Raw genomic sequence first — 115,343 nt, 5'->3', positions numbered from 1 at the left:
TGACAACAGCTGTACAGCTTCTACCATTAAAATTGGTAAAAGCACAATGACTGACGTGACTCGCAATGCTGAAACGGATTGCGAAACATTTGAAACAAAATAATACATGATTTTCTGAGATGAAGGAACTGGCAGGTTCCTTCTTTTCTTTTATCATTCTATCAAGAATGATAATTATTATCAAGCGTTTTTCACGAAACATTTCTCGGGAAATAATGACACGATATTTCTCCATTCGTTGACGATTTTCACTCCTTTTTCTATACTCAACATATCCAAAGAAGAAAAAGTGGTGACCAATCAGTGGATTTTACGATACGATTTCTATCATTCTATGTGGTTGAAATAGAAGGTAAAGAGGAACAAGCAAATAAACGGTTTAAACATTACCAAACATTAAACCAAGAAGAATTTGAACAAAGTGAGCTGAAAGACTTTCTAGACGGTGAGCTAAAAAAAATCGTCAAACGAAAAGTGGACAGACACCCTAAGTCTGAGCAAGTACCGACTAAAATTGGCCGATTTATTGTCGAACCCGGGCATGAACTCGATTCAAATCCAAACTACAATTTATTTCATCAGACGAGATTTGCAGATACAAAAGAAGTATTTAACGAATGCAGTGAACAATTTGTTCGCACCTATTTAGATACAAGTGCTGTCAGAGGCGGCGTGTTTCTGGTTGCATCTGCGGTTCCTAAAAAATATTTCGATGACTCTTTTGTCTTTATCATGAAATGCGATTTTGAACAGAAAGTCGCTTCTATTGCTGATACATCTACCTTGATCAAAAAAGTAGAAATGGCGATTACAACAAAAAACATGAAATCGATTCAATACCCGTTTATGCCAGAAGAGGGCATGACAGAGGAAGCCGAAGTGAAAATTCACCAATCCTCACACGCTCGTTATTTTGAAGACTTTCTAAAATTCGTCGAATACGGGGAATCGATGCCTGAAATCATGAAATCACAGGTCATGAATATGGTGCAGGAACATGTATTTGAAACATTTCAGGATGAAAGTGAAGAATTAAAACAATTTGAAGAGGACCTTGAAATATGGGAAGCAAGTGAAAAACGGGAGATTCGGGAAACACTCGATACAGAACAGGTCACGCTAGCGGCTTCACACATTGTTGAACAAACGCCTGATATCACGATGAAGATGCGTCTAGGCGAAACAGAAATTAAAGGACTTTTAGCCGACTTCGGCCACTCGATTCATATTGCAAAGGTCAACAATCGATATGTCGTGCTCGTTGAAGCAGATCAAATTGTATTTGAAAAAGGAAGCACACCTGTTGAATTCCATAAACCCAATGGCTTGAAAGAGGTCGTCAGCCAACTCACGCAAAAAGCCTATGATTCAGACTTAGAATAAGAGAATATGACTGCCTCCTGCGATTAGCTGCATGAGGCAGTTTTTTATATAACGCTTTATTTCTTACACTGCACTAGAAGAAACATGCTGCCCGCTTTTTATCCACATGCTGACGAGCATTAAACTTATGATAAGCATCAGCCAAAAGACGCTGTTTGTTCCGAAAAACTCGATCAACGTATACCCACACAAAGGTCCTAAAGCAGCCCCCATATCTTGAACAAAAGAATAGCTGGCGAGAAAGCGGTTCTTATCTGTTTGAGCAGAAGCTTTTTGAAAGGCAAGTGTATCGGTGAACGTTGTGACAATTGTTGCCATCAGTTGCATCAAAAGCAGCATAAATACAAACCAGCCGCTTACCTTCAGCATGATCACAAGAAAACTGAGACCTCCAAATGAAAGAAACATCCAGCATAACATTCGTTCCTTCATCACAAGACGATCAAACCATTTGCCCGTTCTCGGTGCGAGAAATGGTTCCCATCCCCACCTGAGTGCTTGAATAACACCGCTTAAAGCCGAAGCTCCGATGACAAAGCCAAACAGAGTCAATTCATCTTGGTTAATCTTTGCTTCAATGACATGACTCAGCGTGGATGCGAATAAACCTTGGATGATCAGTGCGATCAGCATGCCTGTTATCAGTACTTTTACCACATCTCGTGTAAACCACTTCTGTTTGATGCCATGATACACCTGCGTGCCTTCTCTCTTTTCAATTTCATCCAACGATACATAAAAAATGCAGCCCATTAATGTGAGTAAGCCAAAGACAAGCGTCATGGACTGAAAACCGATCAAGCTGGCAAGGATTCCCCCAAATAACATGCCAAATAAACTGCCAAGCCGGTAAAGCCCATTATAAAGACCCGTCAAATGTCCTTGTGAGCCTTCGTCTATTTCAGCCAAGACCCTCATCCCACTCATACGGAGTAACGTCCAAGCGAGACCCCATGCACAGCGGCAAATCAATAGCAGCCAAAATCCACTCATACCATATAATATCGTGGTCACTGACGCGATCATAATTGCGATCAGTACACCGGTCTTCATTGGGATAAATCGATAAAGCCACCATACGACAGGTGCTAGCGGGATACGAATGAATCGGTTGATAGACAGCAGTAACCCCACCTCCCAAATGGATGATAAACCAATCTCTTTCCAATAGACCGGGAGAACGATATAGAGCATTGAATCCCCAATAAGGGCAAATGCTGTGATGAGCGCAATTGACACCACTTGCTTTTGACGACGATCCATTTTTTCTTCCCCCTTCGCTACCTTTACGATAAGGGATACCTTATAATAAATCTAATGAATGTTTTTGATTGAATCATCAAAATAATTGATAGGCGGTGCAAAGATGAATTTACATGCCCTCCGTATTTTTGCAAAGGTAGCCGAAACAAAAAGTGTCACACAAACGGCAGACGTGCTGTCTTTGACGCAGCCGGCTGTGACAGCACAATTACGAAGCATTGAACGAGAGATCGGCTTTCGTCTTTTCAAACGAAACGGCCGGGGGATTACACTGACAGAGATGGGAAAGATCCTGTATCCATATGCCCGGCAAGTATTCGAGGCGGAAAAAGAAGTAGAATATCAGATCACCCTTCTGCAAAACGGAAAAAAAGGAAGACTCAGAATTGCTTCTACCTACGTACCACTTAACTTTTTACTGCCTGATTGGCTTGCCTCTTTTAAAACATCATCGCCACAGACAGACATTGAATTAAAAAGCGGAAACTCCGCTCAAGTGATCGAAAGCCTGCTTCAATATCAATCAGATGTGGCGATCGCCGTAATAGAGGATCTGCACCACGAAGATCTTCACACCTCTCACTTGACTGATTTAAGTTATGACTTTATCGTGCCTGTGGATCACCCGTTAAATGGAACAACCGTCCCACTAGAACGACTGAGCCATGAACCTTTTTTAATGCGAGAAGAAGGCAGTTCAACGAGAGACAAGCTTTTTTCCCTTTTTACCGCTAAAGGAATTAAAAAACCGACCGTTGATTTACAATTCAGTGGTGTCCACGAAGCCATTCAAATGATCAAAGCTGGCTATGGCATCACCCTTGTTCCTCGTGACGCTGTTCAGCGAAGCTTAGAACGTGGAGAGATTGGGCGCGTGTATATCGAAGGAATTGACATTATCAGACCTGTTGTGGTCTGCAAACGGGCGAATGACCTTGAGGAAAATAGGACGGTGAATGCTTTTCTGCAAATGAAAGACATCGGACCCTTTATAGCACCTGACTCCAATTAAAAAAGTGCCTGCTTCAGCAACAGGCACTTTTTCTATTCGGATGGTTGAACTAGATCAAATGGGACCGCCTTTGAGGCTTTCACTAATTGTTCTGGTGTGATGAGTATTTCATTTCCCCATTCTCCTGCTCCAACGCCTAATATCTTTTCTTCTAATAGCGATGCTTCGATAATCGTGCGGAACCCTTCAGGCTGCCAACAAAATGGCGGGATGGAGCCAATGCGATAGCCTGTCACTTCAAGCACCGTGTCTGGTGAAGCCATTTTGATATTGCGAGAGCCTGCGGCTTTCTTTAGTTTCCCTGATTTGATGTGCTGGTCAGCACCAACCATCACAAGCAGCTGCTCCCCTTCCCCTGTTTCAAAGATCAATGTTTTGATCATTTGTCTTTCTCTAAAACCAAGAGCAGCCGCTACATTCGCTGCGCCCTTCTCTGTGTCGGCAGAAAATGTTTTGATGTCATACGGGATGCCATGCTTGTCCAAAAAGTCATGTGCTGGTAATTTTTTCAATGGATTGAACCCCTTTCCTTACAATGTCCTTTCATTTAGCTTATCACAATCCTCTCATCCTTAAGATGTATTTTTCAATGGAAAACCTCTGCACACTTCGCCAACATGCTATACTGAACTTGTTTTTGAAAAGGAGTCGGTTGGATATGGGAAATAAGTTTTGGTGTTATACAGGCAGTAAAAGCCTTCTCATGCTAAGTGATATTCTATTTTTGATGACAGTCACATTGGTTATTTATCAAGATACACAATCTGTCGCCTATGCGGCTGTATTTCCGCTCATAAGAACACTATGTCAGCTATTGGCTGGGCTCCTCTCTCCTGTTTTGACAGAACTCTTTCAAGCCAAGCGTCTATTGAAATGGGTCCCTCTTTTACGTATTGGAATGCTCGTCGTATTCACGACCCAATTTGATTTCTTTCAGCAGCACCTGATCTGGCTGTTTAGTGCGTTCGTTTTGATTTCCATCACAGGCGGGTTCATCAGCCCTTTATTACAGGCCATCATGCCGATGCTTGTGCCAGAAAATCAGCTTGTGAAAGCGAACAGTACAGCCTCCGTTTTTTATCAATCTGTTCAAATCGCCGGCTATTCGTTTACTGGAATGCTCGTCCTGTTGATTGGTCCATTTTATTTAATGTGGGCCTCTTGTTTCATGATTGTGTTGTCCTATCTATTGATCATCCCTGTTTTTTCTCTACTCAAGCAAGAAGACACGGTTCAAAAAGAAAATAAGATGAACGGGTTCAAGGATGGCTGGAAGATCATTTGGACAAACAAAACGGTTCGCATCCTGACTTTCATGGATGTTAGTGAAAATATTGCAGGTGCTTTGTGGGTCGGACCGGTTACGCTTGCCTTTGTCACACTTGTTTTAAATGAAGGTGCGGAATGGTGGGGATATATCAATGCCGCATATTATATAGGTGCCATTATAGGCGGACTCATGGCCGCATGGCTAAGTCAGTTTATTCAAAAACAACTTCTCCTCTTTATGGCAGCGGGCTCTTTTATTTATGCAGTGCTGACGATCCTATTTTCACTAAACAGCCTGCCATGGCTTGCATTGCTGCTTTGTATTTTAATGGGGCCTGCCTATCAAATTCGGGATGTTTCGCAGCAAACCATTCTCCAAACGGAAACGCCAGTCCATGAGTTATCAAAGGTGTATTCGGCTCAATACGTTCTCTCTTCTATGTCTGTCAGTTTATCTATTTTCTTTGTTGGATTAATTGCGGATACATTCGGAGCGAGATTTGTTTATTTGTTAGGCGGACTGTTTGTACTCATCTGTTCCGGGATTGCCATCACCACTTTCATGATGCAGAAAAAAAGAGCGGCTGTTTAAGGCAGCGACTCTTTTACTTTTCTTTTAACATCGCAAACATGTCACGCGCCATTGCTTCTAGGATATAGACAACGGGTGTCTGTGTAGTGATGTTGGCTCTATGGACTCGTTCGTCTGTGACGTAATAAGCAATATTCAAGTCAGAAATACGAGAAATTGTACAGTGCTGATTGTTTGTAATACTAATGATCGTGCTGCCCTCTCTTCTTAGTTTCGAAATATGATCAATCGTAATACTGTTCTCTCCTGATACCGACAGCACAATGGTGACACTATTGTCTAAATACTGCATATTCATCGGGAAAAATGGATCATTGATGTAAAACGAAAATTTCTCCAGACTTGAAAAGTACCTTGCCCCATACTGCGCCAAAATACCAGAACTGCCCGTCCCAATAAACAGCACATTTTTTGCATCCGCAATGAGCTTCGCTGCCTCTTTAATCTTCTCCTCAAAATCTCCTTTAAGTGTCCGTTCGATAAATTCATACAGGAAATGCTGCGTGCTTTTCAAAGAAGGTGTTTGTTCTGCTTCTAAATACATTTTGAGCTTCACCTTAAACTCTGAAAAGCCTTCACAATTCACTTTTCGACAAAAGCGAAGGACAGATGAGGTCGATATATGTGCGGCATCTGCCAAATCACGGATTCTCATATAGACGACTTTTTCACTGTTTTCCATAATGTATCGGTATAAAGCGCTTTCTAGTTCATTAAAGCTGGAAATGACCTCACTTGAAAACATCTGACTTCCCCTTTCTCCAACAACATGACACAACACGTTTCTTTTATGTAACAAATCTCTAAATAGGGCACCCTTGCCTAAAGACGCTGAAACCGTTTACGCACAAGGTACTCTCACGATAAGCTATAGATGTACAAACAAATGATAAAAGATTGATTCACTCTATTATAACATTGTGCGTTACATTATTCGGAGGTGCAGAACATGGCAAAAGGATTAAAGGTTGTCACAATCGGCGGAGGATCAAGCTATACACCAGAACTTGTCGAAGGATTCATTAAACGGTACGAGGAATTTCCAATAAGCGAACTTTGGCTCGTCGATATCGAAGCAGGTAAAGAAAAGCTTGAGATCGTCGGAAATCTTGCAAAACGCATGGTGAAAAAAGCAGGGCTTCCAATCGAGGTTCATTTAACTTTAGATCGCCGGAAAGCACTGGTAGACGCTGATTTCGTCACAACACAATTCCGCGTCGGATTACTGGAAGCACGTATGAAGGATGAACGTATTCCTTTAAAATATGATGTCATTGGTCAAGAAACAAACGGTCCAGGCGGTCTATTCAAGGGTCTGCGCACCATCCCTGTCATTCTTGAGATTGTGAAAGATATTGAAGAATTATGCCCGGATGCTTGGCTTGTGAATTTCACCAACCCAGCTGGTATGGTCACAGAAGCCGTACTTCGCTATTCAAACCACCGCAAAGTCGTTGGCTTATGTAACGTACCAATCGGCATTCGCATGGGCATCGCCAAAGGACTTGATGTCGACGCAAGCAGAGTCGAAGTCAGCTTTGCTGGATTAAACCATATGGTCTTTGGACTGAACGTGTTCTTAGATGGCAAAAGCATCATGGATCAAGTGATCGAAGACATGGCAGATCCAAACTCCACCATGTCCATGAACAACATTCAAGCCATTCCGTGGGATGCAGATTTCTTAAAAGGGCTTGGCGTAATCCCTTGTCCGTACCACCGCTACTACTACAAAACAAGTGATATGCTGGCTGAGGAGAAGAAAGCAGCAGAAAATGAAGGAACTCGTGCAGAAGTCGTCCGTGCACTAGAAAATGACCTGTTCGAGCTTTACAAAGATCCTGATCTTGATATTAAGCCACCACAGCTTGAAAAACGAGGCGGTGCTTACTACAGTGATGCAGCATGTAACTTGATCGCATCCATTTATAACGACAAGCATGACATTCAGCCTGTAAACACAATCAACAATGGCGCCATCAGTGACATTCCAAATGATTCTGCCGTTGAACTGAACTGTGTCATCACAAAAGACGGCCCAAAACCAATTGCTGTTGGTGAAATGCCGGTCGCTGTCAAAGGACTTATTTCTCAAATTAAATCCTTTGAACGTGTAGCCGCTGAAGCAGCCGTGACAGGCGACTACAACACAGCACTTGTCGCCATGACCATCAATCCGCTCGTCCCATCAGATGCCATTGCAAAAAGCATCCTAGATGAAATGCTAGAAGCACACAAAGAATATCTGCCACAGTTTTTCAAAAAAGTAGAAGCATAAAACAGAACCGCACTTGTGAAAAGTGCGGTTTTTCTTATTTCCCGGCAAACAACTGATCCATCTGAGCACGGTCATAGTCTAAAAGCCAGTGCTGTAAACCTTCATAAACTGGACGCAGATGTTCTGGATCTGCCGCAATAAGATCACAGCCTCGATCATCATATAAGTGGAAAATCATCTGTTTTGAGAGATTGATGAGATAAATGTCATAACCAAGCCTTCCTTTCATGATTTGATTCGGTTTGTAGAAATCCTCTTGGCATATGGCTTGTAATAGCGGGCGCAATCGAATATCTTGCAGCTGACACATGAGTGTAAATCTCTCTATTTTCATTGTTTCTTCTTGTTTTGGTTGTATATAGGTCAAATGCTCGTGACGCAATCGGTGACGCACTTGTCGGTATGCATATTTCTGATAAACTAGGAGCTTTTGCTTCGTTAATTCATGTTCATGCTGCGTATAGACATCCGTGACAAGTAGAATATCGTCTTCTGGATCAAAAGCATATCTGATAATTTTTAAAGCCCGATCGCCTGCTTTTTCTAATACAACCGATTCTTCTCCTAATGACCAATCTGCCACTTCAAAGCGAAGACCAAAAGGCCACCCATAAAAAACAGGCGGCGCGAGGACAAGTTCAGGAAAATGACTTTTTAAAAAACGATTGGTTTGATCGCTCATCTCATGTCCTTCCATTGGTTTTATTTCTTATTTTACCGTTGAAACTGATGGAAATTCAATTGGAAATAAACTGTCATTTCTTATATGATAGAAAGAGATGGAGGTGTGACCAATTGAAAAAATGGTTTTTACAGGTGTTCCTCACCGCATTGATCACGATGTGGATACAGGCTGGACTTGATCAGGCGAACATCATTCAAATCACCAATGTATGGGTCGATGTCAGCAGCTGGATCCTAATCTTCTTTATCATCTACGCACTTTTTGAATGGACTGCTCACGTCTTAGCAAAACGGAAAATCGCTCATCGCTGAACATCTCTTTTTACAGAGATGTTTTTTGTTGAAACTCTTCCTGCACAAGTTCATGAATGACGCCCATTCCTGCCTGACTTCCAGCTGCTGCTGCAAGAACAAGCTGAGCAGGTCCGCCTAAATTATCACCACATGCAAAAATACCGCTGACGGTTGTACGCCCAAGAATATCTGTTTCAATGCCCCCATTTTTCGTCATTTGACAGCCTAGTTTTTCAGCAAAAGGGGTTGACTGCTTGAAATCACTTGCGACAAATCCGCCTTCTCGTTTCACTGTTTCCCCATTCGCAAGGTGAATAGAGTGCAGCTGTCCATTGTCATGATGGATCGCTACAATTGGCACATCAATCACTTGAATAGAATGTGTTGATAACAGTGCTTTCTCCTCTTCAGCTAACACTTGCTGTCCATTTGTAAATACAATCAAATCCTTTGTCCAATTGGAAAGAAGTTTCGCCATATGCAAAGCGCGCTTGTTCTCTGCAATCAGGGCAAGTGGCTTGTCCTTCAGCTCCCAGCCATCGCAGAAAGGACAGCTAAACAACGTCTTTCCATACACATCATGAATCCCGTTGATCTTTGGCAATATGTCCTGAAGTCCTGTGGCCAAAATGATTTTTTTCGCTTCGAATCTTTCTCCTTCTTGTGTCAGTAACACGAAATTGTCCTCATGATTTTGTATCTCCACAATTCTGCTTCGTTTGATTTGGATATTGGGGTAGTTTTGAAGATCCGCTTCTCCTGCTTGTCTGATCTCAAACGGTGTCATTCCATCGTTTGTAATAAATCCATGTGATTCCTGAGTCACTCGATTTCTTGGCATCTCGTCATCGAATATCATGACCTGTTTTCTGCCCCGCCCCACAACAAGTGCTGCATTTAATCCGGCTGGTCCGCCTCCGATAATGGCACAATCTAATAACATGTCAATCTCTCCTTTTTATTCAAGATTTTAAAGACTCTTAATATCTATAATTTGTTCAAAAAAATCACATGTTGAAAAATGGATTTTTTTCTGTCTGCTCTATTTGACTTGCAATATCAACTAACCGCTTTTGACTTAACGTCTCCTGCATTTTTGTTTCAACATCCTGCATGACTTGTTCAATCAAACAGTCATCATGAGGCATGAAAGAATCATGTTCTAAAGAACAACGAAATAAATGGGTTTGTCCTTCTACCGCCTGAATGACGTCTAGAAACGAAATGTCCTCTTTCTTTTTCAGAATGGTGTAACCACCTTTTGCGCCAGGTGTTGATTCAATCAATCCTGCCTTCACAAGCTTTGTTAAAATTTTAGATAAATAGGTAGGCGAAAGATCTTGCATCTTGGCGAGAGGCTCAACGCCTATTGCTTTCCCCTTTGGTGCAAGGGTTAAAAAGACCATCGTATGCAGCGCATAGTTGGTCGCTTTAGAATATTTCATAGAAACATTCCTTTCTATCTATTGTAGACCTTTTATATCTGTAATTGATCATAAAAGATTCAAGAAGAAAAAGCAAGTATTGTGGATCTGCTTCTTTTTTCATTCCACATTTCGCATTTCCTTCCGATAATAGAAGTAAGCACGAATAAAAGCTTGATGAAGACTAGAAGGAGTGAAAAAAATGTCAGATCAACAGCACAATGCAGCACACGAAGAAGAAGAGGAATTTAACGTATACGACATGCTTCCACCCGCAGGAACAATCATTGGCGAAGCAACAGAAGAAGAAATGGAAGCTGCGGCAGCATTAGAAGTGAGACATTACGCCTTTATGCGTCTGCAAGACTCGTACATTCAATTTGATGGATCTTCTTATAAAGAATTGCTTAAAGACTTTCAAGAACTAGAATTTGATTCTGCAAAATTTTGGAGAGCCATCGCACGACGCCTGCAAGTCCCATACGAATGGCCAATCCGAATCGACCATGCAAACGGTCCTATTTATATTGGTGAAACAGAAGATAGCCGTGATGTTGAGGAGAGTGCAGAGTAAAGGAATTGGTGACCCCCTTTTGGTGAGGGGGTCTTTTTTTAAAATGATAGATACTTATTCCTCTAAATCAAATTCCAATGCGATTGATATATTAAAGGCAATGTGGGGCATTTCATCTATTTCTGATTGACTCAAATGCTTCGCAAAACGACGTGCATGCTCGACAACATCAGCATGCTGCTTAATCATTTCGTCATTCATTATAAAGATCGTATTGATTGCCCAGCCAGCAGTCGTTAACATTTCTTCGTTCTGAAGGCTATCCATATACGTTTCTACCTCAGAAAAAATCCACTTAACATCATCTATTTGTTCCACTTGAAAATTCGAGATTTTTGAAAGCTGTTCAGGGTCTTTGGTTAAAAAGATATCTTTCACTTCTTCTTTTGATAATGGCGGATTCTGCTTTTCATATTCAGCCTGCCATTCTTCATCTGACATTTCATCTTCTTCACTATCCTCTGCGGTATAATGCCCCGCAATCAATTCATCAAACGAATCCGCTAATTTAAAATTCGTCTCATATTCTAGATCAAAGTAATGAACCGGCGGATGTTCCTTTGTTTCTCTATAATCCAATGCGATCCACGTATGACCATCCCCACAAATCAGTACAAGCCCCTCAGGCAATTCCCATTCTTCTATTAAATAATCACTATCCATGATACCTTCGCCTTTGGCAATTCCTCTTAAATGATCAAATGACACATGATCCTCTGCCCATCCATTCGGCTGGTCTGTTGGAAAAGCATTATGCAGGGTATAACCGCCATTTTGTTCGAGGATAAGCTTCTTATATGTATCAGGCAAGATGACGCCTAGTTTCTTTTCCGCTTTTGCAATGCCTTTTTCATTGATTTTCTTAAAAGTCTCTTCACTTTCTCTGTCTGTGTCCCAAAATGGTTTCAAATAAAATACCTCCAATTGTTATTTCTATCTCATTTTACCATTTGAGAGAACTAGTTTAATAGTCCTATTCATAAAAAAAGAGAAGGGTTCCCCCTCCTCTTGTTGATCATGATTGTTCTTGATTTCTCGCTTCAAATTCATCTAGCATTGCACGCACTTCATCTGTTGATGATGTGTTCATTAATTGATTTCTTAAGAAACTCGCTCCTCTGAATCCTTTTACATAAATCTTAAAGAAACGGTGCAATGCCTTGAATGGACGCAAACCTAGTGATGAGTATTGATCATGGAGATCAAGATGTAATCTTAAAAGACCAAGCAGTTCATCACTTGTATGCTCCTTCGGCTCTTTTTCAAAAGCAAATGGGTTATGGAAAATCCCGCGCCCAATCATCACTCCGTCTATTCCATATTGCTCAGCGAGCTTTAAGCCCGTTTGACGATCAGGAATATCACCATTGATCGTCAAAAGCGTATCAGGTGCTACTTCATCACGCAGTTTTTTAATTTCAGGAATGAGCTCCCAATGCGCATCTACTTGGCTCATTTCCTTTCTTGTGCGAAGGTGGATCGACAAATTCACAATGTCTTGCTCCAAAATGTGTCTGAGCCAACCACGCCATTCATCGACCTCTGTAAACCCTAGTCTTGTTTTCACACTAACAGGTAATCCCCCTGCTTTTGCCGCTTGAATCAGCTCTGCCGCAACGTCTGGGCGAAGAATCAATCCACTACCCTTCCCGTTTTGCGTGACATTTGGGACAGGACAGCCCATATTAATATCAAGCCCCTGAAATCCTAACTCCGCCATTCCAATACTCATTTGTCTGAAGTTCTCAGGCTTATCTCCCCAAATATGAGCAACAACCGGCTGCTCATCCTCGGTGAACGTTAAGCGGCCTTTCACACTTTGAATGCCATCAGGGTGGCAGTAGCTCTCACTGTTTGTAAACTCTGTAAAAAACACATCCGGTCTCGCCGCCTCACTCACAACATGACGAAACACAACATCTGTCACTTCTTCCATTGGTGCTAATATAAAAAATGGCCGTGGTAAATCACGCCAAAAATTTTTACTCATCTTTCATCCAATTCCTCTCATGACATAGCGCCTTATAGGGCATGTCCTTCTGTAAAATATCATTATATACTTTAGTAAGAAGCCAACGCAAACGTTGATTCTTGGTGTTAAAAACCTTATTATAACAGGCCTTGATCATAATCAACTATGACCAATAATTGCAAATCATTTTGCAGTTAAAAGTATTCTTTTGGGTAATATTTTGGTTTTTTTATAATCGACAGATGCAAAAGAAGCGTAAAATAAACATCAACAAAATACGATCAGCACTATATAAAATATCAAACATTTCAGAAGGCGTAAACATTGTTCAAAAAGATTCTATGCTACTATCGGAAATGCAACGTGCTGTTAATAAAGCACACGACAAGCTTGTGAAAACGTACACCTTTTCAAACTGTTCCACTCGTTATTTGAACAGCTAGTCATTATCACCTATGCAAATCGGTTCATCTTCAAGAAATGAAGTATTTATTTCCCAATCATTCTCCGTATAATGGTAAAATCGCTATTGATTGTAACCAAGCTTTAAAGGAGAATGCCATGAAAACGTTAGATGTTCAGGCCTTACACCATACAATTGATCAAACACTGACACAGTTAATACAACAATCACAACATATCAAATCTCTTGAAAGTCAAATCAATCGAATCATTTCATTGGATGGCTCACTAAAGGGGGAAGCTGGAGAAGCGATTCGAGCGTTTTACGCAGAGTGCCATATCCCTTTCTTGCAATTCTTTCAAGTCACAATTAGAGAATACAGCGCCGCACTCCAAAAAGTTCAGAAAGCACTTCATTCATTTGAATCAAATGAAAATGGCTTTATCTCTCAATCATTTCTTGAGCATGAGCTTGATCAAGGTTTAAAAAATGCCGAACGAGCCGTATCTGATATCGTGTCAGATGTGAGCAGCGCCATCGGCAAAGTCAGCCATATCATTCATTTACTAAGTGTTGACGAGTCTGCTTTTCAAGCCAGTTACCAAAAAGCCTGGATGAACATCTCAAAAACCATCGGTACGCTCCATGCCTTTGACAGGGAACAAGCCAGTGCTTTGAATGAAACCAAGAACTCCATACAAACAATGAAGGAATACATAGATACTCTAGGCACAATGTTCACTGGTGCGAAAATCGGGATCACCACCTATAAAAAAGGATCCATTCTCAAAGATAAGGAAGACAAAAAGATCAGCAGTAACCTAAACGAATTGAATAAAAAAATAGACAATCCCGATGGAAATCCAATGGCGATCATGCTTAATAAGCTGAATGATAAAGAGCGATCGAATGTGGATACGGTTGTAAATAGGAAACCCTCTAATAAAATTAATCAAGACGCCGTGTTCGTAAATGGAAAAGTATATAATACAAATGAAAAGATTGACTTCGCAAATGCCAAAACAGTTGACGTTATTCGAGATGGAATGCTCTATCGGTTACGAATAACGGACCAAAACAAAGTGAATATTGAGAGCATCACAAAGATTTCCGACTTAAAACAAACCCCAAAAATCTTAAATACAGCGGTTGAATTTACAGGAATAAATGATGCAATTCGAATCATAACAGGGAGAGACCCTGTATCAGGTGACAAAGTCGCTGACATGGACCGTCTAGTATCAAGCTTGTACATGATACCCGTAGCTAAAATCGCTAAAGTTGGAAAATACGTATTTAAAATCATGAAAGGAGAGAAAGTAGCCAAGAAGATTGTCAAAACACCTTCCTTCGGCAAACACTCCGTACCAAAAGGTCCGTATCGTGAAGTAAATGGTTTCCCGGCAAAAGTAAAACCAGGCGCTCAAGAGAAACATATTCCTGATGCACCTAACTATAAGCAAGAAGTTGCGAATGGTAAAACCAAGAGTATATTCTATGGAGACAATAAAAAGGCACAAGAATTACTAGATAAGTTTGCAGGAAAAGGGGATATGTTCACTAAAAATAGAGAAAGAATAAATTTTGGTCAAGTAATAGGAAAATACTATGATCACAAATCCAAAACGTATCTAGAAACTACTAACGGATTGATACATTACGGGAAAGATGGAGCTCACATAGTACCAGCGAGACCATAAAAATCATTATCAGAAGGGGATATACATGGGATACGATTCATTAATTAGAACATTAATAGATTTTGAAAAAAGTGATATGATACTAGAATGGGAAAGTGGTTTTAGAATTATCGGTAAACTAGATACTGTTTATGAAACAGACAATGGATTAGAAGATGACGATGTAAATTACACGGAATACCATGCTGCTGGATTTAAAGCGAATAAAATATTAGCTAATCCTACCAATAATTGTGGTATTGTTTATGAATGGCTGAAAGAAGGTAATGCTTTTACTGAAATTTCCCTTTATAACGATCCACCAACAGCAGTATATTTACCGGACGGTCAAAAAATATGGGAATTGGACAGTGATAAATAACAGACGAATAACAAAAGAAAGCCCCTCTAATGGGACTGACCCCCGTTTTTGAGACAGGGATCAAAACACCTTTATGAAACAGCCAATTGCCGATAGTTTATCGGTGATTGGTTGTTTAGTTTCGTTTGAATACGAATGTTGTTATAATAATAAATGTATTCTTTGACAGTGCGTTCTACGATGGTGGTCGTAGTGCGATCAATCCTGTTAAGATAGAACGTTTCAGACTTTAGTGAGGAATGAAACGATTCGATGGAGGCATTATCAGCGGGCGTCCCTTTACGGGACATGCTCATGGTAATGCCTTTTATATGAACAGCTTTCTGATACTCGTAAGATGTATACACAGAACCTTGATCGCTATGTAACACGCAATTCTCAGGAAGTGCTGGGAGCTGATTAAGTGTGTTTAAGATAAAGTCTGTGTCCTGCTTATCACCAATTGTAAAAGCAATCACTTCTCCATTATATAAATCCAATATACTGGAAAGGTACAATTGTTTCTGTCCATAAGGCAAATACGTGATGTCCGTGACTAGTTTTTCAAGAGGGCGATCAGACTGAAAATTCCGATCCAGTATATTACCAGCCACGGCATAGGGCTGCCCATTCTTCTTACGCTTTTTCATTTTAACCCGGCATTGCCACTGGTTTTTCTGCATGATACGTTGAACAGTTTTATGGTTAATACGCATTCCCATTTTTAGTATGGCTGTGATTTTCCGATAACCATATCGATATTTGTGCTTTCGGCACAACGTGCCGACCTGTTTCTCTAGTTGTCTTTTAGAATGATTCTGAGTCAGATTCTTTTTCCATCTATAATACGAAGTGCGTGAGATGCCTAAATGGACACAGATGTCCAGTACCGTCATCGTTTTGCACAATTCATCTACCAGTTTGATTGACGTTTCCTTATCAACTTCCTTTCCAATTCGTTGTACTTTTTTAAAACCTCATTCTGTTGACTCAAATAGCGATTTTCTGCCTGAAGTCTCTCTAATTCAGAAGAGTACTCGGGACCCTTTCCATAGGTATATTGTTTTCCAACAGGTTGTTCGAACCTGTGTGTATCCCCAGTTTTATGCCATCTCACCCATGTCTGAACCTGCGTCTTATTCTTGATATTCAATTCCTGCATGATCTCTTTCATAGGTACGCCTGCCAATCTCATTTCTACAGCCTTCTGTTTGACTTCAGCCGGATAACTCACTCTTGTCCCCATAGAAAAAACACCTCCATGTTTTATTTCGGATCACAACGATCCGTTTTCAAACTTGAAGGTGTTTTTTATTTGTCTCATCTTAGGGGGTCAGTCCCAATAAAGAAGAGCTTTCTTTTGTTTTAACTGAACATATTTCGTAAGCTTTGTTTTATTTGAAGATACCTTTTTAAATCCGAAGGCTATTTATCGTAATTCCTTTCGCATGCCCCTCGGCCAACAAATCAAGGAAATATTCTTATTTGATCAGCGCATCATCTCTTTTCGATCAATAACAAGGTTTTCTGTCAAAATTTCTTGCACTTCCCGCGGTCTGCTGTTTTTTCTTTGATTTTGTTATAAATCGTAACTTGTACGCTCTTAAACCCTTATTTATATAAAGACGCCACGCACTCCACATGACTCGTATGCGGAAACATATCCACTGGCTGCACTTCCTCCGTCACATACCCACCATCTTCAAGAATACGCAAATCACGAGCAAGCGTCCCAGGATTACAGGACACATACACAACACGGTTCGGTTTCATCTTTAAAATCGTATCAAGCAGTGCTTCATCACAGCCTTTTCTTGGTGGATCAACGACAAGAGTATCTGCTTTAATGCCTTCTTTGTACCAGTTTGGGATAACCGTTTCTGCTTCGCCGACTGCGAATTCGACGTTGTTGATTCCGTTTAAGGCAGCGTTGCGTTTTGCATCTTCAATCGCTTCTGGCACAATTTCCACGCCATATACTCTGCCTGCTTTTTGTGCGAGAAATAAGGAAATTGTACCGATTCCGCAATACGCATCGATCACGGTTTCTTCTCCTTGCAGCTCGGCATATTCAAGCGCTTTGTCATAAAGCACCTTTGTTTGAGCTGGGTTTACTTGATAAAACGAGCGGGCTGAAATAGCAAATTTGATGTCGCCAATCGTGTCATAAATGTATTCTTCTCCCCACAAAACAGTCGTTTCGTCTCCGAAAATGACATTTGTCTTCTTTGAATTCACGTTTTGCACAATTGACCGAACGTGTGGGAAGCGTGCTATAATCTGCTCAATCACCTGCTGCTTTTGCGGAAAGTCAGCCGTTCTAGTCACAAACACAACCATCATTTCACCTGTTGCCATGCCGTAGCGAACCATGACATGACGCAACCAGCCTTTATGCCGCTCTTCGTTATATGCTTTGATGCCAAACGCATTGCAGATGTCTTTTACTGCCTGTACCACTTCGTCATTTTCTGATTGCTGGATCAAACATTTTTCTATATCAATGATTTCATGGGTACGCTGCTGATAAAATCCTGCAACAAGTCCGCCTTCTCGTTCACCAACTGGTACTTGTGCTTTGTTTCTGTAATTCCAAGGGTCTTCCATGCCGAGTACAGGATGAACTTTTACACGGCTCATATCAAGCTTGCCGATCCGCTCCAATACGTCCTTTACTTGTTTCTGTTTAAATTGCAGCTGGCCTTCATAGCTCATGTGCTGGATTTGACAGCCTCCGCACTGCTTATAGATAGGACATGGCGCATCTTGCCTGTGCTGACTTTCCTTTGTCAGCTCCATGAGTCGTCCAAAAGCAAATCCTTTTTTGACACGTGTGACTTTGATTTTCCCTTGTTCGTCAGGAAGGGCATTCGGTACAAACACAGGGAAACCCTCAATTTTCGCTACACCTGCACCTTCGTGCGTTAAATCTTCGAAGGTTACATTGTAGTATTCATTCTTTTCAACAGGCGGTTTCATTTTCACCAATTTTATCACCTCATTTGCAAAGAAAAACTTGGTCGCCATAAGGAACCAAGTTTAGTCTTCACCCTATTTTTTCAGCTGTTGCTTTTGGCACAATAAATTCAATATGGCGATACAGGTTTTCAAATTCACCTGGCAGCATGCCGCCGTATTCACCATCTAAATTCAATTGCATTTTATCTTTTACATCTACCTTCACGCGATTCGCTTTTGCGTAGATGACATTGTTATCATGAATATGCTCGCCTCTGAGTGCAAGACTGACCACTCGAATGGCTTCTGCTAGGTTGACTTTCTTTAAAATAATCAGGTCAAACATCCCATCATCTAGAATGGAATCTGGTGCTAGCTTTTCAAAGCCGCCTACTGAGTTTGTTAGTGAAACAAGAAACAGCATGATTTCTCCATGAAACAATTTGCCGTCATATTCAATTTCGACTTCTGTCGGGCGAATGGAAGGAAGCATCTCCATGCCTTTCAAATAATACGCAAGTTGTCCTAGCATGGTTTTCAGCTTACTAGGCACTTCATAGGTCAGCTCTGTTAATCGGCCGCCTCCCGCAATATTAATGAAATACTGTCCATTCACTTTACCAATATCAAGCGGCTTTGCTACACCATCAATGATGGCATCTGTCGCTTTTAAAATATCTTCTCTTGGAATGCCAAGTGCTCTTGCGAAGTCATTGGTCGTTCCAACTGGAATGATTCCTAATTTTGGTCTTTTTTCAAGCGGTGCTAATCCATTGACGACTTCATTAATCGTGCCGTCTCCACCAGCTGCTACAATTAAATCAAAATCTCTCTGTGCGGCTTTTTCGGCTGCTTGTGTTGCATCTCCTGCACATGTCGTCGCATGACAAGATGTTTCATAACCAGCCTGTTCAAATTTTTGCAAAACCTGCGGTAAATTCTTCTTAAAGAGTTCACGTCCAGATGTCGGATTGTATATAATTCGAGCACGTTTCATTCATCATCATCCTATTATCATTATGCAATCTATTTTCACCACTAACAACCTTTAATTATACTATGAGATTTGAAAATGGCAACAGAACAACCCCCTAATATTTGAAATCTCACGGTACGTTTCCCTCAGCAGATCAACATTCTGATAAGATAAAAGAAAACGATGAAAAGGATGGTATGCCATGAAAAAGCCTGTCTATTTCAATCATGACGGCGGTGTTGATGATCTCGTGTCCTTATTTCTACTTCTTCAAATGGAACACCTGAAAGTGATCGGGACGTCTGTGATTCCTGCTGATTGTTATTTAGAGCCTGCGCTGAGCGCTTCTCAGAAAATTATTGATCGTTTTAGCCCATATGAGATTGAAGTAGCCGCTTCCAATTCTAGAGGTGTGAATCCATTTCCAAAGGAATGGCGCATGCATGCTTTTTATGTAGATGCCCTGCCGATTTTAAATGAAAAAGGCGCTATTGATACAAAAGTATCTAAGCTTCCTGCACATCTTCACCTGATTGAAACGGTGAAAAAGTCAACCGAACCTGTTACGCTGCTCTTTACAGGACCGCTTACAGACCTTGCACGCGCGTTAGAAGAAGATCCTTCCATCTCAAATAAAATTGAGAAACTGGTGTGGATGGGCGGCACATTCCTTGAAAAAGGCAATGTCGAAGAACCAGAGCATGATGGAACAGCAGAATGGAATGCTTTTTGGGACCCTTATGCTGTGAGCACCGTATTTCAAGAGCGTTTTCCAATTGAAATGGTCGCACTGGAAAGCACGAATCAAGTCCCGCTCACACTCGATGTCCGTCAACGATGGGCTTCCCTTCGCTCTCACATCGGGATTGACTTTATTGGACAATGTTATGCCTTTTGTCCGCCTCTCATTCATCACGAAACGAACTCGACTTACTACTTATGGGATGTGCTGACAACGATCACTCTTGCATCCACCTCATTTACCCGTTCAAAAGAAATGAATGCAATTGTTTATACCGAATCGCCAAGACAAGGACGTACCGAAGAACATCCAGATGGAAAATTGATTCAAGTCATTGACCACGTCGATCGGGATGCCTTTTTCGAGGCCTTTGAAGAGCTTATGAGAAAAGCGGTTTGTCAGATTTCATCATAAAAAAGACCCGCTTATTAGCGGGGCTCAAATTGTTGACACAGGGCTAAAATGAACTTGATTTTAGCCCTGTGTCTTCTTTTCAGCGTGATAGAAAACCTTTGCAGTCTAGGAAGGACGAGTACCGGCGCTGAGCGAATTTGACATTCGTGAGCACCGGCACGCAGGACTGACAAAGAATGCGAGGGTTTGTCTACACGCTGAAGCCCCGCTCATGAGCGGGGCTTCCTCTTACTCTTCTTCAGCGTATTTTTTCTTACGTCTAAACTTGCTTAAGATTTCATACACGATTGGCACGATGACCAATGTGAGAAGTGTAGAACTTGTTAAACCGCCAATAACGGTGACGCCAAGTCCTTTTGATACGATCTGACTTCCGCCTTCAAAACCTAATGCGAGTGGCAGCAATGCACCAATTGTCGCAAGTGCCGTCATTAAGATTGGACGTAATCTTGTTGTACCTGCTTCAAGTAAGGCTTCTCTTGTTGAAAGTCCTTCTTTTTCTTTATGAATCACTCGGTCAATCAAGACAATGGCATTTGTTACAACGATTCCGATCAGCATCAGCAATCCAATCATGGCATTTAAGCTGATGGTTTCTTTCGCTACAAACAATCCAACGAGTGCACCAATAATCGTAAATGGAAGTGAGAACAGAATCGCAAATGGTGCAAGACCTCCGCCAAATGTAATGACGAGAACGAGGTATACAATAGCAATCGCTGCAAGCATTGCGAGTCCTAGCTGTGTAAAGGATTCCTCAATATCCGCACTTACACCGCCTGTATCAATCGTAACGCCAGATTTCAAATCAAGCTTGTCAACTTTCTTCTGGACATCTTGTGTCACACTTGATACGTCGTCTGTTGTCATGTCACCAGATACTTCAGCGTAAATCTTCCCATCACGCTTTGTCACAGTGTTTGCTGTTGTGCCATCTTTCACTTTCACCACATCGCCAATTCGGACTTGTTGTCCTGTTGGTGTTGTGATCTTTTTATTCTCTAGATCTTTTTTACTCTTGTATTCATCTTTTTCCGTTTGAAGCTTCACATCTAGTTCTTTGCCGTCCTCTGTTACTTTCGTCAACGTTGTTTCATTACTTTGAGGAGCGATCGCCTGTGCGATTTGTGAAGCGGTCAAGCCTAGTTTCGCCAGTTTTTCTTGATCTGCATTAAACGTATATTCGTCATACTTCTCAGATAAACTTGTGCTGACGTTTTTCAAGTTCTTCTCATCTTTTAAAATGTTCTCGACATCTTTGACTGTGCCTTCAATATCACTTGCTTTGTCACCGTACACATAGTACGTCACTGTATTGCTTGCGCCAGCAGATGAGAAGTCTTGTGATTTCCATTCCCCTTTAGACGTTTTGTCTTGAAGGGCTTTAACCACACGATCTTTTTCTTTATCAAAGTTCGGTGTGTCATCGTCGTATTGTACGAAGAATAATGCACCGTTAGAGTTTCCACCAACACTTGCTGTCAGTGCATTTGAAGAGCCTAATGAATATTGAACCGTATTGACATGATCCCGTTTCATTAAGTAATCTTCTGCCTTTTTCGTTTCAGCAATGGCTTGTTCTCTCGTTTGTCCAGGCTCTGGTGTGTATGTCACCATTGCCGTTTTTTCTGCTTCCTGTGGTAAGAAGCTGACACCGACAAGTGGTGCGAGGAATAAGCTTCCGACCAGCATCAAAATCGCAATTCCTGACGTGATCCATTTATGGTTCAATGTCCAATTGAGTACACGTCTATAACCACTAGCAAGTTTGCTTGGTTTGTGTTCTTTTACCCTTTTCGCTTTGCCGTACAAGTTCTTTTTAAATAGGCTATGAGCCATCATTGGAACGATTGTAATGGCGACAAGTAGTGAAGCCATTAGAGCAAACACAATGGTTAATGCAAATGGGATGAATAGTTCACCAATCATTCCACCCACTAGCGCTAATGGCAAGAATACCGCAATTGTGACAATCGTCGAAGACATAATCGGAATAAACATTTCTTTTGTTGCTTCTCTAACGAGTGCTTTGCCTTTTAACGGTTCATCTTTTAACGCCATTCGTCGATAGATGTTTTCTATGACGACAATCGAGTCATCGACAACACGTCCAATGGCGACTGTCATGGCACCAAGTGTCATGATATTTAATGTGATATCTAGCTGATTTAATAATAAAACAGCAATCAACAGGGATAACGGAATAGAGATGACCGAAATTAATGTTGATTTGATATCTCGAAGGAACAACATGATGATAATGATCGCAAAGATTGCTCCGATGATCGCCTTGTTCAGCATTGTGCTGACAGATTCTTTAATCGGCTCTGCTTGATCATATGTCGTGCTGACTTTGATTCCTTTATTGTCTTTTTTGAATGTTTCAAGTTCTTTTGTGACTGCTTCTGCTACACTCACTGTGTTGGCATCAGAGCCTTTGACAATTTGCAGACCGATACTGTCTTTTCCGTTCGTTCTAGAAATCGATTCTGCATCTTTCACGACTTTAATATCTGCAATCTCAGAAAGTTTGATCGTCGGCAGCTCTACCGATTGACCGCTTGCTGCACCTGCACCAGTTTGCTGCTGAGCTGCTGCCTGCTGCTGACTTGCACTTCCAGCCTGTTGATCAGCACCTTGAGCTCCTGCATTTCCTGAGCCGCTAGAAGGCGCTCCAGCTCCTGCGCTTCCCGCACCGCCGCTTGCACTTGGTGTAACAGGAATTCGCATGTTTTTCAAATCTTTAACACTTAAAATATTGCCATCCACTACGACTGATTTTTGCTTGTTGCCAAATGTGTATAACCCTAAAGGTACATTGACATCAGAGCCTTTGATCATGTTTTGGACAGTTTCTTCATCTAAACCATATTCCTTTAATTTCTTTTGTTTAAAAGAAAATTCTACTTCTTTGATTTGTTGTCCAGAAGCTTCGACAGAAGAGACACCATCTAAACCTTGAAGAGAAGGAATAAGGTCATTTTCCACTTTTTGTGTCAGGTCTTGTAATGATTCTTTATCACCGGAGACACTAAGAGCTAAGATTGGAATCGCATTGATGCTAAAACGTGCGATTTTTGGTTTTTCTGCATTTTCTGGGAAATTGATATTGCTAATGGCATCTTCAATTTCCTTCTTTGCTTCATCCATATCTTTATTGTAATCGTACTCGATTTGAATCGATGAGGCATTTTCAAAAGAATTAGAAGTGACCACATTCACCCCATTGAGATTTTGTATCGACTTCTCAATTGGATCTGTCACCTTATCTGATACTTCGTCCGGCGTTGCGCCAGGATACGTTGTAGAAACCGTAATGACTGGAGTGTTGATATTCGGGATTGATTCTTGTTTCATATTCAATCCGGCATATAGACCAGCAACTGTTACGATAATCGTCATGAGCCATACAGCGAACTTGTTCTTTAATACAAAATTGATGATCGAATTCATTATGTCCTCCATTTTCCTTTATGTATTGACTGACTGGTCATTCTATATCATAATAAACGGTGATATACAATGCCGTCAACCATTTCACTTGCGTTTGACGTAACATTCTAAAGCTGAAGGGGCCTTATTTCATGAACGAAAAAAAAGAAAAAATCATTAAAGCAAGCATTCAGTTGTTTGCGAAAAAAGGTTTTTCTTCTACGACCATTCAGGAAATTGCAGATGAATGCGGAATTTCTAAAGGTGCATTTTATTTGCATTTCAAATCAAAAGAACAGCTTTTCAACAGAGCGTTTGAATATTATATCGACACGTCTATGCAAAGTATTGAAAAGATTCGAAAAGAAAATCAACATCTTGCGCCTAGAGATATCTTTCAGAAACAAATCGCTGAACAGTTCCAGCACTTTGCTGAGAACAAGGATTTTATCATTTTGATCCTCAGCGAGAACATTATTCCGGAAAACCAGCAAATTAAAAACTATTCCAAAACGGTTAAAAAACAGATGAATGATGAAATCCAAATTTCTATTTTGACCACGTATGGACAGGAGATCGAACCATATATAACTGACCTGTCAGTCATGATTCAAGGAATCATCCAATCTTATGTGCAAGTACTGCTTTTGCAAGATCAGATGCAATTATCATGTGATGAGCTCTCATCCTTTATTCTCGACCGATTTGATGATTTGGTGCATGGGCTTCTCCGTTCTCATGCGAAGCCGATTCTGAAGCAAAACATTTGGGATGATGAAGCGCCAAATGCCGCTACTCTTCAAGAAGAGCTTCGATTGTTAAAATCTGAGCATCTGCTTTCGGATGATACCCTTGTATCCATTGAAGTTATTGAAGAAGAATTGGCCAAAGATGAGCCTCGCAAGCCGGTCATTCAAGGGATGCTGACAAATTTAGAAACGTGTGAGGACTCCGCTGTCCAAAGAGCTGTGGAACAATTAAAGCTATTCCTCCAATGACAATACGTGGCGATGTTCACTTTAGTTCACCTTTATCCCCTTCGAATATGTGCTAAAGCTTATGCTTCATTATAAAAAAAGAACCAATGAATTGATATACGGCGGTGGTCTGAATCTGTGATAAGACCCTGTCATATCCATCAACAAAAAAACCGCCTCTTCCATGAGGCGGTTTTTGCGATTTAGCGTTTTTTGATTTCTTCGAGAAGAATCTTGTTGACCATCGGTGGGTTTGCTTGTCCCTTCGATGCTTTCATGATTTGTCCGACTAAGAAACCAATCGCGCGGTCTTTTCCATTTTTGAAGTCTTCAATGGATTGCGGGTTGTTATCAAGTGCTTCTGTGACAAGTTTGAGCAGTGCACCTTCGTCAGAAATTTGGACAAGTCCTTTTTCTTTGACGATTGTTTCTGCGTCGCCCCCATTTTCGATAAGTTCTTTGAATACCTTTTTGGCAATTTTAGAAGAAATCGTTCCTTTTTCGATAAGCTTGATCATACCAGCCAGTCCTTGCGGCGTTAGCATCGTATCTTCCAGCTCTTTTTGAGCCGAGTTCAAGTAGGCAGATACTTCACCCATGAGCCAGTTTGATGCTTGCTTCGCTTCAGCACCTTCTGAAATGGTCGCTTCAAAGAAATCAGACATCTCTTTTGTCAGCGTCAGTACCATTGCGTCATATGCAGGAAGTCCAAGTTCATCAATGTAGCGTTTGCGGCGCTCGTCTGGAAGCTCTGGAATGGATGCTCTTACGCGTTCTTTCCACTCATCATCAATATACAGCTCCACCAAATCTGGTTCTGGGAAGTAGCGGTAATCATCAGAGCCTTCTTTGACACGCATGAGGATCGTCTTTTTAGACGCTTCGTCATAGCGGCGAGTTTCTTGTTCGATCAAGCCGCCAGAAAGCAATACTTGCTCTTGGCGTTTTTCTTCGAACTCAAGACCTTTTTGGACGAAAGCAAATGAGTTTAAGTTCTTCAGCTCTGTTTTCGTTCCAAACTCTTCACGGCCGATCGGACGAAGAGAAATGTTGGCATCACAACGAAGTGAGCCTTCTTCCATCTTACAGTCAGAGACGCCTGTATATTGAATAATGGATTTTAATTTTTCTAAGTAAGCATACGCTTCTTCTGGCGTACGAATGTCTGGCTCAGATACGATTTCAACAAGTGGTGTGCCTTGACGGTTGAAATCGACGAGTGAATAACCGTCGCCTGTGTGCGTCAGTTTTCCTGCATCCTCTTCCAAATGAAGACGTGTAATACCAATTCGTTTTGTTTTGCCGTCTACTTCAATTTCAATCCAGCCGTTTTCACCGATCGGTTTATCAAATTGAGAAATTTGATACGCCTTTGGGTTATCAGGATAGAAATAGTTTTTACGGTCAAATTTTGTATCAGTTGCAATCTCACAGTTCAGTGCCATTGCTGCTTTCATCGCAAAGTTCACCGCTTCTTTGTTCAGAACAGGCAGTACGCCAGGATAACCAAGATCGATGACACTTGTTTGCGTATTGGCAGCCGCACCAAAAGGCGTCGGTGAGCTTGAGAAAATTTTTGATTGTGTTTTGAGCTCTACGTGGACTTCAAGTCCAATTACCGTTTCAAAGTTCATTCTGATTCACCCCTTACAGTTCAGGTTTTGCTTTATGATGATCTGTTGCTTGTTCGAAAGCGTGAGCCACGCGGTAAACGGTTCCTTCATCAAAGTGTTTACCAATGATTTGTAGTCCTAATGGAAGACCATTTGCAAATCCACAAGGCACACTGATTCCTGGAACGCCTGCAAGGTTAACAGGGATCGTTAAAATATCGTTTGCATACATTGTGAGTGGATCGCTTGTCTTTTCACCAATGTTAAATGCCGGAGTTGGTGTTGTTGGTCCTACAATGACATCATACTTTTCGAAAACATCTTCAAAGTCTTTTTTGATCAGCGTACGGACTTTTTGCGCCTTTTTATAGTATGCATCGTAATATCCTGAGCTTAGAGCGAATGTGCCAAGCATGATGCGGCGTTTTACTTCGTCTCCAAAGCCTTCAGAACGGGTATTTTTATATAAATCAATCAGGTTGTCTGCATTGTCTGTACGGTAGCCATAGCGAATACCGTCAAAACGCGCAAGGTTTGCAGATGCTTCTGAAGATGAAAGCAAGTAGTAAGTCGCAAGCGCATATTTAGAATGCGGAAGAGACACTTCTTCCCATGTCGCACCAAGTCCTTCTAATACTTTCAACGCTTGAAGAACAGACTCTTTTGCTTCTTCGCCAACACCTTCACCAAGATATTCTTTTGGCACAGCGATTTTCAAGCCTTTGATGTCGCCAGTTAATGAAGAAAGAAAATCTGGGACATCGACATTTGCACTCGTTGCGTCCATTTGATCAACACCAGAAATCGCTTGAAGAACATATGCGTTGTCCTCAACATTACGCGTAATCGGCCCAATTTGATCTAATGATGAAGCAAATGCGATTAAACCGTATCTAGATACACGGCCATACGTTGGTTTAAGACCCACAACACCACAGAATGATGCCGGCTGGCGAATGGAGCCGCCTGTATCTGATCCAAGAGAGAATGGTACTTCTCCAGCTGCAACAGATGCTGCTGAGCCACCACTTGACCCACCTGGAACTGTGTTTAAATTCCACGGGTTTTTCGTTGCTTTGAAGCCTGAGTTCTCCGTAGAAGATCCCATCGCAAATTCGTCCATGTTTAATTTACCGATTGTGACAGCTTCCGCTTCTCTTAAGCGGTTCACAACAGTTGCATCGTAAATAGGATCGAAGTTTTGCAAGATTTTACTTGATGCCGTTGTACGTAAATCTTTCGTCACGATGTTATCTTTGACACCGATCGGCATACCGAACAATAGACCAAGCTCGTCCTTTTCACCAACGGCCTCGTCCAATTCTTTTGCGTACGCACGTGCTTTCTCTTCGTCCAGCGCTAGGAATGCTTGTACTTTCCCGTCTACTTCATGGATTCGTTTATAAGACTCGTCCACTAAATCAGAAACAGACAGTTCCTTTTTATGTAAAAGCTCTTTTAATTCAGAAATTTTGTGGTCAAACAGTGACATGCCTCAGGCCTCCTTTAGTCCAAAATTGATGGCACACGAATATAGCCGTCTTTATGATCAGGCGCGTTTTTGATGACTGCCTCAATGGAAAGACCTTTATTCGGAACATCTTCTCTCATGACGTTTTTCATTTTTAATACGTGTGTTGTTGGTTCAACGTTTTCCGTATCTACCTCGTTTAACTGCTCTGCAAATGAAATGATGCTATCAAGCTGTTCTGTAAACATCTCAGCTTCTTCTTCTGTAATCGCAAGCCGTGCCAAATGCGCAACATGCTTTACTTCTTCTATTGAAATTCTTGACATGCAGGTTCACCTCCAAAAATGATACGTGTTCGTGGTCATGATCATAAGTCATATACACTTTATCATATCAAATTTTACTGTTCTAAAGCAACTTTACGAGGTCGCCCAGAAAGGCTTTGTCCACTAATATGTCATTGTGGTGCAGCCATTGTCTAAAATATTCATCAAGGTGACTTTTTATTTTTCAGAAAATTTTTTCTTTTTTTAATTGAGTAAGCGCTTACATATAGACGCTTATCACGCATAGACGTATTTTTTTGTCTGATGAGGATGTTTAAGAAGGTTGATCACTTGGGAATACTCTGATAGGTTAAGTAACCATAGCAGTGAGCAGACAGTTCAATAGGCTGTTCTTTGTATATTTTGATTGAGGTGATGTCAAATTAATACGAAAAAGGTGATATGGAAACATGAGTATTGAGATTGTAATTTCTCTATCTATTTATTTTATTGGAATGCTTGCTATTGGCTGGTATGCATTCAGAAAAACAAATGACTTGAATGATTATATGTTAGGCGGACGCGGGTTAGGTCCTTATGTAACGGCTCTATCTGCTGGTGCAGCTGATATGAGTGGGTGGATGCTGATGGGGCTTCCAGGCGCTATGTATACAACCGGTCTTTCATCTGGATGGCTTGCTGTTGGTTTAATTAGTGGGGCTTACTTAAACTATCTATTCCTAGCGCCACGATTGAGATCGTATACAGAAGTTGCTGATGATGCGATTACCATTCCAGACTTTTTTGACAAACGATTTAAAGACTCATCTACTTTATTGAAAGCTGTCTCAGCTGTCATCATTATGATTTTCTTTACGCTTTACACCTCATCAGGTATGGTATCAGGCGGACGCTTATTTGAATCAGCGTTTGGTGCTCATTATATGTTTGGTTTAATCTTAACTTCTAGTATCGTGATTTTGTACACACTATTCGGCGGCTTTTTGGCAGTTAGTTTAACTGATTTTGTTCAAGGAGCTATTATGTTTTTAGCATTAGTGCTCGTGCCGATCGTTGCCTTTACTCAATTAGGTGGACCTGTTGCCACATTCAATGATATTCAACAGATTGACCCTAAATTGCTTGATATTTTTAGAGGAACGAGCGTCATTGGCATTATTTCCTTCCTCGCTTGGGGACTCGGTTACTTTGGACAGCCGCACATTATTGTTCGCTTTATGGCGATTACGACTGTAAAAGATTTAAAGCCAGCACGTCGTATCGGTATGAGCTGGATGATTGTGTCTGTCATTGGTTCACTATCTGTCGGTTTAGTCGGTGTCGCTTATGTTCATGAAACAAGCACCACTTTGGCAGACCCAGAAACCATCTTTATTGTGTTTTCTAAAGTGTTATTCCATCCATATATTACTGGATTTTTACTTTCTGCCATTTTAGCTGCAATTATGAGTTCAATTTCTTCTCAGCTGCTTGTCACTGCAAGTGCGATGACAGAGGATTTATACCGTACATTCTTTAGAAGAAAAGCCTCTGACAAAGAACTTGTGATGATTGGACGTATCTCTGTACTAGTCGTAGCGATTGTTGCCATTTGTCTCTCTCTAAACCCAAGTGATACCATTCTTGACCTTGTCGGTTATGCTTGGGCTGGGTTTGGATCTTCATTCGGTCCAGTCATCTTGTTATGTCTATACTGGAAACGAATGAATCATCATGGCGCTTTAGCCGGAATGATTGTTGGGGCTGTTGTCGTTCTCGTTTGGATTTCAACAGGCTTAAACAACACGACTGGATTGTACGAAATGGTTCCTGGATTTATTTTAAGTGGTTTGACTGCTATTATTGTCAGCCTCTTAACAAATAAACCGTCTAAAGCTTCTAAAAAGCTATTTAGCAAAATGGAAGACCATCTCGAAGAAGAAACAAAATAACTAGACATGAGGAGTCATCTGCATTATGCGGATGACTCTCTTTATTTTTAAATAAAATGCTTTTCTTTCTCCCGTTTCTGAATAAAATAGAAGTTGTGCAGCCATATGGACTGTGAGAAGATCATATACATGATGTGAAACGTACATGAAGTGAAAGGAGCGATACGCATGTTTTGGACAATTGAATGGGATACGGTCTTAAAATTAGCCGTTGCCACCTTAATCGGTTTGATCATCGGTCTTGAACGCGAACTTAAGAAAAAGCCGCTTGGGCTGAAAACGTGTATTGTCATTGCTGTCAGCTCCTGCGTATTAACCATCATCAGCATTGATGCAGCCTACAATTTCCCTCGAGTCTCTAAGCTTCAAATGGACCCACTCAGGTTACCGGCGCAAATTATATCTGGTGTTGGTTTTATTGGAGCAGGTGTGATTCTTCGCAAAAGCAATGACGTCATCTCAGGACTTACGACATCTGCGATGATTTGGGGAGCAGCAGGACTTGGGGTTGCAACAGGTGCAGGTTTTTATAAAGAAGCCTTCCTCAGTCTTTTCTTTATTCTTGTCAGTGTGGAATTTTTACCTTGGCTCTTCCAGCGGATTGGACCCATTCGCTTACAGGAAAAAGAAATCCGCATCAGAATGTCACTTTCTGATCGAAACCGCATGACAGAGATTTTAAAAGAAATGAAAGCACTCAATATTCGTATTCATTCTGTACGTATTGATGATTTAAAGGAAAAAGACTATCCGATCATGGAAGTACGTGTTCGCGTACATAAAGACCGCTATACAACCGATGTGTACTTTGATATTAAAGATTTAGAAGGCGTTGTTGGTGTGAAGTGTGATACGGTTTAGGATAAAAAGCCCCTTGCTATGTGAAATAGCAAGGGGCTTTCTATTTATGTTGTTAGCTGATGAAAGTCAAAAGGCGTAATTGGGGTTTTGTCCTCAATCTCCTTTCGAAAACGCGCCAGCATGGCACTTTCGTCAGCGCTTAGTGTTCGGAGATCAAATGCTTGATGTAAAAGCCCATAAATAAGCATATGACGCAGCATAAGGAAATCTGGTATTGTCGCCAGCCATGCGTCATCAAGCTCATTCTCCTGTCGATAGCCTTTGAGAAAATGGCTCATAAATTCACCCGTAAATTCAGCTTTATCCTCATACGGAATCACCGGATACCAAAGAACGTTGTATAGCAAAATGCTTATATCATTGATAAACCAGTGATACCCACAATCATCAAAATCAAATGCAATGATTTCTCCCTGATGATAATGGAAGTTCCCGTGATGTAAATCCGCATGCACCAGTCCATAGACATCCTTGGATATTCGGAGCTGGTGAAGCTTTTGCATCAGTTCATCTTTTCTCTGCAACACAACCGTTTGATCAGAAGGAATATACGTTTCAAGCTTTAATTGCTCCTCCTCATACCACTCTTGACGCTTATAGCGAGGATCTTTCACTTGATATTGTTTAGTCGTTTGATGCATACGCCCAGTATAGGCTCCTAACGCTTGAAACAACTGTCCATTCCAATCTGCTTCGGTCACTTTTCTGCCAGGCGCCTTTTCGTACACTCTCAGCAAAAAAGCGCCTCCTGCTTGATCGGGAATCGCTTCAACATCTTTTCCTCTTGCGGATAAAACCGGTTTAGCTACTGAGATTCCATGTTGAGATAAATACCGAATCCAGTCCATTTCTCCTAGAATATATGTGCTTGAGCGGCGAATGGTATGGGTAATTTTCAATATATAACTTGACCCTTTTTCATCCGTATATTCATACACATAATTTTCTGCATCGGCTAGAAATGTGACCTGTTCTGGCTGAAAATGATAGAGTAGAGCCGCTTTCTTTAAGACCATTTGTTCATCGTATCGTGCTTTTACTTCTTTATGCATGCTGATTCTCCTTTTATCGTCTTTTTACTTATACATGACGGTAATCAGCATTTATACGAGCATCAACATACCTGCCTTTCCTTTTGGTTTCTTCACATACTTTGACAAAAGTTGAAAAATTCCTCTAATTAGAAATAAAAAACCGCCAAAAGGCGGTTTTCAGATGGTTGACAAAGGGCGAAATTGAACTTGATTTTAGCCCTTTGTCTTCTTTTCAGCGTGATAGAAAACCTTTGAAGTCTAGGAAGGACGAGTACTGGCGCGGAGCGAATTTCACATTCGTGAGCACCAGCACGCAGGACTGACAAAGAATGCGAGGGTTTGTCTACACGCTAAAAACCGCCAAAAGGCGGTTTTTATTTAGTCATATATATGGACCGTTGGTTCTTTGTCTTCAGCATTTTTTGTGATGAGGGCTTCTTGCTGATCAGAAGAGGTGATGTTGATTTCTATATTGGTGCTCTTATAGTAATCCATGACTTCACCTGTTAAGTATTGCGTGAATGCCACGACTTCTGTTTTTCCGTAGAATTGCATTGGAATTTCTACTTTCATTTTTTGCAAGTTCCCGTTTTTATAGAAACCTTTGCCTACCACACCTGTGTAATTCGGGAAGTAGTCTTCTACCTTTGTCTTGAAGCGGTCAAATCGCTCTGAATCATCTTTGTAGCTGCTCTTGGCATTATCTGAAGGGAAGAAGACATTCTCTTCTTTAATCGTATCCCAACTGCCAATATCAGCTGATCCTGCTTTTACATCGGTTTTAGCGATGAAGTTTCCTGGAACAATAGATGATTTTGGTGCTTGTTTATAAAGAGCAATCATGACTGGGACTTTTTGCAGTCCGTCCATTTGACGAAGGCGTTTAATGACTTGTTCCGCAATTTTTTCGCCCTCTGCTAAAAGTTTCTTTGAATTTTTCGATGAATCGATGGTCACCTCTTGCTGAGGATCCCCGATATTTTCGCGATAATAATAGACAGAGTTAAGCGCAAGACCGATGACAACCCCGCCAAGCTGTAAGCTATTTTTATCTTTTCTGATTAAGTAATTATGTTCTAGCATGGAAGCTAAGTAGATTGGACTATTTTCATTTTTTGACTTTGTTGAACCTGAGTTTGGAAGAGCAGGGTTTAAGCCTAAGTTCTTAAAGTCTTTGTCTTCTTTTTCAGCTTTTTTCAGATCACTGCCTGTTTTTTTGCGGGCAAGCCAGCTGAGAACAGTATCTTCATCTAAATGCTGTCCTTCTTGGAACAAATAGTCGTTTGTATTGAATGATTCTGTTGCCAGGCGCATGAGCCCTGTTTCAAATTCATCAATGTCTAAGCGTGTATTGAGACGCTCTGCTGTTAGTCCTCTTGCCGCTCCTTGTTTAAACGGCAGCACCATTTTGTAATAGGAATCAGAGATGTTGTACATTGGGATGATCGCTGTTTCTTTCGTTTCATCCGTTTTTTGTGTGACCTCTTCCTCATCCTTTCCCCCAAAAGGTGCACACGCTGACAATACCAGTGTGAGCATTGTCAGCAGCAATAGCAACTTTTTCAATAGAAAACACTCCTCTTATTTCTTTAGCTCCTCGAGCATTTTGGCTTCGTCCCAAATTTCAATATTGAGTTCTTCTGCCTTTGTCAGCTTACTTCCAGCTGCTTCGCCGGCAATGACTAAGTCTGTTTTTTTACTTACGCTACCTGCTAACTTGCCGCCTAATGCTTCGATCGCTGCCTTTGCATCATTACGAGACATTTCTTCTAATTTCCCCGTCAGCACAATCGTTTTTCCTGCAAAGTAGGAATCACTTTCTTCTACTTTCACCGGTTTTGGCCCTGTGTAGGTCATATTGACCCCAAGTTCTTTTAGTTCATTTAGCAGATCTAGTATTTCTTCTTTCTCAAAGTACGTGACAACTGCATCGGCCATTTTTTCACCAATTTCATCTACTTCAAGTAATTGTTCTTTCGTTGCTTGTTTTAACTGATCGATATCCTCAAAGTGCATGGCCAACGTCTTCGCTGCTTTAGAACCAATAAACCGAATACCGAGTCCAAATAATAAACGTTCAAGAGAGTTTTCTTTCGATTGCTCGATCGAACGCAGTAAGTTATCGACTGATTTTTCGCCCATTCGTTCTAGCTGAATCAACTCTTCTTTTGTTAAACGGTAAAGGTCTGATACACGAGAGACAAGTTGTTCTTTGAAAAGTTGTGTAATGACTCGCTCGCCTAGCCCATCAATATTCATCGCATTACGAGACACAAAGTGAATGAGTCCTTCACGTATTTGAGCGGGGCATTGTGGATTGATGCACCGCAGCGCCACTTCTCCTTCAATTCTGACCAGCTCACTATGACACTCTGGACATTCAGTCGGCATGTGAAACGGCTTTTCTTCTCCTGTTCGCTGATCAACAAGGACCCCTGCAACCTCTGGGATAATATCGCCCGCTTTTTTGACAATCACTTGATCAAAAAGGCGGATATCCTTCTCTTTGATCAAATCTTCATTATGAAGAGAAGCACGCTGCACTGTCGTTCCTGCCACTTTTACAGGCTCAAGAATCGCTGTTGGGGTGATGACGCCAGTACGCCCCACACTTAGTTCAATATCAATCAGCTTCGTCACGACTTCTTCAGCCGGAAATTTGTACGCAACAGCCCAGCGTGGACTTTTTGCTGTGAAGCCTAGTTCTTCTTGCTGAGCCAATGAATTGACTTTAATAACAATGCCATCGATTTCGTATGAGAAATCAGCACGCTTTGTTTTCAGTGTTTCAATGAGGTCGATCACTTCTTCAATGGTTTGGCACAGCCGTCTTTCTTTGTTCGTTTTAAAGCCAAGCTCATCGAGAAGATCAAGTCCTGCGCTTTGCGTTTCAACACCAATTTCATCAAGCTCCGCTATACTGTAGACGAAGATATCAAGGTTTCGTTTCGCTGCAATTTTCGTATCAAGCTGACGAAGTGAGCCAGCAGCCGCATTACGCGGGTTCGCAAACGGCTCTTCTTCGTTTTGTAATCTTTTTTCGTTAAGGGCTTCAAAAGAAGGTTTTGGCATAAATGCCTCGCCTCTCACTTCAATCGACAGGGGCCGATTGATTTTGAGCGGGATGGAACGAATGGTTTTGAGGTTCTCGGTAATATCCTCACCTGTTGTCCCATCACCCCGCGTGGCACCCCGGACAAACACGCCATTTTCATAACGGAGAGAAACAGCGAGTCCGTCAATTTTCAGCTCGACATTGTAAGCGACGTCGTCACCGACTGCTTGACGAACCCGGCGGTCAAAATCAAGAAGGTCCTGTTCATGAAACGCATTGCCGAGACTGAGCATCGGTGTGCCGTGACGTACTTTTTGGAAGGCGTCTAAAACAGCACCTCCTACTCTTTGTGAGGGTGAATCCGCTGCTTTTAAATCAGGGTATTCTTCCTCCAGAGAGATCAGCTCACGCATCCGCGCATCATATTCAGCGTCAGGAACACTTGGACGATCCAGTGTGTGATATTCGTAGTTGTATTGATTCAAAATCTGGTGTAGTTCCTCGATCCGGCGTTTCGCTGCTTCTTTATCCATCTGCTTCTTCCTTTCACTTCATCCGTTTTGTCAGTCCTATCAGTTTATTGCTTTTCGATTGGCGCAAATGCGGCAAGGAGACGCTTAATGCCTGTAGGGCTTGGGAAGGCAATATCAAGCTCTGTACTATCTCCACTACCTTTTACACTCACAACCGTGCCAACGCCCCATTTTTTATGAGCGGCTTTATCACCGACAGCCCAGCCAATGCTGCCGCCGCCTGTGTTTTGAATGGTTTGCGTTTGGGGACGTGAGACAGGCCCTCGTCTTTGCGGTCTTTCTCTCGTTTGGCCAAACGGTGTTTTCGTTTCTTTTTTCTCATTTAGGTTGTCCAATAAATCAGCTGGTATTTCTCTGATAAATCGTGATTCCATATTCATGTTCGTCCGGCCGAATAACGTTCTCATCTTCGCACTTGATAAATAAAGCTCTTCTTCGGCCCGTGTGATCCCTACATAAGCAAGACGGCGCTCTTCTTCCATCTCGGCATCTTCCATTAGTGAACGGCTGTGCGGGAAGACGCCTTCTTCCATTCCCATTAAGAACACAACAGGGAATTCAAGTCCTTTTGCTGCGTGGAGGGTCATTAAAATGACCGCATCCTGATCTTCTTCCTCAGCCTCATCCAGCTTATCAATGTCTGCGACGAGGGCGAGGTCTGTCAGGAAGGTGACAAGTGATTTATCTTCATTTTGTTCTTCAAAGTTTTTAGTGACCGATAGAAACTCGTCAATATTTTCTAAACGGCTTTGTGCTTCAATTGTTTTTTCTACCTTCAGTGCTTCACGATAGCCTGTTTTCTCTAGGATCTCTTCCGTTAATTCTGTGACAGATAAATAATCCTGCATATTTGTCATTTGATCAATGAGCTGTTTGAACTCATCAAGTGCATTGGCTGCTCTTGCACTGAGTCCAATGAAATCCACCTGACCAAGTGCTTCAAACATAGAGAGATCATTCATTTCTGCGTATGCGGCAATTTTATCAACAGAAGTCGCCCCAATTCCACGCTTTGGTACGTTGACAATGCGCGCAAAACTAATGTCGTCATCTGGATTTGACACAAGGCGTAAGTAAGCCAAAATGTCCTTGATCTCTTTTCTGTCATAGAACTTCGTACCGCCGACGATGTTGTATTGAATGTTCGCCTTCATTAACGTTTCCTCTATGACACGTGACTGAGCGTTCGTTCGATAGAGGATCGCAAAATCAGATAACTTACGTTTGCCGCTCTGATGGAGCTGACGAATCTTTCCAGCGACAAATTGACCTTCACCGAATTCATTATCTGCGCGGTAATAGGCAATCTTCGCTCCTTCGTCATTTTCTGTCCAAAGGTTTTTTGGCTTACGGTTTGAATTGTTTTGAATGACCGTGTTTGCGGCATTCAGAATACGTTTAGTCGATCTGTAATTTTGCTCAAGCAAAATCACTTCACTGGACGGATAATCTTTTTCAAAGGAAAGAATGTTTGTAATATCCGCTCCACGCCAGCGATAGATAGACTGATCCGAGTCACCGACCACACATATATTTTGAAAACGCTGAGCGAGCAATTTCACAAGCATGTACTGCGCTCTGTTTGTATCCTGATACTCATCGACATGAATGTATTGGAATTTTCGCTGATAGTGTTCTAATACTTCAGGGATCCGCTCAAACAGACGAATCGTCATCATAATAAGATCATCAAAATCGAGTGATTGGTTTTTGAGTAATCGTTTTTGATAATCTGTGTAGACATCGCTGACCACTTGATCATAGAAATCACCAGCAGTTTTAGCGTATTCCTCTGCGTCAATGAGTTCGTTTTTTGCACTACTGATTGAACCTAAAATGCTACGTGGATCAAACTTTTTAGGATCGATATTTCGTTCTTTTAAAATGTTTTTAATGACTGAAAGCTGATCAGATGTGTCTAATATAGAAAAGTTGCGATTCACACCAATACGGTCAATATCGCGTCGTAAAATGCGCACACACATGCTGTGGAACGTAGAGATCCAAATGTCATCCGCACCAGGCCCTAAAATGGCTTGTACACGCTCACGCATTTCTCTTGCTGCTTTATTTGTAAAGGTAATCGCTAAAATATTCCACGGTGCCACATGCTTTTCTGCCATTAAATACGCAATTCGATGCGTGAGCACTCGTGTTTTTCCACTACCTGCTCCTGCCATCAGTAGCAGCGGCCCGTCTGTTGCTTTGACCGCTTCTTTCTGCGCGTCATTCAGCCCTTCTAATAGATGATTCGATATTTCATTCATTTCATTCACCGCCAATTCGAACTTATGTTCTATTTTAACCCGTTTCGTCTTGTTTGACTATGATGACTTTTTCACTGCGTCGACTGTCTTTAACGCTTCTTTAAAATTGTCATAAATGACGTTTCCCACTACGACAACGTCTGCGTGCTGTGCAAAGTCTTTCGCCTGCTCTTCGCTTTCAATACCGCCGCCATAAAATAGAACCGTTTCATGTAGCACTGCTTTGGTTTCTTTCACAAGCTCTATGTCTCCAAGCGTCCCGCTGTATTCTAAGTAAAAGATGGGCAGTTTCATCAAGTGCTCTGCCACTCTCGCATATGCCCTTACGTCATCTATATCCAGTGCCGTATTTGCCTCTGTCAGCTTAGCCGCTTTACACTCTTCGTTTAAGATGACATATCCTTCCGGCACAATCTCTTCCATTGACATCAAATCACCGTATTCCTTCATCGCATCCTTATGCAGACCAACAATCCAATCAGGATGAGTGCTGTTTAACACAGTGGGGATAAAATACAGGTCAAAGCCAGGCACAATCATCTCTTGTGTCGAGATTTCAAGGACACATGGCACAAGAAAGCGGCGCACCTTTGACATCAGTTGCAGCACGTTGTCTTCTGTCACGTTGTCACTGCCCCCAATTAAAATGGCATCCGTACCGGATTCACAAATCGCTTCAAGTTGTTCATCGGAAATCTCTTTATTTGGATCGAGTTTAAAGACATGCTTCCACTCGGTAACATCATACATGAAAAACGTTCCTCCATTCGTTTCATTCCATTTAAATATTATAACAAAATCAGACACCGCAAAAAATGGGTAACCTCCTTCAGCTAAAAGTTTCATTCTTTTGAAAATAGTCGATTTTCACTTTAGGCGAGGTGAATGGAGACTATATGAAAAGCTCCACTTCAAGAGGAGCTGAGGGAGATCAATAGATGGATACTGAACTGAAATGAGAGCTACTTCATCTCATCACATGATATTATACATGAAAGGAACATTTTACTATCGACCAAGCAGGTGAATGATTTGAAAAGAACCATCACATATGACCAAACGATCGATATCGGATACATCTATCTCATCCCGCCTCGAATCGGGACAATCAAAGAAACCATTGAATTAGACGTGAATAAATGTGTGAACGTAGACATCGACAAAGAGGGCCGAGTGGCTGGGCTGGAGTTATTTGCAGAAGAAGCCAAGGTGTTGAAGCACACACCCGTTTATGAGGACGAGCTTTCGTTACGTTTTACGGATCAGGAAGTTCTCTCAACCTATCATTTATCGGGCATTGAATTTCTTTTCTCGACGCCTGATCACGGAGGGTTGATCGGTTTTACGATTGTCGATCCTCTTCGATATCACATCAAAAAAAAGACAAGAAAAAACCGTTTTGAATGGTCAAAACGGTTTTTCTAAACTATTGTCTCACTTCATTAAAATAATGAACAGATGTCATGGCCCCTTCATCGACCATCTTATTGTCTTGAATATCTAACGGATCAGGGTGACCAGCTTTTTCAGGAACCTTTTCATCTGAGCGGAACATGCTTGCCCATTTTTTGAGATGCTGTTTATTTTTCACTGCTAATAACACTGCACCACCAACCCCTAATCCTGCAAGTACATACGCATTCGGACGCTTATTCATGTATGTTCCCTCCCCTTATGATCTTATTTGTAAGTTACCCCGCCTTTTCATTTCTAAACGTCACAATCTGTTGAAGTGGTTTCTCTTTCAATGAAAAGTGGAATAACAACAGTAATGATAGAGAAAAGAGGGGATTTTCGTGACAACAACTTTCATTGTCATTGGCGCATTATTAGTGATTTTTTTCATCATACCAATCATTTTATTCATCTGGATTTGGATGCGAGATGAAAAACAGGAAGAGCATTCTGTCCTACGAAATTATCCGGTCATTGGAAAGCTACGGTTTATTTTTGAAAAAATAGGACCTGAGCTTCGTCAATATCTGTTTCTAAATGATCGAGAGGAGCTTCCTTTCTCAAGAAGAGAATACGAGCAAGCTGTCATTTCTGGGAAGTACAAAAGCCGGACAATGGGCTTTGGATCAAAACGTGATTTTGACAAGCCTGGTTACTATATTCGCAACGTCCTATTTCCAAAGCAGCGAGATGAGTTACGCATCGATCAATCTGAAAAAATCCAAACAAAAGTGTATCAGATCGATCAAGACAATTTACTGAGAAGAAGTGAACATACCAAAGAGGTCGAAGCAAAACCTTACTATCTCCATCAAGACGATGTACAAGTGATAGGCGAGCACACATGTCAAAAGCCTTTCCGCGTAAAAGGCCTGATCGGTCAATCAGCCATGAGCTACGGCTCATTAGGCGACCGGGCGATTACGGCTCTATCCTCCGGGTTAAAAATGGCTGGCGGCACATGGATGAACACAGGTGAAGGCGGGCTTTCGCCTTACCATCTCAAAGGGGGCGCCGATATCATTTGCCAGATTGGGCCTGGTTTATTTGGGGTTCGAACAGAGGATGGCGCATTTTCATTTGAAGAGTTTAAGAAAAAAAGTGAGCACGAGGAAGTCAAAGCCTTTGAGCTGAAGCTGGCTCAAGGAGCTAAAACACGCGGCGGACATATTGACGGTGAAAAGGTCACCGAAGAAATTGCAAGCATCCGTAAATTGCCGCCCCACCAATCCATTGACAGTCCAAATCGATTTGAGATGTTCCACTCCATTCCTGATATGTTTGATTTCATTGAACAGTTGCGAAGTATAGGCGGAAAGCCTGTCGGCATCAAGCTTGTGGTCGGACATAAAGAAAACATTGAGGAACTTGCAGCGTACATGAAAAAAAGCGGAAAGCATCCTGATTTCATTACAGTGGATGGCGGAGAAGGCGGCACTGGTGCATCCTTTCATGAATTGGCAGATGCCGCAGGGCTGCCGATTTTCACGGCACTCCCTATGGTTCATCAAATATTGAAAGAATACGGTGTCAGAGATCAGGTAAAACTCTTTGCTTCTGGCAAACTTCTCTCACCTGATAAAATTGCGATTGCCCTTTCCATGGGTGCTGACTTTGTCAATATCGCACGGGGACTCATGTTTTCAGTCGGATGCATTCGCGCACAAGTGTGCCATACGAATAAATGCCCAGTCGGGGTCGCAACAACTGATCCAAAGCTGCAAAAGGGTTTATCCATTGAAGAAAAGAAATACCGAGTCTGCAATTATATCCTTTCTCTAAGAGAAGGTTTGTTTAACTTATCCGCAGCCGCAGGAATTGAATCTCCCATTCATTTTAATGAGAAACATATTGTCTACAGACAAGAAAATGGTCAGACAAGTGAAATCCCTATTTTTTCAGGGACACAGCCGTCTGTCTAGTGTAAAATTTTAGAGTCTTAGAGAAACAGAATGACACCAACACAGTACATTAACAAATAAATGAAAAATTGAATATACACAGAATAAAAAAGCAGGGAGCCTCCCTGCTTTTTTATTGGACTTTATTAACATTGGTACATCACCATTTTTAAAAAAACTCTCTTCTAATTTCTTAACTGCCAATTTGCTCTACAACCTAGAGCATTCAATTGCATGCATTCTGCTTGGATGTTATTAAAAAACTTTCATTAAGTTGAAATCAAATACATGGTGCAAACGAACCTTCTCAATGTTGACTGGATATTGTACCATTCTTGTTAGATATCCATCATATTAACCGTACTATCAAAACCCATAGCTAAAGTATCTAGTTAAATTAAGCTTTTGCAACCAATAGTTGCATAGTGGTTGGTAGTGTGCAACTTATAAAACCATTACAATGACAATCAACATAATATAAAGGGGAGTTGCAAGATGTCATTAGGTTCCAATATTGCTGATAAAAGAAGAGCTTTAAAGTTATCGCAAGAATATGTAGCTGAGCAGTTAGGAGTGAGTCGGCAAGCAGTATCAAAATGGGAAACATATCAATCAGAACCATCGATGAAACATTTAATAAAATTAGCTGAATTATTTGATAGCGACATAAAAGAATTAGTATCTCCAGAACAACCTTCTTGGAAAAAAGACCAAGAAAATCGCATTAAACCAAATCAAAAAGATATAAGGATGCAACTCTCAGCAGTATTTGGTCGAATTCTAATGTTGATCAGTTTTTTAGGTTACACAGGCGCCTATTTTGACCCAGCTGCATATCAACTACCTATTTGGTATTTACACATTTGGTGGGGAGTTCTGTTTTTGACTGGATTTATTTTAACATTTATTGGGGCCAGTGATTACTTTAATAGAAAATCTGGTTCAAAAAAAATAATAGGGCTTGATTGTTTATTAGTGACATCCTATTTTCTATATGAAATATTGCCTTTTGAAAGAAATATAAATACATTGGTTTCATTACTTTTTGGTATTTCCATTCTGATTATAATAAACATTTACTTTTTCATCCCTACATGGAGGAAATCAAATCATTAAACAAAATTTTAGAATAGAGTTCCACAACACAGTCTATTAGATGCAGTTAATGTACTGATTTTTGGGGTTCCTAATAGGGAATAAGACAAATCTATTGCACAAAATAGTCAAGAAATACGAAAGAGAAAGAAAATAAAAAACAGGACCGCTTCATTTAGCCAGTCCTTGTTTGTTTTTTCAGCGCTCTTCATAAAAAAACTGTAAACAACGCCATTCTTGTTGAAAAGGATTGTTTACAGTGAAAGCTGTTTTATTTTGTTTCGTCATTTGCCTGCTGTTCTGCTACGCGGTCAAGTGCCATTGTATAGGCATCGTTTCCGTAGTTCAAGCAGCGTTTGACTCGTGAGATGGTTGCAGTGCTTGCACCTGTCTCCGTCTCAATTTTATGATACGTGTTTCCCTCGCGAAGCATACGTGCTACTTCAAGACGCTGTGATAAAGATTGGATTTCATTGATGGTGCACAAATCATCAAAAAATCGATAACATTCTTCCAGGTCTTTAAGGGATAAGATGGAGTTGAATAACTGATCTAAGCTTTTGCCCCTTAATTTATCAATTTGCATCTTTATACATCTTCTCCTTTACTATTGGCACCGCTTCGCACTGACTTTTCCGAGAAAGCGGTATCTTTCCTGACTCATTTTTTTCAACCTCAGCAATGAGCTTTGAACGAATCATGACAGGTTTGTTTATACGCTGGAAATGCCGTCAGTTCTTTCGTAAGCCGAAGCTTCTTTATCGTATACAAATTCGACAAGTTCTGTCATTTTCCTTGTTCGACAATCTGACAAACTTGTTTGCTTCCGATATCCAGACCACTTCTGCTTCATTAGGTCTGCCCTAAAAATACAGGCTGTGCGAAAAGCTCGACGAGATCGCAAACATGCGCCCCGCCTCACTCAATGATTCAAAATATGTTGGTCGGCCAGCGTAACCGACAGATTCATTTTACAATTGGGCACTTCATTCGTCATGTCAAAGCCCTATGCTTTGTCACCATATCTAGCAGCGAAGAGATCCATTGCTCACTCCTGCCCTATAACAGCGGTCAGAAATCTAGCAAATATAATACAGCTCCACTCTGTTATATTTTAACGCATTATAGACGGAAAGAGTACAGTTTTTTTCATGACATCAAATATTCCTCTTGGTGTCACTCGAATATACGGCAAGTGTGTGCTTTGGAAAAAGACAAGTGTATCAATCGGGCAGTCAAATGGATACCCTCGCTCAATGAGTAGCTTGCGTAACGTTTGCTCCTGCTGAAGAACCGTTTCAAACGGTTCAGCTGATGCACAGCCTGATAATTGCAGCGGGATTTCATGCAAAATCTTTCCGTTTTCTGTGAGCACAATTCCACCGCCAATTTCTTTCATTCGCTTATGAGCGAGCATCATATCATCTTTATTTTTCCCAATCACTAAAATGTCACCAGTGGTTGAAAATGAGCTGACAAACCCTTGCACCTTGTTTGCAAATCCTTTTAACATTGTGTTCACGCGCCACTCGCCTTTTCGATCAATCAGGCTGAAGAAGCTTTGATCATGGTCACAGGACAGCTGATTGACAGAGTTATCAATCTCCACTGTATAAGGCTCCATGATGACAGCATTACGCATTTTGACACCAAGCGGCATTGAGAATTGCAAGTCACTCATCGTCAGGTCATAGCTTAAATCTAATGGTTCAAGCCCACCATTTTCCCATTTTGTCTCTTGGAATTGATGCTGGTTCTCCCCCTCTAATTTCAGGATTACCCCTTTAGAAATCACCGTTTCTGGATTTGGATTCATCGGATCATCTAAAATATTCAAAGAAGCCAATCGGCCAGGACCGACCACGCCTAATAAGTCATCAATTTGATAGTATTTCGCAATGTTAAAAGTCGCCATATTGTACGCATCAATAGTAGGCACGCCTTCTTCAAGGGCAATGGAAATGAGACGATTGATCATGCCTTCTTCATAAAAGTGAGGCGCTGATCCATCTGTTGTATAGAAAAAGTGATCGTAGTGCCTAAAGTCACGCTCATGCAATTCCCTTAAAATGTTCACTAAATCTGGGCGGATGGAAGAATGACGCAAGGACACATGATAACCTAGAGACAAGCGTTTGAGCACATCGTCTGCATTCATTGCTTCATGATCACTGTCCGCTCCAAACAGCTTCATTTTTGTTAGCGTTTTCTCAGAAGCCCCAGGGAAATGCCCTTCAATTCGTTTTCTCTGCTTCTTCGTTTCTTGCATACAATATAAAATGAGATCATCACCGTCCATTAATCTTGGCCAGCTCGTTAATTCGCCGCCTTGAAGGACGTCGGGATGATCAATCCATTCTTTCCGATAGTTAATAGGAAGCATCTCATCTTCATACCTGACCTCGGTTTGAAGATCGTATCTGGACCACCAGAAATACTGAAATGGCTGCTTTTTTAATTCACACAGAGTGGAAAGCGCTTTCTTTTCATTGCTTTGCAAAAGAAGAAATAAGTTATCGCTGACCATCGTTGTTGTGCCAAATTGAGACACATATTCTGCAAGTGATTGGGGATTATAAATATGGAACGGATGCGCGTGAGGTTCAATATACCCCGGCACAATGTATTTACCTTCACAATCAATCACACGTTTAGCTGATTTATTTTGAGGAAGCTCTGCTCCGACATAAACAATTCGATCATCATGTATCCAAATATTTGCCTTCACCCATTGCTTCAAAAACGGGTTTAGCACGAGTCCATTCGTTAAAAGGAGTGTTGGAACTATTTTTGAGTCGACTACATCGATTTGTGTGCGGATGTCATTGTTTCTCCAATTAAAAGTACGTTCGGACATTCACATACTCTCCTTCATTTGTATTAGCCCTATCGTAACATAACGAAACACGTTACGCATTAATGAAACGTTACAATTTCTTGAAATCACACTTAAAATAATTTAAAAAAGGAGAATCACTTGCAATGAAACCTAATCTTGGCTTAATGGAAGCGCTCATGAGAATTGCCTGCGGAATGACGATATGTACTGTAGCTGGATCCTTATATGCTCGAAAACCTTGGAGTAAAATGCTGCTTTTTGGCATCATGCTCGGCGGATTAAAATTGGGTTCTGGTATTCTTCGTTTTTGTCCAGTGACCTATATGTGTGAACAGCAGAATACACATAAAGAGAAGGCTGAGTAGACAGCCTTCTTTTTTTTGTGTGTGAATCATTCCGCTGCTTCGCACCATTTGACCAACGTACCAGCAATGATTTCTGCTGCTTCAATCACATGTTTGATCTCAATGGATTCATTCGGGAAATGGGCAAGCTCTGTCGTTCCAGGTCCAAACACAATGATTGGGATATCCGCTGCTTGTGACAGTAATCCGCCGTCTGTCCCCCAAGGGGCGGCTTCCACCTTTGGCGGGTGCTGCATGACCTCTTCATATTGTTCCTTCAATAGACCTAAAAGCGGGTGATCAGAGTCGATTGACCCTGGAAGCCATCTTGCACCAAACCACTCCACCTCCACAGGATGTTCTTGAAACCAATCATCCTTTTCAGCGAGTCCAGTCATCCAATTTTCTAATTCCTTCTCTGCCTGCTCAACTGTCTCACCTGGCATCACACCAAGCCTGCCTTCCATTGTGACAAGATCTGCGACAGAGGACGGCCAATCACCGCCTTGAATTTTCCCAATGTTGATTGGAATTGGAATCGGGATATGCTGAAACAACGGCTCCGTCACTCGCTGATTTCTTTCTTTTTCTAGTGCCGCTATATGAGAAAGGACCACCGTGCTCTTTTCAATAGCAGAAACACCGTGATACCTTGTTCCGCCATGAGCTGCCCTTCCTTTAATATGCAGCCTGAACCACTTTGATCCTTGCTGAATCGGAAAAATGTTCATATGACTTGGCTCTGGAATGATGGCAGCATCCGCTGTGTACCCTTTCAATATCGCAGCAAGTGTGCCTGCTCCGCCGCTTTCCTCTTCGACGACACTATGAAACACCACATCTCCTTTCAGGGGAATCTGAAGCGCATGCAGTGCCTCAAGCGCAAAGAGTAAAGAAACGTTTCCACCTTTCATATCTGTTGCCCCGCGTCCATAAAGTCTCCCGTTTATGATATGCCCGCTGTAAGGCGGATATGTCCATTGATTCGTATCTCCTGCCGGAACCACATCTACGTGCCCGTTTAATAAAATCGATTTGCCGCCACCTTTTCCTTTCAATCGCCCAGCAACGTTGGGACTCCCCTGAAAAGATCGGCGCGGGGAATAAAAATAAGGATGCTCTAGTAATTCATCGTCGCCAATTTCCCAAACGTCTACATCAAAGCCAATGGCGGACAGTTTATTGGCCACGATCTGCTGCACATCTTCTTCATTTCCTTGGGTGCTGTCACATTGCACCATTTGCTGAAGAAGCGTAATGGCTTCATCCTGATGCTCTTTCATCCAGTTTCTGATACGTGTTATTGGCTGCAAGTCGTTCATCCTTTCTACACAACAGATTTGACATCAGGCGCTAAAATTAATGGCGCTTCAGTCGCCCTTATGACATCTTCCGGCTGAAATGGCGGCATGACTTCACGTAAAATGAGCAGCTGAGACTTAACCTCAATGACCGCCATATCCGTAATAATCAAATCGACACACGCTTTAGCGGTTAACGGCAATGTACAAGCCGATTTCACTTTAGATCGACCGTGTTTATCAAGATGGCTCATCACCACCACCACTTTTTTCGCTTTTTGCGCCAGCTCAATCGCTCCGCCCATACCCGGTACTCTTTTCCCCGGTACAATCCAATTGGCAAGATCCCCTTGGCTGCTTACTTCAAGTGCACCCAAAATCGTCATATCCAGCATGCCTTTTCGGATGATGCCAAAAGCAGTCGTACTGTCCATGTACGAGCCGCCCTTTGTCAACGTAATGGGAAAACCACCGGCATTGCACAAATTCGGATCTTCTTCCCCTTGCAGAGGCGAGGCTCCTGCCCCCATAATGCCGTTTTCTGCATGTAGCCACACCTCGTAATGTGATGGAATGTAATCTGCTGCTAGGGTCGGAATGCCGATCCCAAGATTCACAATCATGCCATCTTCAATCTCTTGTGCTGCTCTTTTAGCAATGCGGTGTCTTAAATCGATGTCTCCCATGCCCATGTCCAGTTCACTCCTTTTGATTGCACGATTTGATTCACAAATACGCCTGGCGTCACGATTTCTTCTGGATCGAGCTGCCCCGCTGCCACAATTTCTTCTGCCTCCGCAATGGTCCAGTCTCCTGCCATCGCCACAATCGGGTTTGTATTCCGTGCGCTTTTATCAAAAATCAGGTTTCCCACTTCATCTGCTTTGTAGGCATTGACGATGGCAATATCCGCTGTGAGCGCAGGCTCTAACATATAATTCTTACCATTCAATTGAACCAATTGTTTCTCATCGAGATTCAGGCTATCCATCCCAACATCTGTCACAATGCCCGCCAGCCCCATTCCGCCTGCTCTGATTTTTTCTGCAAGAATGCCCTGCGGATAAAAATGAACGTCTAATGTACCAGCCTGCATTTTCTGTCCGGCAATGGGATTTGAGCCGATATGAGAGGCGATGATTTTTTTCACTCTTCCTTCTGTGATGAGCCTGCCCACACCAATTTGCGGGAAACCTGCATCATTTCCGATCAATGTCAGATCTTGAATATTTGCTTGCAAAATGGCATCAATCAACGATGGTGGTGAACCCACGCCGCCAAATCCGCCAAACATGATGGTCATGCCATCTTTTAATCGCGTCATCACTTCATCCAAACCCACAGTTTTGTTCATGTTCGTTCCTCCTTACATAGCAGATGGGAAAAACCCTCGATTGATTACTTCTTGTTCGACTTGTGTGATGGTCTGGCCGAATTTATCAATCAGTTCATCCATCTCCTGCTGTGTGATGGAAAGCGGCGGTGCGATCATAACCGCTGCGCCTCCGACTCCATCCTCTCCAGCGCTTGCTGGATACACCAGCAGTCCATTTTGTTTTGCCGTTTCAACGACGAGATTGGTTATCTGAGCATGTGCAGGAAATGGCGTTTTGGATAAACGATCTGCGACAAACTCAATGCCAATAAGCAATCCCTTCCCTCTCACATCTCCTATGATGGAATGGGCTACTTGCAGATCTTTTAAAGCATTCATCATGTATCGCCCGGAAAGTTCAGCCCGTTCGGGAAGCTGATGCTTTTTCATATATCGAATGACCGCTAATGAAACAGCTGCTGAAAGCGGATTGGCACTATATGTGTGCCCTGCCATGACAGAGCCGGAGCCGCTGATAATCGGTGCCATCACACGATCCGTTGAGACAACTGCTGCGATTGGAGAATAACCTGCGCTCATGCCCTTTCCGAGAACCATGATATCTGGTACCGTGCCCCAGTGTTCCATCGCAAACATTTTCCCAGTTCGTCCAAAGCCCGTCATGACTTCATCTGCGATCATTAAAATGTCGTTTTCTTCACAGACACGCTTCATCGCTTCGAAATATCCGTCTGGCGGCAGGAGCGCCGCTCCCGCTGCGCCAACAATCGGTTCAGCAATCAATGCGGCGATCCTCTCTTTTCCTATACGCTGGATGACGGTCTTAAATTCCTGGACATACCACTCGACCTGCTTGCTGTCTTCCTTTGGCAGCCATGACCTGTAGCTATAGGGCGGTGACAGCACTGGGTGCTTTTCAAGCAGTGGTTCAAAACGCTCTCTCCTTGCAATATGACCTGACATTGACAGCGCCCCTAATGTAATACCGTGGTAACTCATCCATCTTGAGATGATATGATTTTTTTCCGTCTTCCCCTGCTCCTGCCAATGCTGAATCGCCATTTTCATAGCAGTTTCCGTTGCCTCTGAACCGCTCCCTACAAAAAAAGACCAGTTCAGATCACCTGGGCAAAGTGTACTCAATTCATACGCTAGTTCTTCCGCTGGTTCATTCGTAAATTGTGATCTGTACGTAAAGCTCACCTTTTTCGCTTGCTCCGTCATCGCATCAATAATGTCTTGTATGCCATGTCCAATACTTGCCGTGACTGCCCCTGATGAGCCATCTATATATTTTTTTCCGTCCCGATCATATAAATAAATCCCCTCTCCTCTCACAGCCACAGGATATTGCTGATTTAACATCGGTTTGATTAAGTAATCCCGGGTCTCCACTTTGTCATTCCTCCCTCTCTTGTCAGCAGCTGCACTTTTCTTTTTACATGAATCGCAAGAAAATTTTGTATACTTGGTATAAGATTAGCTTAATCAAGAGGGCAGTCATCCTCCATTCGCCATATGCCCGAATTTCACATGTGTTTTTTATACATGGTGTATAAGAGTGTTCAAAAGGAGGTCATGAGTCTATGGCGATTCTCGTCAAAGATGCACTCTCGCTCGATATGATGAAAGAAACCAAACTGCTTGCTGGAGAAAATGGACTGGATCGTCTTATCCAGTGGGTGACCATTGTGGAAATTATTGAGGACACGTCTAGACTTTCCGAAGGAGAATTACTTGTTACAACTGGATTTGGGCTGACAGAAAATAAAGAAAGACGCATCCGGCTTGAAAAATTAATTCAATCTCATCGTCTTTCAGCCATTGCCATTTATAAAGGCGTGTACTTAACGGAAATTCCCGCATCACTCATTGAAGCCGCCGAAAATAGCGGTATTCCACTCATCGAGATTCCGCCCCATGTCAATTTTTCAGACATCACAAAAGCCGTTCTAGAACAAATCGTCAGCAGTCAGCTCCATCAGCTCAAATATTCTTCCGCGATTCATCAAAGACTGACCCATTTAAATGTGAGCAATAAAAATGTCACGCAAATTACAGATGAACTGGCACATCTCACAGCGGCAAATATCGTCGTACTGGATGTGTTTTTGCACCAAACAGCAGCTCATCTCGAAACAGACGAAGTGACCTATTCTCCTGCTTTTGGCTTTCTAACAGATGACGAACCGATTGAAACCTCTTCTCTGCTCAAGCAGGCAGAGGAAAAAGGCCGGCTCGTCTATGACACATATGGTGCGTTTGTTCTAGCTGCATGCCCTGTGATTGCAATGGGGGATATTTTCGGGTTCATTGTGGCGTTAAAGAAAAAAGAGACGTGGCACCATCTCGATGCCATCGCCATTGAGCATGCCGGTGCGGTGTATGCGATTGAATGGTTGAAACAAAAAGCCATTCAAGATACAGAAAACCAAATGCAGGGGCATTTATTGGATGATATGCTGCAACAGCAATACACAGAAGAAAGTTATGTCATCGAACAAGCAAGAAAGCTGCAATATGATATGAGTGAGGAACAAGTCGTCATCTACTTTCAATTTCAGCATCAGCACACACAGCTCGATCATCAAATGGTGCAGCGCCTATCCCAATTGCTCACATCCATTTTTGAACGCAGACAAATTCCCTTTTTATTAAAGGCAAGGCTTGATTCCATTTTCGTTCTGACACCCGCAGGGAAAAACACGTATCAAGAAACAAATTGGTATCGCGCATCAGAAGAATGCCGCAGTACTTGGTCTTATTTTTTCCCCGTCCATCCCATTGTGATTGGTATTGGAAGAGCCTACGACCAGATCAGTCTCTTTGCTAAAAGTGCAAAAGAAGCCCAGTATGCAGCAAGGCTTCTTCCTCTTTTGAAAACAGATGACAGCATCATTCATTATCAGAAGCTCGGTCTATATGGGATGCTGCTTGAAATGAACGAAGCCGGAATGAATTTGCATGACTTTTATGTGGAGCTGTTAAGCCCGCTGCTTTATACAAAAAAACAAGGGGCTGACCTCATTCATACACTCGAAGTGTATTTGGCACACAATGAAAATATTCAAAAGTCAGCGGGGGAATTGTTTATTCACCGGCATACGTTAAGCTACCGGTTGAAACAAATTGAAACGAGAACAGGCTGCAGCCTCAAATCCACTGATGATCGGATGAAGCTGCAGCTGAGTATCATGGCGTACCGCCTATCTGGTCTGCTTGATCAGATGAGAACCATTTCATGATTCATTTGGCGTTTTGACCCATAGATTCATATCTTCAATTTTGTCAAAAATATAGCAGTTGTTTTGAAAGCGTCCGGTGTATGTATACCCGAGCTGATAAAATACTTGATTCATTCCATAGGACAGTGCACGGGCGAGAGAATAAAAGACATAAATGTGCATGGATTGAAGCTCTTGTTCGAGGGCTAGAATCAAATGATGCATGAATCCTAGTTTTCTGTATGTGGGAAGGGTTGCACAATCTGTTAATTCTGCATGACCATACGGCACATTGATTTCAGCGGATGCGGCACTTACAAGTTGACCGTCATGTTCAACGGCATAAAAAACCGTCCCTTCCTCCATTACCTTTTGGATGTAATCTGGCTCGTTCATTGGCGTGGGGTACGTTTCAAAGACCGTATCATAGAGCGCTGCCAGCTTGTGCACATCCTCTGGACCAGATTTCCTCATCACATACTCATCTTGCCACACGCCTTGGTCTTTTTTCATCGGCTTTTCTTGAATAGACGCAACGATTTCATCTTCCTTCAGCCAAAATGGGCTGTTCATTCGATCTTCGGTCAGAAAAAGCGACATGCCGTACGCATCACTTCCGAGAAAATAATGAGAAAACACGCCTTCAAGCCGAAAGCCTTTTGCTAAAAAAAGAGGCATATGCTCACGCCTTACTTTTACAATAACCTTAGACGCCTTGCAGTCCGCCGCTTCCTGAAGCACGGACTGAATCACATCCTCCACTTTGCCGCTATAGTCATCCAAACGAATTCGCTCATTAAATGAATCCACACAGATCAAAGCAGAAAAACGCTCGTTTGCAAGTTTCTTTAATTGCACCATACACTCATTCCCCTCTTAGCTAATGAAAAACTTCCAAATTAAAAATGAAGAAATAGCAATGCCAGAAAAAATGGATAGGATCATATAACTAATGGCTACGCCTTTTTTCAATTCATTCATCTTAATGGCAGTCAAAAAGACGTTATTTATGGCTATGAGAAATAAAATAAGCATGAATAATACACCAATGATATATGTTTTAATAACCATGTTTTAACCACCATTCATTTCCTTTTATTTTGATTGTATCCTTTTATTTACTTTATTGAAAGTGTGTAATTGCTTCAAAGTAAAAAACACCTTCGAGTTTCAGTAGATGACTTCTCTACACACAAACTAAAGGTGTTTTTTTCTAACACTTATGGCAAAATGCTCGCTTAAAAAGTTTTCCCCGCAGCCTTCAGCGCACGGGCGCCAATGTCACGGCGATAAAATAAACCTGGCTGAATGATTTCTTCAACCGCTTCATACACTCTTGATCTTGCTGCTTCAAATGTGTCGTCAAATGCGGTCACATTTGCTACACGGCCGCCATTTGTGACGAATTGATCGCTTTCCTTTTTTGTTCCTGCGTGGAAGGTGACGACATCAGAGACCGTTGTTTGCAAAGCACCGATTGGCGTGCCTTTTGCATAGTCTTCCGGGTATCCTTCTGATGCAAGAACGACACTGACAGCGGCTGTGTCTTTCCACTGCAAGTCCACATCTTTTCCATCTAGAATGTCTAGGAATACTTGGACTAGATCTGATTTAAGACGAGGGAGCACTACTTGCGTTTCAGGGTCGCCAAAGCGTGCATTGAACTCAATGACTTTTGAGCCTTCTGGTGTTAGCATTAAGCCCGCATATAAAATGCCTGTAAACGAACGCTCTTCCTGCACCATCGCGCGAGCTGCTGGTTTGACGACGTCTTCCACCGCTTTTTGTACCACTTCATCAGAAATTTGTGGAACCGGTGAATAAGCGCCCATCCCGCCGGTGTTTGGTCCTTTGTCATCTTCAAATGCCCGTTTATGATCCTGTGCGATCACCATCGGATACACCTTTTCTCCATTGACAAAGGCCATCAGAGAAAACTCTTCACCTGTTAAAAATTCTTCAATGACAACCGATGCACTCGCATCGCCAAACTTTTCATCCTCTAAAAAGTCATGTAGGCAGTTGATTGCCTCTTCAAGCGTCATTGCAACTGTCACGCCTTTTCCTGCGGCAAGCCCATCTGCTTTAATGACAATTGGGGCACCCTTTTCTTCCACATATGCCTTCGCTTCTTCAAACGATGTAAAAGTGGCGTAAGTGGCTGTCGGGATCTCATAATTTTTCATTAAGTCTTTTGCAAATTCTTTTGAGCCTTCAATGACTGCGGCTTTTGCATTCGGTCCAAATACCTTGAGTCCTGCTTCTTCAAATGCATCGACGACACCTGCAATTAAAGGAACCTCTGGACCGACAATTGTTAAACCGATGTTATTGTCTTTTGCAAAACGAATTAACGCCTCATGATCTCCCTCGTCGATCGGGACAAGCTTCGCAGCGTCTGTCATTCCATCATTGCCGGGTGCGACAAATACTTGGCTGACAAGTTCGCTTTGATTCACTTTCCATGCGATGGTATGCTCTCTTCCGCCTCTGCCGATAATTAATACGTTCACACTGTCATCCCCTTAATGTTTGAAATGTCTAACGCCAGTGAAGACCATGGCGATGCCGTATTCATCTGCTTTTTGGATTGATTCTTCATCACGAATGGAACCACCTGGCTGGATGATCGCTGTAACGCCTGCCTTTGCAGCAGCTTCCACTGTATCGCCCATTGGGAAGAACGCATCAGATCCTAGTGCGCTTCCTTTCGCTTTTTCACCTGCTTGCTCAATCGCAATGTTAGCCGAGCCAACACGGTTCATTTGACCAGCACCAATACCTGCTGTCATTTGATCCTTCGCTAGAACGATGGCATTTGATTTCACATGCTTGACGACTTTCCAAGCGAGCTTTAAGTCTTTCCATTCGTCTTCAGTCGGCTCTCTTTTCGTTGGGATAGAAATCGTTGCTTCCTCTAAGCCGTATGTGTCGATATCCTGAACGAGCAATCCACCATGAACACTTGTGAGCTGTTTTTCTTTTTTCCCAAGATCTGCTTCTACATCTAATGTTAGTAGACGAAGGTTCTTTTTCGCTGTTAGCACATCAAGTGCTTCTTGGCTAAACGATGGTGCGATGACGATTTCTAAGAAAATCGTATGGAGCACCTCAGCCGTTTGCTTGTCTACTTCACGATTAAGCGCCACAATGCCGCCGAAAATAGATGTTTCATCTGCTTTAAATGCACGATCAAATGCTTCTGCAATCGTTTCTCCTGTCCCAACACCACATGGGTTCATATGCTTTACAGCCACAGCCGCTGGCTCCGTAAATTCACGTACAATTTGAAGAGCTGCATCTGCATCTTTGATGTTGTTGTAGGAAAGTTCTTTTCCATGTAATTGCGTTGCAGTAGCTAAAGAGCCTTTGCTTGGAAGCGCATTTTCATAGAACGTCGCCGCTTGGTGCGGGTTTTCTCCATAACGAAGAGATTGCTTTTTCTCAAATGTGACTGTGAACTGTTCTGGCTCTGTTTCGCCAACAAAGTTCGTTAAGTAATCCGCAATCAGAGCATCGTAAGCAGCTGTATGACGGAATACTTTTGCTGCAAGCTCACGTTTTTTCTCTAGTGAGACGCCGCCTTCTTTGATTTGTTGAACGACAGAATCATAATCACGCGGGTCTACAACCACCGTGACGTCCTGATGGTTTTTAGAAGCAGCACGAAGCATACCCGGTCCGCCAATATCAATGTTTTCAATCGCTTCTTCATACGTGACATCGTCTTTGGAAATGGTCTCTTTGAATGGATATAGATTCACAACGACAAGATCAATTGGCTGAATGCCGTGCTTTTCGATCTGTGCCATATGCTCATCGTTTTCTCTCACTGCTAACAGTCCACCGTGAATGTTCGGATGAAGCGTTTTGAGACGTCCGTCCATGATTTCTGGGAAGCCAGTCACTTCAGAAATACCAATGACATCAATGCCGTTCTCTTGAAGAAGTTTGTGTGTACCACCAGTTGAAATCACTTCAACGCCAAGTTCTGTTAGTTCTTTCACAAAAGGTACAAGATTTGTTTTATCGGAAACACTGATTAATGCGCGTTTGATCGTCATGCCTTTGTCACCTCATTAAGATAATTCTAAAAGTGATTTGATCACTTTTGGATATAGTGTGTGTTCTAATTCATGCATTCTTTTTTCAATGGATTCAAGGTCTTCCCCTTGTTCAATATGAATGGCGGCTTGGTCAATAATCGGGCCGGTATCCATGCCTTCGTCGACATAATGAACCGTGATGCCTGCCACTTTGACTCCTGCTTGATAGGCTTGTCCAATCGCATCGAGTCCAGGAAATGCTGGCAGTAAAGAAGGGTGGATATTCACGATTTTCCCTCTAAATGCATCAAGCAATGTCGGACCGATCAGTCGCATATACCCAGCGAGGAAAATCCATTCCACTTCATGCAGTTTCAACTGTTCAATAATGGTTTGCTCAAAAGCTGCTTTACTCGGGAAAGCCTTCGGCGTAAAAGAAAAGGACGGAATGCCCTCTTTCTCTGCCCGCTCCAGCACCTTCGCACCCGGTTTATCACAGATCACAATGGCGGCTTTTGCCGGCCACTGTTCTTCTTTTAACGTATCAATAATGGCTTGAAAATTTGTCCCGCTTCCAGAGGCGAAGATCGCAAACTTTTTCATGAGAGGCTTCCACCACCGAAAGTGACGCCTTCTCCTTTTTGAACTCGTCCGATAAGAAAGGCTTTCTCTCCGTCTTGTTCAAGTCCGCTGATCACGTCCACAAGATCATCCTCTTTGACGGCTAGGACAAAGCCGATGCCCATATTAAATACATTGAACATCTCTTCTGCTTTCAATTGCCCTTTTTCTTGAATAAAGGAGAAAATAGGCGGGACCGGCCATGAGCCGTTATCAATCTCAACACCAAGTCCTTCAGGCAGCATACGTGGTAAATTCTCAATAAAGCCACCGCCTGTCACATGTGCCATACCGTCAACCTTGCCAGCTTTCACTTGTTTAAGAACAGGCTTGACATAAATCTTCGTCGGTTCCAGCAGCTCTTCTCCAAGCGGTCTTGTAAAAGGTTCATACGTTTGGTGAAGGTCTAGACCTGCGTCTTCCAGCAATACTTTTCGTACAAGAGAATAGCCATTGCTATGAATTCCGCTAGAGCTGAGTCCAATCAGCAAATGCCCTTCCTTGATGTTCTCACCTGTGACGATTTCATCCTTTTCAACGACACCTACAGAAAATCCAGCAATATCATATTCTTCTTCTGTGTAAAGACCCGGCATTTCTGCTGTCTCTCCGCCGACAAGCGCTGAACCAGACTGCTCGCATCCGTCAGCTACACCTTTGACGATGGATTCAATTTTCAAAGGATCTGCTTTTCCAACTGCTAAGTAATCTAAGAAAAAGAGCGGCTCTGCCCCTTGTGCAAGTACATCGTTCACACACATAGCAACAGCATCTACACCGATCGTATCGTGTTGATCCATTAAAAATGCCAGCTTTAATTTCGTACCAACACCATCTGTTCCTGAGACAAGAACGGGCTTTTTGTATGGCAGTTCAGATAAATCAAACATCCCGCCAAATCCGCCTAGAGCCCCCATGACACCTGCTCTTTTTGTACGTTCTACGTGTGTTTTCATTCGTTTAACGGCTTCGTATCCTGCTTCGATGTCGACACCGGCGTTTTTATATGCTTCTGACATCCCATTCACTCCTTTTATCTGCTTGTCTTCCATGTATTTTCGGCAGAATGAAAGAGCAGCATATCAAATTACGTTGACTGCTGCTCCATTATTCGATTATTTCGTCAGGACTGTTTCCTTCACATGAGGAAGGACAGTATCTTCATAAATTTCGGTCGGGTATTTTCCAGTAAAGCATGCTAAACACTGACCGCGCTGCGGATCATCATACTTTCTGCCAATCCCGTCCATTAAACCGTCTACAGATAAAAATGCAATGGAGTCTGCACCGATTTCCTGTCTAATTTCTTCCACTGAATGAGATGATGCAATCAGCTCTTCGTGTGTAGACGTATCAATTCCATAAAAACACGGATGAGCGATTGGCGGTGAACTAATGCGTACATGCACTTCCGTCGCTCCTGCTTCTCTTAGCATCGTCACAATCCGGCGGCTTGTGGTTCCGCGTACGATGGAATCATCCACCATGACGACACGTTTGCCTTCGACCACCCCGCGCACAGCAGACAGCTTCATGCGCACGCCCTGCTCACGCAATGCTTGAGACGGCTGAATAAATGTCCGGCCGACATAACGGTTTTTAATTAAACCTAGCTCATATGGAATACCTGTTGCTTCGGCATAGCCAATCGCTGCAGAAATACTGGAGTCTGGCACACCTGTCACGACATCTGCTTCGACATGTGCTTCTTCTGCAAGTTTCTTGCCAAGATTCTTTCTCGCACTATGCACGTTGATGCCATTGATATTGCTGTCCGGTCTTGAGAAATAAATGTATTCCATGCTGCACATGCTGCGGTTAATGTTCATCGAGAAACGCTCAGATTTTAAGCCGTCATCATTAATGATCAGCATTTCGCCAGGCTCTACATCTCGTAAATAGGTAGCACCAACGACATCAAAGGCACATGTTTCAGAAGCGACAACATAAGCATCCCCAAGCATACCAAGTGAAAGTGGGCGTAATCCGTTCGGATCAAGCGCTACGATCATTTCTGTTTCTGTCATGATTAGGAAAGCATAAGCTCCTTTTAACATAGACAGAGCATTTTTGATTTGATCCTTCAAATCCATATATCCACTGCGCTTAATTAAGTGAGCGAGCACTTCGGTATCAGAAGACGTTTGAAAAATACTTCCTTGGTTCTCTAGCTGCTGTTTTAATTGCGTTGCATTGACCAAGTTTCCATTATGAGCAAGGGCAAGACTGCCATTGTTTTGCGAGCGGAAGAAGAGGGGCTGCACATTCTCAAAGCCGCCTCCGCCTGCTGTCGCATAACGAACGTGTCCGATCGCACCTTTTCCCTTTAAATCCTTAAGCTCACCATTTTGGAACACTTCCGTAATCAGTCCAAGGCCTTTGTGTGACGTCAGATTTTCACCGTCTGTTGCAATGATTCCCGCACCTTCTTGTCCTCGGTGCTGAAGGCTATGCAATCCGTAATATGTGATTTGCGGGGCTTCTTCGTGTCCCCAAACCCCAAAGACGCCACATTCTTCGTTTAAGCCTCTGATTTCAGCAAGCATGGGATCGCTCCTTTCCATGCGCGTTCAAGCTCGTTGACTGCCGCATGAATCCATTGTTGTCCTTCTTGATTTTTGACAGTGAATACACCATCATTTGTGACCGTTCCGACTTCTTTCGCATCTTGCACAGCCGCAGCAAACGCTTCGCGGTTTTCTGGTTTCACTGTGACGACAAAACGTGACTGTGATTCACTGAATAGTGATGCTGCGCTGTTTAGATCGAGCTGGATATCAGCGCCAAGACCATCTGTTCCAAATGTACTTTCAGCTAGTGCTACACCAAGACCGCCTTCAGACACATCATGTGCTGACTGAACAAGTCCGTTTTGAATTGCTGCTAATAGGGCTTCTTGACGCGCCAGTTCTACATCCAAATCAATTTCTGGTGCTTTTCCGTAGATACGGCCTTCTGTCATTTTTTGAAGCTCACTGCCTGCAAATTCTTCCTTCGTTTCACCAATGACGAAAATCACATCGCCTGCCTGTTGGAACGATTGAGTCGTAATATGAGCTGTATCTTCAATCAAACCAACCATGCCAATAACTGGCGTTGGGTAAATGGCCGTTCCATTTGACTCGTTATATAAAGAGACGTTACCGCCGATGACCGGTGTGCTTAATGTACGGCAAGCTTCGCTAATGCCGTCAGCAGACTTTTCAATCTGCCAGAAGATTTCTGGTTTCTCCGGGTTACCGAAGTTCAAGTTATCTGTTACTGCAAGCGGACGAGCGCCTGAGCAGACAATGTTACGTGCAGCTTCTGCAACGGCGATCTTCCCGCCAACCTCTGGATCAAGGTAGAGATAACGTGCGTTACAATCTGTTGTCATCGCAAGAGCTTTTTTCGTCCCACGGATTCTGAGCACGCCCGCATCAGAGCCAGGTGCAACGACAGTGTTTGTACGAACCATATAGTCGTATTGATCGTAAACCCATTCTTTACTCGCAATCGTTGGCTGTTTTAACAGCTGTTTCAATGTATCTGCTGCATCTGTGATCGCTGGAGCTTCCACTTTTGTTTCTAAAAACTCACGATAGTATGCAGGCTCACTTGACGGCTTGTGATAAACCGGTGCTTCTTCTGCAAGTGCATCAACTGGAAGCTCACACACTACTTCTCCTTGATGGAGTAAACGAAGCATTTTATCGTCTGTCACATGACCGACTGAGACTGCTTCAAGATCGTATTTTTCAAAAATATCAATGATTTCTTGCTCACGGCCTTTTTCAATGACCAACAACATTCTCTCTTGGGATTCAGACAGCATCATTTCATACGCTGACATGCCTGTTTCACGCTGAGGGATCAGGTCTAGGTTCATTTCGATACCTGAACCAGCTTTACTTGCCATTTCTGCACTTGAGCTAGTTAAGCCAGCCGCTCCCATATCTTGAATGCCCACAAGCGCATCATTTTTGATGACTTCAAGACATGCTTCAAGCAAAAGCTTTTCCATGAACGGATCGCCGACTTGAACTGCTGAACGTTTTTCTTCTGATTCATCAGAAAATTCTTCAGACGCAAATGTTGCACCGTGAATCCCGTCACGTCCCGTTTTAGCACCAACGTACATGACCGTATTGCCAACACCTTTTGCCTGCCCTTTCTTGATGTCTTCGTGGTTGATTAACCCTACACACATCGCGTTAACGAGCGGGTTGCCTTCATAGCTTTGATCAAAATGAACTTCTCCGCCGACTGTTGGAATACCGATACAGTTTCCATAGCCTGCAATCCCTGCCACTACTTCTTCAAACAAGTACTTCACGCGCGGTGAAGTCAGTTCACCAAAACGAAGAGAGTTTAATACCGCAATTGGACGAGCCCCCATGGAGAATACATCACGGATGATTCCGCCGACACCTGTTGCCGCTCCTTGATACGGTTCAATTGCAGATGGATGGTTATGTGATTCGATTTTAAATACAACCGCTTGGTTGTCTCCAATATCAACGATTCCAGCGCCTTCCCCAGGACCTTGAAGAACATGCTCTCCTTTTGTCGGGAATTTGCTTAAAACAGGCTTTGAGTTTTTATAACTGCAATGCTCTGACCACATGACAGAAAAGATACCCGTTTCTGTGTAGTTTGGCAGCCTGCCAATAATGGATTCGATTAAAGCGAATTCTTCATCACTCAATCCCATTTGCTGATACAATTTCTCTTCTTTAATTTGCTTGTGACTTGGTTCAAGCAGTAGTGACATGAGTGTCCCTCCAATTTTTCACGATAGATTGAAACAATTTAAGTCCGTCTGCGCTGCCTAGTAATGAGTCAACCGCGCGCTCAGGGTGCGGCATCATGCCGAGTACATTGCCCTGTTCATTCGTTACACCTGCAATTCGATTGACACTGCCGTTAATATCGTCACCGTAAGTGAAAGCGATTTGGCCTCGTTCAATCAGCTTCGCTAACGTGTCTTCGTCACAGTAGAAGTTACCTTCACCGTGTGCTACAGGAATCGTAATCGATTCACCTTTTTGATAACCGCTTGTAAATTGCGTTTCGTTGTTCTCTACAATGAGTTCAACTGGACGACAGATAAATTTTAGATCTTTATTCCGTCTCATTGCACCTGGCAAAATGCCAAGCTCCTGAAGAATTTGGAACCCGTTACAAACACCAAGAACAGGTTTTCCTTCCGCAGCTGCTTTTTTCACAGCCGGCATGATGTTAGAAAAACGAGCAATCGCACCGCATCTTAAGTAATCCCCATAAGAGAAACCGCCTGGTACGAGTACACCGTCAAAACCATCAAGACTCGTTTCGTCGTGCCATACATATTCAACTTGTTCACCTAACTCATCTTGAATCGCATGGTACATATCGATATCACAGTTAGAGCCAGGCAAGACGATCACTGCAAACTTCACTGTGCGACAACCTCCTCCACCTCATAGCGGTAATCTTCAATCACCGTATTGGCAAGCAATTTTTCACACATTTCTTTGACCACTGTATCTAAGTCACGTTCTGATTTCTCAATGACTAGCTCCATATATTTCCCGATACGGACATCCTTTACTTCCTGATAAGACATGCTGTGCAAAGCGTGCTGCACGGCACTTCCTTGTGGATCAAGAACGCTCTCTTTTAAGCTGACAAAAATTTTCACTTTATACATGTTTATGGCCTCCAAGTCTTTTGAAAATTTCTTCGTATGCATTTGTTAAGCCGCCCAGGTTTCGTCTGAACACGTCTTTATCAAGCTTTTCGTTTGTGTCTTTGTCCCAAAGCCTGCACGTATCAGGTGAAATCTCATCAGCTAGCAAAATACGATTCTCGTGATCTATTCCGAATTCAAGCTTGAAATCAATTAAATTCACATGGCAATCTGAGAAGATTTGTTTTAATTCTTCATTCACTTGTCTTGTGATTTGTTTCATTTCCTCGACCTGCTCAGGTGTCGCTGCATGTAAAATGCGAATATGATCTTCTGTAATGAGCGGATCACCAAGTGCATCATCTTTGTAGTAAAACTCGATCAAAGGTGTGTCCAGTTTCGTTCCCTCTGGAATCCCAAGACGCTTTGACATACTGCCTGCCACCACGTTTCGCACAACGACTTCAAGCGGTACGATGTCTACCTTTTGAATGAGCTGTTCTGTTTCAGATAGGCGTTTCACAAAGTGATTGTTGATCCCTTTCTCATGTAACATTTGAAAAATCAAGCTGGAAATTTCGTTATTCAGTCTGCCTTTGCCTTCAATTTCCGCTTTCTTTTCACCGTTAAATGCTGTAGCTGAGTCTTTATATTCAACATATAAAATATGCTCGTCATCGGTCTGATAGATTCTTTTCGCTTTGCCTTCGTAGAGAAGTTCTTGTTTCACAGTCATTCAGATTGGCCTCCTAATTTGAATGTTGGCAATTTTCAGGGTTAGGCGCCTGACTAGCAGGCGGCCCATTTCTTACGCAAGACCTAGACGTTCGAAAATCATATCGACATTTTTCAAGTGATAGTTGTAATCGAAGCAGTCAGCGATTTGTTCAGGTGTTAAGCGTGAAGTGATTTTCTCTTCTGCTTCTACTAATGAACGGAATGGTACTTGTTTCTCCCAAGCTTCCATCGCCTTTGGCTGAACCGTGTCATATGCTTCTTCACGTGCCATACCTGTATCAATAAGTGCAAGAAGAACACGCTGAGAGTAGATCAAGCCAAGTGTGCGGTCCATGTTGCGTTTCATATTTTCAGGGAACACCGTCAAGTTCTTCACAATGTTGGAGAAACGGTTCAGCATATAGTTCAGTGCAATCGTTGCATCTGGTAAAATGATGCGTTCAGCAGATGAATGAGAAATATCACGCTCATGCCAAAGCGGTACATTTTCATAAGCAGTCAGCATATAACCACGGATGACACGGGCAATCCCCGTCATATTTTCAGAACCGATCGGGTTTCGTTTATGAGGCATCGCGGATGATCCTTTTTGTCCTTTTGCAAAGAACTCTTCTACTTCACGCGTTTCACTCTTTTGAAGACCACGAATTTCAACAGCAAATTTCTCAATGCTTGTTGCCACTAAAGCAAGGGTTGCCATGTAATCTGCATGACGGTCACGCTGCAAGGTTTGGGTTGAAATTGGTGCAGCTTTGATGCCAAGTTTCTCACATACATATTGCTCAACAAACGGGTCGATGTTCGCATATGTGCCAACAGCACCAGAGATTTTGCCGTATTCGATGCCGTCTTTTGCTTGTTTAAAACGTTCTAAGTTACGCTTCATTTCCTCGTACCAAAGAGCAAGCTTCAAGCCAAATGTTGTCGGTTCAGCGTGTACACCGTGCGTACGGCCCATCATGACTGTATATTTGTGCTCTTTTGCTTTTTCTTTTAGTATGTCAACAAATCTCTCAATGTCCTTGAGCAAAATATCGTTCGCCTGTTTTAATAGATATGAGAGCGCCGTATCCACTACGTCTGTAGATGTTAACCCGTAATGAACCCACTTTCTTTCTTCTCCTAGAGATTCAGATACAGCACGCGTAAAGGCAACCACGTCGTGGCGCGTGTCTTGTTCAATCTCCAAAATACGTCCAATATCAAAGCTTGCATTCTTGCGCATTGTCACAACGTCTTCTTTTGGAATAACACCAAGTTCTGCCCAAGCTTCACAAGCGAGAATTTCTACTTCAAGCCATGCATTAAATTTGTTTTCCTCTGTCCAGATTGCTGACATTTCTGGTCGTGCGTAACGTTCGATCATTTCCCGTTTCCTCCATCTCTTTCAGTCCATATCTTTGTGATGTTTGCCATCCATTCATCATCAAGCTGTTTCATAAATGTCATATGCCCCATTTTGCGGCCGGCTTTTACTTCATGTTTGCCATATAGATAAAGCTTCGCTTCCTTTAAAAGCTCAGGATGTTCTTTTGGGATGTCCACTTCATCGCCCAGCAAATTCACCATCATACCCTCTGATAAAAGAGCTGTTCCGCCAAGCGGCAAACCGCATATGGCGCGAATGTGCTGTTCAAACTGACTCGTCTCACATAAATCCAATGTGTAATGTCCAGAGTTATGCGGGCGCGGTGCCAGTTCATTGACGAGCAGCTTCCCTTCGTTTGTCAGGAACAGTTCAACAGCAAGCGTACCGACCAGCCCTAGCTTTTCAGCAAGCGTTGTTGCCAGCTCTTTTGCTTTCTCCTGAATGCTGCCATCTACCCGTGCAGGCACGATGCTTTGGAATAAAATATTGTGCTTATGAATGTTCTCAGCGACTGGGAATGTCGCAATTTCCCCATGAACAGACCGCGTCACAATCACGGACAGTTCCATTTGGAAAGGAACCCAGCTTTCTAAAATGCACGTTCCATGCGTGAGAAGTGCAGCCGCTTCATGAAGCTGATCCTTCTCTTTGATGACGTACTGTCCTTTACCGTCGTAACCGCCTCTGCATGTTTTCAGCACAGCTGGTAAACCAAGCGCATTTACTGCATCTTTCAGCTCCTTCTCATCATGAACGATGCGATAAGGGGCGACTTCACAGCCTGCATCTACAATCCCTTTTTTCTCCGTTTCACGGTTTTGGGTTAAAAGAAGGAGTTCGCTTCCTTGCGGTAAATACGCCTCTTCCTTCAGCTGATTGAGTGCATCATAATCAATATTTTCAAATTCATATGTGACCACATCGCTGATGTCCGCCAGCTGTCTGATCGCTTCAAGGTCACTGTATGCGGCTGTAATTTCTGTATCAGCAACCTGTCCACAAGGAGAAAGTGTGACTGGGTCAAGGACTGCTGCCCGGTAGCCCATTTGCTTTGCACTGACGGCCATGTATCTGCCAAGTTGCCCGCCGCCGATGATACCAATGGTTGCGTTTGGAAAAATGGTCTGCTTAGCCAAGCTGATCACTGCTTTCTAATACAGTTTGTTTTGTTTGCTCTCTTCTTTCTTCAAGGCGTGCTGCAACGGCTTCATCAAATGCTGAAATCATTTGTGCGGCTAGAAGCCCTGCATTTGTTGCACCGGCTTTGCCAATTGCCACTGTAGCAACAGGTACACCGCCTGGCATTTGAACGATGGATAATAAGGAATCCAGCCCGTTTAATGCTTTTGATTGTACGGGCACACCAATGACCGGCAGTGTCGTTTTTGCTGCGACCATCCCCGGTAAATGTGCTGCGCCTCCAGCACCGGCAATAATGACCTTGAGTCCTTTACCTCTTGCTTCAGTCGCATATTCAAACATCAAATCAGGTGTCCGATGTGCGGATACAACCTGTTTTTCATACGGAATGTTTAATTCCTCTAAGATATCGCACGCAAGTTTCATTGTTTCCCAATCAGATGTACTTCCCATGATGACACCTACAAGCGGCTTCATTTTGTCCCCACCTTTAAGCTATTATTCGATTTTGTATCGTTTGACACGCTTCCCAAACCTAAGTAGCTTGTCAAACGCCGAACAAAAAGGCCCGGTTTGTATTGCATTGTTAGGAAGCAACACAAACCGGGCCATGGTAAGCGCTGTTCGCTTTTAAAACGCCATGTCAGTTTTGTTCACTATCCTGCATAGTCCAGTCATTTACGGTAACTGGGTAGAAACTTATGGGCCATATTCCCAAGATTATATGAGGCTCGTGTTTTGATTTCATGTTTATCTTAACAACGGATGTTCATGATGTCAACGGATTTATCGAACAATCTATGAAGTCGTCGTTTTAATGTTCGGATTTAGAGTATTTTTCCCTCAAATACGATTTTTTTCCCAATCGGAATGATCTGAATCGACCCATTTTCCTTCTTTTCCTGAAAGATGGGCTCCTCCATTCGTCGGACAGGTGAGTAGCCTTCCTCTGCCATCTGGGACAACACTTGTTCAATCGTCATGTTGTCTTCCACGTAGAATTTCTTTTTCTTTGGTTTTGCGGTCATTCTTTAATTCTCCTTTTCTTCACAGCCTTCACCCAGAAGCCGCCATGAATCGTTTTGGGCTCATACGAAATGATAAACGCCTTTGAATCAAGCGTTTTAATCGTTTCATATAATTGCAGTTCATATTTTCTCGGTGTTAAAATTTGCATCGCTGACCGGTCTCCTTCAAGACCTCCTACTACCCAGTTGGTGACGCCATATCCTTTTTCTCTCAATTGTTTTGGGAGATCTAGATCGATTTCTTTTGTAATCACGTTCACAGTAATGTAGCCAAGTGCCAGCTTCTCTTCAATTTTCATCCCGACAATGATTCCAATTCCATAACCTAGCGCATACGCAATGACATTTTGTACTTGATCTAAGTTATCTAATACGATACTCAAACCAATGACATAAATCAGCATCTCGACAGTACCAGCAAAAGCGGCTGCATACCTTCTGCCTTTCATTGTTAAAATTAAACGCATAGTGGAAAAAGAGACATAAACAATGTTAATCACTAAAATAATCAAAACCATGGTGAACGCATTGGATAAAAGTTGTTGAAGCACGATTCGAACCCCCTGCACTAAAAATCAAATAAAGCACCCCATATTCTACTAGAGAACAAACCTTGATACAATCAAATTTGCGCGAGAAAAACACATATATCTTTCGACAACAAGGGGTGGTCTTTGTTACCAAGAGTTTACCCGTTTTTTCCTCTTCTCAACATGAAAAACCTCCTTTTTCAAAAGGAGGCTTTAGATGGTTGATAAAGGGCTAAAATATACTTTATTTTAACCCTTTGTCTTCTTTTCAGCGTGATAGAAACTTTTGAATTCTAAGAAGGACGAGTACCGGTGCGAAGCGAATTTCACTTTCGTGAGCACCGTCACGCAGGACTGACGCATTGCAAAGATTTGTCTACACGCTGAAACGTGTTATTATCCAAACCGAACTGGAACAAGTGATGGGATCAAATACTCTCCGACAATGCCCCATAAAAGGGCAATGATGACGAGCTCAATCAACAAAAAGACCCAGCCAGCATACATCAAGTCTCCCCGCACAGCTTCTTGCTCTGATTGAATGGAGCGGAAGAGCACAATGGCAATCAGCTGAAGACCAAAAAACATCATCACGGATAAAATCACCGTTACATATGGAATATTCAGCATGGCAAATACAAGCCAAAGGATAGATAAAACCAAAACCGGCACAAGCACGGCACCGAACTTCATGATCACTTCTTTCAGCGATATGTTCCCTTTCAGCATGTACTTACCGAGCACCCAAACCGTCAGCATCATCAGTGTTAACAAAATGAGTGTAAAGACCGCTACCTTCAAAAAGGCGTCACCAAAAGAATAATGAATACCAAAACCTAATAAACGGGTCTTTGACGCCTTTAATTGAACGTAGTTGCCTAAAGCAAAAAACACACTGAATAACACAATTGAAATCCAGGCGTACTTCATGCGTAAAGTGTCCGCTTGATGGATCGCACGGCTCGGTGATTTTAACATTGCGAGCCCATATGAGCCATAGCGCTTAAACGCACCTCCTACACTTCTTGCAATGCGCTGAATGGCTGAACGCTCTTCATCAGCTGGCTTAGCCGTTCTTCCTCGTTTTGCAGCACTGCGGCTGAGGCGGGACTGCCTCGTTTCTCGATCTATTGATGGCTCTTCGTTTTCGTTTTTCGTTTCAGATGTGACCTGCTCTTGATCTTTCTCTAACATCCCATATCAACTCCTATCTCAGACAATCCGCACAGGCTCAGGTGACCTGTCCGGATGACTCCTATTAAAGTAGCGGAGTCTCTCTATTCAGTCAAGATTCCTTGACGTTCATACGAATAGACGGATAAAAGAATGAAGAGGTTTTAAATGGAGAGAAAATAAGACAAAACAAAAAAGCTGATGAGTGGATCAGCTTTTCATCATCTTTCATAACTTTTCATGAACGATAGCGCCCCTGCTTTGCTTTCTGAATCCGAAGATTCTCTTGGTGTGCGGGGAAACGAGTCTTTTCTGTCGTATCGACTTGTGTAATTTGTCCATTATGAATGGTGATCACCACCGACCCGTATTCAATCCCTTTTAAGGCAGATAAAATAAAATTCAGCTTTTGTTCATCCATCGCTCATCCCCCATCCCACTAATTTTGCTTTCGCTCTTTTAAATAGAGAACCTCATTTTCCAGCTCATGAATCGTATAATGCATGAGCGCTTCATGTTTTTCTTCATGCCCCCATAAAAGGAGCTGCTCAATCAATACCTGCTTTTTCCGCTCAATCACCTGCCTAAGCCAGCGTGACAAGTCATCCCCTCCCGTTATAATGAATGCAAGAAAAAAGGCACTCTGAACCCTTCTATAGAAAAAAGGAAATCAAAGCGCCTTTGGTGATCCAATCAGCGAATTATGTCTTTTTATCATAAACACATAATTCCTATAAGTCAACTATGTTTTTAAAATTTCCCTACAAAAAACAGCAGCCTCCATGAGCTGCTGTTTCAGACAAACCATTAATGATTTAAGAAAGCAAAATATAGAATAAAGATGACAAACAGTCCGTACATAATTGGATGCACTTCTTTTGCTTTTCCTTTAAAGATCATGGTGATCGGGTAGAAAATGAAACCAATCGCAATCCCTGTTGCAATACTATATGTGAGTGGCATCATAATCATGGTTAAGAAGGCCGGTACCGCAATTTCAAAACGATCCCATGCGATCTTCGCAAGAGGTGCAACCATCAGTGCACCGACAATGATTAAAGCAGGTGCCGTTACATTCGGTGTCACGACAGATAAAAGCGGCGAGAAGAACATCGCAAGTAAGAAGAAAATACCTGTCACGACAGCTGCAAAACCAGAGCGGGCACCCGCAGCAACACCTGAACTAGATTCAACATAAGACGTCGTCGTTGATGTACCAAGAACAGAACCGACGACGATAGAAGAAGAATCCGCCAGAAGCGCTTTTCCTGCACGCGGCAGCTCATTATTTTTCATTAAACCAGCCTGCGTTGCCACAGCCACAAGTGTACCAGCTGTATCAAAGAATCCAACGAATAGGAACGTTAAAATAACCACAAGCATTTGAATGGAGAAGATGTCTGGCAAGTGAATCAAGGCTTGACCAAAAGTTGGAGACAAGCTTGGAATGCTATCTACAATTTGAGATGGAACTGGCACAAGACCAAGGATCATCCCAGCAATAGCTGTCACAAGCATCCCAATGAAGACACCTGCATTCACACGAAGAACCATTAAAATGACAGTCACAACGATTCCAAATACCGTCAACAATACAGGACCACTATGAATGTTTCCAATCGAAACGAGCGTATTATCGTTATTGGCAATAATACCGGAGCCTTGAAGACCTACAAATGTAATGAACAAACCAATCCCTGCACCAACAGCCAGCTTCAGCTCACTCGGAATAGCATTGATGATTTTTTCACGGAAACCTGTTAAAGAAAGGGCAACGAAAATCAATCCTGAAACAAACACACCGGAAAGTGCTGCCTGCCATGAGATTCCCATACCAAGAACAACTGAGAAAGCGAAGAACGCATTCAGCCCCATACCTGGTGCAATCGCAATCGGGTACCTGGCGATCAATCCCATCAGGAAACAACCTGCCGCAGAAGCTAACGCTGTAGCTGTAAAGACAGCCCCCTGATCAATTCGTAATTTATCTGGAAAATCCGGTACTGCTACTAAAGCAAGTGTGATCGGATTGACAAACAAGATGTAAGCCATCGACAAAAATGTCGTTAAACCGCCGATAATCTCTCTGCGATAATTCGTACCTAACTCATCAAACTGAAAAAACTGTTTCAAAGCCAACTGACTCCCTTCATGTCCTTTTGCTTTAGTCTGTCCCATTCACAAGTCAAATAAAAAACGCCCCAACAGTTTTTGGGACGCTTGACTACAATGTGAATTCAGACCGTGACATCAAACAAGAACAATGCATGATTTATATCAAACGAGTGTGAATTGACGTAGTCAAGCCATTTACGGTAGCTTGGTAGAAACTTGCGGGCCATATCCCCGCCATTATACGACTTCTATCTATTTGATTTCTGTGTCTATTGTACCAACTTCATTTTTAAAACACAATACAAAAAGCGAACATTTTTCAAAGAAATGTCCGCTTCATTCGTCTTATTACACGAATTTGGAAAATCACATCTAGTTCTTTATACACCCATCACTGAATTCTGGCAAAAGCCGTTTCTGCTACATCGAAAAATGCCTTCACAGCAGGAGAAGCTTGCGTGAGCGATGGACAGGCAAGCGCCACCTCACGATGATGCGATACATTCAGATGACTGATCTGCACAAGTTGCTGCGTTTTTAGGAATAACTCAGGACCTATCGTCACACCAAGTCCTTCCCCAACCATGCGGGCAATGGTCGTACAATCATGCACTTCAAATAAAATAGACGGCTTGATTTGCGCCTCTGAAAAAATATCCTCTACATGGGACTGATACATGCCAGTTGGCATAATAAACGGTTCGTCCGCTAATTCTTCCATGTCTACAATTGGATGCTGCTTAAAACGATGATTTTCGTGATAGGCGACTACCATTTTATCTTTCATAAGTGGCAATAGATCAAACGTTTCATCCGCTTTACCTTTTACAACAAACCCAACATCAATAATGCCAGAATCGAGCCACTCCAATATTTCTTCATATGTCCCCTCATAGAATTTAAATTCAATCTTTGGATGCTTTTTCTGATAGCTCACAAGCAGTTTTGGCAATAAACAAGCGGATGCACTGGCAAATGTTCCAATCCGAATCAAGCCAGATTCAATATTTTTGGTGAGCGCAATTTCCTGCTGAATTTTCTCTACTCGATTTAGCACTTCTCTTATATGCGGGAGAAGGGTTTCGCCGGTGTCTGTCAGCGTAATGCCCTTTTTTCGGTCACGTACGAATAAAGACACGCCCCACTCCGTCTCTAAACTTGCCACCGCATGACTCACGGCAGACTGTGTCATATTTAATGCTTCAGCTGCAGCGGTAAAACTGCCTAGCTCGACCACCTTAGCCATCGTCTCGAATCGAACAAAGCTCATGAGTATTCACTCATCCCTTTCATGAAAAACATCAATTTTACTTATGTTAGCACGGAATTTAAAATGAATACAACGTTTCAACATAAAGGAAGGGTTCAAAATGAAAAGTACATCTTATCCATTGCTCATATTTCTTTTAGCCGTCGGTTCTTTCGTCACAGGCACTTCAGAATTCGTCGTATCAGGCATACTGGACATCATTTCTGACGATCTGCGCATCTCCATCCCGGTTGCGGGACAGCTTATCACCATCTATTCTCTTTTTTATGCCGTGGGTGCCCTCTTTTTAGTCATGGCCACATCGAAATTGAATCGAAAAAAGGTTCTTTTATCGGCGATTTCCATGTTTATAGCAGGGAATGTGCTTGCCTTTTTTAGCCATCACTTTATGCTGCTCATGCTCTCTCGGGTCATCATGGCCATGAGTGGCGGCTTATATATTGTACTCGCAACAAATTATGCAGCGCAGCTCGCCCCGCCAGAAAAAAAGGGGAGTGCGATGGCCATGGTGATCACTGGATTTACAGTTTCACTAGTACTCGGTGTACCGATTGGAACATTTTTAGCAGGATATGTAGATTGGCATGCCATTTTTCTCATCATTGCAATAGGAACCGCTTTTCTCTTGTTTCTTCTGTATCGATTATTACCGCCTATGGAGGGACATTCCCATGTGCCATTTAAGCAGCAAATGCAAATTCTTCAAGACCGCAGGGTGTTAAGCGGCTTAGCCACGACAGCCTTTTGGATTTTAGGTTACACAATGGTATTTGCCTACATTTCGCCATTATTGCGACAGACATCCGGATTTACGCTCGAAATGACAAGCATTGCCTTGCTCGTCTTAGGGATTTCTGCTTTTATCGGATCACGCTTTGGCGGATACGCCGTCGATCAATGGGGACCAAACCGAACCATTTCAATCAGCATCACGGTTCAGATGCTCATGCTCTTTGCATTATCTTTTACACAATTTTCTGTAGTTGGCGTCTTCATCACGCTCGCCATTTGGGGCACCGCCACGTGGACGACAACACCAGCGAAGCAATTTTATCTCATCTCCCTAAAACCCGAAACATCAGAAACTGTGCTGAGCTTTAATACAGCGATTATGAATATCGGCATGATGCTCGGCTCGTCAATGGGCGGTCTAATTATTCAATATACAAATGTAACGAATTTAAGTTGGATTGGTGGGATAGCTAGTTTTGCTGCGTTGATGTTGATCAGGTATTCGTTCAACCGTCATCGACTGGCGGAACAACAGACAAAAAGCGAACATGTATAATCATGTTCGCTCTCTTATTTATCGACTAGCTTTTGATGTTTCTTTTTTGACTGGAATGGTTACCGTTATCGCCTTCTGTGGTGCCAACATGTTCAGTTCAGTCAAATCAAGATAAAGCCCATATTCTTTAAAAGAAAAATGGTTTAATGATAAAGTCTCTAAATTCTTATCATCAAATTCAAAGGTGGATTGCATGGAAGCTGTCTTTAAATTCGTCACCTTCGCATGGTTCCCCTTCAAGTAATATCCGCTTTCATAGTCTGCTTGTGGATCGGGCCATGATTTCATCTTTTCAACATCGCCTAATCCAATGAATTCACCTATATTCTCCATCACATCCTGATCTAATTCTTTTTGATCTACTCCAGTAAATTGATAATCAACATTCACAGAACGGTCTTTTTGCTCTATCTTAATGATTTTGATTCCGATGCCATGGTGTTTTGTTTTGAACTGAACAGGCAGCTTTGTCTGAAGAGGAATGATTTTGCTTGCTTCTCGTTCGATATTCACATATGTGTCAAATGTCAACTCAGTCGCCTTCGGATTGATCGGCTGATTCAAAATCGTTAAATGATCTTTTCTAGTTTTATCAGAAGACATCTGCTTTTTTCTTAAAACGGTTCCAATCTCAAGCTGATACTCATTCCCTAAATTATCCTTCATTCCATCTATACTGACTTTATCATCTTTGGCAAAACCATTGTAATCAATGGCATATTGAATTGCAGAGCCATTCACTCCATTTTCTACCTTTACATTTCTTATTTGATAACGGCCGTTTAAAATAGACACGTCTTTTTGTCCCACTAATAAGGTGGTTTTTTGCTTAACAACAGGTAATTTGAAGCGCCAATTCCCTACAATATCCCCAATCTTCGAAATGACAAGTGGCACTTGCTGACCTTGTTTGATCGTCTGTCCATTTGTATAGACTTCCGTCTGCCCAACATATCGGCCATCTTTCATTTTTTTCAATCCCTGATTGTCGTAACTCGGTTGGAAAGTGTCATTTTTATGATCGAAGTTGTTGACTATGAATGGTACAGAATCTTCCTTTGTATTCAAGTTCTCCACAGTAAACGTATAAACAAGCCGCCCGGCATCATAGTACACACTGTTCACTTTCACAGTAACCCCTCTTGATTCAGCCCCCTCATTGACATGCTTCACCAACTCACTCTGAAAAAGAGACATTCCTACTTTATCGTGAAACATCATATATAACTGTCCAACAAACGGCACTCGAGCCATCGCTGTATTAAGAGAAGGAAAAAGGAAGCCGGATGAAAAATAAAGAAGGATTAGTACGATGGCAGAATATATTGGCGTTCTCCAATTCCATGTGAACCAACGTCTTTTCTTTTCCGCTTTCACACCTCCCATTGCTTGGCGAACCGCAGAGGTCAATTCAACCTTTGGTACATCAATCTCTTCATAAAGCTTTTTCATTTCCTTTTGTTCCATCGACACTCTCCTCCTTCTCCAATGTTTGCTTTAATAACTTTCTTGCTCGATACAAATGAGTTTTGACCGTTCCTTCGGGCACAGCCATCTGTTCAGAAATCATTGAAATCGAATAATCTTGAAAATAAAATAGCTGAATCACGAGCTGATATTGCTCATCTAATACATCTAGTGCATTTTTTAAATCCAGCTTGTCTTCCAAAAAATCATGCCGCTCAACGCTCTCATGATGCTGTTCAAACGGAACAACATCTTGCTGCTTCTTCTTCATCGCAAAAATCGTATGAATCAAGATCCTAGTCAGCCATGTAGAAAAATAAGCCGGTTCTTTTAATCCAGATAAATGTTTAAATGCTTTAATGACCGTCTCTTGAACAGCATCTAACGAATCCTCTTTATTTCTTGTGTAGAGAAAAGCCGTTTTATATAAACGCTCTTGATACATCAGCATTAATGTCTCAAATGCCGGGACATTCCCTTTTTGTGCTTTTTTAATTAGACGCACTTGCTTCATCTCATTCACACCTCCTACACCTGTTAGAGCAAGCTTTCTCTCAAACGGTTTCAACAAACAGAAATTTCTTTTACTTAGCATATGTCGGACAAAAATAGAGAAAGTGAAGAATAGGCCGCAAAGATCGTATTGAACTTTTGATATAATGGAAGAAATATCTACAAAAAGGAGGATATTGATTGTTTCTATTTGAAGAACCTGCTTGTGCTAGCTGCCAAAAGAAAATAGAAGGTAACGAAGAAGTGTACGTTAAGCTGGTCTATCCAAAGAGACGAGGAATGACAGAAGTAAAGGCTTGGCTAAGAAATGAAGGGGTTTTTTATTGTAAGGCATGTTATGAAAAAACAACATAAAGACGAGCACTTCAATAGAATGCTCGTTTTTACTTTCTACTATTTCACTCCCGCTTACTGCGAAGTTCAATGAGTGCTAGTGTCTCGTCATTGAAAAAGAACTCCAAAATGATGCCATTTGATTGATCTTGGTATTGTATACCTTTGCTATACCCTTCGACAAACCAAAGCTGCTTGAATTGATTTCCATACATTTGTATCACAGATGAATAATCTGCCCCAATTGTAACACCCTTAGATGTTTGAAAACTTTTTTGAGTTGACTGATTGTAAATAGATGTTACTCGATGATGTTGATCAACTGATACGACAAAATCTTCATTTTCTTTTTCCATGTAGACCGTCTGTTTTTGATGAGAGAATTGAGAATTCTCAACAAACTGTTGATCTCCCTTAAATGTTTGACCGATCTTAAAATGACCTATCGATTCATCTGTTAAAGTGATAGAGTGAAAATTAAAAAACATTGCTATCCAGACAACTAGTATGGCTCCACCTAAAACAGAACCTATTATCACTAACACCTTAGAACGAAAGGCTCCCTTTTTAAATAAATAAATCATTAAAGATACGGTGATCATCATGATACAAATCATGATCAGAAAAATGCCCATTTCTTTTATCCTCTTTTTCTTTAGTAAAATTCGAATGTAAATGATTACCCCAATGATAAATTCATATTATATCAGAGCATTCCACAAATTGTACCAATACAGGTATAATTTAAATAAAATAAACTATAGGAGATACATATGACTAGACATAAACTGATATTTCCACAATCATTTCCAACAATTCATACCGAAAGACTAATCTTAAAACAAGCAACGATCAAAGACGCTGAGGATATGCACCTCTACTTATCAAATGAAACCGTGTGCCGCTACATGGGCATTGATGCACATGAAACCATCGAGGACACAAAAGGGGAAATCAAATGGTATGACAATATCTTCAAAGAACAAACAGGCATCCGCTGGGGCATTTCTCTAAAAGAAAATCCAGCCATCATCGGCAGCTGCGGCTTTCTCAATCTAGAAAAACAGCACCGCCGTACGGAAATTGGCTATGAATTACACCATGATCATTGGAGAAAAGGCATCATGAAGGAAGCGATTACTGCGGTGTTGCGGTATGGATTTCAGGAGATGAACTTGAATCGGATTGAAGCGATCATTGATCCAGCAAATACGTCTTCTGTTCAATTATTGGAGAAGATACATTTTGTACAAGAGGGTTTATTAAGAGAGTATGAAATGGGTCAGAAGGAATTCGATGATGTGTATATGTATTCGATTTTGAAGAGAGATTACGAAAAATCCTATTAAACAGAGGAGAAACAAATGAAAACGGATATTCATTTCATCCAAAAGCCGCAATCAGAATATGTTTCTTTTCACATTTATGAGCTGAATCCGGCGATTGAAAAACTTGTCCAGCAAGTGGAGCAGTCAGCCCCCTATTTCTTAGCACAAGAACCAACGAAAGAAAGAGTGAAAAAGGTCTATTATCACGACATTTTATATATAGAAAGCGTTGATAAAAGATCGTTCTTGTATACGTCAGATGGAGTGTTTCTCTTAAAGGAAAAGTTATTTGAACTTGAAAAACAGCTTGAAGCGCACGATTATGTCAGGATTTCAAAATCGATGATTCTGAATATAGATTCTATTGCCGCTATTTCTCCTAAAACGAGTGGCCGTTTTGAAGCAAGCCTTACAAATAAAGAAAAAGTAATGATTTCACGTTTTTATATCCAAGCATTAAAAGAGAAGCTTGGATTACGGAGGAAGTGAACAGGATGAAACGTTATATCACAAATCTTTTGATCACATTTTGTATGATCTTTACTGCACTTGTATTGATTTACTGTTTCACGTTTGGAACGATGCCCATCTATATTTTACAAGCCATCATGTTCAGTTCCTTTTTTTCAAGCGCCCTGACCTTCTTGCTATACCCAAAACAAACGTACAGTCATAAACGGATTCTTTTTCAACAAATTCTATATATCGTCCTTGTGATGTGTATGATTATGACCACCATCATCATCGTCAGCGGTGAAATCAGCCCCCTTTCGTTTATCGTGAATTTCCTTGTGGTCATGGCTTTATTCTTTGTGATCAAATACCTATTGTATAAAAAAGATCAAGCAACCGCTGAGGAAATCAACGATCTTTTACAGCAGCGAAAGAAACGAACAACATCTTAAAGCGCATCTTAGGGCTAAAAATTGACATGTTAGGAAGATTTCATTGTGACTTCTGCATGATTCCACTACTCTGACGTTAGAGGAGGAATCAACACATGAAACCAATCACAATCATTCGAAAATCAGTACTTCTACTGCTCTTTTCTTTAATCATTCCAACAAGTGCAGGTGTCTATTTATCCATCAAAGAAGTAACCGACCCGATGACCATCTATCTCATCAATGGCTGCGCCATGCTAGCTGGATGTCTTTTACTTCTATTCATTATTCAAAAAAGTCGTTTTCACTTGAAAGAAATAGGTTTTCGAAAAGGGTCTCTTGGTATGTGGATATTTCCGATCCTTATCATCGAGGCCGTTCCATTTATTGCTGGATTCAACAAGGATTTAACTGTTTCTTCCTTTCTGGCACTTTGTTTCTTCATGGTGTGTGTCGGTCTTTTTGAAGAAGGAATCTTTCGAGGCATTCTATTTCAATATTTAAAACAAATCAACTTGCGCACTGCCATATGGGGCTCCGCCGTACTATTCGGACTTGGTCATGCTGCGAATCTGCTAAGCGGAAAAAGCATCACATTAACAGTGGCACAAATCTTATTCGCCTTTTTATTTGGATTCGTCGCAGCCGAAATCGTTGCACTCACGAACAGCTTGCAATGGGTGATCTTATGGCATGCTGTTCATAATATCGTGGATCAAATGACAAATGGGCAAACGCCTATGGCAATGCAAATGCTTTTACTTTCGATTCAATGTGTCATTTTGTTTGTTCTTGCGTTGGTATTGTGGAGAAGATTAAAAATAAAAAAAGGGTTCAATAGATAATAAAAAGAGGAGGAAAGAAATGAAAGAGAACACATGGATAGAAGGCTGGTTTGAAAAGTGTGAAGAACTTGAAATCAAGCCTTTGGAATGGGATTTTAAACAAAGCTATATCAAAGAGCCGATATCAAAAAACACGTCCCCTATCAGACTTTTGTTAGAGTATAAGATTGGCAAACTAAAAGAAGTTGGAATCTCTAACAATACAGGGAAAACCGGTAGTAAAGCTGATTGCGATAAAGAACCTTTTCGCATTTATAATGCTCTATGGGGTACAGGTAAAGTGATCCGTGGAGAAACAATGAATTCATTTATCACAACTTTTAACCATAGTATTTTGAAATCATCGTATTCCGTTGAGGAATTTGAAAAGATCGGAATATTAATAGATAAATCCCTTACAAAGCAATATGCAAAATTATTTTCCAATAATTTCAATAAATTCGATTGGATTGCTGACAGAATGGAGGAGTTTAAAAAATTCGCTACTTCCACTCACAGCATTGGGAATTTCACCGTATTACCACATTGGATGAATTCAGGACGCTATTTATTTTCTCAAGATTATTGGGATGTTACGATGTATTCACTATTTGAATTCTTTCAACCATTAGGCTGTTGGAAACAGTTCGTCGAACGATATTTCCTTCAACCTTATGTGAACAATGATGAGGAATGGACAGTGAGTGAATTTTGGGAAGGTCATTTTGCAGGTATAGGAAATTACAATCAATTAAAACCTCAAAATGAACAAGAATTAAGTGAGTTCCTACATAAAGTAAATCTCAGAATCGAAGAACGAGGCAAATGGATGATCAAAAAAGTCTGTGAAGAATTGAAGTTACAACACTTCACATTCTATGATGAACTAAAAGATAGACAAATTCGATTTTCCAACGAATTGAATTAACCATAATGAGCGAGCTCAGTGTTCGCTTTTTTATTTTCTAAAAGGGTTCCGATAAAAGAAAAATGAGATCATAAAAAGCTGATATCTTAAACGCTATATCAGCATCATGTTATCAAGCTTATTCACTCATGTAATCCACTTTCAGCATGCTGTATATTTCTACATCAACAACTCCTTTGCCAGACCATAAAACAGCTTGTCTAAGCAGTCCTTCTTTGATAAAACCATTTTTCGACAGGACTTTTTTTGATACCTCATTTGCTGGCATGACTTCCGCTTGAATTCTATTGATATCAATCTCTTCAAACAGAAATTTCACTAGTGTAGAGACAGCTTCTGTTGCGATGCCTTTTCCCCAATGTTCCTCTGCAAAGAAATAGCCAATCGTCACCGCATTCACTTTTTGATTGATGTCCATTATTTCGATGATACCAACTAGCGTATGAGGATTATCCTTTTGACAGATTCCCCATTTCACTCTGCTTTTCTTCGTATAATCTCGTTCAAAATGTCCAATCATTTTTTTTACCGTTTGGAGATTATGTTTGGGAATGATCCCACAATACTGAAAGACTGTGTCATTGTCGTAAATTGAAAACAACTCTGGCAAATGACGTTCTTCCACCTTTTTTAATAATAGATTCTTTGACGCAACTACAGGAAAAGTGCCAAAAAGACTTTCTATTTTCATCTCTTAATCCCCCTTATTCCTCGATAGGAATATAGATTTTCATTTTGATATCGTTCGGACCATTTGAATGTAGGACATCTGTTATTTCAAAATCTGGTCCGCTCGTTCTTTCATAATTAGAATTTGGAAGCCAGCTACCATAGATATACCTTCTAGTGTTTTGCACCATTTCATGAGAGCCACTCACTTTAAATTCTGCATATCTCCCCTCAGGAATCACTATTTTTACAAACCCTTCATTTAAATCTATATCGGATTCCTCCACTTCTTCCCCTACCACAAACGAAAAACGGCCATCATCATGAAAAGAAGTAGATACACCATAAGCCATATGAGGTGCTTTTCTCTTTGGAATCTGTTGATAATACTCCTTTTTTCCAAAATCCATATAAAACAAAGGAATGTCCGTGAAATATTCCTCACTTTGAAGATTCGTTTGATACTCGTAACCAATAATATAAAATTTGTTTAATTGAGTCATGACAGGTTTATTCATATTGAATTCACTGTCTAACTTAGATTGATACGCTAAAAAATCCATTTTGTTTTGTTTCTTTAACACCATTTCCTCTTTTCGAAACCTGCCTGGTGTCACCCCAAAGAATTGTAAAAAAGCACGGGCAAACGCTTCTTGAGAACCATACTGGAACGCAATCGCTATGTGTAAAATATTCTGATTTGTTTCTTTCAGTAACCTAGCAGCTTCAGAGAGCCTTCTATTTCTGATGTACTCTTGCACAGAAAATCCTGTAATGGCTTGAAACAGTCGCTGAAAATGAAACGCTGAAAAGCAGGATTTCGAGGAAATATCCTTTATACTTATATTGTTTTGAAGATTCTCCTCAATAAACTCAATCGAAAGCTGTATTCTCTTATAGTAATCCATTGTTTCTCCCTCCTCTACCTTTTATTTTATTACTTTCCTCCTCTTATTTTTTGATCATTTGTGCTATTTTTAAATAACCTTCCACAAAATAATCATTCAATTTCCATAGCACAAAAAGTCAAGTTTCTTAAAAATGATTTCCGTTATACTAAACTCGTAAGGTAAAGATGTGCTCGGTTGTCCTATCAAGAATGAGAAAACGGTTCAAAGACCATTAACATCTGAAAGATGAATTACCGCTTCAAATTCTAGCAAAACACGCTAGTTATTCTAGAATTCACTTTCACCATTAAAACAGAAGTAAAATGAAGACAAGACACCCATAGGACAAAAAAAATCAATTAAAAAAGACATCCCTACCACTATCACTTTTTTGTCATCTTGGTATAATAGAAAAAATCAGAAAAATGAGAATGCGATGATAAGGAATAATACTTGCCGAAATGTTTTCAGAAAGTTGCTGGTTGATGAGAAGCAATAACATAAAGGTAGGGAACTCACCTTAGAGTAGCCTTAGTGAAATGAAAATGATTGATGTAGTTAAGGTCGGCACCCCGCCGTTATACGGGAAGGATATCAGATCAAACAATCTGTATCCGAATAAGCGCATGATAATGTAAAGTTATCATGAAACAGGGGTGGTACCGCGTAAGAAGAAGTCTTTCGTCTCCAATGAAAATATTGGAGATGAAGGACTTTTTTTATTCTATTTACTAGGAGGAATCGATGATGTTTAACCACAAAAAATACGAAAAGAAATACTTTTTGCCACCGAACCTTACTTATGATTGGGTGAAAAAAGAAACATTAGAACGTGCTCCGATATGGTGCAGTGTGGACTTACGGGATGGAAATCAAGCATTACCTATTCCTATGAACTTAGAAGAGAAATTGGACATGTTTCAGCTACTAGTAGAGATAGGTTTTAAAGAAATTGAAATCGCATTTCCAGCTGCTAATGATACGGAGTTTAAGCTATTACGGACACTGATTGATCGTCATATGATTCCAGACGATGTCACGATTATGGTGATCACACAAGCAAGAGAGCATATTATCCGCCGAACCTTCGAAGCAATTAAGGGGGTACCGAAAGCGATTGTTCATTTATATAATTCGACTTCAGAAGCGCAGCGCAGACAAGTATTTAAGAAAACAAAAGATGAAATTAAACAAATTGCCATTGATGGCGCTATTTTAGTAAAAGAACTGGCCGAAAAAACAGAAAGTGATATTTATTTTCAATATAGTCCTGAAAGCTTTCCAGGAACAGAAGTGGATTATGCGTTAGATATTTGTAATAGTGTTTTAGATATTTGGAAACCGACACCACATCACAAAGCGATCATCAATATTCCGACAACAGTTGAATATTCAATGCCTCATATCTTTGCAAGTCAGATTGAGTATATACACAAAAATCTGTCTTACCGAGACAGTGTGACATTATCTGTTCATCCTCATAATGGCCGTGGCTCTGGGGTGAGTGATGCAGAATTTGGTGTGCTAGCTGGCGCAGAAAGAGTCGAAGGGACATTATTTGGTATCGGTGAACGTACAGGGAACGTAGACTTGATTACCTTGGCGATGAATATGTATTCACAAGGTTATGATCCAAAATTGAATTTCAATAACTTAGAAGCGATTCGTAAAAAATATGAAAAACTAACAAAAATCACTGTTCATGAGCGGCAGCCCTATTCTGGGGAGATGGTTTTCACCGCATTCTCTGGTTCGCATCAAGATGCGATATCTAAAGGTATGAAATATAGAAAGGAACATCATGTTGATAAATGGGACGTTCCGTATATCCCAGTTGATCCAGTTGACTTGGGGAGGAATTATCAAACGGATGTAATTCGAATCAATAGCCAGTCTGGAAAAGGCGGCATAGGCTATATCCTAGAAACAAATTATGGCATTCAACTTCCTTATCAAATGAATGAAGCCATGGGATATGCAGCGAAGAAAGTATCTGATCAGACAAATAGGGAATTGTCTGTCGAAGAAATATATCATGTTTTTGAAGAACAGTATGTTGATTTTCACCCTCATTTCCAGCTGCTTGATTATCAATTTCATAAAGGAGAGAAGCAAGAAGTCACCCTAACTTTGCTGAGAGATCATCAGCAAATAGACATACAAGGAACTGGCACTGGAAGTTTAGATGCAATCAGTAATGCGTTAAAAGCACATTTTCATCTCGAGTATGATTTGGAAGTCTATGAACAGAATTCTTTGGGCAACGATTCTCAAGCAAAAGCCTGTGCACAGATTGGTATTTCAAATCAAGGAAAAATGCATTGGGGTGCTGGAATTGATAAAGATATTATTGAAGCAACAGTGAAGGCCCTGGTGGTTGCAGTAAATAAACTAGAGGTTTGGATGTAGATGGAAACAGATACACTTGAAAAACATGAAGCGATGCAATATTTAAGAGAATATAACGAACAAGAAATCTTTTATCAACAATACCAACAGAAAAAGCATGACAAACAATCATTGCAATTATTTTTGAAGGATTATGATCAAAACAATTTCATGCAAAAGCAAATATATATAGAAGAATTTTTGCTAAAAGGGCAAAACGAATTTGAAAAAGAGGATAGCATGTGGTTAGGTCAGGAGAAAGATATCGAAGTGAGAAAGTATAGCCGTTTTATGCCTCAATTGTCGGCTATCCATGATTTCTTTGAGATGATCTATGTTCTGGAAAATGAGATGTATGTAGAAGTGGAAGATAAAAAAATCGTTTTAAAATCAGGAGATATTGCCTTTATTCCACCTGACACAATACACAAGCCAATTGTAATGGAGAATACAATCGCAATCCAAATCATGATCCGTAAAAGTACTTTTCAAAAAGTGTTTTTTAAAATGTTAAAAGGCAATCATGTCATTTCAGAGTTCTTTTTGAATGCATTGTATATAAAAGAAAATAAACATATTCTTATTTTCCATAGTCACTTGGATAAAAATTTGCTAGACTGCTCTCTTCAACTTTTCACAGAAAATCACAATCGATTTCCTGGTTACCAGTTGATTATGAATAATTTGTTTGAGATATTATTATGTCTCTTATTAAGATTCAAACCAAGTCATATGAACGTCATTCAGGTCAAACAATATAGTGATATACGTATGATTCAAATGCTTCAATATATTCAGCAATGTTGTGAGCATATAACAATTCAGGAGATGACAGAGGAATTTAACCTTTCACAATCTTACCTGTCTAAATATATAGCTCGTAAACTCGGCAAATCATTTCGTGAGATTCGACAAGAAATAAGATTGGAAAAAGCCTGCGAAATGCTAACCGGTAGTAATTTACAAGTGGATCATATTTCGGGAGCCGTTGGTTATCAAAATGTAGAGCATTTCATTCGTTTATTTAAGAAAAAGTACCATCTAACACCACATCAATATCGTTTAAATAATAGAACATAATGAGCAGAATGTATGACACTTATCTTTAAAGTAAAATTTCAAAATCAAGAAAATGTCAAATCAATACGAATAAAAAGGAGACATCATCATGTCAATCAAGCAAGTAAAAGATTATTTTAGACAATATGAGATGGATACTCGAATTCAGGAATTTTCAGTATCTAGTGCAACCGTAGACTTGGCTGCTTCTGCATTGGGCTGCGAACCTGAAAGAATCGCAAAAACACTCTCCTTTCTAGTAAATGGACAAGCTATTTTAGTTGTGACCTCTGGCGATGCAAAAATTGATAACAAAAAATTCAAAGAATATTTTAAAACAAAAGCGAAAATGCTGCCTCCTCAAGAGGTCGTTGACTTGGTCGGTCATGAAATTGGCGGAGTATGTCCTTTTGCTATAAAGAATGGCGTTTCTGTTTATTTAGATATGTCACTCAAACGTTTTGAGACAGTCTATCCAGCCTGCGGCAGCAGTAACAGTGCTATTGAACTCACAATCAAACAACTAGAAAAACACTCCGGTTATACACAATGGATTGATGTGTGTAAGGGATGGAATGATGAATTCACACAATAAAATGGAAGGAAAAAGTGCAATTAAACATAAAAAAGAGCTAGAAATCCTTGATACACAAAGGTTTCTAGCTCTATTATAACTATTCCCACTCGATCGTAGCAGGCGGCTTACTCGTAATATCATACACCACGCGGTTCACATGCTTCACTTCATTCACGATACGAGTCGAGATCTTTTCAAGTACATCCCAAGGGATTCTTGCCCAGTCACTCGTCATACCGTCAATAGACGTAACAGCACGGATACCGATTGTGTAATCGTATGTTCTTGCGTCACCCATGACACCTACGCTGCGGATGTCTGGGAGGACTGTGAAGTATTGCCAGATGTCGCGCTCAAGGCCGAAGTTGGCAATTTCTTCGCGTAGAATCGCATCCGATTCACGGACGATTTCTAGTTTTTCTTCAGAAATTTCACCTAGTACACGGATTCCTAGTCCTGGACCTGGGAATGGCTGTCTCCATACGATGTCGTCTGGAATACCTAGCTCTGACCCTAGAGCACGAACTTCATCCTTGAATAGCGTATTGAGTGGCTCAATCAATTCAAACTGCATGTCTTCTGGAAGACCGCCAACGTTGTGGTGAGATTTGATTGTTTGTGCCGTTGCTGTTCCGCTCTCAATGATGTCAGTGTAAAGAGTTCCTTGTGCTAAGTAGTCGATTCCTTTTAGCTTGTCCGATTCGTCATCGAATACATATATGAATTCGTTACCGATGATTTTACGTTTTTGCTCAGGATCAGACACACCTTTTAGCTTGTTTAAGAAGCGATCTTTCGCATCTACTTTAATCACGTTCATGTTGAAACCTTCGCTAAATGTTTTCATTACCCCTTCTGCTTCGCCTTTGCGAAGAAGACCGTGGTCAACGAAAATACATGTCAGCTGATCGCCGATGGCTTTGTGGATCAATACAGCCACAACAGATGAATCTACACCGCCGCTTAGTGCGCACAATACTTGTTTGTCGCCTACTGTTTCACGGATTTTCTGCATTTCGATTTCAATGAAGTTCTCCATTGACCATTTGCCATCGCACTCACATACGCCGAAGACAAAGTTCTTCAATAGATCATTTCCGTACTCAGAGTGACGTACCTCTGGGTGGAACTGAACGCCATAGAAATTCTTCTCAGCTAAGCTCATCGCTGAGTTTGGACAATGTGCACTTGTTGCATCAACTGTAAAGCCTTCTGGTACTTCAACGACAAGGTCACCATGGCTCATCCAAACGACTTGATCCGTTGGAAGGTCTTTGAATAAAGCAGGTGTTCCGTTAATATGGATGTCTGCTTTTCCATATTCACGCTGGCTAGCCGCTTCTACTTTCCCACCTAAATAGTGAGTCATCAGCTGCATGCCGTAGCAAATGCCTAGAACTGGAATGCCTAGATCAAAAATCTTTTCGTCACAACGGAAAGATCCTTCATCATATACACTGTTTGGTCCACCAGAAAGGATGATTCCTTTCGGCGCCATTTCTTTAATTTCTTCAGCAGTTAAAGTGTGCGGATGAAGCTCACTGTACACACCAAATTCACGAATACGGCGAGTGATCAGCTGATTGTACTGACTACCGAAATCGAGAACCAAAATCATTTCATTTACTAAATTTGTCATGGTGTCACCTCTATGTCCAATATAGTTTTTATAAACGCACAGAAAAAATGAGAGGAGAAAACCTGCTCTCAGTGTAAATCACGCTTTTGAAGCGCCCAGACTCACATCCGAACGCTTCAATTTCATGTATTTTAGAAGGTTTTAATATTCACCTATTCTAACAACAGGAAGGTACGGGGTCAAGACTATCTCCTGTTTATTAAATTTTCCCATAACTTCACCGACTGCCGCCAAAGCGCCGACGCATCTTCTTGTCGATAGAGCGCCCGCTCATAGAACTGCGTTAGCTCAGACATGTGATGATTCCCTTCCTTGTCATCGATCAAAGAAGCAAATTCTCTTAGCGTCATGCCTGGCTTTTTCTCGATCCCTCTGCGCCTTAGCTGTTTTAATAGAGCAGCATATGCGTAGAAAAAAGCTTCCTCATCTGGCAGACGTTTTACCTTTCTCACAATAAAGATTGGCAGCCATCTTGCTCTGAACCGGTAAAGCATCCAGCCTATAAATCCAAGAAAGACAATCACACCTGCTGCGTAGCCCAAGATTGAACCAACATGAACCATACTTGGCTTCGCTTTAGCTGCTTGTTCCTCTTGTTTTGCCGCCTGTTCTGGTTCTTGTTGCTGCGGCTGTTGTGTCTGCTCGTTTTCTTGTTGATCAGATGCGGGCTGATCTTTTTCATCCTGTTGATCATCTGTTTGGTCGTTGTTAGCCGTGGTTTCATTCGTAAATGTCTCTGGGTTCGTGAACCCTTTTGTCGGTTCAAAAGTCACCCAGCCACGGTTTGGAAAATACACCTCTACCCATGAATGCGCATTGTTATTGGTCACTTCATACACATTGTTTCCATCCATCTGTGTTTCATATAATTGACCTGACGTGTACCCTTTCACCCATCTCGCCGGAATTCCAATCGAGCGAAGCATGACAATCATCGAGGTTGAAAAGTTATCACAATAGCCAATCATTGTGTCAAATAAGAACTGATCCACATAGTCTTCGTTACGCCCAGGCACAGCGACATTTTGGGTTTCATATGAAAACTTCGCAGATCCTAAATAATCCTCAATCGCTTTTGCTTTATCATACATATTATCCTTCGTTTCCGTTAAGCTGTTCGCCAATGTTTTCACACGCTCTGGCAGCGAGGATGGGAGCTGCAAGTATTCACGTCCGACCTGCTGGTTCACTTGCTGCTTGGTCGGTACTTTGATCCGCTGCAAGTCCTCTAGGATAAATGTAGGTGATAAGAAGCTGACTCGATAGTTCCCTAAATTTTTAGGCGGGTTTTGAGTGGACGGGACAATTTTCTCCGTTTTGCCCATCATTTGCAGTGGAATGTTTTCCATTGGCGTCAGCATAACCGTACCAATCGGATAAACAGCATGATTAAATCGATAATTTGATTCCATATCGACTCTCGTTTCATGCTCCTCTGTTTTCACGCGATTGGTAAACCACTGGTTCGGCACTTCATTCCCTTTTAACCGAGTAGGTTTCGTATCATTTGAAGCATCCTCCCAGCCTTTCCCCGTGTAAATACTTTTTGTTTCTACACGAAAATAAGACGGCTCTTTTCCGCTCCATTTAAATACCGGTGTACGGTCCTCACTAAACGGTCCCCCAAGCGACGAATCATCCGCACTATATCCCACCTTATTCTGCCCGGCAGAACCATCTTGATTCGTGACCGCTTTAAAAAACGGGACAGGGTCAGGCCATTTCGGATCAGATTTTGGCAAAGAAGCACCGAGTGATGCTGATACAAGAACAAGTGCCAGCATGGGTAAGAACCAATTGAGACGAGCTTTCTGTGACACCCGCACACCTTCAGCCAAACGAAGCCGGTCGAAATAGAGCAGGCCAAGCAAACAAAAGCCAAATACCATAATTCGAACGATCGCAAAAGTCGCATCATAAGGTGTAAACGTATCAAGAATCGTGACATATACAATCGTCATCAGTAAAAAGAAAAAGATACGCTGCTGATACACAACCCAATAATGAAGCAAATAAACAAGTAGCCAAAGCAAAATATAAAACAACAATGTGCGGAAAGACGGATACATGTCACTCCACATGCCCATGCTCATCAAAGAAATATTATCTTTAATATCAGCAAACAGCGCTGGCAGATAACTTGGCTCAGATTGATAAAAGATCAAATATAATGCGAGCAAGATCAATCCAGCACAAATAGGAAACGTCACATACCACTTCAATCGAAAGAACGTAAACAAACACGTAAGCCCTATAAAAATGATGAAATAAGACGTATGACTCGTCTCTGTAAAATCTTGAAGCGGACGAAGCCACTCCCAAAGCAGCAGAAATGCGACAGCATAATAGATGAACAACTCAAAACGGCTTTGCCGCTGATGCATATGCAGCATAAATGTTTGTCACCTCACAGTTCTTTCGTGCAGCCGGTCCTCAAATAAAAGGGTCGTGTGTATCCCAGAAGCTTTAAGCCGGTCCACAAGCTGTTTTTCTTTTGCCGTCAATCGATCAACGGCTCTCTTCACTAAAAGAACAGTGATGTTCTTTCTGTTTCGATTCCCAAGTAAAATGGCAGCAAGCTCTTCTTGCAGATGACCTGTCACCACATACTTTCCTGTCTGTTGGTGCTCACTCGCTGTTAATGATTGATAATCAGGTGCACGAGAAGGCTGATACTGCACCTTTGTTAAATAGTAGAGCATGTCCTGTAAATGCCTCTCTCCTTGATCCACTCGAAATAAGTGCTGATCCCCAAGCGGGACAAGGCCTACCGGCACCCCTTTTTTCACAGCCGTTTGCAGAACCGATGCGGCCATAGACACAATCGTTTCAAAAGCGGCTTCATCTGTAAAATCAGCAAACACCACCAGATCCTTTGTCTGATTCTGTTCAAACTCCTTCGTCATAAGCTGACCTCTTCTAGCTGTTGTCTTCCAGTCCACCCAAGCGAAACGGTCTCCTTGCTGGTATTCACGCACACCTGTTGTCACATTTGTCGGTTCATTTAACCAAGAGTGCAATGCTTTGCCTCCATTTTCATTCACCGATGCAGCAGATTCAACCGGAATATCCAATATTTTCGGATACACAAGCAATGTTTTCTCTAGTGGAAGAATCACTTCTTTTTCAACAAACCCAAACATATCACCCGTTTTGATTCTAACCGCCGTCAATTGATGCTCTCCCCGCACGATGTCATTGAATTGATACGAAAAACGCCACGTTTTCCGAAACCATGGAAAGATCATTCGCTTCATTTCAATCTGTTCCTGTAAATGGAAGGTATCCGGCGGGTCATCCTCAAGTATGACGTACACGTACGGAAATAAATTCGTCCGCTTGATTTCAAGGTCCACAGACAGCACATCCCCTGCCTTTAACCGGGTATGCTGTAATGTCCTTTTGGCTGTTGCACGAAGTGGTACAAGGGCAAACAACAAAGCATACAAAGCATATGGTGAAAATGCATAAAAAAGGAACCAGCTCACAAAACCGCCCTGAAACATGGCATAGCAAAAGGCTGCTGCCGTGAGAATGACGAGCATCATCACCCGTAACCATAGTGAAAAAGCTAAACGATTACGTGACTTCATTGAGTCATCGACTTTTGAACTGGTACGCCAATATGCTCAATCATCTGTCGCAGCAGTGTCTCCGCCTTCTTCCCTTCATATGTTGCTTCTGATGTCAAAATCATACGATGCGGCAATGTGTAAGGCGCCAAATACTGTACATCATCAGGAATCACATAATCCCGCCTGTTCAACAGCGCATACGCCTGAGCCGCTTTCATTAATGCAATTGAACCCCTTGGGCTCACGCCTAAATAGACAGACGGATGATTTCGCGTCGCTTGGGCGATTTCGACAATATATTCTTTAATCGATGCATCCACATGTACGGTCTGAACCGCTTGCTGCAAAGCATGGATATGATCTTTTGTCATGACTGCCTGAAGCGTGTCAATTGGCGATTGTTTCTCCTGCAAATTCAGCACCTCAAGCTCCTCCAGCATGGTTGGATACCCCATCTGCAGCTTGAACAAGAAACGGTCCATTTGCGCCTCTGGAAGTGGATAGGTTCCCTCATACTCCACTGGATTTTGCGTAGCCATCACAAAGAAAGGATCTGCCAGCGGCATCGTTTCTCCGTCCACTGTGACACTGCCTTCTTCCATCGCTTCAAGAAGGGCTGATTGTGTTTTAGGAGAGGTTCGGTTGATTTCATCAGCCAAAATAATCTGCCCCATAATCGGTCCTTGTCTAAATTCAAACTCGTTTGTCTTTTTATTATAAATCGACACACCTGTTACATCTGAAGGCAAAAGGTCAGGCGTAAATTGGATTCGCTTAAACTCACACCCAATGGATTTTGCAAGAGCACGAACCATCATGGTCTTCCCAACGCCAGGCACATCCTCTAATAGCACATGCCCCTTCGCCAAAATCGCAACAAGGCTTAATATCGCAATATCTTTTTTCCCCACCATCACTTTATTGATGTTATCTACGATTTTTTGTAAATCTGAATGCATCGGTTCATCAAATGCCATCCTGATCCTCCTATCACGTTTCCGTCAATTTTCATATAGTCTAACTTTACCATACAACACGCATTTGCATGAAACATCAACACGTAGAAAAAAGAAGCCTTCTCACGATGGAAAAGACTTCTGCTCCTCTTTAGGCTCACTTGCTGGTTCCATATGAACATGAGAGTGTAAAATATCATGTTCCTGCTTCATTCTGCGTTCAATTTCATCTGCAATATCATGGCTTTCTGCGATGTTTAAATGCGGTTCTACTTCAACGACCACATCCACATGGACGGTGCTTCCAAGATAACGAGCTTTAATGTCTTTCAAATCGCCCACTCCTGGTGTCGCTTCAATCGTCTCTTTATATTTAGACATATCTTTTATATGAAAACCGTCCGTTAACGAATGAGACGCATCTCTGAAAATCTCCCACGCCGTTTTACAGATAATTAAGCCAATCACAAATGCAGCAAGCGTATCAACCCACGCCAGCTGAAATTGAGAGGCGATAATTCCGACAAACGTCCCGATACTCACATAAGCATCTGATTTATTATCAGCCGCTGCCGCATATAGCGCCTGGCTATTAATTCGTTTAGACAGTTTACGGTTATACATATACACGCCATACATCACAACAGCACTTCCTGCTGCCGTCCAAGCTGCAATCATATCAGGCGTTTGATGCTCTGATGAGAAAAGCGACTGGCCTGCGCTCAGCAAAACCTGAAGCCCGACAAGCATCATAATAAAGGAAGCCACAAGTGACGCAATATTTTCAGCTCTAAAATGACCGTATGGATGATCCTCATCAGGTGGCTTCTGAGAAATACGCAGCCCAATTAATACGGCAAGCGAAGCAATGATATCTGTCGTATTATTCAAGCCATCTGCGGAAAGGGCTTCTGAATGAAACACATACCCAATGATCAGTTTGACAGCAGATAAGATCACATAGGCTATAATGCTGACCCAAGCACCTGTTTCACCTTGTCTTAATTCGTTGTAGCGCTCCATACCGAACAGCGCCTCCTCACACATTACTTTTCTATATTTATCTTACAAAGCCAAGCCCGTGTGGGTCTACAGCAACATGATTCGCTTGAATCAGCAAAATAGGATACATAGAAATGTGTTGACCTAAGCAAACTTATTTTTATAAGGTCAATTGACCTCAAGACCTACTCCCATCAACGTTTTTCCAAACCACCCTGAAAAATGAAAAAGAACAAAATGACTCTACTATCTAATTGTCAGAATAGTTTTATTTCAAAACACAACTTTTCTTTCTTCCTTCTTATGCTATTTTTAAGAATGGGCAGAGGAAAATGAGGGAACATAATCTCTCAAATCCTTTATACTTTTTAACATCATGTTAAGAGGTTTGAAATGTCAGTTTGATAACCTGTCCAATGCTGAATGACAATTCAGTATGATAAAATTTAAAATATTCTAAAAACAAACTCTTGAATAAAAGAGAAATGTTTGGAGGTAAAGAAATGTCCAACATGACAAACGGTCTTCAAAAAAACCTTAAGACAAGACATATTTCAATGATCTCCATTGCCGGGGTCATTGGGGCAGGGCTATTTGTTGGTAGTGGTGCTGTCATTCATTCTGCAGGGCCTGGATCGATTCTTTCCTATTCATTTGCCGGACTTCTGGTCATCTTTATAATGAGAATGCTTGGAGAAATGGCATGTGCCTATCCGACAAGCGGCTCTTTCTCACAATATGCGAGCGACGCCATAGGCCCGTGGGCCGGATTTACAATCGGCTGGCTTTACTGGTTCTTCTGGGTCATCGTCATCGCCATCGAAGCCATTGCCGGTGCTGCCATTATTCAATATTGGTATGGAGATGCACCTGTTTGGCTCACAAGTCTTATCCTCACAATCCTCTTAACTTTGACAAATATCTTTTCTGTTAAATCTTTTGGCGAATTTGAATATTGGTTTTCATTGATTAAAGTCGTCAGCATTATTCTATTCCTACTCATTGGTTTTGCATTTATCTTTGGTTTTGGCGGTCATCATACTGCAGGTCTTGCCAATTTAACGGGAAATGGCGGTTTCCTTCCAAACGGGTTCGGCTCTGTGCTCCTCGGGATTGTCGTTGTCATCTTTTCCTTCATGGGAACCGAGATTGTGGCAATTGCCGCAGGTGAATCAGCAGACCCTGTCAAATCTGTGACAACAGCTACCCGTTCAGTTGTATGGCGTATCATTGTGTTCTACGTCGGGTCGATCGCCGTCGTTGTCACTTTACTCCCATGGAATTCAGCGAATATTTTAACAAGTCCGTTCGTTGCAGTATTAGAATACATCGGTGTCCCATCAGCCGCCCAAGTCATGAACGTCATTGTTTTAACAGCCGTTCTTTCTTGTTTAAACTCCGGCCTATACACAACGTCCAGAATGCTTTATTCATTAGCAGAAAGAGGCGAAGCACCAAAACGTTTTATGAAAATCAGCAAACGCGGTGTCCCTGTAGCAGCGACAGTCGCAGGTACCTTCTTTTCCTATATTGCCGTCATGATGAACTACTTTTACCCTGAAACCATCTTTCTATTTCTAGTCAATGCCTCTGGTGCCATTGCACTTCTTGTCTACTTGGTCATTGCCGTTTCACAATTAAGAATGCGTCGTAAAATTGAAAAAGAAAATCCAGAACAACTCAAAATCAAAATGTGGCTGTTCCCATACCTTACGTACTTTACCATTTTGGTCATCTGCGCCATCTTGGCCTCTATGCTGTTTATCGAATCGATGAGACCTCAGCTCATACTGACAAGCATCATTACCATCGGTGTACTAGCCGCCTACTTCATCTTTAAACCAAACAAAAAAGTGCCTGCAAGTGCAGCGCTTGAAAATAAACACCCTTAATTCTCCCGCTGAAAAGCGGGTTTTTTTATTTTATTCACCTATTTGGATGTCCGCACTTATAATGTATCAAATTGATTTTAAGTGAGGATTAGTCAACATGAACCTAGAAAAGTTTGTTGACGAGCTGCCAATTCCAGAAGTCGCAGAGCCCGTCAAAAAAAACCCAAGACAAACGTATTATGAAATCGCTATGGAGGAGGTGTTCCTAAAAGTTCATAGAGATCTGCCCCCAACCAAGCTATGGACCTATAATGGCAGTTTGCCGGGTCCAACCATTAAAGCGAATCGAAATGAAAAGGTCAAAGTGAAATGGATGAACAAATTGCCGCTGAAACACTTCCTGCCTGTCGATCATACCATTCACGCTGGACATCATGATGAACCCGAAGTCAAAACAGTCGTTCACCTGCATGGGGGCGTGACACCTGCAAGCAGTGACGGTTATCCGGAGGCTTGGTTTTCGCGAGACTTTGAAGCGACCGGCCCCTTCTTTGAACGAGAGGTTTACGAATACCCTAATCACCAGCAAGCATGCACATTGTGGTATCACGATCATGCCATGGCATTGACCCGATTAAATGTATACGCCGGATTAGCTGGCTTTTATTTGATCTCAGATGCGTTTGAAAAATCACTCGAATTACCGAAAGATGATTATGATATCCCTTTAATGATCATGGACCGGACATTCCAGGAGGATGGCGCACTGTTTTACCCAAGTAGACCAAATAACACACCAGAAGATAGTGACCTTCCAGATCCCTCCATCGTGCCATTTTTTTGCGGGGAAACGATTTTAGTCAATGGAAAAGTATGGCCATATTTAGAAGTAGAGCCGCGAAAATATCGTTTTCGTATCTTAAACGCGTCCAATACAAGAACTTACGAGCTTCATCTAGATAACGACGCCACAATCTTACAAATTGGATCTGATGGCGGCTTTTTGCCAAGACCTGTTCATCACCAATCTTTTAGCATTGCACCTGCTGAACGTTTTGATGTCATCATCGACTTCTCAGCTTACGAAAACAAAACGATTGTTTTAAAAAATACGGCAGGCTGCGGTCAGGATGTCAATCCAGAAACAGATGCGAACATTATGCAATTTAAAGTCACTCGTCCGCTCAAAGGAAGAGCAGCTAAAACATTACGTCCGATCTTCAAACCACTGCCACCGCTCCGGCCGAGCCGAGCTGATAACGAGCGGACGCTAACGCTTACTGGCACACAAGATAAATATGGGCGCCCGATTTTATTACTAGATAACCGGTTTTGGAATGATCCTGTCACGGAAAATCCTCGACTTGGCAGTGTAGAGGTATGGAACATTGTCAACCCAACAAGGGGCACACACCCTATTCATTTACATCTTGTTCAATTTCGGGTGATTGATAGAAGACCATTCGATACAGACATCTATCAATCAACAGGTGAAATCGTGTATACAGGACCAAATGAAGCGCCTCCTTTGCATGAACAAGGCTACAAGGATACAATTCAGGCGCATGCCGGTGAAGTCATTCGCATCATCGCTCGGTTTGTCCCATATAGCGGACGATATGTGTGGCATTGTCACATTTTAGAACACGAGGATTATGACATGATGCGGCCGATGGATATCATTTAGTAAATATGAAACCTCCTCTCTCTTAATTGCGTAATATGAAAAGGGCTAACAGCTTCTATATATTAGCCCTCTATTTTCTTTTCAATCTCCATGAGAAAAAACGAACAATGTATCGCATGAATGGCATTTTTTTGAACATTCCACACTTAAAAAGTTGACGAAGTAAACCGATAATACTACTATATACCCATTACCTCTATCAAAAGGCACTTAAGAAACCATGCACGAACAAATAGAAAATCGTCATAAAAAACGGAGGAGTTCAATTTGAATGAAGAAAAAGAGACTTGCCAGGTCAAGCAAGAAACAGTGGCAGGTAACAGGGAGAAGCTTTCAATTCATGAAAACGAGAGCATTCGATCAAACATTGAACAACTAACAATTGAACTCGGTGAACAAAAAGAATTCAATCACTTCATATTAGATGAAAAACAGAAGGCCATCAGCACATTATCGGCTCTCATTGCAAAAGGTGATTGTGATGAAGAGTTAAAAGCTCATTTTGTACAAGCATTACATATCGGGCTCTCTGTTATAGAGATTATGGAGATCATTAAGCACTGTACAAAGGTTGCAGGATTCCCTCATTCCATTAATGCCTTGTTTATTTTTCAGAACTTACTAGATGAAAACAATAAATAAATAAGAGAAAACGAGAAGTCTTCTGTCCTCTCGTTTTTTTATTTCCACTTACTTTACTCTCTTACGCTGATTCTGTCACAGTAGCAAAATATCAAAATACCACTCATTTCCTTGCTTAAAAAGTGATGTTCATTTCACAAATCCGCATTTTTCACCGACACATCCCATGACAAAATAAAAAAACGTCCAGTTATATAAAATAACTGAACGCGCACCTTTTACCGATTGACAGTGAAATTGTTAACAATCCCGCCTTCTTTCTCCCAAGCGGTTTCTACTGTTTTCTTCTTAATATCATATTCAAAAATGGTTCTGACCTTCGCCTTTCGTCCTGTGTCATCCTTTAATTCCTTTGCGTTCTTTGCAACACCTAAGAAATAAACAGATGTACCATCCGCAGAAAATTGTGGCTGGGCAGCACTTAAAATACGCACATCTTGGCTGTTTTTAACGAGTGTCTTTGTTTTTCCTGTATCTACATCCATCACCTTAATAGATGATACTTCTTTTTCATTTCGAACCTTCACTTCTGTATAAATGAGTTTTTTATGATCTGGTGAAAAAGAAATATCATTGATGGTTTGAGAAATACGTGCAATTCGCTTTCCCTTCTCACCTGTTTGTAGGGTAATATTCATGGTCGTTGGTTCAGGATCCATTCCTTTTTCATTTGCCTCATCCGTCTTTTTATAATCCTCTTTTAACGAATAATGCTGAATGGCCAACAGATTTGATGCTGGATCATAAGCAAAAGAACTCACCGTATCATCATCACTTTTTTCTGGATATAACACTTTCACTTTCTGTGTTTTCAAATCAAAAGACGCTACATAAAATTGCTCACCTGAATCCTTGTTATACCTTAGATATAACTGTTTTCCGTCACCAGAAAGTCTCATACTGTCGATTGAATCGTCACTCGTAAAGAGCGTTTTTTCTTTATCCGTTTTCACATTCAATTCTCGTATACTTACTTTTTGTGTGTCTTCATCTGTATACGTGTAGTATAAAAGCTGTTTCGCCTGATCATAAGCAATTGAAGGATATGCTGTCAGTTTCTCTGTATGAAGCGCCTTGTCATGCAAGTAATAAGTATTGTTTAACTTTTGATCCGTAAATGAAACAAGCAATTCGTCTTTTGCATCTTGATTTGTTTTCACTTTTCCTGCATGTTTTGCCTCTTGCCCCGGCTTCATCATGAAGAAGATGACGGCCGCAATCACTGCGACTCCAATTACTGTGATGATCCACCATGTTGATTTTTTCATTGACTTTCAGACCCTCTCCACAAGAAAAGAAGCCAGAAAATGAACTTTTCCCGCTTCTTTGCATGCCTATGTATTAATAAGTGTAATGCCCTTTGACGACACCTTTACTTGTTTTATACCCAAGTGCTTTGAATGCTTTCGGACTTACGTCTAATACTGCGTTTGGCATTCTACCTACATCATATTTATATACTGTAATCACTTTATGTGGTTTCGCTTTTGTTGTCACTCTTAGTTTTGTACCTTTTTTCGGTACGTCAAATCCCATTTTTGTTGCTGCATCCCAATGACCGAGTTTTTTTCCATCTGCGCCTTTTTTACCGACACCATTATACCATGTAATATTGCCGCTTACTTTTTTTGCACTTGCTCCATGTGAGAAACTAAACGCTAAAAATAAACTAGCTACTGTTACGATTGTCGCGATAAGCTTTTTATTCATTAAAAAATCCTCCGTATTTGGTTTCTGACCCTATTATACATGAAGATGCACCCAGTTATTTTACAGTCACATTACAATTCGAATACAAGTTGACCACTTAATGACCGATTTTGTTCATAAATTTCACCAAAAACAGCCAGAACATTGTCAGTAGATCCCTCCCTTTTGTTTTATATAATAGAAATGAATCAAAGATAAGGAGGAATTTTCATGAAAAAGTGGTTCATCGTTTTGAGTGTAAGTTTGACCTTCGTATTGATGCTTTCAAGTATTCCTGCCTCTGCGGCTGGTCCTCGTCACGGCGCCATCGTGACACAAACGGATGAAGCCAAATGGTCAGGTATATCGGCTGATATTGTGCTGCCAAAAACAGCCACTATTAAAAATGGCTATGCCGACTGGTATCTTGGTCTCGGTTCTGCCGTTGTTGAAAGCGGGATTTCAAAAACATCTTCTGGCTATAAGGTCTTCCTGGGCACCGGCTCCCAAGGCGGCAGTCAATATTGGAACAGCGAATACGATTCAAGTATTAAAGATGGTGCACGTGTCAACTTAAAACTCATCAACAATGGTGATGGCACAGTGTCACTATACGTCAACGGGAAACTGCGTTATAAACAGCCTGTTTTCAACCCTAGTCGTCTGAAAGACCTCGATGTCGTCAAAATGGTACACGGCGTACAAGATAATGGAACAAACAGCTACTCGCAAGCAAGTTTCTCTAATGTACAGCTCCGTGCAAATACATCTGGAAGTGTCTATAAAAAATGGGACGGCACCGTCAAATCATCTCTTTTACGCAAAAATCTAGAATCTGGTGCTCCGGCTCCAAAATTCACGGTCATTTCGTCTATCCCACTTAGTACAACCCTTTCAGCACAATAAAACACGAGCACCCAACTTTGGGTGCTTCAAAATTGCTGACAAAGAGCTAAAATGATTTTATTTTAGCTCTTTGTCTTCTTTTCAGCGTGCAAGAAAACCTTTGCAGTCTAGGAAGGGTGAGCACCGGCGCGGAGCGAATTTGACATTCGTGAGCACCGGCGCGCAGGCCTGACACCGAATGCGAGGGTTTGTCTACACGCTGGAGCACCCAACTTTGGGTGCTTTTGATTGTTCACAGCTTATCAACACTTCTCTTTTAATCAAAACATCAATTCGTGGTAACATAAGCATACATACTTTGAAGAACAAAGGAGAAAGAACGTGAGAAAAAGTCTACTTGTTTTCATGAGTCTTGTTGCAACCTTCTCTATCCTAGCAGCTTGCTCAAATACGACAAAAGAAGAAAAAACAGAATCTACGGCACTTCCAACGATTAATGAACGCATTCAAAATGAAACGAAAGAGGTCATGGAGCAGTCTAAGCTCGTAAAAGACACAGCGATCACCGTTGATCAAAGGAAAAAAGTCATTTCCTTAAACGTGACGGCTTCATCTGAGACCAATAGTGATTACGCTGAAGTCATTGGTTTGAACTTTGCCAAAACACTAGCTATTGGTGCATCCACTGAAAAGGAAAACAACCTGCATAAACCGGAAAATGACAGCCTCGGCGCCCTCTACTCCTTTTATGACCTAAACATTACCGTGAAACAGGAAAACGGAAAAGTACTGGCAAAAGGAAAGAAAACAACAACTGAAACAAAGATTACCTGGGAGAGAGCCCAGTAATTGGACAAGAAAATTCTTTATGGATTTTCTTGTTTTTTTTAACAAAACTATTAACATTGTGAAAAGAATGCCGATGAGTAAGATTGTGTTGGTTCATAAGTACCAATAATTCTTATTTACATATCGGAGGAAAGTATCATGAAAAGAACGACAGAATTTGTTTTAGGCTTAATTGGAGGTATTTTGGGATTTTTCGGTGCAATGTTTGCACTTGCTTTTGGAGGACTAGATGCCGCATTTAATGAATCAGGTACGAGTCAATTCACAGGATTAGGCTGGTCAGCGATGCTTTTCTCTATTCTTGCGATTGTGGCATCTGTTATCGTGAAGAAAAAAGCAAAGCTTGGTGGCATTTTATTATTAGTTTCTGCTGTAGGCGGTATTATTTCTATTTTTGTGTTCTTTATCCTTCCAGCTGTATTAATCATCATTGCAGGCTGCATGGGCGTGTTTAGAAAAGAGACTGTCGTCAATAACACAACTGCATAAAAATAGAGAATAAAGCTTGTAGAGATTGCTCTACAAGCCTTTTCTCTCTACTTTTTGTAATTCATATTGAATGGCATCAACTAACTCTATTATGTTTTCATCTGTCCAAAGATCCAATATAAACAATATATCATCCATCATGTGTGACAAATCTTCCTTGCACATCAATTCTTCTTTGTAAGCAGGGACAATAAAGAAATAGAGTAGGTCAGCCAATTCAAGAGCGACACTTACATCTTTTTCATCCATGATGGCTTTATGCAAAGAGTGGGTCAGCCATTTGAGGTCTTCATGATTTTCAATAGGAACATACATCAATTGGTGAATTTCATTGATGTTCCTTACCTTTAGAATCCTCTCAGCTGATTCCTTTGAAAGAGCCCCAACTGTATTTGAAGATATATTCAGAAACGAGAATTCATGTTGATCCTCTCTATTAACCATCTTGATTGACGAACCATCCATTTTAATCACTCCCAATCTCTTATAATAATTCTATTATAAGGAAATTCAAACTCGTTTTAAGTCATCAGAAGTGGATTTTATGTAATTTTAAGCTAACTGGTTTATCAAAAAAACACTCAAAAACAATTTTTTCTATTATTATCATTTTTTGTTGATTTATAGGCTCTTTCATCCTATTATAATAGCCACAGTCAATATATAAGCAAAAGACGCTTATATAAATTAAACAAACGTGGATTTTCATTTTGAAGAAATTCAATGCAATTCATCATCACCTGGTACTTTTTATTGCATATGACCAAAATCATGAAGACATAACAAAAACCCCTATATTTCAAGGGGTTTTCGAGGGGTGTTACATCATTCCAGCCATAATTCCACTAATTTGTAACATGAATAGTGGAGGTTAACATGTGCAAACTTACCTGGATATTGAGCGTTTTTAATGAAGATAATTTTGTCAGGAATAACACCAGGATCAACGCCTCACTTTCATAAATAAATTCTTGAATAACATTGCTGCGTACTCTGTTTAAAAATGTAACAAACCTCTCCTACAGTTCGTTATACTTTGTTTTTCTCCCGAAGGATTTTTCCACTGGATATTTTTTCGCATTCATTTTTAATTTCGAATGAACTGCATCTTCTAAATCATTATCCAACCTGTCACATAGGAGGAGCAAAATATATCATTACATCAGGAACTTCTTCTCTGATTTCCTCGATTTTAGTTTCAGTTGCTTCTTCGCTGGACTTCCATTGGAAATTTTCAAGTAATTCTGCTGCTTCTAGGTTTAAGGAAATTACTAAATCCTTTGCATTATGAAACTTCCCCCAATCTCTCTCATTCCGAAAATGCAATACAGATTTTTTCAAATTTCCCATTATTATAAATCCCTCTCCGCCTATACTTAGTTCCCGATACCATACATTTTACGTAGTTCTTTAAAACCTATCTCAATTCCTATTGCCTCTAATTTCTCACGTCTTTCATAAAATAGCTTTCTTAGTATTTTCTCTTTTTCTTCATCTGTACCATGATGGATCTGACGATGACACGTAGGGCATAAGGCTAAAAGCTGCGATTCCCTATCCAAATTTACATCAAACTCTCCCTGATACTTCATTGGCACTAGATGATGCATTTCCAAATATCTTTTCCCAGTAACTTTTGAAGTAAATGAAGTATGCGAATCATCGAAGGCACACTTATATTCGGATAAACGAAGCGCTCTTGCTGCAACTTGAGCATCTCTTGGCCAACGTTCCTTTCTTGATTTATCAAAAACAGGATTTGGTTTTGGCAAAGGAATATCCTCAGTATCCAATTCTGCCATTGAATTCTTTTCTGCTTCCTTTACCTTTTTATCAAGGGTTGACTGCACACTATCTTGAAAATCCTCTTCTTGATCTTGGTCCTCTTCTAAATAGTGACCATCATCACTTAACAACAAATAGTCATTAAATTGATCTACAGATCTTTCCCCCATCATATATTCAATTTCTTTGTAAGAAGTTAGCAATTCTTTAAGGTCACTGATAAGTTCCTTTGAACTAGGCAAATTATTTGCACTATATAGACGCCCGAAAATATGGCCATTTTCGTAACCTTGCGCTAGGTCCCCTCGTCCTCCTAAAGTAATTGTTGTTGCAGTCATATTAACTGGTGCAATATTTAATTTTTTCTTAATGATATTTGCAGTCGACCGTATTTTTTCACGACCCCATTTAGTACCGTACTTGTTCTTAAAGTAAGTCCAGCCTTGGTTCAAGGATATATATACGCCGCTCATATCTGCTTTGAACAAGTAAACAATGTAATAACCTCTTTTAGCTGTTGAGGTGATATCTCTAATAAATATTGAAATCCATGGTATTTCCGCCCATTGTCCTTGTCCAACTGAACCCACTATAAAGAATTGATTTGCATCTAATTCTGCCTCGTTAGCAATCGTGTTCTTAATGATATTTCGTACGTGGTTACCCATTTCATGATTCTTGAACGATTCAGATCTTGCTTCTTGGTAATTATCGAGTATATATTTTAGTGCCTCACGCATGCTTAGCTCACTTTCTCTTTGATAGGTGTTTTTTTCTGTATCTTCCAATGAGCGATTAAGCATTGTATCAATAGATACTCCAAAATAGTCAGCTACCTTCACCAGAAATTCACTGTCTATTTTCTGATCTCCACTTTCCATCTTTGAAAGAGATGTAAAAGGAACAGCTAAATCTCCAGCCAACTCTCTCAACGTTAGCCCTTTTGATTCTCTATAAAAACGTATAACAGACCCTAAACACTCATTAAACGCTGCCACATCAATCACCTCAATCAGAATAATATAATCATCATACCAGTTTTTCTCCATAAACCTCAACATGAATTTTTCTCTTTTAGAAACAAAAAACTCTCAATTATTATACTGAATCAACAATAAACCAAAAAGACATTACTCCTTTTTGGCATAATGTCTTCTGACATAATATAATTTAATGTAAATAACTCCCCTTCTAACCTAATATCTCTTAGTTGCTATCTTTCTCAATCTGATAAGCCTCTAGAAACTCTGTAGCAAATCATGGACCCCTTAAGTCATAAAGAAATGTTTGTTTACACGTCACAAAAAAATGAAAAAAAGGCTTCCCAAAAGTTCAAAGAACTTATGGAAAACCTCTAATTTAGACCTGTATTGAAGTTAATGTTACTCTTTCGTTATTCTGGTTACCTTAAGAGTAAATATAGGTCTGATCTCAATTTTAATGGGATTCAGGTAGCTTGATTACATCATGCCACCCATACCGCCCATGCCGCCCATATCCGGCATTCCGCCGCCTGAGCCGCCTTCTTCTGGTTTGTCAGCTACGACTGCTTCAGTTGTAAGAAGCATAGCTGCTACAGAAGCTGCGTTTTGAAGTGCAGAGCGAGTGACTTTTGTTGGGTCAACGATTCCTTTTTCGATCATGTTTACCCATTCGTTTGTTGCTGCGTTGAAGCCTACGCCAATTTCTTCGTTTTTCAAGCGCTCAACGATGACTGATCCTTCAAGACCTGCGTTGTGAGCGATTTGACGAATTGGCTCTTCAAGAGAACGTAGAACGATGTTCACACCTGTTTGAACGTCACCATCAGCTTCGATCGAAGCAACTTTGTTGTATACATTCACAAGTGCTGTACCACCACCGGATACGATACCTTCTTCAACTGCTGCACGAGTTGAGTTCAGTGCATCCTCAATGCGTAGTTTACGTTCTTTTAGTTCTGTTTCAGTTGCAGCACCAACTTTGATGACAGCAACGCCGCCAGCTAGTTTTGCAAGACGTTCTTGTAATTTTTCTTTATCGAATTCAGAAGTTGTTTCTTCTACTTGCGCACGAATTTGGTTCACGCGTGCTGCGATTTGAGCAGAATCTCCTGATCCTTCTACGATCGTTGTGTTTTCTTTTGTGACAACCACTTTAGACGCACGGCCAAGCTGACCAATTTCAGTTGATTTCAGGTCAAGTCCTAGGTCTTCTGTGATTAATTCCCCGCCAGTTAGAACAGAGATGTCTTCAAGCATTGCTTTACGACGGTCACCGAATCCAGGTGCTTTTACTGCCACTGCGTTGAATGTTCCACGAAGTTTGTTCACAACAAGTGTTGCAAGTGCTTCGCCTTCTACATCTTCAGCAATGATCAATAATGGTTTTCCTTGTTGTACGACTTGCTCAAGTACAGGAAGGATTTCTTGAATGTTTGTGATCTTTTTATCAGTGATTAAGATGTAAGGATTTTCAAGAACCGCTTCCATCTTATCAGAATCAGTGACCATGTATGGTGAAGCGTATCCACGGTCAAACTGCATTCCTTCAACCACTTCAAGCTCAGTTGTGAAACCTTTAGATTCTTCAATTGTGATGACGCCGTCGTTTCCTACACGCTCCATCGCTTCAGCAATTAGGCTGCCGACTTCTTCATCTGCTGCAGAAATAGACGCAACTTGAGCAATTGATTCTTTACCTTCGATTGGTTTAGAAATCTCGTGCAAGCCTTCAAGTGCTACTTTCACTGCTTCTTCGATTCCTTTACGAACGCCAACAGGGTTTGCACCAGCTGTTACGTTTTTAAGACCTTCACGGATCATCGCTTGAGCTAGAACCGTTGCAGTAGTAGTACCGTCACCAGCTACATCGTTTGTTTTGCTTGCAACTTCTGCCACAAGTTTTGCACCCATGTTTTCAAATGCATCTTCTAATTCGATTTCTTTTGCAATCGTTACACCATCATTTGTGATAAGTGGAGAACCGAATTTTTTCTCAAGAACCACGTTACGTCCTTTAGGTCCTAAAGTTACTTTTACAGCATCTGCAAGTGCATCTACACCACGTAACATCGCACGACGTGCTTCTTCACTGAACTTAATATCTTTTGCCATAATAACGAAACCTCCTCAGTCTTTTTAGAAATTTATCTCAATCTTTGTTTATGTGATTAACCAATAACAGCTAAAATGTCGCTTTCACGAAGGATTAAATATTCTTTTCCTTCATATTTCACTTCAGTACCTGCATATTTTGAGAAGATAATGCGGTCGCCTGTGTTTACTTCTAACGCAACGCGCTCACCACTTTCAAGTACACGACCTGAACCTGCTGCAACAATTTTACCTTCTTGCGGTTTTTCTTTTGCAGAATCCGGTAAGACAATACCGCTAGCGGTTTTTTCCTCAGATTCAACGAGTTCAATGATTACGCGATCGCCTAATGGCTTTAACATAAGAAACAACCTCCTCAATTTTTATATGTAGTCTTTTTTAGCACTCATCACTAGTGAGTGCTAACACATTTATTATAATAAAGAATGTCTTCTGTAATTTCAAGTAAAAACCTTTAAAAATTTTTACGCTTTCATGATCTTTTTTTATCACCGATTCTTTCCTTTTCAACGAAAAAGAAGACTTGTGTTACAATAAATCTAGTTCTTTTAGTAAAGGGGTTTTCGTTACTTGAAAAAACAATATTGGTACATCATCTTAACGTATATATTGGTGCAATTTTCTGCGTTTCCGTATGTGTTCATCATGAAATGGTTAGGTTACATTCAGACACCGATGACACAAGCAGAGCTCTCCAAATTGTCAGGAACATGGACAATCATCAGCTTCTGTATTGGACTAATCATTATTCTGTTCATCCTTCGGACTGTGCCAAAAACATCACTTCGAAATGAAGCACCGGTATCAGTCGGCGTGGCAATCGCTTGGATCATTGGCGGTTTCTTTCTTTCCCTCTTTGCACAATCCATTGCGGGGGCGATTGAACAATATGCATTTGGCATTAGCCGAGAATCCGAAAATACCCAAAACATTTTAGCCATTATGGATGCAGTTCCATGGCTTGTAATCGTCATCGCTCTGATTGGACCGATATTAGAAGAAATCATTTTTCGAAAAATCATTTTTGGTGTGGTTTATGAAAAAACGAATTTTTTCATTGGCGCACTTGTCAGTTCAGTGGTTTTTGCTGCTGTACACAATGATTTCCCACATATCTTGCTCTATACCGCAATGGGCTTTACATTTGCCTTTTTATATGCGAAAACAAAACGAATCATTGTTCCAATCGGCGCACATATACTGATGAATTCGCTCGTCATTCTTGTGCAGATTGAGCCAGTAAGAAAAATGATTGAAGAACAATCTCAAACAATGCAAATGATTATTGGAGGCTTTTTCTCATGAGAAACCCTGTCGTATGGGGCATTATTTATTTTGCCGTAGGTGTGGCGTTCACCTATATGGCCATTCAAAATCCAGGTGACATGTGGTCATTTTACAGCATTTTGCTGATGGTGTTTGCGGCCTATAATATCAATATCGCGTTAAAAATGTTTGCTTTTTCTGTCAAAATGAAAAAACAGCAGCAAAAATAAAGCAAAAACCATTTTCCGCCGTTTGGAAAATGGTTTTTTTATGGAGGTCATGTTTTCATGGAACACGAAAAACTGAACATCATGAACAATCAGCATGAAACGATTGGTACAGCCGCTCGATCTGATATCCATGCTGAGGGCCTTTGGCATGAAACCTTTCATTTCTGGCTTTTAAAAAAGGAAGATGACACAGTGTTTCTCTATTTTCAGCTGAGGAGTCCCTCCAAAAAGGATTTCCCTTCTCTATTTGATATCACAGCAGCAGGCCACCTTCTCGCAGATGAACAGCCTTCTGATGGCATCAGAGAAGTCGAAGAAGAGCTTGGTCTCTCCATCTCGTTTGAGAACCTTACCTTTGCTGGTGTCATGAAAGATGAAATCCATATGCCATCGTTTACCGATCGTGAGTTTTGCCATGTGTATCTTTATATGGATCAAAAAGAGCACATGGATGTCCATCTACAGAAAGAAGAAGTTGCTGGACTTTATAGAGCAAGGCTGATGGATGCACAGCAGCTTTTAAATAGAGAATGCGAAAAAATGAAAATCGAGGGCTTTGAAGTGGATGCAGACGGCAAGCGACGTGAGGAAAAGAGAGAGGTCCATGTACATGATTTTGTCCCGCATGAACCTGCCTATTATGAGCATCTCTTTCAAGCAATCAATCAATTTCTTTCACAATAGAAAAAGCATCGTAACCCCTATTTGGATCACGATGCTTTTTTATGAGACATAATGGTTTTCTTTCTCCTCTGTTTGCTGCATTTTGCGATAGGTCACTCTTGAAATGACAATACTCACTTCATACAAAACGAGCATTGGCAAGGTAACCATGAGGTGAGAAACGAGCTCTGGCGGTGTAATCAGTGCGGCAATGACAAGGAGGACAAAATAGGCATACTTCCGTATTTTCGATAAAAACATCGGTGTAATGATACCAAGTCTAGTGAGAAACATCAACACGACAGGCATCTGAAACAAAAAGCCGAATGGAAGTGTTAACTGCATCAGAAATGTAAAATACTCATGAATCCCAATCACTTGCTCCACATGTAAATCATTTGACATCCGTATCATAAAATCGACGACAAATGGAAACAAAATAAAATAAGAGAAAGCCACACCGCTCAGAAATAAAAGCAGTGCAATCGGAATATAAGCAAGTGTCACCTTTCTTTCTTTTTCATATAAGCCAGGACTCACAAACGCCCAAAGCTGATATAAGATCACGGGACACGTCAAAACAAGAGCAATGACAAAAGCGAACTGCATAAACACGTACAGTGGATCTGTGAGCTTAAACGCGTTCAATGTCAGTGTGGCCGCTTCATCGGTATTTTGTAAATACACAATGACCGGCTTAGCGAGAAAAAAACCTGCCACCATAAAGGTGACAAAAAACATCGCAATGATCACTAAACGTTTTCGCAGTTCCACAATATGCTCCATAAGCGGCATATCTTTGACATTCATGAAGCTCATCCTATTCTACTGATCTTCTTTTTTCTTTTTTTCTTCCTGATCATCAGCTAAACCTTTTGTGGCATTTTTGAATTCACGTAATGTATCTCCTGCTGCTCTTCCTAATTCAGGAAGCTTTTTCGGCCCAAAAATAATGAGCGCAACAACCGCAATCAGAACCAAACTTCCAGGACCGATCGGACCCATTTGCTCCACCCCCTTTACCCCTTTTCGTCAGTCCTCCTGTGTAACAGAGTAATGCTTTAAGAAATACACAAGAGACTGAAGTTCAACCGCCAAATCTATATGATGAATTCGAATGTGTTCCGGCACATTCAATCGAGCCGGCGTAAAGTTAAGGATTCCTTTGATGCCAAGGGCAATCAAACGATCTGTAATGGATTGAGCTGCTACGGCAGGCACTGTCAAAATCGCAACAGGAATATCTCCTACCTCTTGCACATGCTCTTCAAGCTTATCCAAATCATAGACAGGCACGCCGCCTATCTCACTTCCTATTTTACTCTCATTGACGTCAAAAGCCATTGAAATTTTTGTATTATTATTTTTAATGAAATTATAGTGTAAAAAAGCAGTCCCTAAATTCCCGACACCGATGAGCATGACATTCGTCATTTCATCTTGGTCAAGGGTCTTTCTAAAGAAGGTCAAGAGGTAATCGACATTATAGCCATACCCTTTCTTCCCAAGTGCACCAAAGTAAGAAAAATCTCGGCGAATGGTGGCAGAATCCACTTTGACTGCATCACTAAGCTCTGCCGATGACACCCTTTGTTTTCCTGATGCATGCAGATTTTTTAAAAAACGGTAGTAAAGCGGCAAACGTTTGGCTGTCGCTTGTGGAATTTTTGACTGGTCTATATTCATATAAGATCCTCCAACTTAAATATCAGATGCTCTGTGAAAATCACCGTTTTTCCCACCTGTTTTTTCTACTAAATAGGTCGGGCCGATGATCATCCCTTTGTCTATTGCTTTGCACATGTCATAAACGGTCAGTGCACATACTGAGGCAGAAGTGAGCGCTTCCATCTCCACACCCGTACTTCCTTTTGTTTTCACCTGTACTTGTATGTTCAGAATGTACGCATTTCCGTCTTCCTCCCAATCAAAGGAGATATCGACACCTTTTAATGCAAGCGGATGACACATTGGAATGATGCTGGACGTTTGCTTTGCTGCCATGATGCCAGCTACCTGTGCGACAGATAGTACATCCCCTTTTCCAATGTCATGCTTTTGTATTTGATGAAATACTTCTTTTATCATACGAACGCTTGAAACAGCAACGGCAGTTCTCACTGTAGACGATTTGTCACTAATGTCGACCATCTTTGCTCTTCCTTGTTCGTTAAAGTGGCTAAATTGACTCATCTTTCAACGCTCCCTCACTCAAATCATACACTATTTTTTCCTATCTGTCTTTCATTTGACCATGGCAGCCGTATGTAAGATTTGCCGGTTTACTGCTGATAAGCTACACTTAACATATTATAGCAGAGGTGAAGTTACATGATGATTCTACAAGTGAATCAGCTGTCCAAATCGTTTGGCGCTGATACCGTTTTAACGAATATAAAATTGGAAGTCAAAGCGAGGGATCGTATTGCCATTGTCGGTCGTAACGGTGCAGGAAAATCCACGCTTTTAAAAATCATTGCCGGTCAAATGTCTTACGAACAAGGTGAGATCATCAAACCGAAAGACCTATCCATTGGATATCTAGCACAGCATACAGATGTGACGTCTACACGTACGCTAAAAGACGAACTACTATCCGTTTTCGATCATTTAAAAGAAATGGAACAAGAGATGAGAACCATAGAAGAGAAAATGGCTTCTTCCACAGGAACAGAATTAGATTCTCTAATGAAAACCTATGACAGACTGCAGCAAGCATTTAAAGATCAAGGCGGCTATCAATATGAAGCAGATGTCCGCTCTATTTTACACGGACTCGGCTTTAGTCATTTTGAAGACCATACAACCGTCCAATCCTTAAGCGGCGGTCAGAAAACCCGTCTAGCGCTTGGAAAGCTATTATTGATGAAACCAGAACTCTTGATTTTGGATGAGCCAACCAACCATCTAGATATTGATACCTTATCATGGCTTGAGCAGTATTTGCAAAATTATACAGGAGCCATCCTTATCGTTTCCCATGACCGATACTTCTTAGACAAAGTAGTCAACCATGTATATGAAGTGTCAAGAACAGCGATGAAAAAGTTCGCTGGGAACTATAGTAAGTATCTTGACCAAAAAGCTGAGCAGCTAGAGCGTGATATGAAGCTGTATGAAAAACAACAAGAAGAAATTTCGAAGCTTCAAGATTTCGTGGATCGCAACTTAGCAAGAGCCTCCACCACAAAGCGTGCTCAAAGCAGACGGAAACAGCTGGAACGGATGGATCGTTTAGATAAGCCGTTAGGAGATGAAAAATCCGCAAACTTCCATTTCGATATTATGAGGCAAAGCGGAAATGACGTGCTGAAGGTGCATGATCTCGATATTAGTTACGATCAAAAAACGCCGCTCCTCTCCTCCCTCTCTTTTCATATTAAACGGGAGGATAGCGTGGCACTCATCGGTCCTAACGGTATCGGGAAATCAACTCTTTTAAAAACCTTAACGGATACGTTAAAACCAGTAAAAGGCGAGATCAGCTTTGGTTCTCATGTGACGATTGGCTACTATGATCAGGAACAAGCCAAGCTGACATCCTCCAAAAAAGTGTTAAATGAACTTTGGGATGATTATCCCCATATGACTGAAAAAGACATTCGGACTTGTTTAGGAAACTTCCTTTTTTCAGGTGATGACGTCTTAAAGCCTGTACATGCATTAAGCGGTGGAGAAAAAGCACGACTTGCACTGGCAAAGCTGATGCTCCAAAAAGCCAATTTCCTCATTCTCGATGAACCGACGAACCATCTTGATTTAGACAGTAAGGAAATATTAGAGAATGCACTAATTGATTATCCAGGCACCATCTTGTTTGTTTCACATGACCGTTACTTTATCAATCGCTTGGCAACAAAAGTTCTCGAGTTGTCACCAAATGAAACAAAAGAATACCTCGGTGACTACGACTACTATCTTGAAAAGAAAAACGAACAATTAGAGCTTGAAGCACTGCAAACTCAGAAGACGCATAAAAAACAAGCAGAAAAACCAGTAGAAACAGCAAAACTTTCCTATGCAGAAGAGAAAGAACTCAAAAAGAAAGAAAGACAAAAGCAGCGCCGAATTGAAGAAATTGAAGAGCGTATCGCTGTCATCGAAGACAAGCTCGGTGAAAACGAAGAGCTTCTATGTGATCCTGCTATTTTCCAAGATCACGAGAAAGTACAAGCCATTCAAACAGAAAATGATGCGCTCAATCAAGAGATGGAATCACTTTTTGCGGAATGGGAAGATCTATCAGATGCATAAAGAGTGCCCTAACGGGTGCTCTTTTTTTAAGGTGAGAATCTTTATCCACAATGATACCCACAATAACATCTTGATTATTCTTAAATATTTTAAAGTTATCCACTTTATCCACAGTATTTTAATCACATATCCACATAAAAGATCACATTTATACACATTCTCTTCATTTTAAAACGAATTTTCTAACAATTGTGGATATATAACGTTTACATGTGAATAAATCGCTTTCATTTCAATAGAAAAAACTCCTGTATATCCACAGGAGTTCCAAATTTTTGACAAAGGGCTAAAATGAACTTGATTTTAGCCCTTTGTCTTCTTTTCAGCGTGATAGAAAACCTTTGAAGTCTAGGAAGGACGAGTACTGGCGCGGAGCGAATTTCACATTCGTGAGCACCAGCACGCAGGACTGACAAAGAATGCGAGGGTTTGTCTACACGCTGAAACTCCTGTATCCACAGGAGTTCTTATTCATAGGAGACAAGCGGCAGTCCAGGTTGACCGTTCATTGCCATGTCGCCTCTTATTCCCTTTTCAAATGCAATGGTTCCCGCAGCAGCAATCATGGCTGCATTGTCTGTACAAAGAGACAATGGCGGAATCATGACATTCACTTCAGGTAGCTTCGCAAATGCTGAAGTAAGGGCTTCTCTAAGACCTTTATTGGCAGCAACCCCGCCAGCTAGAACGACTTGTTTCACACCATACGCTTCAGCCGCTTTTAATGTCTTTCCGACTAACACCTCAATCACGCTTTCTTGGAAACTTGCAGCCAAATCCTCTGGCGCAATAGTTTCGCCCTTTTGAGACGCATTGTGTAACGTGTTGATAACCGCTGATTTTAAACCGCTGAAGCTAAAATGATAAGACCCTTCTTCAAGCCATGCTCGAGGAAGCTTAATCGTTGGCTCCCCTTCATGTGCCAATCGATCAATGTGAGGTCCCCCTGGATATGGCAGACCCATTGTCCGAGCTACTTTGTCATACGCTTCTCCAGCCGCATCATCCAACGTTTCACCAATGACCTCAAAAGACCCATGCTCTTTCATCAAAACAAGCTCAGTATGCCCACCAGAGACGACTAGAGCTAAACAAGGAAACACCAGTTCACCAACGAGCTGGTTCGCATAAATGTGTCCAGCAATATGATGAACACCAACAAGCGGAATTTGTTGTGCAAAACTCAATGCTTTGGCTGCATTGACACCTATCAAAAGTGCACCAACTAAGCCCGGACCTTCTGTCACAGCAATGGCGTCTAAATCCTGAAAGGTCATATTGGCCTGCGTCATGACTTCTTCTAATACGATTGTCATTTGTTCCACATGATGCCTTGAAGCGATTTCTGGTACCACGCCGCCAAATCGTTTATGGCTTTCTATTTGTGAGGCGACAACATTCGCTACGATCTCTTTCCCATTTTTCACAATGGACGCAGCTGTTTCGTCACAGCTTGTTTCTATACCTAATATGAATCGATCTTTTTTTTCACTCATTTATCTTCACCCACATGACTAATGCATCTTCCCCGTTATCCGTATAATAATTCTTTCGAATAGAAGCTGGTTTAAAACCTAGCTTTTCATAAAGGGATTGTGCTGGCGTATTTGATACCCGCACTTCTAGTGAAAGATGATCTGTCTTTTTTTCTTTGCAAAATTCCATGACATATCGAAGCAGCGCTTCCCCGTATCCTTTTCCCCGGTGCTCAGGGAGAATCGCAATATTCGTAATTTGTGCATCATCCATGACAATCCAAACGCCGCAATACCCAACAGGCTGACCATCTTCTTCAATGAGGAAATAATGGCTGTATTGGTTATGGAGAATTTCATAGACAAACGACTCTTTTTTCCAAGGCGCTGTAAACGAATGCACTTCAATCGTATATACCTCTGGGATGTCCTCTACTGTCATTCTTCGCATCTCTACTGTGTTGAGATTATTTTTGTCCTTCAAGCCATTTCACTTCCGCTTCTGCCAAACGAATATAATTAGGAACAAGCTGATGGACATCTTCAGCAGGGCGGTCTGCCCCTAAAAATGCGAGCACTGAAGGTCTTGGGTTATGAAATGCCTCGTCTGCGATCACAGCAGTTTCTCCAAGTATGGAGAGAACATTCTCTTGATGAAGATGCACATCATGTCCAAGAAATAAAACAGAGTTCCCTTCCTTTTTCAGCTCTTGAAGCCAATCAGTGAGCAGGATATTTTGATCTGGTTTCGCTTCTTTTATCTTTCCACCTTCAAATGTATATAACCCTGTATAAACTTGTCCTCTTCTTGCATCAAATATAGGAGAAATCATTCCATCAAAATATCGAGCATTTGCCGCCAGCGTTTCTAAACTTGAAACAGCAGTTATCGGGATAGACAGCGTCCAAGCAAGTGTTTTTGCAATGGTCACACCGATTCTAACGCCAGTGTAAGAACCGGGTCCTTTGGCTACAACAATTTTGCTTAATTCGTTCGGTGCTACGCCGCATTCTTTCATCAATGCTTCAACTGTCGGCATTGCTCGTACTGAATGATTCTTCTTTAAGTACGTAATACTTTCCCCAACCACAGTGTCATCACGGACAAGAGCTATTCCGAGTGTATGGTTTGACGTATCAATTGCCAGTATGGTCAATGTCTTTCATCTCCTTACAAAGGGCCTCATAGCGCTCCCCTTTTGCATAAAACGTGAGATGACGTTCTTCTTCACGTTCTGTTCTCAGCATTTCAATTTTTAAATACGATGAAGGCAATTGAGGTTCAATGAGATGTGCCCATTCAACTAAACATACACCTTCCCCCTCAAAATATTCGCCCAGTCCAATATCTTCTTCCGCATCTTCCATACGATACACATCCATATGATAAAGTGGAAGTCTGCCATCCGTATATTCTTTAATAATTGTAAAAGTAGGGCTGTTGACGATACGGGTAATACCTAAGCCTTCTGCAAAACCTTTTGAAAAAGTCGTTTTACCTGCGCCTAAGTCTCCTTCTAATGTTAAGACATCGCCGGGCATCACAAGTGTAGCCAAGGCAGCAGCAATTCGTTTCGTCTCATCCGCACCTTTTGTTGTCCACGTTAACTTCATGGTGGAGTCACCTCATTTCTTAAAATGATTATATCCTTTTTTCATTAAAATTGTTTGTTGATCATGGTCTTTTAAAATAACGCTGGACGCTCGATCATCTTTGACTTGTCCAATACGCGTGACCTGAATGTGTTCTTTTTTACATTGCGTCTCAAATCGCTTCCAATCCGTTTCAGGGATCGTACCAGTTAAGACAAAATCCTCTCCACCGAACAAGACCCATTCCATCCACTCTTTATGTAACAACGGTAGATGTGGATGTTTTGGGAGTTGATGAGCTTCAATTTCCAGCGTTACACGACTGGCCTCCGCTATTTCGTTCAGCTCACTCGCTAATCCGTCACTCACATCATTCAAGGTCACCCGGGGGAAGCTTGAACAAATAAGGCCAGCAGCAATATGCGGCTGCGGCATTTTGTGTCGCTCTAGAAAAAAAGCAGTGTCAATCGAATGTGCAACATTTACTTCATTCATTAAAAGGGATAGCCCAGCAGCTGAAGAACCTAGTTCACCTGTGACAAAGACAACGTCTCCTGTCTGAGCACTATGACGGTAACAAGCTGTTCCCTTTGGAATCTCACCAATGACCGTTACTGTGATGACAAAGTCACTGCGGGTGGCTACTGTATCTCCACCGATTAAATCCATATGATATCTGTCAGCCAATGCTTTCATTCCCTCGTAAAAAGCTGCGACAATTGCTTCATCCCCATGAGGCGGGATCGCGATTGATACAAGATAATACTTAGGGGTTCCTCCCATGGCTGCGATATCACTGATATTCACTGCCAGCGCTTTAAATCCAACCTCAAAGGGTGTGGAAAAATCAAATCGAAAATGGACATGCTCTACCATTGTATCAACACAAACGACCTCTTCACAATGTGAATGAGGTTGATAAACACTAGCATCATCACCGATGCCCATGACCAAAGAACGCTGATGCGTTTCTTTTGGTGTAATTCGGCGAATAAGATCAAATTCATCCATAAAAGACAGCCCCTTCATACAATCAACTGATTGAGCAAACATGATGTCAGACACAGTTAGTATTAGTGTAGCGAATATGAGCCTCGGTTCCAACTAAAAACGATATAAAGAAAGCCTGGTATAAAAAAACCAGGCGTTGTTTGTTGAAGTCATGATCTTTTCTTATCACATTTAGTGTAGCCAAACACAAGGAGTTTCATTGCATCTAGGATACTTATTGAAAGAAAAAGACATAAAAAAAAAACGAAACTATACGTTTTCGTTTACAAGTCATAAAAATGGCGGTCCGGACGGGACTCGAACCCGCGACCTCCTGCGTGACAGGCAGGCATTCTAACCAACTGAACTACCGGACCATTTTGGCTGTACTCAATGAGTACTCCCTATTTAATAGGTAAAATAATTTGGTTGCGGGGGCAGGATTTGAACCTGCGACCTTCGGGTTATGAGCCCGACGAGCTACCGAACTGCTCCACCCCGCGACGATATAAAATGACAAGCTTGGCGGCGTCCTACTCTCACAGGGGGAAACCCCCAACTACCATCGGCGCTGAAGAGCTTAACTTCCGTGTTCGGTATGGGAACGGGTGTGACCTCTTCGCTATCGCCACCAAACCTGATGGAGAGAATGTTCTCTCAAAACTAGATAACAATGTTCATTTTTCACATTAGAATATAGGTTAAGTCCTCGATCTATTAGTAT

112 protein-coding genes, 2 tRNA genes, 2 rRNA genes, 1 pseudogene, 2 riboswitches and 1 other annotated feature (2 of these 120 cut by a window edge) are annotated in these 115,343 nt (G+C 41.4%); of the genes and pseudogenes, 38 read left to right on the top strand and 79 right to left on the bottom strand.

The window, feature by feature from the left end:
- Together NSQ64_RS04180 and NSQ64_RS04175 are read left to right on the top strand one after the other, a co-directional pair.
- On the top strand, positions 1 to 103 hold the 3' portion of the coding sequence (locus NSQ64_RS04180; RefSeq protein ID WP_008344201.1) for a DUF1540 domain-containing protein. The gene continues 47 nt to the left of window position 1, outside the view; 103 of the gene's 150 nt are visible here — the last part of the coding sequence; its start codon lies beyond the left edge, outside the window; its stop codon occupies positions 101 to 103.
- Positions 104 to 303: 200 nt separating this feature from the next.
- A complete protein-coding gene (locus NSQ64_RS04175; protein WP_039168562.1) occupies positions 304 to 1,383 on the top strand; it encodes a DUF3900 domain-containing protein in 1,080 nt (359 codons plus the stop codon).
- 63 nt (positions 1,384 to 1,446) lie between these two features.
- Here the strand turns inward: NSQ64_RS04175 and NSQ64_RS04170 are convergent, their stop codons facing one another.
- The gene (locus tag NSQ64_RS04170) at positions 1,447 to 2,646 is read right to left on the bottom strand and encodes an MFS transporter (RefSeq protein WP_268418094.1); all 1,200 of its coding nucleotides are present in this window, start codon (positions 2,644 to 2,646) and stop codon (positions 1,447 to 1,449) included.
- A gap of 103 nt (positions 2,647 to 2,749) precedes the next feature.
- Between NSQ64_RS04170 and NSQ64_RS04165 the strand changes: the two genes are divergently transcribed.
- Positions 2,750 to 3,658, top strand: coding sequence for a LysR family transcriptional regulator (locus tag NSQ64_RS04165; RefSeq protein WP_058336478.1), 909 nt, complete (start codon positions 2,750 to 2,752; stop codon positions 3,656 to 3,658).
- A gap of 32 nt (positions 3,659 to 3,690) precedes the next feature.
- Here the strand turns inward: NSQ64_RS04165 and NSQ64_RS04160 are convergent, their stop codons facing one another.
- Positions 3,691 to 4,170: an aminoacyl-tRNA deacylase gene (locus tag NSQ64_RS04160; RefSeq protein ID WP_024718610.1), complete on the bottom strand. Its 480-nt coding sequence runs from the start codon at positions 4,168 to 4,170 to the stop codon at positions 3,691 to 3,693.
- A 146-nt stretch (positions 4,171 to 4,316) separates the two neighbouring features.
- Between NSQ64_RS04160 and NSQ64_RS04155 the strand changes: the two genes are divergently transcribed.
- Positions 4,317 to 5,519, top strand: coding sequence for an MFS transporter (locus tag NSQ64_RS04155; protein WP_341015219.1), 1,203 nt, complete (start codon positions 4,317 to 4,319; stop codon positions 5,517 to 5,519).
- A gap of 13 nt (positions 5,520 to 5,532) precedes the next feature.
- On the opposite strand, the gene NSQ64_RS04150 is transcribed toward NSQ64_RS04155, so the two are convergent.
- Entirely contained in the window at positions 5,533 to 6,264 is a 732-nt protein-coding gene (locus tag NSQ64_RS04150) for a MurR/RpiR family transcriptional regulator (RefSeq protein WP_047946793.1), read from the bottom strand.
- 204 nt (positions 6,265 to 6,468) lie between these two features.
- On the opposite strand from NSQ64_RS04150, the gene NSQ64_RS04145 reads away from it, so the two are divergent.
- A complete protein-coding gene (locus tag NSQ64_RS04145) occupies positions 6,469 to 7,797 on the top strand; it encodes a 6-phospho-beta-glucosidase (RefSeq protein WP_159145482.1) in 1,329 nt (442 codons plus the stop codon).
- Between the two features lie 34 nt (positions 7,798 to 7,831).
- On the opposite strand, the gene NSQ64_RS04140 is transcribed toward NSQ64_RS04145, so the two are convergent.
- On the bottom strand, positions 7,832 to 8,479 hold the full coding sequence (locus NSQ64_RS04140) for a DUF3885 domain-containing protein (protein WP_341015217.1): 648 nt from the start codon (positions 8,477 to 8,479) through the stop codon (positions 7,832 to 7,834).
- Positions 8,480 to 8,592: 113 nt separating this feature from the next.
- On the opposite strand from NSQ64_RS04140, the gene NSQ64_RS04135 reads away from it, so the two are divergent.
- Positions 8,593 to 8,793 (top strand): hypothetical protein, encoded by a 201-nt coding sequence (locus NSQ64_RS04135; protein WP_251211098.1) that lies wholly within the window; start codon positions 8,593 to 8,595, stop codon positions 8,791 to 8,793.
- Between the two features lie 10 nt (positions 8,794 to 8,803).
- Here NSQ64_RS04135 and NSQ64_RS04130 read toward each other — a convergent pair whose 3' ends face one another.
- Together NSQ64_RS04130 and NSQ64_RS04125 are read right to left on the bottom strand one after the other, a co-directional pair.
- On the bottom strand, positions 8,804 to 9,718 hold the full coding sequence (locus NSQ64_RS04130; RefSeq protein WP_341015214.1) for an NAD(P)/FAD-dependent oxidoreductase: 915 nt from the start codon (positions 9,716 to 9,718) through the stop codon (positions 8,804 to 8,806).
- Between the two features lie 64 nt (positions 9,719 to 9,782).
- A complete protein-coding gene (locus tag NSQ64_RS04125) occupies positions 9,783 to 10,220 on the bottom strand; it encodes an Rrf2 family transcriptional regulator (RefSeq protein ID WP_041093161.1) in 438 nt (145 codons plus the stop codon).
- Between the two features lie 181 nt (positions 10,221 to 10,401).
- Between NSQ64_RS04125 and NSQ64_RS04120 the strand changes: the two genes are divergently transcribed.
- Complete coding sequence (locus tag NSQ64_RS04120; RefSeq protein WP_007496834.1) at positions 10,402 to 10,773, top strand: hypothetical protein; 372 nt, start codon at positions 10,402 to 10,404, stop codon at positions 10,771 to 10,773.
- Positions 10,774 to 10,827: 54 nt separating this feature from the next.
- Here the strand turns inward: NSQ64_RS04120 and NSQ64_RS04115 are convergent, their stop codons facing one another.
- Entirely contained in the window at positions 10,828 to 11,682 is an 855-nt protein-coding gene (locus tag NSQ64_RS04115) for an SMI1/KNR4 family protein (RefSeq protein ID WP_341015212.1), read from the bottom strand.
- Between the two features lie 106 nt (positions 11,683 to 11,788).
- Positions 11,789 to 12,763, bottom strand: a complete 975-nt coding sequence (locus NSQ64_RS04110; RefSeq protein WP_341015210.1) for a tRNA dihydrouridine synthase — start codon at positions 12,761 to 12,763, stop codon at positions 11,789 to 11,791.
- A gap of 543 nt (positions 12,764 to 13,306) precedes the next feature.
- Between NSQ64_RS04110 and NSQ64_RS04105 the strand changes: the two genes are divergently transcribed.
- Together NSQ64_RS04105 and NSQ64_RS04100 are read left to right on the top strand one after the other, a co-directional pair.
- Complete coding sequence (locus NSQ64_RS04105) at positions 13,307 to 14,848, top strand: T7SS effector LXG polymorphic toxin (protein ID WP_203144172.1); 1,542 nt, start codon at positions 13,307 to 13,309, stop codon at positions 14,846 to 14,848.
- Between the two features lie 25 nt (positions 14,849 to 14,873).
- The gene (locus tag NSQ64_RS04100) at positions 14,874 to 15,209 is read left to right on the top strand and encodes a hypothetical protein (protein WP_125590641.1); all 336 of its coding nucleotides are present in this window, start codon (positions 14,874 to 14,876) and stop codon (positions 15,207 to 15,209) included.
- A 71-nt stretch (positions 15,210 to 15,280) separates the two neighbouring features.
- Here the strand turns inward: NSQ64_RS04100 and NSQ64_RS04095 are convergent.
- The 3 genes from NSQ64_RS04095 to NSQ64_RS04085 all read right to left on the bottom strand — a co-directional run bounded on the left by NSQ64_RS04095 (position 15,281) and on the right by NSQ64_RS04085 (position 19,143).
- Positions 15,281 to 16,434, bottom strand: a protein-coding gene (locus NSQ64_RS04095) for an IS3 family transposase (RefSeq protein ID WP_341015206.1) whose coding sequence is annotated in 2 segments (ribosomal slippage) — positions 15,281 to 16,161 and positions 16,161 to 16,434 — 1,155 coding nt in all. Because the reading frame shifts where the segments join, the coding sequence is not laid out codon by codon here.
- 365 nt (positions 16,435 to 16,799) lie between these two features.
- A complete protein-coding gene (gene rlmD, locus NSQ64_RS04090; RefSeq protein ID WP_341015203.1) occupies positions 16,800 to 18,173 on the bottom strand; it encodes a 23S rRNA (uracil(1939)-C(5))-methyltransferase RlmD in 1,374 nt (457 codons plus the stop codon).
- Positions 18,174 to 18,234: 61 nt separating this feature from the next.
- A complete protein-coding gene (locus NSQ64_RS04085; RefSeq protein WP_007496845.1) occupies positions 18,235 to 19,143 on the bottom strand; it encodes a diacylglycerol kinase in 909 nt (302 codons plus the stop codon).
- Positions 19,144 to 19,324: 181 nt separating this feature from the next.
- Here NSQ64_RS04085 and NSQ64_RS04080 point away from each other — a divergent pair, with 181 nt between their 5' ends.
- Positions 19,325 to 20,278, top strand: a complete 954-nt coding sequence (locus NSQ64_RS04080; protein ID WP_341015201.1) for a nucleoside hydrolase — start codon at positions 19,325 to 19,327, stop codon at positions 20,276 to 20,278.
- 228 nt (positions 20,279 to 20,506) lie between these two features.
- Here the strand turns inward: NSQ64_RS04080 and NSQ64_RS04075 are convergent, their stop codons facing one another.
- The gene (locus NSQ64_RS04075) at positions 20,507 to 23,731 is read right to left on the bottom strand and encodes an efflux RND transporter permease subunit (protein WP_341015199.1); all 3,225 of its coding nucleotides are present in this window, start codon (positions 23,729 to 23,731) and stop codon (positions 20,507 to 20,509) included.
- A 131-nt stretch (positions 23,732 to 23,862) separates the two neighbouring features.
- Here NSQ64_RS04075 and NSQ64_RS04070 point away from each other — a divergent pair, with 131 nt between their 5' ends.
- Entirely contained in the window at positions 23,863 to 24,708 is an 846-nt protein-coding gene (locus tag NSQ64_RS04070; RefSeq protein ID WP_341015197.1) for a TetR/AcrR family transcriptional regulator, read from the top strand.
- A gap of 182 nt (positions 24,709 to 24,890) precedes the next feature.
- On the opposite strand, the gene gatB is transcribed toward NSQ64_RS04070, so the two are convergent.
- From gatB to gatC, 3 genes are read right to left on the bottom strand one after another with little or no spacing between them, the layout of a single operon-like run.
- The gene (gene gatB / locus NSQ64_RS04065) at positions 24,891 to 26,321 is read right to left on the bottom strand and encodes an Asp-tRNA(Asn)/Glu-tRNA(Gln) amidotransferase subunit GatB (protein ID WP_341015195.1); all 1,431 of its coding nucleotides are present in this window, start codon (positions 26,319 to 26,321) and stop codon (positions 24,891 to 24,893) included.
- A gap of 13 nt (positions 26,322 to 26,334) precedes the next feature.
- A complete protein-coding gene (gene gatA, locus NSQ64_RS04060) occupies positions 26,335 to 27,792 on the bottom strand; it encodes an Asp-tRNA(Asn)/Glu-tRNA(Gln) amidotransferase subunit GatA (RefSeq protein WP_007496857.1) in 1,458 nt (485 codons plus the stop codon).
- Positions 27,793 to 27,806: 14 nt separating this feature from the next.
- A complete protein-coding gene (gene gatC / locus NSQ64_RS04055; RefSeq protein ID WP_003213898.1) occupies positions 27,807 to 28,097 on the bottom strand; it encodes an Asp-tRNA(Asn)/Glu-tRNA(Gln) amidotransferase subunit GatC in 291 nt (96 codons plus the stop codon).
- A gap of 410 nt (positions 28,098 to 28,507) precedes the next feature.
- On the opposite strand from gatC, the gene putP reads away from it, so the two are divergent.
- Entirely contained in the window at positions 28,508 to 29,989 is a 1,482-nt protein-coding gene (gene putP / locus NSQ64_RS04050) for a sodium/proline symporter PutP (RefSeq protein WP_061418249.1), read from the top strand.
- A gap of 168 nt (positions 29,990 to 30,157) precedes the next feature.
- Entirely contained in the window at positions 30,158 to 30,850 is a 693-nt protein-coding gene (locus tag NSQ64_RS04045; RefSeq protein WP_008344247.1) for an MgtC/SapB family protein, read from the top strand.
- A 44-nt stretch (positions 30,851 to 30,894) separates the two neighbouring features.
- On the opposite strand, the gene NSQ64_RS04040 is transcribed toward NSQ64_RS04045, so the two are convergent.
- The 5 genes from NSQ64_RS04040 to NSQ64_RS04020 form a co-directional block, all read right to left on the bottom strand.
- The gene (locus NSQ64_RS04040; RefSeq protein ID WP_056408172.1) at positions 30,895 to 31,902 is read right to left on the bottom strand and encodes a phosphotransferase enzyme family protein; all 1,008 of its coding nucleotides are present in this window, start codon (positions 31,900 to 31,902) and stop codon (positions 30,895 to 30,897) included.
- A gap of 360 nt (positions 31,903 to 32,262) precedes the next feature.
- Entirely contained in the window at positions 32,263 to 33,450 is a 1,188-nt protein-coding gene (locus tag NSQ64_RS04035) for a CamS family sex pheromone protein (RefSeq protein WP_008344253.1), read from the bottom strand.
- Positions 33,451 to 33,465: 15 nt separating this feature from the next.
- Positions 33,466 to 35,472, bottom strand: a complete 2,007-nt coding sequence (gene ligA, locus NSQ64_RS04030) for an NAD-dependent DNA ligase LigA (RefSeq protein ID WP_341015190.1) — start codon at positions 35,470 to 35,472, stop codon at positions 33,466 to 33,468.
- Positions 35,473 to 35,516: 44 nt separating this feature from the next.
- Positions 35,517 to 37,739 carry a DNA helicase PcrA gene (gene pcrA, locus NSQ64_RS04025; protein WP_341015188.1) on the bottom strand — a complete coding sequence of 741 codons (2,223 nt, stop codon included), beginning with the start codon at positions 37,737 to 37,739 and terminating at the stop codon, positions 35,517 to 35,519.
- Between the two features lie 57 nt (positions 37,740 to 37,796).
- Entirely contained in the window at positions 37,797 to 38,489 is a 693-nt protein-coding gene (locus NSQ64_RS04020; RefSeq protein ID WP_341015186.1) for a heptaprenylglyceryl phosphate synthase, read from the bottom strand.
- Between the two features lie 273 nt (positions 38,490 to 38,762).
- On the opposite strand from NSQ64_RS04020, the gene NSQ64_RS04015 reads away from it, so the two are divergent.
- A complete protein-coding gene (locus NSQ64_RS04015) occupies positions 38,763 to 39,164 on the top strand; it encodes a DUF2283 domain-containing protein (RefSeq protein WP_341015184.1) in 402 nt (133 codons plus the stop codon).
- A 1-nt stretch (position 39,165) separates the two neighbouring features.
- Here the strand turns inward: NSQ64_RS04015 and NSQ64_RS04010 are convergent, their stop codons facing one another.
- Positions 39,166 to 39,396: a hypothetical protein gene (locus NSQ64_RS04010; protein ID WP_017366762.1), complete on the bottom strand. Its 231-nt coding sequence runs from the start codon at positions 39,394 to 39,396 to the stop codon at positions 39,166 to 39,168.
- A 139-nt stretch (positions 39,397 to 39,535) separates the two neighbouring features.
- Between NSQ64_RS04010 and NSQ64_RS04005 the strand changes: the two genes are divergently transcribed.
- Both NSQ64_RS04005 and NSQ64_RS04000 read left to right on the top strand, forming a co-directional pair.
- Positions 39,536 to 41,116 (top strand): FMN-binding glutamate synthase family protein, encoded by a 1,581-nt coding sequence (locus NSQ64_RS04005; protein WP_341015182.1) that lies wholly within the window; start codon positions 39,536 to 39,538, stop codon positions 41,114 to 41,116.
- A gap of 474 nt (positions 41,117 to 41,590) precedes the next feature.
- Positions 41,591 to 42,211: a helix-turn-helix domain-containing protein gene (locus NSQ64_RS04000; protein ID WP_008344268.1), complete on the top strand. Its 621-nt coding sequence runs from the start codon at positions 41,591 to 41,593 to the stop codon at positions 42,209 to 42,211.
- 250 nt (positions 42,212 to 42,461) lie between these two features.
- On the opposite strand, the gene NSQ64_RS03995 is transcribed toward NSQ64_RS04000, so the two are convergent.
- From NSQ64_RS03995 to NSQ64_RS03985, 3 genes are all read right to left on the bottom strand, one after another.
- Complete coding sequence (locus NSQ64_RS03995; protein ID WP_003214053.1) at positions 42,462 to 42,776, bottom strand: YerC/YecD family TrpR-related protein; 315 nt, start codon at positions 42,774 to 42,776, stop codon at positions 42,462 to 42,464.
- Positions 42,777 to 42,902: 126 nt separating this feature from the next.
- Positions 42,903 to 43,043, bottom strand: coding sequence for a hypothetical protein (locus tag NSQ64_RS03990; protein ID WP_268382451.1), 141 nt, complete (start codon positions 43,041 to 43,043; stop codon positions 42,903 to 42,905).
- Between the two features lie 261 nt (positions 43,044 to 43,304).
- Positions 43,305 to 45,047: an adenine deaminase C-terminal domain-containing protein gene (locus tag NSQ64_RS03985; RefSeq protein WP_058336462.1), complete on the bottom strand. Its 1,743-nt coding sequence runs from the start codon at positions 45,045 to 45,047 to the stop codon at positions 43,305 to 43,307.
- Positions 45,048 to 45,172: 125 nt separating this feature from the next.
- Here NSQ64_RS03985 and NSQ64_RS03980 point away from each other — a divergent pair, with 125 nt between their 5' ends.
- Positions 45,173 to 45,394: a YgaP family membrane protein gene (locus NSQ64_RS03980; RefSeq protein WP_008344274.1), complete on the top strand. Its 222-nt coding sequence runs from the start codon at positions 45,173 to 45,175 to the stop codon at positions 45,392 to 45,394.
- A 26-nt stretch (positions 45,395 to 45,420) separates the two neighbouring features.
- Here the strand turns inward: NSQ64_RS03980 and NSQ64_RS03975 are convergent, their stop codons facing one another.
- The 4 genes from NSQ64_RS03975 to NSQ64_RS03960 are packed head-to-tail and all read right to left on the bottom strand — an operon-like array spanning position 45,421 to position 49,405.
- Positions 45,421 to 46,686 carry a peptidase gene (locus NSQ64_RS03975; RefSeq protein WP_341015174.1) on the bottom strand — a complete coding sequence of 422 codons (1,266 nt, stop codon included), beginning with the start codon at positions 46,684 to 46,686 and terminating at the stop codon, positions 45,421 to 45,423.
- 14 nt (positions 46,687 to 46,700) lie between these two features.
- The gene (locus NSQ64_RS03970) at positions 46,701 to 47,366 is read right to left on the bottom strand and encodes a 3-oxoacid CoA-transferase subunit B (protein WP_008344276.1); all 666 of its coding nucleotides are present in this window, start codon (positions 47,364 to 47,366) and stop codon (positions 46,701 to 46,703) included.
- On the bottom strand, positions 47,342 to 48,028 hold the full coding sequence (locus NSQ64_RS03965) for a CoA transferase subunit A (RefSeq protein ID WP_056408197.1): 687 nt from the start codon (positions 48,026 to 48,028) through the stop codon (positions 47,342 to 47,344). Before NSQ64_RS03965 ends, NSQ64_RS03970 begins: the two co-directional genes overlap by 25 nt.
- Before the next feature lie 12 nt (positions 48,029 to 48,040).
- A complete protein-coding gene (locus NSQ64_RS03960; protein WP_268432568.1) occupies positions 48,041 to 49,405 on the bottom strand; it encodes an aspartate aminotransferase family protein in 1,365 nt (454 codons plus the stop codon).
- Positions 49,406 to 49,596: 191 nt separating this feature from the next.
- Between NSQ64_RS03960 and NSQ64_RS03955 the strand changes: the two genes are divergently transcribed.
- Entirely contained in the window at positions 49,597 to 51,255 is a 1,659-nt protein-coding gene (locus tag NSQ64_RS03955) for a PucR family transcriptional regulator (RefSeq protein WP_046526923.1), read from the top strand.
- On the opposite strand, the gene ablB is transcribed toward NSQ64_RS03955, so the two are convergent.
- The 21 genes from ablB to NSQ64_RS03850 form a co-directional block, all read right to left on the bottom strand.
- Entirely contained in the window at positions 51,250 to 52,095 is an 846-nt protein-coding gene (gene ablB / locus NSQ64_RS03950; RefSeq protein WP_144680113.1) for a putative beta-lysine N-acetyltransferase, read from the bottom strand. The two genes, NSQ64_RS03955 and ablB, sit on opposite strands and share 6 nt — an antisense overlap.
- Before the next feature lie 15 nt (positions 52,096 to 52,110).
- Positions 52,111 to 52,305, bottom strand: a complete 195-nt coding sequence (locus NSQ64_RS03945; RefSeq protein ID WP_061418199.1) for a hypothetical protein — start codon at positions 52,303 to 52,305, stop codon at positions 52,111 to 52,113.
- A gap of 167 nt (positions 52,306 to 52,472) precedes the next feature.
- Entirely contained in the window at positions 52,473 to 53,747 is a 1,275-nt protein-coding gene (gene purD, locus NSQ64_RS03940) for a phosphoribosylamine--glycine ligase (RefSeq protein ID WP_341015166.1), read from the bottom strand.
- A gap of 12 nt (positions 53,748 to 53,759) precedes the next feature.
- Positions 53,760 to 55,298: a bifunctional phosphoribosylaminoimidazolecarboxamide formyltransferase/IMP cyclohydrolase gene (gene purH / locus NSQ64_RS03935; protein WP_058336458.1), complete on the bottom strand. Its 1,539-nt coding sequence runs from the start codon at positions 55,296 to 55,298 to the stop codon at positions 53,760 to 53,762.
- Between the two features lie 15 nt (positions 55,299 to 55,313).
- Positions 55,314 to 55,883 carry a phosphoribosylglycinamide formyltransferase gene (gene purN, locus NSQ64_RS03930; RefSeq protein ID WP_008344288.1) on the bottom strand — a complete coding sequence of 190 codons (570 nt, stop codon included), beginning with the start codon at positions 55,881 to 55,883 and terminating at the stop codon, positions 55,314 to 55,316.
- The gene (gene purM, locus NSQ64_RS03925) at positions 55,880 to 56,920 is read right to left on the bottom strand and encodes a phosphoribosylformylglycinamidine cyclo-ligase (protein WP_017366751.1); all 1,041 of its coding nucleotides are present in this window, start codon (positions 56,918 to 56,920) and stop codon (positions 55,880 to 55,882) included. The genes purN and purM overlap by 4 nt, the downstream gene beginning before the upstream one ends.
- A 96-nt stretch (positions 56,921 to 57,016) precedes the next feature.
- The gene (purF, locus tag NSQ64_RS03920) at positions 57,017 to 58,447 is read right to left on the bottom strand and encodes an amidophosphoribosyltransferase (protein WP_135009885.1); all 1,431 of its coding nucleotides are present in this window, start codon (positions 58,445 to 58,447) and stop codon (positions 57,017 to 57,019) included.
- Positions 58,423 to 60,654, bottom strand: a complete 2,232-nt coding sequence (gene purL, locus NSQ64_RS03915; protein WP_024719398.1) for a phosphoribosylformylglycinamidine synthase subunit PurL — start codon at positions 60,652 to 60,654, stop codon at positions 58,423 to 58,425. The genes purF and purL overlap by 25 nt, the downstream gene beginning before the upstream one ends.
- Positions 60,638 to 61,321 carry a phosphoribosylformylglycinamidine synthase subunit PurQ gene (gene purQ / locus NSQ64_RS03910; RefSeq protein ID WP_008344292.1) on the bottom strand — a complete coding sequence of 228 codons (684 nt, stop codon included), beginning with the start codon at positions 61,319 to 61,321 and terminating at the stop codon, positions 60,638 to 60,640. Before purQ ends, purL begins: the two co-directional genes overlap by 17 nt.
- Positions 61,318 to 61,572: a phosphoribosylformylglycinamidine synthase subunit PurS gene (gene purS, locus NSQ64_RS03905; protein ID WP_008344293.1), complete on the bottom strand. Its 255-nt coding sequence runs from the start codon at positions 61,570 to 61,572 to the stop codon at positions 61,318 to 61,320. The genes purQ and purS overlap by 4 nt, the downstream gene beginning before the upstream one ends.
- A complete protein-coding gene (purC, locus tag NSQ64_RS03900) occupies positions 61,565 to 62,287 on the bottom strand; it encodes a phosphoribosylaminoimidazolesuccinocarboxamide synthase (protein WP_007496901.1) in 723 nt (240 codons plus the stop codon). The genes purS and purC overlap by 8 nt, the downstream gene beginning before the upstream one ends.
- A 72-nt stretch (positions 62,288 to 62,359) precedes the next feature.
- A complete protein-coding gene (purB, locus tag NSQ64_RS03895) occupies positions 62,360 to 63,655 on the bottom strand; it encodes an adenylosuccinate lyase (protein ID WP_024719396.1) in 1,296 nt (431 codons plus the stop codon).
- Entirely contained in the window at positions 63,652 to 64,794 is a 1,143-nt protein-coding gene (gene purK, locus NSQ64_RS03890) for a 5-(carboxyamino)imidazole ribonucleotide synthase (RefSeq protein ID WP_025206860.1), read from the bottom strand. The genes purB and purK overlap by 4 nt, the downstream gene beginning before the upstream one ends.
- Positions 64,787 to 65,275, bottom strand: a complete 489-nt coding sequence (purE, locus tag NSQ64_RS03885; protein ID WP_341015159.1) for a 5-(carboxyamino)imidazole ribonucleotide mutase — start codon at positions 65,273 to 65,275, stop codon at positions 64,787 to 64,789. The genes purK and purE overlap by 8 nt, the downstream gene beginning before the upstream one ends.
- A gap of 169 nt (positions 65,276 to 65,444) precedes the next feature.
- Positions 65,445 to 65,546: riboswitch (purine riboswitch) on the bottom strand.
- Between the two features lie 79 nt (positions 65,547 to 65,625).
- The gene (locus NSQ64_RS03880; protein WP_017359825.1) at positions 65,626 to 65,826 is read right to left on the bottom strand and encodes an NETI motif-containing protein; all 201 of its coding nucleotides are present in this window, start codon (positions 65,824 to 65,826) and stop codon (positions 65,626 to 65,628) included.
- Positions 65,823 to 66,377, bottom strand: coding sequence for a DUF2179 domain-containing protein (locus NSQ64_RS03875; protein WP_008344300.1), 555 nt, complete (start codon positions 66,375 to 66,377; stop codon positions 65,823 to 65,825). Before NSQ64_RS03875 ends, NSQ64_RS03880 begins: the two co-directional genes overlap by 4 nt.
- Before the next feature lie 375 nt (positions 66,378 to 66,752).
- Entirely contained in the window at positions 66,753 to 67,550 is a 798-nt protein-coding gene (locus NSQ64_RS03870) for a hypothetical protein (protein ID WP_138278174.1), read from the bottom strand.
- Positions 67,551 to 67,767: 217 nt separating this feature from the next.
- Entirely contained in the window at positions 67,768 to 67,950 is a 183-nt protein-coding gene (locus NSQ64_RS03865; RefSeq protein WP_008344304.1) for a YezD family protein, read from the bottom strand.
- Positions 67,951 to 67,968: 18 nt separating this feature from the next.
- Entirely contained in the window at positions 67,969 to 68,130 is a 162-nt protein-coding gene (locus NSQ64_RS03860) for a hypothetical protein (RefSeq protein WP_008344307.1), read from the bottom strand.
- A gap of 206 nt (positions 68,131 to 68,336) precedes the next feature.
- Complete coding sequence (locus NSQ64_RS03855) at positions 68,337 to 69,662, bottom strand: NCS2 family permease (RefSeq protein ID WP_035703624.1); 1,326 nt, start codon at positions 69,660 to 69,662, stop codon at positions 68,337 to 68,339.
- 145 nt (positions 69,663 to 69,807) lie between these two features.
- A riboswitch (purine riboswitch) is annotated at positions 69,808 to 69,909 on the bottom strand.
- A 126-nt stretch (positions 69,910 to 70,035) separates the two neighbouring features.
- Positions 70,036 to 70,914: a LysR family transcriptional regulator gene (locus NSQ64_RS03850; protein WP_341015153.1), complete on the bottom strand. Its 879-nt coding sequence runs from the start codon at positions 70,912 to 70,914 to the stop codon at positions 70,036 to 70,038.
- Between the two features lie 100 nt (positions 70,915 to 71,014).
- Here NSQ64_RS03850 and NSQ64_RS03845 point away from each other — a divergent pair, with 100 nt between their 5' ends.
- Complete coding sequence (locus tag NSQ64_RS03845) at positions 71,015 to 72,202, top strand: MFS transporter (protein WP_341015150.1); 1,188 nt, start codon at positions 71,015 to 71,017, stop codon at positions 72,200 to 72,202.
- Positions 72,203 to 72,220: 18 nt separating this feature from the next.
- Here NSQ64_RS03845 and NSQ64_RS03840 read toward each other — a convergent pair whose 3' ends face one another.
- Together NSQ64_RS03840 and NSQ64_RS03835 are read right to left on the bottom strand one after the other, a co-directional pair.
- Positions 72,221 to 73,669 carry a DUF4179 domain-containing protein gene (locus tag NSQ64_RS03840; RefSeq protein ID WP_341015148.1) on the bottom strand — a complete coding sequence of 483 codons (1,449 nt, stop codon included), beginning with the start codon at positions 73,667 to 73,669 and terminating at the stop codon, positions 72,221 to 72,223.
- Positions 73,638 to 74,183: a sigma-70 family RNA polymerase sigma factor gene (locus NSQ64_RS03835; RefSeq protein ID WP_341015147.1), complete on the bottom strand. Its 546-nt coding sequence runs from the start codon at positions 74,181 to 74,183 to the stop codon at positions 73,638 to 73,640. Before NSQ64_RS03835 ends, NSQ64_RS03840 begins: the two co-directional genes overlap by 32 nt.
- 179 nt (positions 74,184 to 74,362) lie before the next feature.
- Between NSQ64_RS03835 and NSQ64_RS03830 the strand changes: the two genes are divergently transcribed.
- On the top strand, positions 74,363 to 74,536 hold the full coding sequence (locus tag NSQ64_RS03830) for a hypothetical protein (protein WP_008344319.1): 174 nt from the start codon (positions 74,363 to 74,365) through the stop codon (positions 74,534 to 74,536).
- A 44-nt stretch (positions 74,537 to 74,580) separates the two neighbouring features.
- Here NSQ64_RS03830 and NSQ64_RS03825 read toward each other — a convergent pair whose 3' ends face one another.
- Positions 74,581 to 75,150 (bottom strand): hypothetical protein, encoded by a 570-nt coding sequence (locus NSQ64_RS03825; protein WP_243824948.1) that lies wholly within the window; start codon positions 75,148 to 75,150, stop codon positions 74,581 to 74,583.
- Positions 75,151 to 75,288: 138 nt separating this feature from the next.
- Between NSQ64_RS03825 and NSQ64_RS03820 the strand changes: the two genes are divergently transcribed.
- From NSQ64_RS03820 to NSQ64_RS03800, 5 genes are all read left to right on the top strand, one after another.
- Positions 75,289 to 75,864, top strand: coding sequence for a GNAT family N-acetyltransferase (locus tag NSQ64_RS03820; protein WP_341015144.1), 576 nt, complete (start codon positions 75,289 to 75,291; stop codon positions 75,862 to 75,864).
- Positions 75,865 to 75,879: 15 nt separating this feature from the next.
- Positions 75,880 to 76,332 carry a LytTR family DNA-binding domain-containing protein gene (locus tag NSQ64_RS03815; RefSeq protein WP_019743765.1) on the top strand — a complete coding sequence of 151 codons (453 nt, stop codon included), beginning with the start codon at positions 75,880 to 75,882 and terminating at the stop codon, positions 76,330 to 76,332.
- 5 nt (positions 76,333 to 76,337) lie between these two features.
- Complete coding sequence (locus NSQ64_RS03810) at positions 76,338 to 76,748, top strand: hypothetical protein (protein WP_046526935.1); 411 nt, start codon at positions 76,338 to 76,340, stop codon at positions 76,746 to 76,748.
- 95 nt (positions 76,749 to 76,843) lie between these two features.
- Positions 76,844 to 77,572, top strand: coding sequence for a CPBP family intramembrane glutamic endopeptidase (locus tag NSQ64_RS03805; RefSeq protein WP_341015141.1), 729 nt, complete (start codon positions 76,844 to 76,846; stop codon positions 77,570 to 77,572).
- Between the two features lie 19 nt (positions 77,573 to 77,591).
- Complete coding sequence (locus NSQ64_RS03800) at positions 77,592 to 78,479, top strand: hypothetical protein (RefSeq protein ID WP_341015139.1); 888 nt, start codon at positions 77,592 to 77,594, stop codon at positions 78,477 to 78,479.
- Positions 78,480 to 78,597: 118 nt separating this feature from the next.
- Here the strand turns inward: NSQ64_RS03800 and NSQ64_RS03795 are convergent, their stop codons facing one another.
- Positions 78,598 to 79,170, bottom strand: coding sequence for a GNAT family N-acetyltransferase (locus NSQ64_RS03795; RefSeq protein WP_160758074.1), 573 nt, complete (start codon positions 79,168 to 79,170; stop codon positions 78,598 to 78,600).
- 13 nt (positions 79,171 to 79,183) lie between these two features.
- The gene (locus NSQ64_RS03790; RefSeq protein ID WP_256689055.1) at positions 79,184 to 80,056 is read right to left on the bottom strand and encodes an AraC family transcriptional regulator; all 873 of its coding nucleotides are present in this window, start codon (positions 80,054 to 80,056) and stop codon (positions 79,184 to 79,186) included.
- 409 nt (positions 80,057 to 80,465) lie between these two features.
- Positions 80,466 to 80,730, top strand: a binding site (T-box leader).
- 55 nt (positions 80,731 to 80,785) lie between these two features.
- Between NSQ64_RS03790 and NSQ64_RS03785 the strand changes: the two genes are divergently transcribed.
- From NSQ64_RS03785 to NSQ64_RS03775, 3 genes are all read left to right on the top strand, one after another.
- Positions 80,786 to 82,447: a 2-isopropylmalate synthase gene (locus NSQ64_RS03785; protein WP_341015135.1), complete on the top strand. Its 1,662-nt coding sequence runs from the start codon at positions 80,786 to 80,788 to the stop codon at positions 82,445 to 82,447.
- The gene (locus NSQ64_RS03780) at positions 82,448 to 83,506 is read left to right on the top strand and encodes an AraC family transcriptional regulator (protein WP_341015133.1); all 1,059 of its coding nucleotides are present in this window, start codon (positions 82,448 to 82,450) and stop codon (positions 83,504 to 83,506) included. It begins immediately after the preceding gene.
- 88 nt (positions 83,507 to 83,594) lie between these two features.
- On the top strand, positions 83,595 to 84,080 hold the full coding sequence (locus tag NSQ64_RS03775) for a YbaK/EbsC family protein (RefSeq protein WP_217967486.1): 486 nt from the start codon (positions 83,595 to 83,597) through the stop codon (positions 84,078 to 84,080).
- 79 nt (positions 84,081 to 84,159) lie between these two features.
- On the opposite strand, the gene guaA is transcribed toward NSQ64_RS03775, so the two are convergent.
- From guaA to NSQ64_RS03750, 5 genes are all read right to left on the bottom strand, one after another.
- Entirely contained in the window at positions 84,160 to 85,701 is a 1,542-nt protein-coding gene (gene guaA, locus NSQ64_RS03770; protein ID WP_017366723.1) for a glutamine-hydrolyzing GMP synthase, read from the bottom strand.
- 185 nt (positions 85,702 to 85,886) lie between these two features.
- Positions 85,887 to 88,094 (bottom strand): transglutaminase TgpA family protein, encoded by a 2,208-nt coding sequence (locus NSQ64_RS03765; protein WP_341015130.1) that lies wholly within the window; start codon positions 88,092 to 88,094, stop codon positions 85,887 to 85,889.
- A 9-nt stretch (positions 88,095 to 88,103) separates the two neighbouring features.
- A complete protein-coding gene (locus NSQ64_RS03760) occupies positions 88,104 to 89,294 on the bottom strand; it encodes a DUF58 domain-containing protein (RefSeq protein ID WP_341015128.1) in 1,191 nt (396 codons plus the stop codon).
- Positions 89,291 to 90,253 carry an AAA family ATPase gene (locus tag NSQ64_RS03755; RefSeq protein ID WP_017366721.1) on the bottom strand — a complete coding sequence of 321 codons (963 nt, stop codon included), beginning with the start codon at positions 90,251 to 90,253 and terminating at the stop codon, positions 89,291 to 89,293. The genes NSQ64_RS03760 and NSQ64_RS03755 overlap by 4 nt, the downstream gene beginning before the upstream one ends.
- Before the next feature lie 102 nt (positions 90,254 to 90,355).
- Positions 90,356 to 91,255, bottom strand: a complete 900-nt coding sequence (locus NSQ64_RS03750) for a cation diffusion facilitator family transporter (protein WP_008344349.1) — start codon at positions 91,253 to 91,255, stop codon at positions 90,356 to 90,358.
- A gap of 482 nt (positions 91,256 to 91,737) precedes the next feature.
- On the opposite strand from NSQ64_RS03750, the gene gabP reads away from it, so the two are divergent.
- The 3 genes from gabP to NSQ64_RS03735 all read left to right on the top strand — a co-directional run bounded on the left by gabP (position 91,738) and on the right by NSQ64_RS03735 (position 95,395).
- Complete coding sequence (gene gabP / locus NSQ64_RS03745; RefSeq protein WP_024719380.1) at positions 91,738 to 93,126, top strand: GABA permease; 1,389 nt, start codon at positions 91,738 to 91,740, stop codon at positions 93,124 to 93,126.
- 97 nt (positions 93,127 to 93,223) lie between these two features.
- Positions 93,224 to 94,753 carry a multicopper oxidase family protein gene (locus tag NSQ64_RS03740; protein WP_341015125.1) on the top strand — a complete coding sequence of 510 codons (1,530 nt, stop codon included), beginning with the start codon at positions 93,224 to 93,226 and terminating at the stop codon, positions 94,751 to 94,753.
- A gap of 267 nt (positions 94,754 to 95,020) precedes the next feature.
- Positions 95,021 to 95,395 (top strand): carboxymuconolactone decarboxylase family protein, encoded by a 375-nt coding sequence (locus NSQ64_RS03735; protein ID WP_007496965.1) that lies wholly within the window; start codon positions 95,021 to 95,023, stop codon positions 95,393 to 95,395.
- A gap of 218 nt (positions 95,396 to 95,613) precedes the next feature.
- On the opposite strand, the gene NSQ64_RS03730 is transcribed toward NSQ64_RS03735, so the two are convergent.
- Both NSQ64_RS03730 and NSQ64_RS03725 read right to left on the bottom strand, forming a co-directional pair.
- Positions 95,614 to 96,663, bottom strand: coding sequence for a hypothetical protein (locus NSQ64_RS03730; protein ID WP_301232243.1), 1,050 nt, complete (start codon positions 96,661 to 96,663; stop codon positions 95,614 to 95,616).
- A 73-nt stretch (positions 96,664 to 96,736) separates the two neighbouring features.
- Positions 96,737 to 97,105, bottom strand: a complete 369-nt coding sequence (locus NSQ64_RS03725; protein ID WP_003213878.1) for an RlpA-like double-psi beta-barrel domain-containing protein — start codon at positions 97,103 to 97,105, stop codon at positions 96,737 to 96,739.
- Between the two features lie 210 nt (positions 97,106 to 97,315).
- Between NSQ64_RS03725 and NSQ64_RS03720 the strand changes: the two genes are divergently transcribed.
- The 3 genes from NSQ64_RS03720 to NSQ64_RS03710 all read left to right on the top strand — a co-directional run bounded on the left by NSQ64_RS03720 (position 97,316) and on the right by NSQ64_RS03710 (position 99,268).
- On the top strand, positions 97,316 to 97,990 hold the full coding sequence (locus tag NSQ64_RS03720) for a hypothetical protein (protein ID WP_041093255.1): 675 nt from the start codon (positions 97,316 to 97,318) through the stop codon (positions 97,988 to 97,990).
- Between the two features lie 321 nt (positions 97,991 to 98,311).
- Positions 98,312 to 98,779: a hypothetical protein gene (locus NSQ64_RS03715; protein WP_341015121.1), complete on the top strand. Its 468-nt coding sequence runs from the start codon at positions 98,312 to 98,314 to the stop codon at positions 98,777 to 98,779.
- A gap of 138 nt (positions 98,780 to 98,917) precedes the next feature.
- Positions 98,918 to 99,268 carry a DUF4064 domain-containing protein gene (locus tag NSQ64_RS03710; protein WP_341015119.1) on the top strand — a complete coding sequence of 117 codons (351 nt, stop codon included), beginning with the start codon at positions 98,918 to 98,920 and terminating at the stop codon, positions 99,266 to 99,268.
- Positions 99,269 to 99,298: 30 nt separating this feature from the next.
- Here the strand turns inward: NSQ64_RS03710 and NSQ64_RS03705 are convergent, their stop codons facing one another.
- The 5 genes and pseudogenes from NSQ64_RS03705 to groES form a co-directional block, all read right to left on the bottom strand.
- Positions 99,299 to 99,742, bottom strand: coding sequence for a hypothetical protein (locus tag NSQ64_RS03705; RefSeq protein WP_341015117.1), 444 nt, complete (start codon positions 99,740 to 99,742; stop codon positions 99,299 to 99,301).
- Between the two features lie 545 nt (positions 99,743 to 100,287).
- Positions 100,288 to 100,618: pseudogene (locus NSQ64_RS03700) on the bottom strand (nucleotide pyrophosphohydrolase).
- A 26-nt stretch (positions 100,619 to 100,644) separates the two neighbouring features.
- On the bottom strand, positions 100,645 to 102,114 hold the full coding sequence (locus tag NSQ64_RS03695; protein WP_341015115.1) for an MrcB family domain-containing protein: 1,470 nt from the start codon (positions 102,112 to 102,114) through the stop codon (positions 100,645 to 100,647).
- Positions 102,115 to 102,513: 399 nt separating this feature from the next.
- A complete protein-coding gene (groL, locus tag NSQ64_RS03690) occupies positions 102,514 to 104,148 on the bottom strand; it encodes a chaperonin GroEL (protein WP_007496015.1) in 1,635 nt (544 codons plus the stop codon).
- 56 nt (positions 104,149 to 104,204) lie between these two features.
- Positions 104,205 to 104,489, bottom strand: a complete 285-nt coding sequence (gene groES, locus NSQ64_RS03685) for a co-chaperone GroES (RefSeq protein ID WP_003214120.1) — start codon at positions 104,487 to 104,489, stop codon at positions 104,205 to 104,207.
- Positions 104,490 to 104,718: 229 nt separating this feature from the next.
- On the opposite strand from groES, the gene NSQ64_RS03680 reads away from it, so the two are divergent.
- From NSQ64_RS03680 to NSQ64_RS03670, 3 genes are read left to right on the top strand one after another with little or no spacing between them, the layout of a single operon-like run.
- On the top strand, positions 104,719 to 105,453 hold the full coding sequence (locus NSQ64_RS03680) for a CPBP family intramembrane glutamic endopeptidase (protein ID WP_341015112.1): 735 nt from the start codon (positions 104,719 to 104,721) through the stop codon (positions 105,451 to 105,453).
- On the top strand, positions 105,450 to 105,644 hold the full coding sequence (locus NSQ64_RS03675) for a YdiK family protein (RefSeq protein WP_017366710.1): 195 nt from the start codon (positions 105,450 to 105,452) through the stop codon (positions 105,642 to 105,644). The genes NSQ64_RS03680 and NSQ64_RS03675 overlap by 4 nt, the downstream gene beginning before the upstream one ends.
- Positions 105,645 to 105,701: 57 nt before the next feature.
- Positions 105,702 to 106,328 (top strand): NUDIX hydrolase, encoded by a 627-nt coding sequence (locus NSQ64_RS03670; RefSeq protein WP_341015110.1) that lies wholly within the window; start codon positions 105,702 to 105,704, stop codon positions 106,326 to 106,328.
- 39 nt (positions 106,329 to 106,367) lie between these two features.
- Here the strand turns inward: NSQ64_RS03670 and tatC are convergent, their stop codons facing one another.
- From tatC to moaC, 4 genes are read right to left on the bottom strand one after another with little or no spacing between them, the layout of a single operon-like run.
- Positions 106,368 to 107,126, bottom strand: coding sequence for a twin-arginine translocase subunit TatC (gene tatC / locus NSQ64_RS03665; protein ID WP_089374153.1), 759 nt, complete (start codon positions 107,124 to 107,126; stop codon positions 106,368 to 106,370).
- A gap of 6 nt (positions 107,127 to 107,132) precedes the next feature.
- Positions 107,133 to 107,312 carry a twin-arginine translocase TatA/TatE family subunit gene (locus NSQ64_RS03660; protein WP_008344374.1) on the bottom strand — a complete coding sequence of 60 codons (180 nt, stop codon included), beginning with the start codon at positions 107,310 to 107,312 and terminating at the stop codon, positions 107,133 to 107,135.
- A gap of 27 nt (positions 107,313 to 107,339) precedes the next feature.
- Entirely contained in the window at positions 107,340 to 107,993 is a 654-nt protein-coding gene (locus NSQ64_RS03655; protein WP_008355687.1) for a redox-sensing transcriptional repressor Rex, read from the bottom strand.
- A gap of 15 nt (positions 107,994 to 108,008) precedes the next feature.
- Positions 108,009 to 108,500, bottom strand: a complete 492-nt coding sequence (gene moaC / locus NSQ64_RS03650; RefSeq protein WP_026050052.1) for a cyclic pyranopterin monophosphate synthase MoaC — start codon at positions 108,498 to 108,500, stop codon at positions 108,009 to 108,011.
- 138 nt (positions 108,501 to 108,638) lie between these two features.
- Here moaC and NSQ64_RS03645 point away from each other — a divergent pair, with 138 nt between their 5' ends.
- Positions 108,639 to 110,561 (top strand): ABC transporter ATP-binding protein, encoded by a 1,923-nt coding sequence (locus NSQ64_RS03645; RefSeq protein ID WP_341015106.1) that lies wholly within the window; start codon positions 108,639 to 108,641, stop codon positions 110,559 to 110,561.
- Between the two features lie 467 nt (positions 110,562 to 111,028).
- On the opposite strand, the gene tsaD is transcribed toward NSQ64_RS03645, so the two are convergent.
- From tsaD to NSQ64_RS03600, 9 genes are all read right to left on the bottom strand, one after another.
- Positions 111,029 to 112,057 carry a tRNA (adenosine(37)-N6)-threonylcarbamoyltransferase complex transferase subunit TsaD gene (gene tsaD, locus NSQ64_RS03640; protein ID WP_024719329.1) on the bottom strand — a complete coding sequence of 343 codons (1,029 nt, stop codon included), beginning with the start codon at positions 112,055 to 112,057 and terminating at the stop codon, positions 111,029 to 111,031.
- A complete protein-coding gene (gene rimI, locus NSQ64_RS03635) occupies positions 112,050 to 112,478 on the bottom strand; it encodes a ribosomal protein S18-alanine N-acetyltransferase (RefSeq protein ID WP_008344382.1) in 429 nt (142 codons plus the stop codon). The genes tsaD and rimI overlap by 8 nt, the downstream gene beginning before the upstream one ends.
- 25 nt (positions 112,479 to 112,503) lie before the next feature.
- Positions 112,504 to 113,193 carry a tRNA (adenosine(37)-N6)-threonylcarbamoyltransferase complex dimerization subunit type 1 TsaB gene (gene tsaB, locus NSQ64_RS03630; RefSeq protein WP_061418121.1) on the bottom strand — a complete coding sequence of 230 codons (690 nt, stop codon included), beginning with the start codon at positions 113,191 to 113,193 and terminating at the stop codon, positions 112,504 to 112,506.
- Complete coding sequence (gene tsaE, locus NSQ64_RS03625) at positions 113,174 to 113,650, bottom strand: tRNA (adenosine(37)-N6)-threonylcarbamoyltransferase complex ATPase subunit type 1 TsaE (RefSeq protein ID WP_007496038.1); 477 nt, start codon at positions 113,648 to 113,650, stop codon at positions 113,174 to 113,176. The genes tsaB and tsaE overlap by 20 nt, the downstream gene beginning before the upstream one ends.
- Positions 113,651 to 113,662: 12 nt before the next feature.
- Entirely contained in the window at positions 113,663 to 114,640 is a 978-nt protein-coding gene (thiL, locus tag NSQ64_RS03620; RefSeq protein ID WP_268383280.1) for a thiamine-phosphate kinase, read from the bottom strand.
- Positions 114,641 to 114,919: 279 nt separating this feature from the next.
- Positions 114,920 to 114,996: transfer RNA gene (locus tag NSQ64_RS03615), tRNA-Asp, on the bottom strand.
- A gap of 49 nt (positions 114,997 to 115,045) precedes the next feature.
- A tRNA-Met gene (locus NSQ64_RS03610) sits at positions 115,046 to 115,122 on the bottom strand.
- Between the two features lie 17 nt (positions 115,123 to 115,139).
- Positions 115,140 to 115,255: ribosomal RNA gene (gene rrf / locus NSQ64_RS03605) — 5S ribosomal RNA — on the bottom strand.
- Between the two features lie 61 nt (positions 115,256 to 115,316).
- Positions 115,317 to 115,343: ribosomal RNA gene (locus tag NSQ64_RS03600) — 23S ribosomal RNA — on the bottom strand; it runs 2,904 nt beyond the window's last position.

Origin of the sequence: Bacillus sp. FSL W8-0183 (assembly GCF_038006825.1) — a bacterium.
Taxonomy (GTDB): Bacteria; Bacillota; Bacilli; order Bacillales; family Bacillaceae; genus Bacillus; species Bacillus altitudinis.
The sequence above is the reverse complement of the archived record's forward strand: the minus strand, read 5'-3'. Positions and strand labels throughout refer to the sequence as shown.

Excerpts from the sequence above, each read along its gene's own strand:
- NSQ64_RS04170 (WP_268418094.1), bottom strand. The coding sequence starts at position 2,646 with ATGGATCGTCGTCAAAAGCAAGTGGTGTCAATTGCGCTCATCACAGCA.
- NSQ64_RS04165 (WP_058336478.1), top strand. The coding sequence starts at position 2,750 with ATGAATTTACATGCCCTCCGTATTTTTGCAAAGGTAGCCGAAACAAAA.
- NSQ64_RS04155 (WP_341015219.1), top strand. The coding sequence starts at position 4,317 with ATGGGAAATAAGTTTTGGTGTTATACAGGCAGTAAAAGCCTTCTCATG.
- NSQ64_RS04150 (WP_047946793.1), bottom strand. The coding sequence starts at position 6,264 with ATGTTTTCAAGTGAGGTCATTTCCAGCTTTAATGAACTAGAAAGCGCT.
- NSQ64_RS04145 (WP_159145482.1), top strand. The coding sequence starts at position 6,469 with ATGGCAAAAGGATTAAAGGTTGTCACAATCGGCGGAGGATCAAGCTAT.
- NSQ64_RS04140 (WP_341015217.1), bottom strand. The coding sequence starts at position 8,479 with ATGAGCGATCAAACCAATCGTTTTTTAAAAAGTCATTTTCCTGAACTT.
- NSQ64_RS04130 (WP_341015214.1), bottom strand. The coding sequence starts at position 9,718 with ATGTTATTAGATTGTGCCATTATCGGAGGCGGACCAGCCGGATTAAAT.
- NSQ64_RS04125 (WP_041093161.1), bottom strand. The coding sequence starts at position 10,220 with ATGAAATATTCTAAAGCGACCAACTATGCGCTGCATACGATGGTCTTT.
- NSQ64_RS04120 (WP_007496834.1), top strand. The coding sequence starts at position 10,402 with ATGTCAGATCAACAGCACAATGCAGCACACGAAGAAGAAGAGGAATTT.
- NSQ64_RS04110 (WP_341015210.1), bottom strand. The coding sequence starts at position 12,763 with ATGAGTAAAAATTTTTGGCGTGATTTACCACGGCCATTTTTTATATTA.
- NSQ64_RS04105 (WP_203144172.1), top strand. The coding sequence starts at position 13,307 with ATGAAAACGTTAGATGTTCAGGCCTTACACCATACAATTGATCAAACA.
- NSQ64_RS04100 (WP_125590641.1), top strand. The coding sequence starts at position 14,874 with ATGGGATACGATTCATTAATTAGAACATTAATAGATTTTGAAAAAAGT.
- NSQ64_RS04085 (WP_007496845.1), bottom strand. The coding sequence starts at position 19,143 with ATGAAACGTGCTCGAATTATATACAATCCGACATCTGGACGTGAACTC.
- NSQ64_RS04080 (WP_341015201.1), top strand. The coding sequence starts at position 19,325 with ATGAAAAAGCCTGTCTATTTCAATCATGACGGCGGTGTTGATGATCTC.
- NSQ64_RS04075 (WP_341015199.1), bottom strand. The coding sequence starts at position 23,731 with ATGAATTCGATCATCAATTTTGTATTAAAGAACAAGTTCGCTGTATGG.
- NSQ64_RS04070 (WP_341015197.1), top strand. The coding sequence starts at position 23,863 with ATGAACGAAAAAAAAGAAAAAATCATTAAAGCAAGCATTCAGTTGTTT.
- gatB (WP_341015195.1), bottom strand. The coding sequence starts at position 26,321 with ATGAACTTTGAAACGGTAATTGGACTTGAAGTCCACGTAGAGCTCAAA.
- gatA (WP_007496857.1), bottom strand. The coding sequence starts at position 27,792 with ATGTCACTGTTTGACCACAAAATTTCTGAATTAAAAGAGCTTTTACAT.
- gatC (WP_003213898.1), bottom strand. The coding sequence starts at position 28,097 with ATGTCAAGAATTTCAATAGAAGAAGTAAAGCATGTTGCGCATTTGGCA.
- putP (WP_061418249.1), top strand. The coding sequence starts at position 28,508 with ATGAGTATTGAGATTGTAATTTCTCTATCTATTTATTTTATTGGAATG.
- NSQ64_RS04045 (WP_008344247.1), top strand. The coding sequence starts at position 30,158 with ATGTTTTGGACAATTGAATGGGATACGGTCTTAAAATTAGCCGTTGCC.
- NSQ64_RS04040 (WP_056408172.1), bottom strand. The coding sequence starts at position 31,902 with ATGCATAAAGAAGTAAAAGCACGATACGATGAACAAATGGTCTTAAAG.
- ligA (WP_341015190.1), bottom strand. The coding sequence starts at position 35,472 with ATGGATAAAGAAGCAGCGAAACGCCGGATCGAGGAACTACACCAGATT.
- pcrA (WP_341015188.1), bottom strand. The coding sequence starts at position 37,739 with ATGAATGAAATATCGAATCATCTATTAGAAGGGCTGAATGACGCGCAG.
- NSQ64_RS04020 (WP_341015186.1), bottom strand. The coding sequence starts at position 38,489 with ATGTATGATGTTACCGAGTGGAAGCATGTCTTTAAACTCGATCCAAAT.
- NSQ64_RS04010 (WP_017366762.1), bottom strand. The coding sequence starts at position 39,396 with ATGAATAAGCGTCCGAATGCGTATGTACTTGCAGGATTAGGGGTTGGT.
- NSQ64_RS04000 (WP_008344268.1), top strand. The coding sequence starts at position 41,591 with ATGTCATTAGGTTCCAATATTGCTGATAAAAGAAGAGCTTTAAAGTTA.
- NSQ64_RS03995 (WP_003214053.1), bottom strand. The coding sequence starts at position 42,776 with ATGCAAATTGATAAATTAAGGGGCAAAAGCTTAGATCAGTTATTCAAC.
- NSQ64_RS03990 (WP_268382451.1), bottom strand. The coding sequence starts at position 43,043 with ATGAAGCAGAAGTGGTCTGGATATCGGAAGCAAACAAGTTTGTCAGAT.
- NSQ64_RS03985 (WP_058336462.1), bottom strand. The coding sequence starts at position 45,047 with ATGTCCGAACGTACTTTTAATTGGAGAAACAATGACATCCGCACACAA.
- NSQ64_RS03980 (WP_008344274.1), top strand. The coding sequence starts at position 45,173 with ATGAAACCTAATCTTGGCTTAATGGAAGCGCTCATGAGAATTGCCTGC.
- NSQ64_RS03970 (WP_008344276.1), bottom strand. The coding sequence starts at position 47,366 with ATGGGCATGGGAGACATCGATTTAAGACACCGCATTGCTAAAAGAGCA.
- NSQ64_RS03965 (WP_056408197.1), bottom strand. The coding sequence starts at position 48,028 with ATGAACAAAACTGTGGGTTTGGATGAAGTGATGACGCGATTAAAAGAT.
- NSQ64_RS03955 (WP_046526923.1), top strand. The coding sequence starts at position 49,597 with ATGGCGATTCTCGTCAAAGATGCACTCTCGCTCGATATGATGAAAGAA.
- ablB (WP_144680113.1), bottom strand. The coding sequence starts at position 52,095 with ATGGTGCAATTAAAGAAACTTGCAAACGAGCGTTTTTCTGCTTTGATC.
- NSQ64_RS03945 (WP_061418199.1), bottom strand. The coding sequence starts at position 52,305 with ATGGTTATTAAAACATATATCATTGGTGTATTATTCATGCTTATTTTA.
- purH (WP_058336458.1), bottom strand. The coding sequence starts at position 55,298 with ATGACGATCAAACGCGCATTAATCAGTGTTTCCGATAAAACAAATCTT.
- purN (WP_008344288.1), bottom strand. The coding sequence starts at position 55,883 with ATGAAAAAGTTTGCGATCTTCGCCTCTGGAAGCGGGACAAATTTTCAA.
- purM (WP_017366751.1), bottom strand. The coding sequence starts at position 56,920 with ATGTCAGAAGCATATAAAAACGCCGGTGTCGACATCGAAGCAGGATAC.
- purF (WP_135009885.1), bottom strand. The coding sequence starts at position 58,447 with ATGCTTGCTGAAATCAGAGGCTTAAACGAAGAATGTGGCGTCTTTGGG.
- purL (WP_024719398.1), bottom strand. The coding sequence starts at position 60,654 with ATGTCACTACTGCTTGAACCAAGTCACAAGCAAATTAAAGAAGAGAAA.
- purS (WP_008344293.1), bottom strand. The coding sequence starts at position 61,572 with ATGTATAAAGTGAAAATTTTTGTCAGCTTAAAAGAGAGCGTTCTTGAT.
- purC (WP_007496901.1), bottom strand. The coding sequence starts at position 62,287 with ATGACTGTGAAACAAGAACTTCTCTACGAAGGCAAAGCGAAAAGAATC.
- purB (WP_024719396.1), bottom strand. The coding sequence starts at position 63,655 with ATGATCGAACGTTACGCACGACCAGAAATGTCAGCAATCTGGACAGAG.
- purE (WP_341015159.1), bottom strand. The coding sequence starts at position 65,275 with ATGAAGCCGCTTGTAGGTGTCATCATGGGAAGTACATCTGATTGGGAA.
- NSQ64_RS03880 (WP_017359825.1), bottom strand. The coding sequence starts at position 65,826 with ATGACCGCAAAACCAAAGAAAAAGAAATTCTACGTGGAAGACAACATG.
- NSQ64_RS03870 (WP_138278174.1), bottom strand. The coding sequence starts at position 67,550 with ATGTTAGAGAAAGATCAAGAGCAGGTCACATCTGAAACGAAAAACGAA.
- NSQ64_RS03865 (WP_008344304.1), bottom strand. The coding sequence starts at position 67,950 with ATGGATGAACAAAAGCTGAATTTTATTTTATCTGCCTTAAAAGGGATT.
- NSQ64_RS03850 (WP_341015153.1), bottom strand. The coding sequence starts at position 70,914 with ATGAGCTTTGTTCGATTCGAGACGATGGCTAAGGTGGTCGAGCTAGGC.
- NSQ64_RS03845 (WP_341015150.1), top strand. The coding sequence starts at position 71,015 with ATGAAAAGTACATCTTATCCATTGCTCATATTTCTTTTAGCCGTCGGT.
- NSQ64_RS03840 (WP_341015148.1), bottom strand. The coding sequence starts at position 73,669 with ATGGAACAAAAGGAAATGAAAAAGCTTTATGAAGAGATTGATGTACCA.
- NSQ64_RS03835 (WP_341015147.1), bottom strand. The coding sequence starts at position 74,183 with ATGAAGCAAGTGCGTCTAATTAAAAAAGCACAAAAAGGGAATGTCCCG.
- NSQ64_RS03825 (WP_243824948.1), bottom strand. The coding sequence starts at position 75,150 with ATGGGCATTTTTCTGATCATGATTTGTATCATGATGATCACCGTATCT.
- NSQ64_RS03820 (WP_341015144.1), top strand. The coding sequence starts at position 75,289 with ATGACTAGACATAAACTGATATTTCCACAATCATTTCCAACAATTCAT.
- NSQ64_RS03815 (WP_019743765.1), top strand. The coding sequence starts at position 75,880 with ATGAAAACGGATATTCATTTCATCCAAAAGCCGCAATCAGAATATGTT.
- NSQ64_RS03810 (WP_046526935.1), top strand. The coding sequence starts at position 76,338 with ATGAAACGTTATATCACAAATCTTTTGATCACATTTTGTATGATCTTT.
- NSQ64_RS03805 (WP_341015141.1), top strand. The coding sequence starts at position 76,844 with ATGAAACCAATCACAATCATTCGAAAATCAGTACTTCTACTGCTCTTT.
- NSQ64_RS03800 (WP_341015139.1), top strand. The coding sequence starts at position 77,592 with ATGAAAGAGAACACATGGATAGAAGGCTGGTTTGAAAAGTGTGAAGAA.
- NSQ64_RS03795 (WP_160758074.1), bottom strand. The coding sequence starts at position 79,170 with ATGAAAATAGAAAGTCTTTTTGGCACTTTTCCTGTAGTTGCGTCAAAG.
- NSQ64_RS03790 (WP_256689055.1), bottom strand. The coding sequence starts at position 80,056 with ATGGATTACTATAAGAGAATACAGCTTTCGATTGAGTTTATTGAGGAG.
- NSQ64_RS03785 (WP_341015135.1), top strand. The coding sequence starts at position 80,786 with ATGTTTAACCACAAAAAATACGAAAAGAAATACTTTTTGCCACCGAAC.
- NSQ64_RS03780 (WP_341015133.1), top strand. The coding sequence starts at position 82,448 with ATGGAAACAGATACACTTGAAAAACATGAAGCGATGCAATATTTAAGA.
- NSQ64_RS03775 (WP_217967486.1), top strand. The coding sequence starts at position 83,595 with ATGTCAATCAAGCAAGTAAAAGATTATTTTAGACAATATGAGATGGAT.
- guaA (WP_017366723.1), bottom strand. The coding sequence starts at position 85,701 with ATGACAAATTTAGTAAATGAAATGATTTTGGTTCTCGATTTCGGTAGT.
- NSQ64_RS03765 (WP_341015130.1), bottom strand. The coding sequence starts at position 88,094 with ATGCTGCATATGCATCAGCGGCAAAGCCGTTTTGAGTTGTTCATCTAT.
- NSQ64_RS03760 (WP_341015128.1), bottom strand. The coding sequence starts at position 89,294 with ATGAAGTCACGTAATCGTTTAGCTTTTTCACTATGGTTACGGGTGATG.
- NSQ64_RS03755 (WP_017366721.1), bottom strand. The coding sequence starts at position 90,253 with ATGGCATTTGATGAACCGATGCATTCAGATTTACAAAAAATCGTAGAT.
- NSQ64_RS03750 (WP_008344349.1), bottom strand. The coding sequence starts at position 91,255 with ATGGAGCGCTACAACGAATTAAGACAAGGTGAAACAGGTGCTTGGGTC.
- gabP (WP_024719380.1), top strand. The coding sequence starts at position 91,738 with ATGTCCAACATGACAAACGGTCTTCAAAAAAACCTTAAGACAAGACAT.
- NSQ64_RS03740 (WP_341015125.1), top strand. The coding sequence starts at position 93,224 with ATGAACCTAGAAAAGTTTGTTGACGAGCTGCCAATTCCAGAAGTCGCA.
- NSQ64_RS03730 (WP_301232243.1), bottom strand. The coding sequence starts at position 96,663 with ATGAAAAAATCAACATGGTGGATCATCACAGTAATTGGAGTCGCAGTG.
- NSQ64_RS03725 (WP_003213878.1), bottom strand. The coding sequence starts at position 97,105 with ATGAATAAAAAGCTTATCGCGACAATCGTAACAGTAGCTAGTTTATTT.
- NSQ64_RS03720 (WP_041093255.1), top strand. The coding sequence starts at position 97,316 with ATGAAAAAGTGGTTCATCGTTTTGAGTGTAAGTTTGACCTTCGTATTG.
- NSQ64_RS03710 (WP_341015119.1), top strand. The coding sequence starts at position 98,918 with ATGAAAAGAACGACAGAATTTGTTTTAGGCTTAATTGGAGGTATTTTG.
- NSQ64_RS03695 (WP_341015115.1), bottom strand. The coding sequence starts at position 102,114 with ATGTTGAGGTTTATGGAGAAAAACTGGTATGATGATTATATTATTCTG.
- groL (WP_007496015.1), bottom strand. The coding sequence starts at position 104,148 with ATGGCAAAAGATATTAAGTTCAGTGAAGAAGCACGTCGTGCGATGTTA.
- groES (WP_003214120.1), bottom strand. The coding sequence starts at position 104,489 with ATGTTAAAGCCATTAGGCGATCGCGTAATCATTGAACTCGTTGAATCT.
- NSQ64_RS03675 (WP_017366710.1), top strand. The coding sequence starts at position 105,450 with ATGAGAAACCCTGTCGTATGGGGCATTATTTATTTTGCCGTAGGTGTG.
- NSQ64_RS03670 (WP_341015110.1), top strand. The coding sequence starts at position 105,702 with ATGGAACACGAAAAACTGAACATCATGAACAATCAGCATGAAACGATT.
- tatC (WP_089374153.1), bottom strand. The coding sequence starts at position 107,126 with ATGAGCTTCATGAATGTCAAAGATATGCCGCTTATGGAGCATATTGTG.
- NSQ64_RS03660 (WP_008344374.1), bottom strand. The coding sequence starts at position 107,312 with ATGGGTCCGATCGGTCCTGGAAGTTTGGTTCTGATTGCGGTTGTTGCG.
- NSQ64_RS03655 (WP_008355687.1), bottom strand. The coding sequence starts at position 107,993 with ATGAATATAGACCAGTCAAAAATTCCACAAGCGACAGCCAAACGTTTG.
- moaC (WP_026050052.1), bottom strand. The coding sequence starts at position 108,500 with ATGAGTCAATTTAGCCACTTTAACGAACAAGGAAGAGCAAAGATGGTC.
- NSQ64_RS03645 (WP_341015106.1), top strand. The coding sequence starts at position 108,639 with ATGATGATTCTACAAGTGAATCAGCTGTCCAAATCGTTTGGCGCTGAT.
- tsaD (WP_024719329.1), bottom strand. The coding sequence starts at position 112,057 with ATGAGTGAAAAAAAAGATCGATTCATATTAGGTATAGAAACAAGCTGT.
- rimI (WP_008344382.1), bottom strand. The coding sequence starts at position 112,478 with ATGACAGTAGAGGACATCCCAGAGGTATATACGATTGAAGTGCATTCG.
- tsaE (WP_007496038.1), bottom strand. The coding sequence starts at position 113,650 with ATGAAGTTAACGTGGACAACAAAAGGTGCGGATGAGACGAAACGAATT.
- thiL (WP_268383280.1), bottom strand. The coding sequence starts at position 114,640 with ATGGATGAATTTGATCTTATTCGCCGAATTACACCAAAAGAAACGCAT.